Source organism: Nocardia sp. CA-145437 (assembly GCF_050956485.1).
Classification (GTDB): domain Bacteria; phylum Actinomycetota; class Actinomycetes; order Mycobacteriales; family Mycobacteriaceae; genus Nocardia.
The window spans coordinates 5,911,122-6,026,464 of record NZ_CP191204.1; the positions used below are offsets into that span (position 1 = coordinate 5,911,122).

The 115,343-nt window shown below is 69.8% G+C and carries 103 protein-coding genes and 1 riboswitch (2 of these 104 cut by a window edge); of the genes, 53 read left to right on the forward strand and 50 right to left on the reverse strand.

Annotated features, from left to right (window positions below; genetic code table 11):
• Both ACQPYY_RS27485 and ACQPYY_RS27490 read left to right on the forward strand, forming a co-directional pair.
• Positions 1-286, forward strand: partial view of an acid phosphatase gene (locus ACQPYY_RS27485; protein WP_379094144.1) — the final stretch only. The gene continues 332 nt to the left of window position 1, outside the view; 286 of the gene's 618 nt are visible here — the last part of the coding sequence; its start codon lies beyond the left edge, outside the window; it ends in the stop codon at positions 284-286.
• Complete coding sequence (locus tag ACQPYY_RS27490) at positions 283-762, forward strand: N-acetyltransferase family protein (RefSeq protein ID WP_433591539.1); 480 nt, start codon at positions 283-285, stop codon at positions 760-762. Before ACQPYY_RS27485 ends, ACQPYY_RS27490 begins: the two co-directional genes overlap by 4 nt.
• A gap of 92 nt (positions 763-854) precedes the next feature.
• Here the strand turns inward: ACQPYY_RS27490 and ACQPYY_RS27495 are convergent, their stop codons facing one another.
• On the reverse strand, positions 855-1,313 hold the full coding sequence (locus ACQPYY_RS27495) for a hypothetical protein (RefSeq protein WP_433591540.1): 459 nt from the start codon (positions 1,311-1,313) through the stop codon (positions 855-857).
• A gap of 208 nt (positions 1,314-1,521) precedes the next feature.
• Here ACQPYY_RS27495 and ACQPYY_RS27500 point away from each other — a divergent pair, with 208 nt between their 5' ends.
• Both ACQPYY_RS27500 and ACQPYY_RS27505 read left to right on the forward strand, forming a co-directional pair.
• Complete coding sequence (locus ACQPYY_RS27500; RefSeq protein ID WP_433591541.1) at positions 1,522-2,460, forward strand: diacylglycerol/lipid kinase family protein; 939 nt, start codon at positions 1,522-1,524, stop codon at positions 2,458-2,460.
• A gap of 255 nt (positions 2,461-2,715) precedes the next feature.
• Positions 2,716-2,970 (forward strand): WhiB family transcriptional regulator, encoded by a 255-nt coding sequence (locus ACQPYY_RS27505; protein WP_033087439.1) that lies wholly within the window; start codon positions 2,716-2,718, stop codon positions 2,968-2,970.
• Between the two features lie 223 nt (positions 2,971-3,193).
• Here ACQPYY_RS27505 and ACQPYY_RS27510 read toward each other — a convergent pair whose 3' ends face one another.
• Both ACQPYY_RS27510 and ACQPYY_RS27515 read right to left on the reverse strand, forming a co-directional pair.
• A complete protein-coding gene (locus ACQPYY_RS27510; protein ID WP_357283632.1) occupies positions 3,194-4,708 on the reverse strand; it encodes a sensor histidine kinase in 1,515 nt (504 codons plus the stop codon).
• An 87-nt stretch (positions 4,709-4,795) separates the two neighbouring features.
• Complete coding sequence (locus ACQPYY_RS27515) at positions 4,796-5,011, reverse strand: biotin/lipoyl-binding carrier protein (RefSeq protein WP_213559751.1); 216 nt, start codon at positions 5,009-5,011, stop codon at positions 4,796-4,798.
• Positions 5,012-5,101: 90 nt separating this feature from the next.
• Here ACQPYY_RS27515 and ACQPYY_RS27520 point away from each other — a divergent pair, with 90 nt between their 5' ends.
• Complete coding sequence (locus tag ACQPYY_RS27520) at positions 5,102-5,176, forward strand: 50S ribosomal protein bL37 (protein WP_153805149.1); 75 nt, start codon at positions 5,102-5,104, stop codon at positions 5,174-5,176.
• 82 nt (positions 5,177-5,258) lie between these two features.
• Here ACQPYY_RS27520 and rsrA read toward each other — a convergent pair whose 3' ends face one another.
• A complete protein-coding gene (gene rsrA / locus ACQPYY_RS27525; protein ID WP_379095824.1) occupies positions 5,259-5,528 on the reverse strand; it encodes a mycothiol system anti-sigma-R factor in 270 nt (89 codons plus the stop codon).
• Between the two features lie 8 nt (positions 5,529-5,536).
• The gene (locus ACQPYY_RS27530) at positions 5,537-6,265 is read right to left on the reverse strand and encodes a sigma-70 family RNA polymerase sigma factor (protein ID WP_379095821.1); all 729 of its coding nucleotides are present in this window, start codon (positions 6,263-6,265) and stop codon (positions 5,537-5,539) included.
• Between the two features lie 234 nt (positions 6,266-6,499).
• On the opposite strand from ACQPYY_RS27530, the gene ybaK reads away from it, so the two are divergent.
• The 4 genes from ybaK (at position 6,500) to ACQPYY_RS27550 (ending at position 9,852) form a co-directional block, all read left to right on the forward strand.
• A complete protein-coding gene (ybaK, locus tag ACQPYY_RS27535; RefSeq protein ID WP_379094131.1) occupies positions 6,500-6,991 on the forward strand; it encodes a Cys-tRNA(Pro) deacylase in 492 nt (163 codons plus the stop codon).
• Positions 6,992-7,147: 156 nt separating this feature from the next.
• The gene (locus ACQPYY_RS27540; RefSeq protein ID WP_379094128.1) at positions 7,148-7,693 is read left to right on the forward strand and encodes a MarR family winged helix-turn-helix transcriptional regulator; all 546 of its coding nucleotides are present in this window, start codon (positions 7,148-7,150) and stop codon (positions 7,691-7,693) included.
• The gene (locus ACQPYY_RS27545; protein WP_433591542.1) at positions 7,690-9,381 is read left to right on the forward strand and encodes an MDR family MFS transporter; all 1,692 of its coding nucleotides are present in this window, start codon (positions 7,690-7,692) and stop codon (positions 9,379-9,381) included. Before ACQPYY_RS27540 ends, ACQPYY_RS27545 begins: the two co-directional genes overlap by 4 nt.
• Positions 9,382-9,549: 168 nt before the next feature.
• Entirely contained in the window at positions 9,550-9,852 is a 303-nt protein-coding gene (locus ACQPYY_RS27550; protein ID WP_433591543.1) for a hypothetical protein, read from the forward strand.
• Between the two features lie 68 nt (positions 9,853-9,920).
• Here the strand turns inward: ACQPYY_RS27550 and ACQPYY_RS27555 are convergent, their stop codons facing one another.
• Entirely contained in the window at positions 9,921-10,688 is a 768-nt protein-coding gene (locus ACQPYY_RS27555; RefSeq protein ID WP_433591544.1) for an SOS response-associated peptidase, read from the reverse strand.
• Positions 10,689-10,834: 146 nt separating this feature from the next.
• On the opposite strand from ACQPYY_RS27555, the gene ACQPYY_RS27560 reads away from it, so the two are divergent.
• Positions 10,835-12,343, forward strand: coding sequence for an aldehyde dehydrogenase family protein (locus tag ACQPYY_RS27560; RefSeq protein ID WP_433591545.1), 1,509 nt, complete (start codon positions 10,835-10,837; stop codon positions 12,341-12,343).
• A 52-nt stretch (positions 12,344-12,395) separates the two neighbouring features.
• Here ACQPYY_RS27560 and ACQPYY_RS27565 read toward each other — a convergent pair whose 3' ends face one another.
• Positions 12,396-12,686 (reverse strand): hypothetical protein, encoded by a 291-nt coding sequence (locus ACQPYY_RS27565; RefSeq protein ID WP_433591546.1) that lies wholly within the window; start codon positions 12,684-12,686, stop codon positions 12,396-12,398.
• Between the two features lie 105 nt (positions 12,687-12,791).
• Between ACQPYY_RS27565 and aroA the strand changes: the two genes are divergently transcribed.
• The 4 genes from aroA (at position 12,792) to ACQPYY_RS27585 (ending at position 15,883) form a co-directional block, all read left to right on the forward strand.
• Positions 12,792-14,093 carry a 3-phosphoshikimate 1-carboxyvinyltransferase gene (aroA, locus tag ACQPYY_RS27570; protein WP_433591547.1) on the forward strand — a complete coding sequence of 434 codons (1,302 nt, stop codon included), beginning with the start codon at positions 12,792-12,794 and terminating at the stop codon, positions 14,091-14,093.
• Complete coding sequence (gene rsgA / locus ACQPYY_RS27575; RefSeq protein WP_379094109.1) at positions 14,036-15,097, forward strand: ribosome small subunit-dependent GTPase A; 1,062 nt, start codon at positions 14,036-14,038, stop codon at positions 15,095-15,097. Before aroA ends, rsgA begins: the two co-directional genes overlap by 58 nt.
• Positions 15,098-15,175: 78 nt before the next feature.
• Positions 15,176-15,331, forward strand: a complete 156-nt coding sequence (locus tag ACQPYY_RS27580; protein WP_379094106.1) for a hypothetical protein — start codon at positions 15,176-15,178, stop codon at positions 15,329-15,331.
• A 27-nt stretch (positions 15,332-15,358) separates the two neighbouring features.
• On the forward strand, positions 15,359-15,883 hold the full coding sequence (locus tag ACQPYY_RS27585; RefSeq protein WP_433591548.1) for a nitroreductase family deazaflavin-dependent oxidoreductase: 525 nt from the start codon (positions 15,359-15,361) through the stop codon (positions 15,881-15,883).
• Between the two features lie 6 nt (positions 15,884-15,889).
• Here the strand turns inward: ACQPYY_RS27585 and ACQPYY_RS27590 are convergent, their stop codons facing one another.
• Positions 15,890-18,718, reverse strand: a complete 2,829-nt coding sequence (locus ACQPYY_RS27590; RefSeq protein ID WP_433591549.1) for a helix-turn-helix transcriptional regulator — start codon at positions 18,716-18,718, stop codon at positions 15,890-15,892.
• A 328-nt stretch (positions 18,719-19,046) separates the two neighbouring features.
• On the opposite strand from ACQPYY_RS27590, the gene ACQPYY_RS27595 reads away from it, so the two are divergent.
• Positions 19,047-19,364, forward strand: a complete 318-nt coding sequence (locus tag ACQPYY_RS27595) for a hypothetical protein (RefSeq protein ID WP_433591550.1) — start codon at positions 19,047-19,049, stop codon at positions 19,362-19,364.
• Between the two features lie 37 nt (positions 19,365-19,401).
• Here ACQPYY_RS27595 and ACQPYY_RS27600 read toward each other — a convergent pair whose 3' ends face one another.
• The 3 genes from ACQPYY_RS27600 to secA form a co-directional block, all read right to left on the reverse strand.
• Positions 19,402-22,023 (reverse strand): LuxR C-terminal-related transcriptional regulator, encoded by a 2,622-nt coding sequence (locus ACQPYY_RS27600; protein WP_433591551.1) that lies wholly within the window; start codon positions 22,021-22,023, stop codon positions 19,402-19,404.
• Between the two features lie 202 nt (positions 22,024-22,225).
• Entirely contained in the window at positions 22,226-22,465 is a 240-nt protein-coding gene (locus ACQPYY_RS27605) for a hypothetical protein (protein ID WP_433591552.1), read from the reverse strand.
• Positions 22,466-22,636: 171 nt separating this feature from the next.
• Positions 22,637-25,462: a preprotein translocase subunit SecA gene (gene secA, locus ACQPYY_RS27610; RefSeq protein WP_433591553.1), complete on the reverse strand. Its 2,826-nt coding sequence runs from the start codon at positions 25,460-25,462 to the stop codon at positions 22,637-22,639.
• A 459-nt stretch (positions 25,463-25,921) separates the two neighbouring features.
• Between secA and ACQPYY_RS27615 the strand changes: the two genes are divergently transcribed.
• The 6 genes from ACQPYY_RS27615 (at position 25,922) to bluB (ending at position 33,010) form a co-directional block, all read left to right on the forward strand.
• Positions 25,922-27,343 carry a WS/DGAT/MGAT family O-acyltransferase gene (locus ACQPYY_RS27615; RefSeq protein WP_379094090.1) on the forward strand — a complete coding sequence of 474 codons (1,422 nt, stop codon included), beginning with the start codon at positions 25,922-25,924 and terminating at the stop codon, positions 27,341-27,343.
• The gene (locus tag ACQPYY_RS27620; RefSeq protein ID WP_433591554.1) at positions 27,327-27,917 is read left to right on the forward strand and encodes a DUF6912 family protein; all 591 of its coding nucleotides are present in this window, start codon (positions 27,327-27,329) and stop codon (positions 27,915-27,917) included. Before ACQPYY_RS27615 ends, ACQPYY_RS27620 begins: the two co-directional genes overlap by 17 nt.
• A 157-nt stretch (positions 27,918-28,074) precedes the next feature.
• Positions 28,075-29,238, forward strand: coding sequence for a ferredoxin reductase (locus ACQPYY_RS27625; protein ID WP_433591555.1), 1,164 nt, complete (start codon positions 28,075-28,077; stop codon positions 29,236-29,238).
• Positions 29,239-29,415: 177 nt separating this feature from the next.
• Positions 29,416-30,891, forward strand: coding sequence for a fatty acid desaturase family protein (locus tag ACQPYY_RS27630; protein WP_433591556.1), 1,476 nt, complete (start codon positions 29,416-29,418; stop codon positions 30,889-30,891).
• Between the two features lie 94 nt (positions 30,892-30,985).
• Positions 30,986-32,236, forward strand: coding sequence for a fatty acid desaturase family protein (locus ACQPYY_RS27635; RefSeq protein ID WP_379094078.1), 1,251 nt, complete (start codon positions 30,986-30,988; stop codon positions 32,234-32,236).
• Between the two features lie 141 nt (positions 32,237-32,377).
• Positions 32,378-33,010, forward strand: a complete 633-nt coding sequence (bluB, locus tag ACQPYY_RS27640) for a 5,6-dimethylbenzimidazole synthase (RefSeq protein WP_433594745.1) — start codon at positions 32,378-32,380, stop codon at positions 33,008-33,010.
• Between the two features lie 81 nt (positions 33,011-33,091).
• Here the strand turns inward: bluB and ACQPYY_RS27645 are convergent, their stop codons facing one another.
• The 9 genes from ACQPYY_RS27645 to ACQPYY_RS27685 all read right to left on the reverse strand — a co-directional run bounded on the left by ACQPYY_RS27645 (position 33,092) and on the right by ACQPYY_RS27685 (position 42,325).
• The gene (locus ACQPYY_RS27645; protein ID WP_433591557.1) at positions 33,092-33,424 is read right to left on the reverse strand and encodes a helix-turn-helix domain-containing protein; all 333 of its coding nucleotides are present in this window, start codon (positions 33,422-33,424) and stop codon (positions 33,092-33,094) included.
• Positions 33,425-33,489: 65 nt separating this feature from the next.
• A complete protein-coding gene (locus ACQPYY_RS27650; RefSeq protein ID WP_433591558.1) occupies positions 33,490-33,915 on the reverse strand; it encodes a hypothetical protein in 426 nt (141 codons plus the stop codon).
• 174 nt (positions 33,916-34,089) lie between these two features.
• Entirely contained in the window at positions 34,090-35,382 is a 1,293-nt protein-coding gene (locus ACQPYY_RS27655) for an acetyl-CoA C-acyltransferase (protein ID WP_433591559.1), read from the reverse strand.
• A gap of 112 nt (positions 35,383-35,494) precedes the next feature.
• A complete protein-coding gene (gene hpf, locus ACQPYY_RS27660) occupies positions 35,495-36,160 on the reverse strand; it encodes a ribosome hibernation-promoting factor, HPF/YfiA family (RefSeq protein ID WP_357087356.1) in 666 nt (221 codons plus the stop codon).
• Between the two features lie 233 nt (positions 36,161-36,393).
• Complete coding sequence (locus ACQPYY_RS27665) at positions 36,394-37,038, reverse strand: ComF family protein (protein ID WP_379094066.1); 645 nt, start codon at positions 37,036-37,038, stop codon at positions 36,394-36,396.
• A 15-nt stretch (positions 37,039-37,053) separates the two neighbouring features.
• Positions 37,054-38,853: an MtrAB system accessory lipoprotein LpqB gene (gene lpqB, locus ACQPYY_RS27670; RefSeq protein ID WP_433591560.1), complete on the reverse strand. Its 1,800-nt coding sequence runs from the start codon at positions 38,851-38,853 to the stop codon at positions 37,054-37,056.
• Complete coding sequence (gene mtrB / locus ACQPYY_RS27675; protein ID WP_433594746.1) at positions 38,850-40,877, reverse strand: MtrAB system histidine kinase MtrB; 2,028 nt, start codon at positions 40,875-40,877, stop codon at positions 38,850-38,852. Before mtrB ends, lpqB begins: the two co-directional genes overlap by 4 nt.
• Before the next feature lie 44 nt (positions 40,878-40,921).
• Positions 40,922-41,599: an MtrAB system response regulator MtrA gene (mtrA, locus tag ACQPYY_RS27680; RefSeq protein WP_433591561.1), complete on the reverse strand. Its 678-nt coding sequence runs from the start codon at positions 41,597-41,599 to the stop codon at positions 40,922-40,924.
• Positions 41,600-41,677: 78 nt separating this feature from the next.
• On the reverse strand, positions 41,678-42,325 hold the full coding sequence (locus tag ACQPYY_RS27685) for a dTMP kinase (protein WP_379094059.1): 648 nt from the start codon (positions 42,323-42,325) through the stop codon (positions 41,678-41,680).
• A gap of 164 nt (positions 42,326-42,489) precedes the next feature.
• On the opposite strand from ACQPYY_RS27685, the gene ACQPYY_RS27690 reads away from it, so the two are divergent.
• The 3 genes from ACQPYY_RS27690 (at position 42,490) to ACQPYY_RS27700 (ending at position 43,459) form a co-directional block, all read left to right on the forward strand.
• Entirely contained in the window at positions 42,490-42,765 is a 276-nt protein-coding gene (locus ACQPYY_RS27690; RefSeq protein ID WP_379094056.1) for a hypothetical protein, read from the forward strand.
• 154 nt (positions 42,766-42,919) lie between these two features.
• Entirely contained in the window at positions 42,920-43,270 is a 351-nt protein-coding gene (locus ACQPYY_RS27695) for a hypothetical protein (protein WP_379094053.1), read from the forward strand.
• A 48-nt stretch (positions 43,271-43,318) separates the two neighbouring features.
• A complete protein-coding gene (locus ACQPYY_RS27700) occupies positions 43,319-43,459 on the forward strand; it encodes a hypothetical protein (protein ID WP_433591562.1) in 141 nt (46 codons plus the stop codon).
• Positions 43,460-43,539: 80 nt separating this feature from the next.
• Here ACQPYY_RS27700 and ahcY read toward each other — a convergent pair whose 3' ends face one another.
• The 4 genes from ahcY to ACQPYY_RS27720 form a co-directional block, all read right to left on the reverse strand.
• Complete coding sequence (ahcY, locus tag ACQPYY_RS27705; RefSeq protein ID WP_379094047.1) at positions 43,540-45,015, reverse strand: adenosylhomocysteinase; 1,476 nt, start codon at positions 45,013-45,015, stop codon at positions 43,540-43,542.
• A 33-nt stretch (positions 45,016-45,048) separates the two neighbouring features.
• Positions 45,049-46,206, reverse strand: a complete 1,158-nt coding sequence (locus ACQPYY_RS27710; RefSeq protein WP_433591563.1) for an alkane 1-monooxygenase — start codon at positions 46,204-46,206, stop codon at positions 45,049-45,051.
• Positions 46,207-46,417: 211 nt separating this feature from the next.
• Positions 46,418-47,131, reverse strand: a complete 714-nt coding sequence (locus tag ACQPYY_RS27715) for a response regulator (protein ID WP_433591564.1) — start codon at positions 47,129-47,131, stop codon at positions 46,418-46,420.
• Positions 47,128-48,678, reverse strand: coding sequence for a sensor histidine kinase (locus tag ACQPYY_RS27720; RefSeq protein ID WP_433591565.1), 1,551 nt, complete (start codon positions 48,676-48,678; stop codon positions 47,128-47,130). Before ACQPYY_RS27720 ends, ACQPYY_RS27715 begins: the two co-directional genes overlap by 4 nt.
• 77 nt (positions 48,679-48,755) lie before the next feature.
• Between ACQPYY_RS27720 and ACQPYY_RS27725 the strand changes: the two genes are divergently transcribed.
• A complete protein-coding gene (locus ACQPYY_RS27725; protein WP_433591566.1) occupies positions 48,756-50,099 on the forward strand; it encodes a cation:dicarboxylate symporter family transporter in 1,344 nt (447 codons plus the stop codon).
• Between the two features lie 126 nt (positions 50,100-50,225).
• Here the strand turns inward: ACQPYY_RS27725 and ACQPYY_RS27730 are convergent, their stop codons facing one another.
• The 4 genes from ACQPYY_RS27730 to cofD form a co-directional block, all read right to left on the reverse strand.
• Positions 50,226-50,672 carry a 6,7-dimethyl-8-ribityllumazine synthase gene (locus tag ACQPYY_RS27730; protein WP_379094032.1) on the reverse strand — a complete coding sequence of 149 codons (447 nt, stop codon included), beginning with the start codon at positions 50,670-50,672 and terminating at the stop codon, positions 50,226-50,228.
• A 75-nt stretch (positions 50,673-50,747) separates the two neighbouring features.
• Positions 50,748-50,911, reverse strand: a riboswitch (FMN riboswitch).
• A gap of 51 nt (positions 50,912-50,962) precedes the next feature.
• Entirely contained in the window at positions 50,963-51,481 is a 519-nt protein-coding gene (locus ACQPYY_RS27735; protein WP_357283541.1) for an NUDIX hydrolase, read from the reverse strand.
• Positions 51,478-52,842 carry a coenzyme F420-0:L-glutamate ligase gene (locus ACQPYY_RS27740; protein WP_433591567.1) on the reverse strand — a complete coding sequence of 455 codons (1,365 nt, stop codon included), beginning with the start codon at positions 52,840-52,842 and terminating at the stop codon, positions 51,478-51,480. Before ACQPYY_RS27740 ends, ACQPYY_RS27735 begins: the two co-directional genes overlap by 4 nt.
• Complete coding sequence (cofD, locus tag ACQPYY_RS27745; RefSeq protein WP_433594747.1) at positions 52,839-53,798, reverse strand: 2-phospho-L-lactate transferase; 960 nt, start codon at positions 53,796-53,798, stop codon at positions 52,839-52,841. Before cofD ends, ACQPYY_RS27740 begins: the two co-directional genes overlap by 4 nt.
• Positions 53,799-54,393: 595 nt before the next feature.
• Here cofD and ACQPYY_RS27750 point away from each other — a divergent pair.
• Positions 54,394-54,654, forward strand: coding sequence for a WhiB family transcriptional regulator (locus tag ACQPYY_RS27750; RefSeq protein WP_213560898.1), 261 nt, complete (start codon positions 54,394-54,396; stop codon positions 54,652-54,654).
• A 195-nt stretch (positions 54,655-54,849) separates the two neighbouring features.
• Here ACQPYY_RS27750 and ACQPYY_RS27755 read toward each other — a convergent pair whose 3' ends face one another.
• Positions 54,850-55,329 (reverse strand): metallopeptidase family protein, encoded by a 480-nt coding sequence (locus ACQPYY_RS27755; protein WP_357087107.1) that lies wholly within the window; start codon positions 55,327-55,329, stop codon positions 54,850-54,852.
• A gap of 205 nt (positions 55,330-55,534) precedes the next feature.
• Between ACQPYY_RS27755 and ACQPYY_RS27760 the strand changes: the two genes are divergently transcribed.
• From ACQPYY_RS27760 to ACQPYY_RS27780, 5 genes are all read left to right on the forward strand, one after another.
• Positions 55,535-55,924 carry a DUF3499 domain-containing protein gene (locus ACQPYY_RS27760; protein ID WP_433594748.1) on the forward strand — a complete coding sequence of 130 codons (390 nt, stop codon included), beginning with the start codon at positions 55,535-55,537 and terminating at the stop codon, positions 55,922-55,924.
• 121 nt (positions 55,925-56,045) lie between these two features.
• A complete protein-coding gene (locus tag ACQPYY_RS27765) occupies positions 56,046-57,422 on the forward strand; it encodes a phosphomannomutase/phosphoglucomutase (protein WP_433591568.1) in 1,377 nt (458 codons plus the stop codon).
• 73 nt (positions 57,423-57,495) lie between these two features.
• Positions 57,496-58,677, forward strand: a complete 1,182-nt coding sequence (locus tag ACQPYY_RS27770) for a tobH protein (RefSeq protein WP_379094022.1) — start codon at positions 57,496-57,498, stop codon at positions 58,675-58,677.
• Positions 58,677-59,900: a mannose-6-phosphate isomerase, class I gene (gene manA, locus ACQPYY_RS27775; protein WP_379094019.1), complete on the forward strand. Its 1,224-nt coding sequence runs from the start codon at positions 58,677-58,679 to the stop codon at positions 59,898-59,900. Before ACQPYY_RS27770 ends, manA begins: the two co-directional genes overlap by 1 nt.
• Before the next feature lie 71 nt (positions 59,901-59,971).
• Positions 59,972-60,898, forward strand: a complete 927-nt coding sequence (locus tag ACQPYY_RS27780; RefSeq protein WP_433591569.1) for a cation diffusion facilitator family transporter — start codon at positions 59,972-59,974, stop codon at positions 60,896-60,898.
• Here the strand turns inward: ACQPYY_RS27780 and ACQPYY_RS27785 are convergent, their stop codons facing one another.
• The 3 genes from ACQPYY_RS27785 to ACQPYY_RS27795 are packed head-to-tail and all read right to left on the reverse strand — an operon-like array spanning position 60,899 to position 63,424.
• Positions 60,899-61,300 (reverse strand): hypothetical protein, encoded by a 402-nt coding sequence (locus ACQPYY_RS27785; RefSeq protein ID WP_379094013.1) that lies wholly within the window; start codon positions 61,298-61,300, stop codon positions 60,899-60,901.
• 16 nt (positions 61,301-61,316) lie between these two features.
• Complete coding sequence (locus tag ACQPYY_RS27790) at positions 61,317-62,798, reverse strand: phytoene desaturase family protein (protein ID WP_433591570.1); 1,482 nt, start codon at positions 62,796-62,798, stop codon at positions 61,317-61,319.
• A 38-nt stretch (positions 62,799-62,836) separates the two neighbouring features.
• Positions 62,837-63,424 carry a TetR/AcrR family transcriptional regulator gene (locus tag ACQPYY_RS27795; RefSeq protein ID WP_357283517.1) on the reverse strand — a complete coding sequence of 196 codons (588 nt, stop codon included), beginning with the start codon at positions 63,422-63,424 and terminating at the stop codon, positions 62,837-62,839.
• 161 nt (positions 63,425-63,585) lie between these two features.
• Between ACQPYY_RS27795 and ACQPYY_RS27800 the strand changes: the two genes are divergently transcribed.
• Entirely contained in the window at positions 63,586-63,804 is a 219-nt protein-coding gene (locus ACQPYY_RS27800; protein WP_433591571.1) for a DUF4287 domain-containing protein, read from the forward strand.
• Positions 63,805-63,883: 79 nt separating this feature from the next.
• On the opposite strand, the gene ACQPYY_RS27805 is transcribed toward ACQPYY_RS27800, so the two are convergent.
• From ACQPYY_RS27805 to rfbD, 3 genes are read right to left on the reverse strand one after another with little or no spacing between them, the layout of a single operon-like run.
• The gene (locus tag ACQPYY_RS27805; protein ID WP_213559707.1) at positions 63,884-64,975 is read right to left on the reverse strand and encodes a sugar phosphate nucleotidyltransferase; all 1,092 of its coding nucleotides are present in this window, start codon (positions 64,973-64,975) and stop codon (positions 63,884-63,886) included.
• A gap of 60 nt (positions 64,976-65,035) precedes the next feature.
• A complete protein-coding gene (locus tag ACQPYY_RS27810) occupies positions 65,036-65,956 on the reverse strand; it encodes a glycosyltransferase family 2 protein (protein ID WP_379094003.1) in 921 nt (306 codons plus the stop codon).
• Complete coding sequence (gene rfbD / locus ACQPYY_RS27815; RefSeq protein ID WP_433591572.1) at positions 65,953-66,870, reverse strand: dTDP-4-dehydrorhamnose reductase; 918 nt, start codon at positions 66,868-66,870, stop codon at positions 65,953-65,955. The genes ACQPYY_RS27810 and rfbD overlap by 4 nt, the downstream gene beginning before the upstream one ends.
• Positions 66,871-67,144: 274 nt before the next feature.
• Here rfbD and ACQPYY_RS27820 point away from each other — a divergent pair, with 274 nt between their 5' ends.
• The 3 genes from ACQPYY_RS27820 (at position 67,145) to ACQPYY_RS27830 (ending at position 70,888) form a co-directional block, all read left to right on the forward strand.
• Complete coding sequence (locus ACQPYY_RS27820; protein WP_433591573.1) at positions 67,145-68,605, forward strand: LCP family protein; 1,461 nt, start codon at positions 67,145-67,147, stop codon at positions 68,603-68,605.
• Entirely contained in the window at positions 68,593-69,309 is a 717-nt protein-coding gene (locus ACQPYY_RS27825; protein ID WP_433591574.1) for a TIGR03089 family protein, read from the forward strand. The genes ACQPYY_RS27820 and ACQPYY_RS27825 overlap by 13 nt, the downstream gene beginning before the upstream one ends.
• A gap of 283 nt (positions 69,310-69,592) precedes the next feature.
• Entirely contained in the window at positions 69,593-70,888 is a 1,296-nt protein-coding gene (locus tag ACQPYY_RS27830) for a cytochrome P450 (protein ID WP_379095803.1), read from the forward strand.
• 31 nt (positions 70,889-70,919) lie between these two features.
• Here ACQPYY_RS27830 and ACQPYY_RS27835 read toward each other — a convergent pair whose 3' ends face one another.
• Positions 70,920-72,479, reverse strand: a complete 1,560-nt coding sequence (locus tag ACQPYY_RS27835; RefSeq protein WP_433591575.1) for a carboxylesterase/lipase family protein — start codon at positions 72,477-72,479, stop codon at positions 70,920-70,922.
• Between the two features lie 110 nt (positions 72,480-72,589).
• On the opposite strand from ACQPYY_RS27835, the gene ACQPYY_RS27840 reads away from it, so the two are divergent.
• Positions 72,590-72,811, forward strand: a complete 222-nt coding sequence (locus tag ACQPYY_RS27840) for an FmdB family zinc ribbon protein (protein ID WP_379093988.1) — start codon at positions 72,590-72,592, stop codon at positions 72,809-72,811.
• On the opposite strand, the gene ACQPYY_RS27845 is transcribed toward ACQPYY_RS27840, so the two are convergent.
• The gene (locus tag ACQPYY_RS27845) at positions 72,808-73,107 is read right to left on the reverse strand and encodes a SelT/SelW/SelH family protein (RefSeq protein WP_433591576.1); all 300 of its coding nucleotides are present in this window, start codon (positions 73,105-73,107) and stop codon (positions 72,808-72,810) included. The genes ACQPYY_RS27840 and ACQPYY_RS27845 overlap by 4 nt on opposite strands.
• Positions 73,108-73,294: 187 nt before the next feature.
• Here ACQPYY_RS27845 and ACQPYY_RS27850 point away from each other — a divergent pair, with 187 nt between their 5' ends.
• The 7 genes from ACQPYY_RS27850 (at position 73,295) to chrA (ending at position 85,162) form a co-directional block, all read left to right on the forward strand.
• Positions 73,295-76,435: a DUF5691 domain-containing protein gene (locus ACQPYY_RS27850; protein ID WP_433591577.1), complete on the forward strand. Its 3,141-nt coding sequence runs from the start codon at positions 73,295-73,297 to the stop codon at positions 76,433-76,435.
• Between the two features lie 2 nt (positions 76,436-76,437).
• A complete protein-coding gene (locus ACQPYY_RS27855) occupies positions 76,438-77,550 on the forward strand; it encodes an ATP-binding protein (RefSeq protein WP_433594749.1) in 1,113 nt (370 codons plus the stop codon).
• Complete coding sequence (locus ACQPYY_RS27860) at positions 77,547-79,901, forward strand: DUF5682 family protein (RefSeq protein ID WP_433591578.1); 2,355 nt, start codon at positions 77,547-77,549, stop codon at positions 79,899-79,901. The genes ACQPYY_RS27855 and ACQPYY_RS27860 overlap by 4 nt, the downstream gene beginning before the upstream one ends.
• Before the next feature lie 97 nt (positions 79,902-79,998).
• Positions 79,999-81,159 (forward strand): VWA domain-containing protein, encoded by a 1,161-nt coding sequence (locus tag ACQPYY_RS27865; protein WP_433591580.1) that lies wholly within the window; start codon positions 79,999-80,001, stop codon positions 81,157-81,159.
• A gap of 99 nt (positions 81,160-81,258) precedes the next feature.
• The gene (locus ACQPYY_RS27870) at positions 81,259-82,683 is read left to right on the forward strand and encodes a protein kinase domain-containing protein (RefSeq protein WP_433591581.1); all 1,425 of its coding nucleotides are present in this window, start codon (positions 81,259-81,261) and stop codon (positions 82,681-82,683) included.
• A 79-nt stretch (positions 82,684-82,762) separates the two neighbouring features.
• Positions 82,763-83,908 carry a serine hydrolase domain-containing protein gene (locus tag ACQPYY_RS27875; RefSeq protein WP_433591582.1) on the forward strand — a complete coding sequence of 382 codons (1,146 nt, stop codon included), beginning with the start codon at positions 82,763-82,765 and terminating at the stop codon, positions 83,906-83,908.
• 72 nt (positions 83,909-83,980) lie between these two features.
• A complete protein-coding gene (gene chrA, locus ACQPYY_RS27880; RefSeq protein ID WP_433591583.1) occupies positions 83,981-85,162 on the forward strand; it encodes a chromate efflux transporter in 1,182 nt (393 codons plus the stop codon).
• Between the two features lie 180 nt (positions 85,163-85,342).
• On the opposite strand, the gene ACQPYY_RS27885 is transcribed toward chrA, so the two are convergent.
• The 4 genes from ACQPYY_RS27885 to ACQPYY_RS27900 all read right to left on the reverse strand — a co-directional run bounded on the left by ACQPYY_RS27885 (position 85,343) and on the right by ACQPYY_RS27900 (position 92,525).
• On the reverse strand, positions 85,343-87,874 hold the full coding sequence (locus ACQPYY_RS27885; RefSeq protein WP_379093965.1) for an ABC transporter permease: 2,532 nt from the start codon (positions 87,872-87,874) through the stop codon (positions 85,343-85,345).
• Positions 87,874-88,665, reverse strand: a complete 792-nt coding sequence (locus tag ACQPYY_RS27890; protein ID WP_433591584.1) for an ABC transporter ATP-binding protein — start codon at positions 88,663-88,665, stop codon at positions 87,874-87,876. The genes ACQPYY_RS27885 and ACQPYY_RS27890 overlap by 1 nt, the downstream gene beginning before the upstream one ends.
• Before the next feature lie 97 nt (positions 88,666-88,762).
• A complete protein-coding gene (locus ACQPYY_RS27895) occupies positions 88,763-90,526 on the reverse strand; it encodes a protein kinase domain-containing protein (RefSeq protein WP_433591585.1) in 1,764 nt (587 codons plus the stop codon).
• A 79-nt stretch (positions 90,527-90,605) separates the two neighbouring features.
• Entirely contained in the window at positions 90,606-92,525 is a 1,920-nt protein-coding gene (locus ACQPYY_RS27900) for a protein kinase domain-containing protein (RefSeq protein WP_433591586.1), read from the reverse strand.
• Positions 92,526-92,845: 320 nt separating this feature from the next.
• Here ACQPYY_RS27900 and ACQPYY_RS27905 point away from each other — a divergent pair, with 320 nt between their 5' ends.
• From ACQPYY_RS27905 to ACQPYY_RS27920, 4 genes are all read left to right on the forward strand, one after another.
• Positions 92,846-93,616, forward strand: a complete 771-nt coding sequence (locus ACQPYY_RS27905; RefSeq protein ID WP_433591587.1) for a deoxyribonuclease IV — start codon at positions 92,846-92,848, stop codon at positions 93,614-93,616.
• Positions 93,617-93,742: 126 nt separating this feature from the next.
• Positions 93,743-94,693, forward strand: coding sequence for a TauD/TfdA dioxygenase family protein (locus tag ACQPYY_RS27910; protein WP_379093950.1), 951 nt, complete (start codon positions 93,743-93,745; stop codon positions 94,691-94,693).
• Between the two features lie 376 nt (positions 94,694-95,069).
• Complete coding sequence (locus ACQPYY_RS27915; protein ID WP_433591588.1) at positions 95,070-96,287, forward strand: CaiB/BaiF CoA transferase family protein; 1,218 nt, start codon at positions 95,070-95,072, stop codon at positions 96,285-96,287.
• Positions 96,284-97,210, forward strand: a complete 927-nt coding sequence (locus ACQPYY_RS27920; RefSeq protein WP_433591589.1) for a hydroxymethylglutaryl-CoA lyase — start codon at positions 96,284-96,286, stop codon at positions 97,208-97,210. Before ACQPYY_RS27915 ends, ACQPYY_RS27920 begins: the two co-directional genes overlap by 4 nt.
• Positions 97,211-97,221: 11 nt before the next feature.
• Here the strand turns inward: ACQPYY_RS27920 and ACQPYY_RS27925 are convergent, their stop codons facing one another.
• A complete protein-coding gene (locus ACQPYY_RS27925; protein ID WP_433591590.1) occupies positions 97,222-97,470 on the reverse strand; it encodes a hypothetical protein in 249 nt (82 codons plus the stop codon).
• Positions 97,471-97,773: 303 nt separating this feature from the next.
• Here ACQPYY_RS27925 and ACQPYY_RS27930 point away from each other — a divergent pair, with 303 nt between their 5' ends.
• The gene (locus ACQPYY_RS27930) at positions 97,774-98,301 is read left to right on the forward strand and encodes a hypothetical protein (protein WP_379093939.1); all 528 of its coding nucleotides are present in this window, start codon (positions 97,774-97,776) and stop codon (positions 98,299-98,301) included.
• Positions 98,302-98,361: 60 nt separating this feature from the next.
• On the opposite strand, the gene ACQPYY_RS27935 is transcribed toward ACQPYY_RS27930, so the two are convergent.
• The 3 genes from ACQPYY_RS27935 to ACQPYY_RS27945 form a co-directional block, all read right to left on the reverse strand.
• On the reverse strand, positions 98,362-99,435 hold the full coding sequence (locus tag ACQPYY_RS27935; RefSeq protein WP_433591591.1) for a hypothetical protein: 1,074 nt from the start codon (positions 99,433-99,435) through the stop codon (positions 98,362-98,364).
• A gap of 120 nt (positions 99,436-99,555) precedes the next feature.
• Positions 99,556-100,683 carry an acyl-CoA dehydrogenase family protein gene (locus ACQPYY_RS27940; protein ID WP_433591592.1) on the reverse strand — a complete coding sequence of 376 codons (1,128 nt, stop codon included), beginning with the start codon at positions 100,681-100,683 and terminating at the stop codon, positions 99,556-99,558.
• A gap of 9 nt (positions 100,684-100,692) precedes the next feature.
• Positions 100,693-101,862: an acyl-CoA dehydrogenase family protein gene (locus ACQPYY_RS27945; protein ID WP_433591593.1), complete on the reverse strand. Its 1,170-nt coding sequence runs from the start codon at positions 101,860-101,862 to the stop codon at positions 100,693-100,695.
• A gap of 164 nt (positions 101,863-102,026) precedes the next feature.
• On the opposite strand from ACQPYY_RS27945, the gene ACQPYY_RS27950 reads away from it, so the two are divergent.
• Entirely contained in the window at positions 102,027-102,785 is a 759-nt protein-coding gene (locus ACQPYY_RS27950; RefSeq protein WP_433591594.1) for a hypothetical protein, read from the forward strand.
• A 72-nt stretch (positions 102,786-102,857) separates the two neighbouring features.
• On the opposite strand, the gene ACQPYY_RS27955 is transcribed toward ACQPYY_RS27950, so the two are convergent.
• A complete protein-coding gene (locus ACQPYY_RS27955) occupies positions 102,858-104,657 on the reverse strand; it encodes a DEAD/DEAH box helicase (protein ID WP_379093924.1) in 1,800 nt (599 codons plus the stop codon).
• 272 nt (positions 104,658-104,929) lie between these two features.
• Between ACQPYY_RS27955 and ACQPYY_RS27960 the strand changes: the two genes are divergently transcribed.
• Both ACQPYY_RS27960 and ACQPYY_RS27965 read left to right on the forward strand, forming a co-directional pair.
• A complete protein-coding gene (locus ACQPYY_RS27960) occupies positions 104,930-105,733 on the forward strand; it encodes a carbon-nitrogen hydrolase family protein (protein ID WP_433594750.1) in 804 nt (267 codons plus the stop codon).
• Positions 105,734-105,774: 41 nt separating this feature from the next.
• Positions 105,775-106,422 carry a phosphoribosyltransferase gene (locus tag ACQPYY_RS27965; RefSeq protein WP_433591595.1) on the forward strand — a complete coding sequence of 216 codons (648 nt, stop codon included), beginning with the start codon at positions 105,775-105,777 and terminating at the stop codon, positions 106,420-106,422.
• A 6-nt stretch (positions 106,423-106,428) separates the two neighbouring features.
• On the opposite strand, the gene ACQPYY_RS27970 is transcribed toward ACQPYY_RS27965, so the two are convergent.
• On the reverse strand, positions 106,429-107,172 hold the full coding sequence (locus tag ACQPYY_RS27970) for an alpha/beta hydrolase (RefSeq protein ID WP_433591596.1): 744 nt from the start codon (positions 107,170-107,172) through the stop codon (positions 106,429-106,431).
• Between the two features lie 423 nt (positions 107,173-107,595).
• On the opposite strand from ACQPYY_RS27970, the gene ACQPYY_RS27975 reads away from it, so the two are divergent.
• The gene (locus ACQPYY_RS27975) at positions 107,596-111,336 is read left to right on the forward strand and encodes an AAA domain-containing protein (RefSeq protein ID WP_433591597.1); all 3,741 of its coding nucleotides are present in this window, start codon (positions 107,596-107,598) and stop codon (positions 111,334-111,336) included.
• A gap of 49 nt (positions 111,337-111,385) precedes the next feature.
• Here the strand turns inward: ACQPYY_RS27975 and ACQPYY_RS27980 are convergent, their stop codons facing one another.
• Entirely contained in the window at positions 111,386-112,561 is a 1,176-nt protein-coding gene (locus tag ACQPYY_RS27980; protein WP_433591598.1) for an amino acid deaminase/aldolase, read from the reverse strand.
• Positions 112,562-112,617: 56 nt separating this feature from the next.
• Positions 112,618-113,097, reverse strand: a complete 480-nt coding sequence (locus tag ACQPYY_RS27985; protein ID WP_357283428.1) for a TetR family transcriptional regulator — start codon at positions 113,095-113,097, stop codon at positions 112,618-112,620.
• Between the two features lie 419 nt (positions 113,098-113,516).
• Here ACQPYY_RS27985 and ACQPYY_RS27990 point away from each other — a divergent pair, with 419 nt between their 5' ends.
• A complete protein-coding gene (locus ACQPYY_RS27990; RefSeq protein ID WP_433591599.1) occupies positions 113,517-114,251 on the forward strand; it encodes a tyrosine-protein phosphatase in 735 nt (244 codons plus the stop codon).
• A gap of 27 nt (positions 114,252-114,278) precedes the next feature.
• Here ACQPYY_RS27990 and ACQPYY_RS27995 read toward each other — a convergent pair whose 3' ends face one another.
• Positions 114,279-115,343 carry the 3' portion of a class I adenylate-forming enzyme family protein gene (locus ACQPYY_RS27995; protein WP_433591600.1) on the reverse strand. The gene runs 186 nt beyond the window's last position, so the window shows 1,065 of its 1,251 coding nt (coding positions 187-1,251); its start codon lies beyond the right edge, outside the window; it ends in the stop codon at positions 114,279-114,281.

Consider the following 115,343-nt stretch of genomic DNA (forward strand, 5'->3'; position numbering starts at 1 on the left):
GGAGGTCCCCGAGGGCGAGACCGACGACCAGGTCCGTAAACGCGCCGACCACGTGCTGGCCACGGTCATTCCCGAACTCGCCACCCGCGACGTGGTGCTGGTCGGGCACGGTCACTTCTCGCGGGCCCTCATCGCTCGCTGGGCCGAGTTCGAGGTGACCGAGGGCCGCCGGTTCTTCCTGTCCACGGCCGCGGTTACGGTGCTGGGACACGATCATCGAGCGCGAACCGTGCTCGCGCACAACCTGGTCGCGCCGCTCGACCCGATGGAAGGGACCTCCGCATGATCCGCCGCGCCACACCCGACGACGTTCCCGCGCTGGTGGGTCTGGTCCACGATCTGGCCGAGTACGAGAAGGCCCCCGAGGAGTGCACGCTCACCGAGGAGCAGCTCCGGATCGCGCTGTTCGGGCCCACGCCCGCGCTGTACGCGCATGTCGCCGAGAGCGATCACGGCGTGGTGGGCTGCGCCATCTGGTTCCTGAACTACTCCACCTGGAAGGGCGTGCACGGGATCTACCTGGAGGATCTCTACGTCAAGCCGGAGGCGCGCGGGCGCGGGCTGGGCAAGAGCCTGCTGGCGACGCTGGCCCGCGAGGCCGTGGAGCAGGGGTACGCGCGGGTGGACTGGTCGGTCCTCACCTGGAACACCCCGAGCATCGACTTCTACCGGTCCATCGGGGCCGAGCATCAGCACGAGTGGACCGGCTACCGGCTTGCCGGCGCTCCCCTGGCGCGCCTCGCGACGCACGCCGACGACTGAGAGCCGAGAGGCCCGGGAAAGCGCTCGCTCACCCAGGAGGTGGGCGAGCGTCCAAAAATCGGCTCAGCGGCCGCTGAGCCGGGCGCGCGGCGCTACTCCGCGTCCGCGCCGTACCCCTCGGCCATCCACTTGACCGAGGCGGGCGCGAACAGCGCGCCCAGGGTGCCCAGCGCCAGCAACCCCAGCGGCGTCCCGAATTCGGGCCGCCCCGAGGTGAACATGTAATACGCGACACCGAGCAGCAACAGCTGGGTCAATGTGGCCAGCGCCCGGCCCCACCGCTTGCCGCGCATGAGCGTGAGCCCCGCCGCCAGCACCGCGCCGCCGAGGATCGCCGCGTACCCGGCGGTGAGATAGCTGTTCTTCGCGCTCTGCGCCTCCCCGTTCAGGCCGACGACGATCAGGATGACCATCGCCACCAGCCCGGCCGCGCCCTCGAGCGCGACCAGCGCCCCCGCGACCCGCACGGTCGCGGGCACGCCCCCGGCCTGCGCGGTCCCGCCCCCGGTGTCGCCCGCCGACTTGCTCTCGCCCTGGTTCTGCTCAGCCACGCCCCCAGCCTACGACCGAGCGTCGTTGGCGAACGCACCCGCACGGCGTTCGACCAGTTGAGAACTGGCACTGGAAGGTTCGCGGCCGTCTCGTTCCGGACTGCGCTCCGCCTCCCGCGCTCGAAGCGGAAGCGGAGGAACGGAGGAGGGAAGAACGAGACTTCGGGGCCGCGAACCGGCCGGAGCGAAGCGGAGGCAGAATGGCACCGTGCGGACGCTCCTGATCGTGAACCCGAATGCCACTTCGACCACTCGGTCCACTCGCGATCTACTCGCCCACGCACTGGAAAGCCGCACCGAACTCACCGTCCGCCACACCGAGCACCGGGGGCACGCCGCCGAATTGGCGAGCTGGGCCGCTGACAATCGGATGGATCTGATCGTGGTGCACGGCGGCGACGGCACCGTGAACGAGACCATCAACGGCTTCCTCCCGCTGCCCGGACAGCCGCAGCGTGAATGGCTGCCGCGGCTGGGCATCATTCCCGGCGGTTCGGCGAACGTGTTCGCGCGCTCGCTCGGCATCGAGCCGGATCCGGTGACCGCGACCAATCAGCTGATCGATCTGGTGGCCGACAGCGCGGACCGCCGCATCGGTCTGGGCGTTGCCGACGATCGCTGGTTCTGCTTCAGCGCGGGAGTGGGCCTGGACGCGGATGTGTGCGAGGCCATCGACGAGAAGCGCGCGAAGGGCAAGGCGGCCACGCCCGCTCGTTATCTGCGCACCACGGTCAAGCAGTTCTTCCGGGCCAAACGCCGTGCCCCGCAAGTGACCTTGGACATTCCAGGTCACGAACCGGTCACGGATGTGCATTACGCATTCGTTACCAACGCCAGCCCCTGGACGTACCTCGACAACACGCCCGTGGTCACCAACCCGGGGACCACATTCGAATCCGGTCTCGGGGTGTTTGCCATGCGCACCATGGGAGTTCTCCCCACCTTGATGGTCGCGAGACAGTTGCTGGCGACCCAGGGGGATCCCAAGGGCCACACATTGTTTCGCGAGGACGACGTACCGGGCGTAACCGTCACGGCGGAAGAACCGATCGGGTTGCAAATCGACGGCGACTTCATCGGTCGACGCAACATGGTGAATTTCACAGCCGTCCCGGATATCCTCGGTGTGGTCGCGCCCAAGCCCTAGCCGGCTCGACACACCTGAGAAAACTCGTTGTTGCGCTGCGAAAACCCGCTAGACCGAGTACAAATGACACGGCGGACCCCCATGTAGGGGTCTTACAGCGTGAGCTTCCCCACGGTGCACCAGGTATCTATTGACATCTACGGTGTTCGTGAAAGCATTCACAAGCAACCGTGCGGAAACATTCGAGTCGCACAAGTGAACGGACCACAAACCCGAGGGGCAGCGCCATGCGCGCCCTAGCAAAGGAGCAGAGGAATGGACTGGCGCCACAAGGCCATCTGTCGCGACGAGGACCCCGAGCTGTTCTTCCCGGTGGGTAACAGTGGTCCGGCGCTCGCGCAGATTGCCGATGCCAAGCTGGTCTGCGCTCGCTGCCCTGTCACCGCTGACTGCCTTTCCTGGGCCCTGAAGTCGGGCCAGGATGCCGGCGTGTGGGGTGGAATGAGCGAGGACGAGCGTCGCGCGCTGAAGCGTCGCAACGCGCGCACGCGCACCCGCAGCGTCGTCTAACCACCTAGACGACAAGGCGTTACGGCCCACCCCAGCCTCGGGGCCGCAGCGCAATTCGGCCCGGCACCAACACAGGTGCCGGGCTTCAGTGTGTAAAGGGGAAGACCACCTCTCGGGGACACGAATTCCCGGCAATTCCCGATCAACGGGATTCGCGCCTCGAACGAAAGTTCGGGCGCGGCTTTTCAGCTCACGCCCGAACTTATGCGTCGAAGTTGATATTTCAGCGCGCGGAGCGCCGGCCGAGCGGAACTCGCAGCACCGCGTCGGTTCCGACATCGGCTCCGGGGTGAAGTCCGATCGAACCGCCCAATTCCGCCGTGACCAGTGTGCGGACGATTTGCAGGCCCAACCGGTCGGAGGCCTCCAGGCTGAATCCGTCGGGCAGGCCGCGGCCGTCGTCGCTGATGATCACGTCGAGCCAGCGGGCCGAACGCTCGGAACGGATTGTGACCGTACCGTTCTCACCCGCGTCGAAGGCGTGCTCGATGGCGTTCTGCACCAGCTCGGTCAGCACCATGACCAGCGGCGTGGCGCGTTCGGCGGAGAAGACGCCCAGGGATCCGGCGCGGCGGACCTTGATGCGGGCGGTGTGCACGGTCGCCACATCGGCCATGATCGGCAGCAGGCGGTCCACCACCTCGTCCAGATCGACCTCTTCGTCAACCGACATCGACAACATTTCGTGCACGGACGCGATGGAGGTGACCCGGCGGACCGATTCGGTCAGCGCCAGGCGGGCCTCCTCGTTCTCGGTGCGGCGGGCCTGCAGGCGCAGCAGCGCGGCCACCGTCTGCAGGTTGTTCTTCACCCGATGGTGGATCTCGCGGATGGTGGCGTCCTTGGACAGCAGCGCGCGGTCGCGGCGCTTCACCTCGGTCACGTCGCGGACCAGCACGGCGGCGCCGCCGAGCTCACCGTGCGGCCGCAGCACGAGGGTGCGCAGCAGCACGGTGGCGCCGCGCGCCTCGACTTCCATTCGGCGCCCGCCCTTTCCGGCCAGGGCCGCCTGGATGTCGCCCACCACCTCCTGCGCGTCGAACGGGTCGGTGATGAGCGAACGGGTGGTCAGCGCCAGGTCCTGGCCGACCAGATCGTTCTGCAGACCCATGCGGTGATACGCCGACAGCGCGTTGGGGCTGGCGTAGACGACGGTGCCCTCGGTGTCGAGGCGGATGAAACCGTCGCCCGCGCGCGGACTGGAGTGCGAGCCGGTGCGGTCCTCGAGCGCCGGCCAGGTGCCGTCGGCGACCATCTGGCACAGGTCGTCGGCACAGGACATGTACGCGATCTCGAGACTGGACCGCATCTTGCGGCGCTGGGTGTCGGTGTCGCGCCCGAGGACGGCGATGATGTCGTCGCCGACCCGCACCGGAATGGCCTCGCGCATGGCGTGCACGGGATGCGGGTGATAGACCCCGGTCAGCGCGGTGTCGGCCTCGAAGCGCTGGATATCGGCGTTCAGCAGGGCCTCGAACACGTGCGGATTCGACTCTTTGGTGGCGTAGCCGCCGACCAGGTCCTCCGGATGCACGGTGGGGGCGGTGGTGGGTCGGCACTGGGCCACGCAGACCACCTCCGCGCCCTCGGTCACCGGTCCGGTCCCCACCCAGAGCAGCAGATCCGCGAAGGACAGATCCGCCAGCAGCTGCCAATCCCCCACCACCCGCTGCAAATGGTCGACGGCCGCGCCCGGTAGATCGGTGTGCTCGGCCAGTAGCTCACTCAGGGTCGACATTCACCCACACTCCTCTGTTCCCACGTCGCGTGTATGTTCCCACGCGACACGGCAAGGATGCGTCAGGAGCGGCTGAGGGCTCGTATCTCAGGAGATGACGGCGATGAGGTCGCCGGGCTGCAGGACGTCGCCGGGCTTGACGTTGATCGAGGCCACGGTGCCGGGGCCCTCGACGATGACCGGGATCTCCATCTTCATCGACTCGAGCATGACCACCGGGTCGTCGGCCTTCACTTCGTCGCCGACGGAGACCAGGATCTCCTGCACGGTCGACACCATCTCGGCCAGCACTTCCTCAGCCATGAACACCTCTCGTCTCGAGTGACCTGTAGCCCCTGAAGGTACAGCAGATCACCCGTGAAAGAATGGCGACCGACTGAAGGGAGATTACCTATGGGTAAGCGTGGACGTAAGAAGCGTGGCCGCAAGAAGAATGCCGCCAACCACGGCAAGCGGCCTAACGCCTGAGCTGCTTCGATAAGCTCGAAAACTGCTGAGCGGCACCACTTCCCACCGGGGAAGGGTGCCGCTCGGCTGTATCCGGGATGTCTTATTCGGCCGTTTCGGCCCGGGTCTGGATGACCGTGTAGCTGGTCCGGATCTCCATGGTCAGACGCTGACGCAGGGAATCGGGCGCGCGGTCGCCGCCGCACTTGCGGTTCAGCAGCGACTTGAGCTTCTCCTCCAGGCCGTAGGCCTCCACGCACGGCGAACACCGGTCGATGTGCTCACGCAGGCGGGCCTTGACGGTCTCGTCGCACTCGTTGTCCAGGAGCAGCCACACATCGGCGAGCACCGCCGAGCAGTCCAGTTCTTCCATCTCGTCGCTCACTGGGTTACCTCCTCGCGCGCCGCATCGCTGCCCGACCGGTTGAATCCACGTTCCCGCGCCACGTCCGCGAGCAGGCCCTTGAGCTGCTTGCGGCCCCGGTGCAGGCGGGACATGACAGTACCGATGGGAGTACCCATGATCTCGGCGATTTCCTTGTAGGGGAAGCCCTCCACGTCGGCGTAGTACACCGCCATCCGGAACTCCTCCGGCAGCGACTGCAGAGCGGCCTTGATGTCGTCGTCCGGCAGGGCCTCGAGCGCCTCCATCTCCGCGGAGCGCAGGCCCTGGGAGGTGTGTTCGGCGGTGGCGGCGAGCTGCCAGTCGGTGATCTCGTCGGTCGGATACTGCGCGGGCTGGCGCTGCTTCTTCCGGTACGAGTTGATGTAGGTGTTGGTGAGGATGCGGTACAGCCAGGCCCGCAGGTTGGTGCCCTCACGGAAGGACTTGAAGCCCTGGTAGGCCTTGGCGAAGGTCTCCTGCACCAGGTCCTCGGCATCGGCCGGGTTGCGGGTCATGCGCAGGGCCGCGCCGTAGAGCTGGTCCAGCAGCGGCAGCGCGTCGCGTTCGAACCGGGCGGCCAGTTCGGCCGTCGATTCGGAGCTCCGGGCACCGGATTCGCTCACTTCGTCGTCATAGTCGACCGCTTGGTCGTCACCGGCGTCGATGCTGTCCGCATCGTCATCACGCCGGCGATCGACCATGTCGTCGTCGCTCGTCACGCTAATCCCTTCGGTCGCCGTAGCAATTGAATCTACCGCGAACAGGGATTCGGCCCGGAAACCGGTTGGTCGCTCCTCGAGCAGGACGGACACCGACTCCTCCTTGGTCATGGGATCGAGTGCTTCCGGTCCGTGGGCCCGACGGTTGCCGAGAAGCGCGTATCGCATGCAACAGGGTGAACGCTCCGCCTGTTCCCACACTCTGAAATCGGCTTGCGCGCGGTGTCTAGGGTGAGCCGCATGGCCGCTTCTACTCCCGCGATCAAAGCCCTGGTACAGGCGAAGGTGGAGCATCGGGTGCACGCGTATGCCCATGACCCGCGCAGTGATTCGTACGGCGCGGAGGCGGTGGACGCGCTGGCGGCCGAGGTCGGGGTGAGCGCCGGGCAGATCTTCAAGACGCTGGTGATCGAGCTGGGTTCGGGCGGGCTCGCGGTGGCGGTGCTGCCGGTGCCGACCACGCTGTCGCTGAAGGCGGCGGCCGCGGCGCTGGGCGGCGGCAAGGCGGCGATGGCGGACAAGGCGAAGGCCGAGCGCACGACCGGCTATGTGCTGGGCGGGATTTCGCCGCTGGGACAGAAGAAGCGCCTGCCGACGGTCGTCGATTCCTCGGCGCTGGAGTGGGATCGGGTGCTGTGCAGCGCGGGCCGGCGCGGACTGGAGATCGAGCTCGCGCCCGCGGATCTGGTGCGGTTGACGGGGGCGGTGACCGCGGCGGTCGCGGTGGCCTGACCTGCCGATTCATGGGCGAATTGTCCGATTCGGCCGTGAGCGGAGACACAACCTCCGGAAATCCCTTGCCAAGTGACAACTATGTCGGAATACTTGCGCCGTACAACTAGTTGCCTTTTACAAGCAATTGTCCGACGCAAGGAGGTGAGACCGACCGTGACCGACGATGACCCGGCGCCCACCACCGACATCGACGACGGCCTTGTCGATGCCATCGCCTACGAGATCGCCCGGCTCACCAAGCTGCGCGATCGCACCAACGCACAGATCTCGGCCCTCACCGGCGGCGAGATCGAACCGGCCGCGTTCAGCATCCTGTTCCAGCTGATCCACGGCGGCCCGAAACGCTCGGGCGCGCTCGCCGAGGCTCTCTACTCCGACGCCTCGACCATCAGCCGCCAGGTCGCGAGCCTGGTCAAGCGCGGACTCATCGAGCGCCGCGCCGACCCCGCCGACGGCCGCGCCAGCGTGCTCGACGTGACCCCCGCGGGACGCACCGTGGCCGCCCAGATCCGGGCCCGCCGCAACGACTCGCTGCGCGACATGCTCACCGACTGGACCCCCGGCGAACGGGAGGTCTTCTCCCGGCTGCTGCATCGCTTCGTCGACGGCTACGAGGGGACCCGGCAGCGCATGCTGGCCGATATCGCGGCCCACAAAGACCTGAAATCCTATTACGAACCCGCGGAGAGCAATTCGTGACAACCCAAGCCACAGCGGCAGAGCCGGAACTCAATTCGGCCGGCTTCACCCACAAGCAGATCCTGGTGATCATGAGCGGCCTGATGATGGGCATGCTGCTGGCCGCCCTCGATCAGACCATCGTGTCGACCTCCATCCGCACCATCGCCGATGAGCTGCAGGGCTATTCGGCGCAGGCGTGGGTCACCACCGCCTACCTGATCACCTCGACGCTGGCCACCCCGCTCTACGGCAAGCTGTCGGACATGTACGGCCGCAAGCCGTTCTACCTGGCCGCCATCACCATCTTCGTGGCCGGTTCACTGGCCTGTTCCATGGCGACCTCGATGTACCAACTGGCCGCCTTCCGGGCCTTCCAGGGCCTGGGCGCGGGCGGTCTGATGTCGCTGGCGCTGACCATCATGGGCGACATCGTGTCCCCGCGGGAACGCGCCCGCTACCAGGGCTACTTCCTGGCCGTGTTCGGCACCTCCAGCGTGGTGGGACCCGTCATCGGCGGTCTGCTCTCGGGCACCGACCAGATCCTGGGCGTCACCGGCTGGCGCTGGGTGTTCCTGGTGAACGTGCCGGTCGGCATCCTCGCGCTGGCCGTGGTGACCCGCGTGCTCAAGCTGCCCAAGCGTCCCGGCAACAAGGTCGCCATCGACTGGATGGGCATCTCGGCGCTGATCGTCGGCCTGGTGCCGCTGCTGGTGATCGCCGAGCAGGGCCGCGAATGGGGTTGGACCAGTGGACATGCCATCATCTGCTACGCCCTCGGCGCGTTCGGCGTGCTGACCTTCATCGCGGTCGAGGCCAGGCAGGGCGACGCCGCGCTGATCCCGCTGCGCATGTTCAAGAACTCCACCTTCGCCCTGGGCGTGCTCATCTCGGTGGTGGTCGGTGCGGCCATGTTCGGCGGCATCACCCTGCTGCCGCAGTACCTGCAGGTGGTGCAGGGCGCGAGCCCGACCAAGGCGGGTCTGCTGATGCTGCCGCTGGTCGCGGGCATGATGACCGGCTCGATCCTGGCGGGTCAGCTGATCTCGCGGACCGGACGGTACAAGTACTTCCCGCCGGTCGGCGCGGGGCTGCTCACCGCCGGCCTGTTCCTGCTGCACCTGGTCTCGGCCGACACCAAGCTGTGGATCGTCATGATCTTCATGGCCATCACCGGCTTCGGCCTGGGCAACCTGATGCAGCCGCTGACCCTGGCGCTGCAGAACGCGTTGCCGCCCAAGGACATGGGCGTGTCCACCGCCGCCGCGACCTTCTTCCGGCAGATCGGCGGCACCCTGGGTGTGGCGGTGTTCCTGTCGGTGCTGTTCACCCAGCTCGCCCCGAACATCACCACCTCGCTCGAGTCCGCCGCCCAGCAGCCCGCCTATGTGCAGGCCATCAAGGACGGCATGACCAGTGACAACCCGGTCGACAAGCAGGTCGCCCAGGGCCTGGTCGCCAAGGATCCGGCGGTCGCGAACCAGGTGCTCAACGACAGCTCGGTCATCCAGAAGCTGGACCCGACCCTGGCGCATCCGTTCAAGGAGGGCTTCGCCGAGTCCATGGACCGGGTGTTCCTGGCGGCCACCGGCGTCGCGCTGATCGCCTTCCTCCTGGTGCTGTTCTGGAAGGAGGTGCCGCTGCGGACCGCGGGCGGCATCCAGGCCCGGGACGAGGCCGCGGAGCAGGCGGATCCCGCGACGGTCTGACCGGCGACAACCGAATCGACAGTGCCCTCGCCGCGGAGACGCGGCGGGGGCACTGTCATTTCACTATCCCGGCGGTTCTCTGTGAGTTACTGGGGAGCGAGCAGTGAGGTTGTTGTGAACGTGTGCAGTCCGCAAGGTCCGTTTCGAACCGAGGATGTGATGCGGTTTATGTCTCGCCATCGGCGTATTCACACAATTGCCGCCGCCGGAGTACTCGCGCTGACGCTGAGCGCGGGCCCGGTGACCATCGTGACCGCGACGGCCGCGCCGGTCCCGGTGCCCGTCGCGCCGCAGGGCCCGAGCTTCCCGGATCCGGGAGCCCCCGGCGGAGGGGCGGCGCCCAAGAAGGACGAGAGGGTCGACAAGGCCGAGAAGCTCGGCGGCGGAATCGTCACCAAGATGATCGACTCCATGGCCGACACCTTGAAGTGCGCGCTGAATATCGGCATCCCGACGGTGAAGTGCGGCTGATCCGACCGCGCAGGACTCCCGTGCCCCGCCGCGTCCCGCGGCGGGGCACGATTCGTGAAGGTAGCGAGTCAGATCAGGCTGATCTGACCCGCCTGTTCGTCGACGGTCGCCAACAGGTCCGGGCCGTTGTTCTTGACGCTGTTCACCAGCGACGGCACCGCACGGATCACGATGTCCGAAACCGCCGCGGCGGCAGGCGTTTCCAGCAGTTCCTCCGGGGCCGGGTGATCCGGGTCCAGCCAGGCCGCCCAGTGTTCGCGCGGCATGGGCAGCGGCATGCGGTCGTGCACCTTGGTGAGATCGCCGACCGCATCGGTGGTCAGGATCGTGCAGGACAGCAGCGGCTGTGCGGCGTCACCGAGCTCGCGGTCGCGCCAGACCGACCACAGGCCCGCCATATAGAGGCGGCCGCCGTCGGCGCGGGACATGAAGTACGGGCGCTTGACGGCCTTGCCCGTGCCGCCCGCCTCGGTGATCCACTCGTACCAGCCGTCCATCGGCACCAGGCAGCGGCGCTTCTTCACCGCGTCGCGGAAGGAGGCGGTGGTGGCGGCCTTGTCGGCGCGGGCGTTGAAGAGCGGTTTGCCCTTCACCGGGACACCCGGTTCGGCGGTCTTGGTCCAGGGTGGGATCAAGCCCCAGCGCATGGCCCGGAGGCGCAGGGCGGCCGGGTCCTCGGGGTGGTCGCGGTCGTGGCGTTCGACGACGGCGAGCACCTGGTTGGTGGGGGCCACGTTGTAGTTGGGGTCGAAGCCCTTGTCGCCGGTCTCGTCGATGGCGTCGAGCTCGACGGCCAGCTTCGCGGGATTCGTCGTGGTCGCGTATCTACCGCACATGCCTGCCATGCTGCCACCGGTCACCGACACCCACCAGGACCACCGCGCCCGCGAATCGAATCGCCATCAATGTGATGGCAATTGACATCACTTGGACGGTGTGAGACGTTCGTCTCATCACACTCTCATCAAGGGATCGCCGCACAATGACTGCAACCGAAGCCGCCCCGCTCGATCAGGCCGAGACGCTGACTTCCGTCAACCCTGCCACCGGCGAGGCCCTCGCCACCTACCGGATCGATGATGAGGCGGCCGTGCGCGCTGCCGTCGCCAAAGCCCGCAGCGCCGCCGCCACCTGGGGCGCACTGAGCTACGCCGAGCGCAAGAAGCACGTGCTGCGCTGGGGCAGCAAGCTCGTCGAGAAGTCCGACGAGTTGTGCGAGCTCATCCACGCCGAGAACGGCAAGCCCGTCGACGACGCGTTCCTCGAGCTCATGCTGGCGCTCGAGCACATCAAGTGGGCCGCCTCCAACGCCGAGAAGGTGCTCAAGCCCCGCAAGGTCGCGCCGGGCGCGTTCATGGCCAACTTCGCCGCGCACCTGGAGTACCGCCCGCTGGGCGTGGTCGGCATCATCGGCCCCTGGAACTACCCGGTCTACACCCCCAACGGCTCCATCGCCTACGCGCTGTCCGCGGGCAACTGCGTGGTGTTCAAGCCGAGCGAATTCTCCACCGGCATCGGCAATTTCGTGGCCAAGGCGTTCGCCGAGGCGAACCCGGAACTGCCGGACGGGGTGTTCGTCACCATCAACGGCTACGGGGCCACCGGCGCCGCGCTGGTGAAGTCCGGCGTCGACAAGCTGGCGTTCACCGGGTCCACCGCGACCGGGAAGAAGATCATGGCCTCGGCCGCCGAGTCGCTCACCCCGGTGCTGCTGGAGTGCGGCGGCAAGGACGCGGTGATCGTGGCCGCCGACGCCGACATCAAGGCCGCCGCCGACGCCGTCGCCTGGGGCGCCACCGCCAACTCCGGACAGACCTGCGCGGGCGTCGAGCGCGTGTACGTGGACAAGTCGATCGCCACCGAGTTCGTGGCCGAGGTCAAGCGCATCCTCACCGACATCAAGCCCGGCTCCGACGACAAGGCCTCTTACGGGCCGATGACCATGCCGAGCCAGGTCGACATCGTGCGCCGGCACATCGAGGACGCGTTGAAGAACGGCGGCACCGCGGTGCTCGGCGGGCCCGAGTCCGTCAAGGGCTCCTTCATCGACCCGGTCATCCTGGTCGACGTGGACGAGTCCTCGGAAGCGGTGTGCGAGGAGACCTTCGGCCCGACCGTCACCATCCGCACCGTCAGCGGCGTGGACGAGGCCGTGGAGCTCACCAACAAGAGCAAGTACGGCCTGGGCTCGGCGGTCTACTCCAAGAAGCAGGGCATGGAGATCGCCCGGCGCTTGGAGGTCGGCTGCACCTCGGTGAACTCGGTGCTGTCCTACGCCGCCATCTCCGGCCTGCCCTTCGGCGGCGTCCGCGATTCCGGCATCGGCCGCATCCACGGCGCCCCCGGCCTGCTGGAATTCGCCCGCCCGCACTCGATCGCGGTGCAGCGCTTCACGATTCCGGGCATGGCGCTGCTGTCCTACACCCGCACCGACCGCACCATGAAGCTGCTCCGCAAGATCGTGCCCCTGGTGCACGGCCGCGCGAAGTAGGCGAAACACCCACTGCGACAACGCCGGTTCCTGCGGGGACCGGCGTTGTGCGTCAGGTGGTCGGCGGCAACGGCGGTGCGGCGAAGAACTCCTCGAGCGGGGTCGGGCCGGTGTAGCGCCGACAATGGCACCGCGCCCAGGCTTTGATGCCCGCCCCGGTCTTGCGGAAGTTCTCGGCGTGGCAGTGGCCCGCTTCGCGGTCGTGCAGGGCCAGGTCGTGGCCGCAGCCACAGAGCGCCGGACTCGGCTGCTCGGACTTGGTGCGGCGGGGGCCGAATCGGCCCGCGAGCCAGCCGCCGCCGACAAGCGCGCCACCGATTACCAAGCTGATGGGATCGATCACCCACCCAGCATACGTACTCGTATACGTATACGTCGAGGGTTGCGGTCCGGGCGAGAACGGGACGTGCGCCCCCCGAGACCCCGGTCATTTGGGAGGATAGGCATTGTGACTTTCTGGCCCGCGCCCCATGTCCGAGTTCCCGTCCACGCTTCCGTGACCCTGCCCGGGTCCAAATCCATTACCAATCGGGCGCTGATCCTCGCCGCGCTGGCGGATCGGCCGTCCACCATCACCGGGGCGTTGCGCAGCCGGGACACCGATCTGATGATCGCGGCGCTGCGGGCTATGGGCGCCGGGATCGAGGGTGACGGCAGCACGCTGGTGGTGACTCCGCCCGCCGAATTCGGTAGCGCCATGGTCGATTGCGGGCTGGCGGGCACGGTCATGCGGTTCCTGCCGCCGGTGGCGGCGCTGGCGGGCGGCGACGTCGCCTTCGACGGCGACGAGCAGGCGCGGGCGCGGCCGCTGGGCACGATCCTGGACGCGCTGCGGGCGCTGGGCCTCGACATCGACGGCAACCGGCTGCCTTTCGTGGTGCACGGGACGGGGGCGCTGCGCGGCGGGCCGGTCACCATCGACGCGTCGGGTTCCTCGCAGTTCGTGTCGGGGCTGCTGCTGTCGGCGGCGCGGTTCGAGCAAGGCGTCACCGTGAACCACGACGGCGCGGCGCTGCCGTCCATGCCGCACATCGAGATGACCGTGGAGATGCTGCGCCGGGCCGACGTTCGCGTCGAGGCCCCCAACGATCCGCGCAAGGCGCAGACCTGGACCGTCGCGCCGGGCCCGATCCGCGCGGTGGACTGGGACGTGGAGCCGGACCTGTCCAACGCCACCCCGTTCCTGGCCGCGGCCGCCGTCACCGGCGGCGAGGTGAGCATTCCGCACTGGCCGCGGATCACCACCCAGCCCGGCGACGTGATCCGCGAGATCCTGGTGCGCATGGGCGCGGAGGCGCGCTTCTTCGAGAACGTGCTGACCGTGCGCGGTCCGGAACGCCTGGCGGGCATCGACATCGACCTGCACGACGTGGGTGAGCTCACCCCGACCGTGGCCGCCCTTGCGGCCCTGGCGGATTCGCCGTCACGGCTGCGCGGCATCGCGCACCTGCGCGGGCACGAGACCGACCGGCTGGCGGCCCTGGCCACCGAGATCAACCGGCTCGGCGGCAAGGCCACCGAGACCGACGACGGTCTGGCCATCGTGCCGAACCCGCTCACGGGCGGGCAGTGGCGCTCCTACGCCGACCACCGGATGGCCACCGCGGGCGCGATCATCGGCCTGGTGACGCCGGGCGTCGAGATCGAGGACATCGGCACCACCGCCAAGACGCTGCCCGGATTCGTCGGGTTGTGGGAGAGCATGCTGGCCGGAGCGGACCACGCCGGCGAGCCGGGAGCAGGACGCTGAGGCGCCGCGAGTACGACGAGTCCGATGTCCGGGTGCGCCCGGGCAAGGGCTCGCGACCGCGCACCAAGACCCGGCCGCAGCATCTGGATGCCGAAGCGGCCATGGTGGTCTCGGTGGACCGCGGCCGCTGGGGGTGCGTGCTGGACGGGGATCCGGAGCGCGGCGTGGTCGCCATGCGGGCGCGCGAACTGGGCCGGACCCCGATCGTGGTCGGCGACCAGGTGGATCTGGTCGGCGACCTGTCCGGCAAGCCCGACACCCTGTCCCGCATCGTGCGGGTGTCCGAACGGCGAACGGTATTGCGCCGCACCGCCGATGACACCGACCCGTTCGAGCGGGTGGTGGTGGCCAACGCCGAGCAGCTGTTCATCGTGGTGGCGCTGGCCGATCCGCCACCGCGCACCGGGTTCGTGGAGCGGGCCATGGTGGCGGCGTATGTCGGTGGGCTGCAACCGATCCTGTGCCTCACCAAGCACGATCTGGCCGCCGACTCCGAATTCGCCTCGGCCTTCGAGGATCTGGATCTCACCATCGTCTACGCGGGCATCGAGGATCCCCTGGAGCCGGTGCTGGAGCTGCTCGACGACAAGCTGACCGCGTTCATCGGGCATTCGGGGGTGGGCAAGTCCACCCTGGTGAACCGGCTCGTCCCGGATGCCGAACGCGCGGTCGGCGAGGTGTCGGGAGTCGGCAAGGGCCGGCACACCTCGACCCAGTCGGTGGCGTTGCCATTGCCCGATGATGGCTGGGTGGTCGACACGCCCGGCGTGCGCTCGTTCGGTTTGGCCCACATCACTCCCGACGACGTGATCGCCGCCTTCTCGGATCTGGCCGACGCCATCGAGGACTGCCCGCGCGGGTGCACCCACCTGGGCCCGCCCGCCGATCCGGAATGTGCACTCGACCTGCTGGAAGGCAAAGAGCAGCGGGTGGCGGCCATCCGCCGCCTGCTGACCGCGCTGAACTCCAACGACCCCTGGTTCCGCGGCAACAGCGAATCCTGAGGCGACACGGGCCGCCACCGGTAGCTGAAGAATCGCCCATTCGATACCTTTTGTGCATAACAGGCACGAAGGGAAGTCATGAGCGAGGAAACTCCGCCGCGCGAGCATGACGACGACGCCGACCCGCGCGAGGACGAGAAGAAGAAACTGCGCCGCGAACACGACGAGGACCGCTCCCCCGCCGACCCGAACGACTGGAACGACGACTGGGACCGGGCGCGTTGGGCGCCCTAGCGGCGGCCCGGCAACATAATCGGGGACATGGTTTTCGCTGAATGGCAGCGCGGCCCCGGCGCTCCCGCCCGCTGGAATCCGATCCCTCGACTGGGGCGGACGCTGGCCCGCCGCCGCACCGTCATGCGCGCCGCCCCGCTGGTCTTCGTCCTCGAACGGCTCGCACGGCGAACCACCCGAGGCCGCAAGGGGATTCTCGATGTGGCGGGCCTGCCCGCGGTGGAGCTGACGGTGGCGGGCCGCCGCACCGGGCTGCCGCGCACCGTCAGTCTGCTCTACACGCCCGATCTCCTGGACGAGAAGCGGTTCCTGATCGTCACGTCGAACTGGGGCAAGCCCGAACAGCCGTCCTGGTCGGCCAATCTGCGGCACGCCGAAGCGGCCGAGCTGACGGTGCGGGGCGAGCGGTTCCCGGTCCGGGTCCGGGAGCTGACCGGCGGCGATCGGGATCGGGCCTGGCGGCGGGCGCTGGAATTCTGGCCCGGCTACGCCATGGAGCAGCGGCTGGCGGGGACGCGCCGGTTCCGGCTGTTCGAACTCACCCGCGCCTGAGCGGGGTCACAGCCGCGGGCGGGTCAGCCGCATGCCATTGTCGAAGTCGATGCCGCGCAGCTCGGAACGGCCGGTGAGACCGAGCTTCTCGAGAATCCGGGACATGTGGTGGCCGACGGTGCGCGGGCTGAGGAACAGTTCCGCGCCGATCTCCCGATTGGTGAGGCCCTGGGCGGCGAGCCGGGCCACCTGGGACTCCTGCACGGTCAGCGGAGTGTCCGAACCGCCGGCGGGTTTGGTCCCGGTGCCGGTGAGATCGAGTTCGGTGCGGGTGCGCGCGGCCCAGGCGGTCGCGCCGATCAGCTCGAAACCGTCCGCGGCGAGCCGCAATTGCTCGGCGGCGTCGCGGCGGCGGCGGACCCGGCGCAGCCACTTGCCGTAGAGCAGCTGGGTGCGGGCGCGCCCGAAGCTGCCGTGCCGGGAATCGCCGGCCACGACCGCACGCCGGTAGTAGTGCTCGGCGCGGTCCTCCTCCGCGAGCAGCGCGCGGCAGGCGTAGGCGGCGGCCAGCGCCCAGCGGGCGCGGGACCGCCGCGCCCAGAGCACGATGTGCTCCGAGTGCGCGGCGGCGTCGTCGAAACGACCCACGCGGCACGCCGCTTCGACGAGATCGAGGGTGGCCAGCCGGGCCAGCGTGGGATGCGCCGCCTCGTGGCCCGGCTGCGACAGCGCCCGCAGCCGGCGATAGGCGGCCTCGGCGTCACCGGCGGTGAGCGCGTGGAAGCCGTGGTGCCAGTAGGCGCCGCCGGTGAGCAGCGGCACCGCGTGCGGGCGGGACAGCGCCAGCGCGCGCTCCACGCTGTCGGCCACCAGGTCCGCGTCGCCGCGCTGGGCGGCCAGCCGGGCCCGCAGGTTCCAGCACTGGGCGAGGATATTGTCCGCGCCCGCGCCCGACGCCAGGTCGAACGCCTCCTCGAGGGTGGCCTCCCCCGCCTCCCACCGCCCGGTCGCGAACTGCATGGTGGCCAGTTGCGGCAGCATCCCGACCGCCGCCGCCCGATCGCCCGCGGCCCGCAGCCCCGCCGCGACCGTCAGGTACGGCTCCAGCCCCGCCTCGGCCAGCCCCCACTCCAGCAGTTGCGCCGCGGGCGGCAGCAGCTGCACCGCGTACGTCGGCGACGACTCCGCCACCACGGCCTCCAGCTGCCCGTCCATCGGCCGGTCGACGCCCTGCCCGAGCACCCACTCGGTCCGCTCCGCCAGCAGCCGCAAGCCGGCGACCAGGTCGGCCCCGCGCTCGCGCCGTGAGTTCCCGCCCGCGAATTCCGTCGCCGTAGGGGACGGCGAGACAGTCGAATCACGACCGGACAGAGCCGAATTCGCGCTCGCGGCGGTGACCTCCTCGGGCCCCGCGGGGCGCACCGTCGAAACGGGCGGCACCGGCAAGGACGCGCCCGCGATGGGGACAGGGATCTCTGGGAGGCGGGCGGCGATGGCGTCGGCGTCGCGGAGCAGCAGGGTGTGGGCGCGGGCGGGGTCGCCGGCGACGAGTTCGAGGAGGCCGGGCAGCCCCGCGGCGGTGGTGGTGATGGCGGCCGGGGTGGTGCGGGATTCGGCGAGGGTGAGCAGGCGGCGGGCGGATTCGATATCGCCGCCTTCCCACGCGAATTGGGCCGCCGCGGCGAGACGGAGACCCGCGGTGTCCGGATCGGGGGTGATGGCGGCGGCGCGGCGCAGGACGGCGGCCGCCGCGAGGGGGCCGTTGTGGCGCAGGACGCGGGGTGCGCCGTCGGCGAGGGCGCGGGCCAGTTCGGGATCCGGGGTGTCGAGTCCGGCGGCCAGGTGCCAGGCGCGGAGCTGTTCGCCGCCGGAGCCGGGGAGGGCGGCGGCCAGGGCGAGGTGGACGGCGCGACGCTGGGCGGGCGGGGCGGCGTCGTAGGCCGCGCCGCCGAGCAGGCGGTGCCGCATGTCGACGCGGCCGTCGGTGACGACCAGCAGGCCCGCCTCGAATGCCCGCTCCCAATCCGCCGGGGCGACACCGAGTTCGGTGGCGGCGGACGCGATCGGGCACAGGGTGCCGCGGTCCTCGGCGGCCGCGACCACCAGCAGCAGGCGGATGCCCGGGTCCAGGGCGGCGAGCCGCTCGGCGAAGGCGGCGCGCAGGCGGGGGCCGAAAGGCGCGGGTCCCCACGCGATTCCGGCGCCGTCCTCGGTGTCGATCAGGAATTCGCGCAGGGCCAGGGGGTTTCCGCCGGCCAGCTTCAGCATGCGGTTCGCCCGGGGCGCGCCGACGCCGCCCGCCCGCCGCGCCAGCAGCCGCCGCGCCTCCGGGTCGGGCAGCGGCGCGACCGGCAGCACCCGCAGTGACTGCCACACCGTGGTGGCGGGGCTGTCGCGCATGGCGACCAGCAGGGCCACCCGGACGCCGCCGAGGCGGCGCAGCGCGAAGGTGAGGGCGCGGGCGGTCGCGAGATCCACCGACTGCGCGTCGTCGACGATGAGCAGGACCGGCTGATCCGCGGCCACGGCCGCCAGCAGGGAGACCACGGCCGCGCCCACCAGGAACCGGTCCGCCGCGCCGGGTCCGCGGCCGAGGGCGGCGGTCAGGGCGCGGGCCTGCGGATCGGGCAGCGCGGGCACACGATCGGCGAGCGGACCGAGCAGTTCGCGCAATGCCGCGAAATCCACTCCGCTGTCGGCGGAATTTCCGCGGCAGTGCAGAACTCGAAATTCGGTGGCGCGTTGTTCGGCGTCACGCAGTAGCGCGGTTTTCCCGATCCCGGGTTCTCCCCACAGCAGCATTCCCCCGCCGTGACCGGCGCGCGCCTGAGCCAGGACCCGAGACAGTTCGTTCTGTTCTCGTTCCCTCCCCTGGAGCACCCGGATCTCGCGCACGTCGCAAGGTACCTCGCATTACGAGCAACCGGCAAACCTGTAAACGCGATCTTCCCAGCGGCTGAGATCCCCGCCGGGATAAGCGATTCCGGACATTTCTCGATCGACCGATTGACCGACCGATACGATGACCGATTCTCTTCCGGATCGGGAGGACTAAAATGCGGGCGCGAATAAGGAACCCTGATTCGGACATCGCTCCGAAACGCTTTCTCTTGCATTCCCGGCGGCGCCCCGGTTAAACATTCCGGCCCGCACCGTTCCGAGCCCAGGACACGTTTCGGTCGCACGGCGTGCGGACCCCGCCGGAAATAGTTAGCCTGCGCTGGTGGAAGACCGTGAGCGCAAGGAATTCTCGCCGCTCCTCGACGCAGCCCTCGGCCCGGGAGCACCCGTCACCCCGGAGGTCCGGATCGGGCGCAACGACCCGGACGACGCGCTGCCCGAATGCGTCCGCTGCGGCAGACCCGCGGCATTGCACCTGCGCGCGGTGTGGCTGTCCACCCGCGCCGTCATGGCCGGGGACGCCGACGTGGACAGCGTGATCCAGGTGCACGCCTGCGGCGGCTGCGCGGGCAGCGTGGCCGGAATGATCCTGATCAACTGGGACCCGCGCTATTGGGGCGAGTCGGTCAACCTGGACTGACCGGTCGAAAGCCACGGCGCACCGCGAGCCGGAAGCCTCAGCGCGGCCGCACGATTCGCATGCCGTTGTCGAAGTCGACATCCACCAGATCGGACCGGCCGCTGAGCCCCAGCTTGCCGAACACCCGCGACAGGTGGTGCCCGACGGTGCGGGGACTGAGGAACAGCTCGGTCCCGATCTCCCGATTGGTGAGTCCGTGGGCCGCCAACCGCGCCACCCGCAGCTCCTGCGCGGTCAGCACCGAGGTCTCGCCGTGCGCGGTGACCGGCGCGGCCCGGCGGCCGGTGAGTTCGAGCTCCTGCCGGGCGCGCAGCACCCACTGGGCCGCACCCATGCCCTCGAACGCCTCGGCGGCCGAACGCAATTGCTCGGCGGCGTCGGCGCGGCGGCGGGCCCGGCGCAGCCACTTGCCGTAGAGCAGGCGGGTGCGCACCTGGTTCAGATCGTGGCGGGTGCGCCGCACGGCCAGCGCGCGCTGGAAGTACTTGTCGGCGCGATCGTCCGTGCACAGCAGCGCCCGGCAGGTGTAGGCGGCCGAGACCGCCCAGTCGGCGCGGGAGCGCAACGCCCAGTCCCGGATCTCCTCGTAGTACCCGGCGGCCTCGTCGTGCCGGCCCACCCGGACCGCCGCCTCCACCAGATCCACGGCGGCCAGCCGCGCGTAGGTGGGATGCCGGGCGTCGTGGCCGGGCTGGGCCAGGGTGCGCAGGCGCAGGTACGCGGTCTCCGGATCGCCGAGACTGAGGGCGTGGAAGCCCAGGTGCCAGTGCGCCGACGCGATGACCGCGTGCGCGCGCCGCGGCCGGGCCAGCGCCAGCACCCGATCCGCGGCCGCCAGCACCCCGTCCGAATCACCGTGCAGGGCGGCGATTTTCGCACGCAGCGCCCAGCACTGGGCGAGCACGTTGTCCACGCCGCCGGCCTCGGCCAGCTCGAACGCCTCGGCCAGGGTGCGCTCGGCGGCCGGGAAGCGGCCGTTGGCGAATTGCAGGATGGCCAGCTGCGGCAGTAGCGACACCGCCGCCGGGGCGGCGCTGCCCCGCAGCGACGCCGCCGCTTGGGTGTACGGCTCCAGGGCGGTCTCGGCCAACCCCCACAGCAGCACCAGCGGGGCGGGCGGCAGCGGCCGGATCATGGTGTGGAAGCGGGAGATGCCTTCCCGCACGGTCATTTCCGCGGGATCCAGGTCGAGCACGCCGTGCCCGGCGACCCAGCGCGCGCGTTCGGCGTCGACCCGCAGGTTGGCGGCGGTCGCCGGGTCCACCAGTTCGGCGTCGCGCAGCAGCAGGCGGCTCGCCCGTTCCGGTTCTCCCGCAACGAATTCCAGCAGTCCGGCCAGACCGCGCGCGGCCGTAGCGGCCCGTTCGGGGCCCAGGCGCGCGACGGCGCGGTCGAGCAGGCCGTGCGCGGAGGCGATATCGCCGCCCGCCCAGGCGAATCGGGCCGCGGCGGCCAGCCGCTCCCCAGCCCGCTCCGGATCGGGTGAGATGGCGGCGGCCTGGCGCAGCATGGCGGCCGCGGCCATCGGCCCGTGCACGGCGCCGGTCGCCCGTTCGGTCAGCGCGGCGGCGAGGTCCTCGTCGGGTCGGCCCGCGGCGAGGGCGCGGTGCCAGGCGCTCAGGTCGTGATCGCCGGTCCCGGTCAGCGCGTCCGCGACGGCCAGCTGGGCGGCCCGGGTCTCGGCCACGGTCGCGGCCGCGTGCACGGCGGCGCACAGCAGCGGGTGGGTACGTTCGACGCGACCGTCGCTGATGGCGAGCAGCCCGGTCGCCGCGACGTACTCCCAGGCCTGGGAGTCCACGCCGAGGGCGGCCGCGGCGGTGGTGACGACGCCGAGCACGCCGCGGGTCTCGGTGGCGGCCACGGTCAGCAGGGTCCGGACGGTGGCGGGCAGGGCGGCGACGCGTTCGCCGAACGCGGTGCGCACGCCGGGGCCCAGGGTCATGGGTTCGGGGGCGGTGCCCGCGAGATCGCCCACGACACCGGGCAATTCGAGCAGGGCGAGGGGGTTGCCGTCGGCCACGGAGAGAATCCGGCTCAGGCGCAGCGCGCCGAGCGGACCGTACCGGTCGGCGAGCAGGCCGCGGGCCTCCGCGTCGGGCAGGCCGGTGACCCGCAGCGCGGGCAGGTCCCGCCACAGCGTGTCGGCCGGGTCGTCGCGCAGCGCCGCCAGCAGCGCGACGGGGGCGGCGGTGAGGCGGCGGATGGCGAAGACGATGGCCCGCGCCGATTCCGGGTCGACCAGGCGGGCCTCGTCCACGATCAGCAGCAGCGGCTGCTCGGCCGCGAGTTCGGTGAGCAGCCGCACCAGCGCGGCCCCGACCAGGAACGCGTCGGCGGGACCGGCGTCGAGGCCGAGCACCACACCCAAGGCGCGGGCCTGGGCGGGCGGGAGCAGCGGCAGCCGGTCGGCGACCGGCAGCAGCAGCTCGTGCAGGGCGGCGTGGTCCAGGCCGGATTCGGCGCGGATGCCCTGGCAGCGCAGCACCCGGAAGTCCGCGGCCCGGTCGAGCGCGGCCCGCAGTAGCGCGGTCTTGCCGATCGCCGGATCGCCCGACAGCACCAGCGCCGCACCGCGGCCCGAACGTGCCGCCGCGAGAACGCGATCCACGTGGCCGCGTTCTCGTTCCCTCCCGTAGAGCTTCAGGTCCTCCCACACATTCGGGAAATTTAGTCTAGCTAATAGCGTGCAACCAAGCCCTCCGCAAGCAACTGGCACAAATTGTCCCGAATGACGCAGATCACAAGATCAATAGGAGCAATTCAATTAACGCGCAATCGAGTTCGCGCGATAGGAATGCCCCCTATTGTCACCGTTGAAGTGAGAACACCCGAATGGGATTCGCCGGGCGGTCCGCCGATCAGCGGAAGATGGTCATGTACCAGAGCCCGTCGGCGCCCTGATCGCAGCTCCACTGCCAGCCGTCCTCGCCGCGCAGCAGCACGCCACCGGCCTGGAACTGGCCATTGTTGCCGTCCGCGGCACAGGCGTCGACCGTGGCGTAGTTGCCGTCCACCGTCAGGGTCTCCGCGTGCGCGGTCGCCACACCGAGTCCGGCGAGTCCGACAGCCATGGCGGTGAGCGCGAAAGTCTTGAACATTATGCGGTTCCTTCCTTTTCGATCGCCACCCGGCGATCGGTTCGGAACCAATTACAGCGAACCGATCATGACCGTTTCATGATCACACGAAAACTTCTGGCGCACTGCGGAAAACACCGCGCCCCGGGTGAGAACACCCGGGGCGCGGCACGTTTCGACAGGGTCGCGAACTCAGTGGCGGCGCTTGGACCGATCCGCCTTGGACTGCGCCCGCGCCGCCTCACGACGCTCGCGGCGGGTGCCGCCCTGCCCGTCCTCGGCGCCGTACTCGTCGCTGTCGCTGCGCACGGCGGCGTGGCCGCCCTCGTCCGGGCCGCTGTAGGACAGCCCGCGCGGGCCGGACTCGTCGATTCCCTTGGCGCGCAACGCCGCCGGAGCGCCGTTACCCGCCTGCGCCGCGTCCTCCTGGGTGGGCAGCGGGCGATTGCCGACCGGCGACTGCAGGCCCGCGGCCACGTTCACGCCCACCGGCTGCGGCTGCTGCACCTCGACCTGGAGGTTGAACAGGAAGCCGACCGACTCCTCCTTGAGGCCCTCGAGCATGGCCGCGAACATGTCGAAGCCCTCGCGCTGGTACTCGACCAGCGGGTCGCGCTGCGCCATGGCGCGCAGGCCGATGCCCTCCTTGAGGTAGTCCATCTCGTAGAGGTGCTCGCGCCACTTGCGGTCCAGCACGCTCAGCAGCACCTGGCGTTCCAGGTTGCGCATGCTGCCCTCGCCCGCGAGGCCGTCGATCTCGCTCTCACGGTTGTCGTAGGCGGTGTGCGCGTCGTCGAGCAGCGCGTCCAGCAGTTCCTCGCGGGACAGGTCGCCGGGCTCGCCGCTCTCGATCTCACCGGTGAGCTCGCGGTAGTCGAGGCTGCCGGGGTACAGCGTCTTCAGCGCGCCCCACAGCTGGTCCAGATCCCAGTCCTCGACGTAGCCCTCCGCGGTGGCGCCGTTGACGTAGGCGGTGATCACGTCGGTGATCATCTCCTGCACCTGGCCCTCCATGTCCTCACCGTTGAGGATGCGGGCGCGCTCGGCGTAGATCACCTTGCGCTGCTGGTTCATGACCTCGTCGTACTTGAGGACGTTCTTGCGGATCTCGAAGTTCTGCTGCTCGACCTGGGTCTGCGCCGACTTGATGGCCCGCGAGACCATCTTGGCCTCGATCGGCACGTCGTCGGGCAGGTTCAGCCGGGTCATGATCGACTCCAGCGCCGCGCCGTTGAAGCGCCGCATCAGCTCGTCGCCCAGCGACAGGTAGAAGCGGGACTCGCCCGGGTCGCCCTGACGGCCGGAACGACCGCGCAGCTGGTTGTCGATACGCCGCGATTCGTGGCGCTCGGTGCCCAGCACGTACAGGCCGCCCGCGTCGCGCACGGCCTCGGCGTCCTGGTCGACCTGCTGCTTGACCCGGTCCAGGGTGGCGTGCCACTGAGCCTCGTACTGGTCGGGGGTCTCGACCGGATCCAGGCCCTGCCGGCGCAGCAGGATGTCGGCGATGATGTCCGGGTTGCCGCCCAGCACGATGTCGGTACCGCGACCGGCCATATTGGTGGCGACGGTGACCGCGCCCGGCCGACCGGCCTCGGCGACGATCTGCGCTTCCTGCTCGTGGAACTTGGCGTTCAGCACGCTGTGCGCGATGCCGCGCTTGGTGAGCAGCTTGGACAGGTACTCCGAACGCTCGACCGAGGTGGTGCCGACCAGGACCGGCTGGCCCAGCTCGTGCTTCTCCTGGATGTCGTCGGCGACCGCGGCGAACTTGGCCTCTTCGGTCTTGTAGATCAGGTCGGACTGATCCTGGCGGACCATCGGCTTGTTGGTCGGGATCGGCACCACGCCCAGGCCGTAGGTCTGGTGCAGCTCGGCCGCCTCGGTCTCGGCGGTACCGGTCATGCCCGACAGCTTGTCGTACAGGCGGAAGTAGTTCTGCAGCGTGATGGTGGCCAGCGTCTGGTTCTCCGGCTGGATCTCCACGCCTTCCTTGGCCTCGATGGCCTGGTGCATGCCCTCGTTGTAGCGGCGGCCCACCAGGATTCGGCCGGTGAACTCGTCGACGATGATGACCTCGCCGTCGCGGACGATGTAGTCCTTGTCCTTGGTGTAGAGCTCCTTGGCCTTGATGGCGTTGTTCAGGTAGCTCACCAGCGGCGAGTTCGCGGCCTCGTAGAGGTTGTCGATGCCCAGCTGGTCCTCGACGAACTCGACGCCCGCCTCGTGCACACCGATGGTGCGCTTCTTGATGTCGACCTCGTAGTGCAGGTCCTTCTTCAGCAGCGGGGCGATGCGCGCGAACTCCGCGTACCACTTCGAGGAGGCGTCGGCCGGGCCCGAGATGATCAGCGGGGTGCGGGCCTCGTCGATGAGGATGGAGTCGACCTCGTCGACGATGGCGAAGTTGTGCCCGCGCTGGACCAGATCGTCCAGCGTGTGGGTCATGTTGTCGCGCAGGTAGTCGAAGCCGAACTCGTTGTTCGTGCCGTAGGTGATGTCGGCGGCGTAGGCCTCGCGGCGCTCGGCCGGGGTCATGCCGCCCAGGATCACGCCGACCTCGAGACCGAGGAAACGGTGCACGCGGCCCATCCACTCGGAGTCGCGCTTGGCCAGGTAGTCGTTGACGGTGACGACGTGCACGCCCTCGCCGGAGATGGCGTTGAGGTAGGCGGGCAGCACACAGGTCAGGGTCTTGCCCTCACCGGTCTTCATCTCCGCCACATTGCCGATGTGCAGGGCGGAACCGCCCATGATCTGCACCTTGTAGTGCTTCTGGTTGAGCACTCGCCAGGACGCTTCCCGCGCGGTCGCGAAGGCCTCCAGCAGCAGTTCGTCGAGGGTCTCGCCCTCGGCGTAGCGCTGTTTGAACTCCGCGGTCTTGGCCTGGAGTTCGGCGTCGGAGAGCGCCGTGTACTCCTCGTCGAGGGCGATGACCTCGTCCGCCAGGCTTGCCAGCCGCTTGACCGTGCGACCTTCACCAATCCGTAGCAACCTTGAAAAACTCAGCGCAGGCACGGGTCTTGTAGTCCTCTGGTCGGTGTTGTCGGTAGCCCCCACCATGGCGGGAGGCCTGCGCGCGGGCGCGCATTCACAAGCCATGGTAATCCGGCCCCCATCGTAGGTGCTGAACTGCGCACGGGACTGCCCGGGCGCTGAGGAGAAGCTGTGAAAACGCGACGCCCGCACCCCCGCTCCCGACCCTGGCGAACGCCCAGCGAATGGGCTTGCGGCCGAAGCTGATTCGAGACCCCTGACGTACCATGTAGGGGGTCCGGCGTGCGGCGGTCTGCGCCCGCGCACCCGGAACGGCGGCACCGACGACGGTGCGTGATCTCGGGCAGTGCGGCCCATACATTCCCCCAGGTGACCGGATTGCGATAGCTTGCCTCCAGGCGGTTCGTCCGCATGAAAGCCGGCGCCTCGGCAGGGGGAAAACTGCGAGGCGCGGGCAGGGATAAGGGAGTAGCGGGCAGCGTGATCACCAGACTGACGCCGCAGGACGCGTCGTTCTACCGGTTGGAATCCAGCAGCAACCCCATGCACATCGGCTCTCTGGCGATCCTGCGCAATCCCGCGCCCACCGGTAGATCCGGGCCCGGGCCGCTGGATTACGACCGGCTGGTGTCGCTGGTCGAGTCGCGGCTGCCGCTGGTTCCGCTGTACCGGCGCAAGGTGCGGGAGATCCCGTTCGCGCTGGGCCGCCCGATCTGGGTGGACGACAGCCACTTCGACATCACCTACCACGTGCGGCGTTCGGCGCTGCCCGAGCCGGGCACCGACGAACAGCTGCTCGACCTGGTGGCCCGGCTGGCCTCACGCCCGCTCGACCCGAGCCGCCCGCTGTGGGAGATGTACCTGGTCGAGGGCCTGTCGGAGGGCCGCTGCGCGATCTTCACCAAGACCCATTCGGCCCTGGTGGACGGCGACAGCGCGCTCGAGATCGGGCATGTGATCCTGGACACCTCGACCGCGCCCCGCGAGGTCGCCGACGACGCCTGGGTCGCCCACCGCGAGCCCGCCGAGCTGGAACTGCTGCTCGGCGCGGTCGCCCACCTGGCGACCCAGCCGCGCGAGGGCCTGGAGGTGGCGCGGCACCACATGGCCGAGGCCTTCGCGATGGTCGACGCCACCGGCAAGGCCGTGCAGAAGCTGGTGTCCATGGTCCGCACCGCGGCCATCGGCGCGCCCGACAGCCCCCTGAACACCCGCACCTCCCGCAATCGCCGGTTCGAGGTGGTGCGCACCGATCTCGAGGACTACCGCAAGATCCGCAAGCGGTTCGACTGCTCCATCAACGACGTGATCCTCGCGGTGGTGACCGGCGCGCTGCGCAATTGGCTGCTCTCCCGCGGGCAGGTGCTGACCGAGGCCGACGCGCTACGCGCGGTGGTCCCCATGTCGGTGTACGCCGACGGCCCGCACGGCGAACTGAAACCCGCGGGCGAGGTCACCTCGCTGCTGCTGGATCTGCCGGTGGGCGAACCGAATCCGGTGATCCGCATCGAGCACATCAAGCACGCCACCGAGGCGCACTCGCGGCATCAGCGCGGGGTGCGGGCGCGCACGCTGGTGCACATGGCCGGATTCGCTCCGGCGAGCCTGCATGCCATGAGCGTGCGGTCGGCGAGTACTTTTGCAGAGCACACGTTCAATCTGGTGATCACCAACGCGCCGGGTCCGCAGCAGGCCATGTACATCGGCGGCGCGCGGATGCTGGAGATGTATCCGGTGTCGCCGTTGCTGCGCTTTCAGGCTCTGAGTATCGGCCTCACGTCCTACGACGGGCGGGTGTTCTACGGACTCACGGCCGATCGCGACGCCATGGCCGATATCGCGGTGCTGACCGCTTCGGTGCACGAGTCGATGGAGGAGATGCTCGGTGCCTGCGTCCAGTGAGTCGTCCGCCGTGTCGAAGAAGCTACGGGTCTACGTCCCGGCCACGGTGCCGATGCTGCGGGAGCTGGTGAAGGACCGGGAGATCCGCGCCCTCAACGACACCGCCTTCGCGGTGACCCCCGCGCTGCGCGAGGCCTACGCCTCCGGTGACGACGAGGAACTCGCCGAGGTCGCCATGGCCGAGGCCGCGCGCGCCTCGCTGCGGCTGCTCGCCGAGGAGCAGGCCGTCGCGGACCTGGGCGGCGAGGACGCCGGCGACGAGGCCGGCGAGGCCGCGCCCCGGGGCCCGATCTTCCGCCGCGCGGTCATCGCCGCCGACGTCACCGGCGCCACCCTGCGCCCCGATCTCGACGACGCCGTGGTCCGGCTCTCCGCCGCCATCCCCTACGACCGCATCGCGTCGATCCACGTGGACCTGGCCGAGGCCGAGTCCGAGGTGGCCAAGGCCGTCGAGGTGATCGACGCCGCCGACATGGGCGACGCTGACGCCGAATTCGTTCTCGGCGACGCCGAAGATCACCAACTGGCTTGGTACGCGGCGCAGGAACTCCCGTTCCTGCTCGACCTGCTCTGACCGCCACCCGAGATTCCCGGGAGTCTCGAGAGACAGGTACATCCGGCTGCGTAACCTACGATGCCGTAACCTTGTTGTGATGGTCGCCCATCACACGGGCGAACCGTGCGCGACGATGCGCTGACCAGCGTGCACGACGACAGAAAGCTTTCCGGATATGGCATCGAAGAGTGGCGGATTCTCCGTGCGAGGACTGCGCGAATGGCTGGAGGCCCCCGTGGCCGAAGGCGGGAACGCCGGGCGGACCCCGCTCGACACCCTGCGCGGAGCCGCGGCCCGGATCACCACTCCCCTGCTGCCCGACGACTACCTGCACCTGGTGAACCCGCTGTGGTCGGCGCGCGAGCTGCGCGGCCGCATCGTGGAGGTCCGCAAGGAGACCACGGACTCGGCCACCCTGGTGATCAAGCCGGGCTGGGGCTTCGACTTCAAGTTCTCCCCCGGCCAGTACATCGGGATCGGCGTGCTGGTGGAGGGCCGCTGGCACTGGCGCTCGTATTCGCTGACCAGCCCGCCGGATTGGACCGGCGACGGCGCCCACAAGGGCCGCCGGCTGATCTCCATCGCGGTGAAGGCGATGCCGGAGGGCTTCCTGTCCACCCACATCGTCTCGGGTGTCCCGGCGGGCACCATCGTGCGCCTGGCCGCGCCGCAGGGCGGTTTCGTGCTGCCGGATCCGGCGCCGCGCAAGGTGCTGTTCCTGACCGCGGGCTCGGGCATCACCCCGGTGATGGCCATGCTGCGCACCATGGATCGCCGCGACGCGGTCCCGGATGTGCTGCACGTGCATTCCGCCCGCACCCCCGACGATGTGATGTTCGGCGACGAGCTGCGCGAATTGCACGACCGGCGTCCGGGTTTCACCGCCCACCTGCACCTCACCGGCGAGAACGGCAAGTTCGCGCTCGCCGACCTGGACACCGTGTGCCCGGACTGGCGTGAGCGCGAGACCTGGGCCTGCGGCCCGCTGCCCATGCTGGACGAGATCGAAAAGCATTGGGCCGCCGCCGGTATCGAGGACCAGCTGCATGTGGAGCGGTTCGAGATCGAGCGCAGCGCCACCGCCGAGGGCGGCACCGTCACCTTCGCCAAGGCCGGCCGGGCCGTCGAGGTGGACGGCGCGACCACGCTGCTGCAGGCCGGCGAGGGCGCGGGCGTGCAGATGCCGTTCGGCTGCCGCATGGGCATCTGCCAGACCTGCGTGGTGACCGTGACCGAGGGTCATGTGCGGGACCTGCGCAACGGCAAGGAACACCGCGCCGGGGACAAGATCCAGACCTGCATCTCCGCGGCCGCGGGCGACTGCACCCTCGAGGTCTGACCCACCGACCCTCGAGGTCTGACCGACACTGTCCGGGGGCCGACCCACACCGCACCGTGTGAGACGGTCCCGCCCGAGAACGGCTACCCTCGATAGCAATCGAGCCTGACCGGCCCCCGTCGGGGCCGCCCATCCGCGCAGCGGTGCGAGGCAGATCAACCACGGAAGGACCTGCCGGTGGCCATCACCGACATCAAGGCGTTCGCCCATTTGACGGCGGCCGATATCGAGACCCTGGGCCAGGAGCTCGACACCATCCGGCGCGATGTCGAGCACTCGCTCGGCGAGCGTGACGCGCGCTATATCAAGCGCACCATCGCCGCGCAGCGGATCCTCGAGGCGGCCGGACGCGCCACCCTGTTCGCTTCGAAGAAGCGCTGGGCGTGGCTGACCGGCACCGCCCTGCTGTCGGTCGCGAAGATCATCGAGAACATGGAGCTCGGGCACAACGTCAGCCACGGGCAGTGGGATTGGATGAACGACCCGGAGATCCACTCCACCACGTGGGAGTGGGATATGACGGGGACGTCGGCACAGTGGAAGGCCGCGCACAACTACTCGCACCACATGTACACCAACATCCTCGACATGGATGAGGATCTGGGCTTCGGCATCCTGCGCATGACGCGCGACGAGGAGTGGAAGCCGATCAATCTGGTGCAGCCGGTCGCGAATCTGTTCCTGGCGGCGCTGTTCGAGTGGGGCATCGCCCTGCACGATCTGGCGGCCACCAAGGAGCAGATGGGTATTCCGCCGAGCCAGTTCTTCCCGCCGCGGCACATCGTCAACGAGCCGAACAAGGCGTTCTGGAGCAAGGCCGGTAAGCAGGTCGCCAAGGACTTCGTGATCTATCCGGCGCTGACCGGTCCGGCGTGGAAGTCGACGCTGAAGGCGAACGCGACCGCGAACCTGGTCCGCAATCTGTGGGCCTACGCGGTCATCTTCTGCGGCCACTTCCCCGACGGCGCGGAGAAGTTCACCGAGGAGCAGTTCGAGAACGAGACGCAGGGCGAGTGGTACCTGCGGCAGATGCTGGGCAGCGCCAACTTCGACGCGGGACCGGCCATGGCGTTCATGAGCGGCAACCTGAGCTACCAGATCGAGCACCACCTGTTCCCGGACCTGCCGAGCAACCGCTACGCGCAGGTGTCGGTGAAGGTGCGCGAGCTGTGCGACAAGTACGACCTGCCCTACACCACGGGCTCGCTGGGCAAGCAGTACCTGCTGGCGTTCCGCACGATTCACAAGCTGGCGCTGCCGGATCAGTGGCTGAAGCGGACCGCCGACGACGCCCCGGAGACCTCCTCGGAGCGCAAGTTCGCGGGCATCTCGCTGCCGGCGTGGAACGGCTCCGAGTGGCTGGCCGAGCACAACAAGTCCGGTGAGTGGCTGGCCGTGCACAATGCGTCGGAGTGGCTGGCCGAGCATCAGCCGAGCTGGGGCCTGGACCCGGAGACGGGCGAGCGGCGCGGGCTGCGGTCGGCGCTGCAGGAGGCCAAGGTGGCGCTCAAGGAGAAGGCCGCGCACGAGAAGCAGGTGCTGCGCGAGGCCAAGGAGGCGTTGCGCGAAAAGGCTTTGGCGGAAAAGGCTTTGCTGACCGAGAAAGCTCAGCGCGAGGGCTGGTTCTCGCGTAAACTCCGCCGCAATCGCTAGCAGACGGCAGTCGCGAAAACAATGCGGTATACGACACGTTAGAGATTCGATCGTCGTAACCTACGGGACCGTAACCTACGGTACTGTAACCAGCATGGCGATCTCGGATGTCAAGGAATACGCGCACCTCACCCCGGAGGATGTCGAAGCGATCGGGGCGGAGCTGGACGCGATCCGCCGTGAGGTCGAGTCATCCCTGGGCGACAAGGATGCCCGTTACATCCGCAATGTGATCCGTCTCCAGCGCGGCCTCGAAATCAGTGGCCGCGCAGTGCTTTTCGCTAGTCTTTTCCCGCCCGCGTGGCTGGCCGGCGTCGCCCTGCTGGGCACCGCCAAGATCATCGAGAACATGGAGATCGGCCACAATGTGATGCACGGGCAGTGGGACTGGATGAACGATCCGGAAATCCACTCCACCAAGTGGGAATGGGACAACGCCGGTCCCTCCGAGCACTGGAAGATCACCCACAACTTCCTGCACCACAAGTACACCAACGTGCTGGGCATGGACGACGACATCGGCTACGGCCTGCTGCGCGTCACCCGCGACCAGCGCTGGACGCCGTTCTACCTGGGCCAGCCGGTCTACAACCTGCTGCTGCAGATGTTCTTCGAATACGGCGTCGCCATCCAGCACCTGGAGCTGGGCAAGGTCGCCAAGAAGAAGTGGGCCCCGGGTTCGCCCGAGCGCATCCAGTTCGAGGAGGACCGCAAGACGGTTCTGAAGAAGATCGGCAAGCAGGCCGCCAAGGACTACCTGATCTTCCCGCTGCTCACCGGCCCGTCCTTCCTGGGCACGCTGACCGCGAACCTGGCCGCCAATGTGGTCCGCAATGTGTGGACCAACGCGGTCATCTTCTGCGGCCACTTCCCCGACGGCGCGGAGAAGTTCACCAAGTTCGACTGCGACAACGAGACCCAGGGCGAGTGGTACCTGCGCCAGATGCTGGGCTCGGCGAACATCTCCGGCGGCCCGGTCATGCACTTCATGACCGGCAACCTGTCGCACCAGATCGAGCACCACCTGTACCCGGACATCCCGTCCAACCACCTGAAGGACATCGCGGTGCGGGTGCGGGCGCTGTGCGAGAAGTACGACCTGCCGTACACCACCGGGTCGCTGCCGGTGCAGTACGCCAAGTCGTGGCGCACCATCATGAAGCTGTCGCTGCCCAACAAGTACCTGCGCCGCTCCACCGACGACGCTCCGGAGACCAAGTCGGAGAAGATGTTCGGCGGCGCGACCACCGTGGACCCGACGACCGGCCGCCGCCGCGGCCTGCGCACCGCGCTGAAGGAGGGCCGCCGCAAGCTGGCCCGCCGTGAGCCCGCCATGGCGGGCTAATCACCCACGACCGCGAACGCCTCCCGCCGGACTCTCGGCGGGAGGCGTTTTCGCTGTGGAGGGCTGCCAGGTTCAGCGCGGTTCCGGCCTGGTTGACTGGACCGCGTGTGTTCCGAAGGCCCGATCAGCCCCCTCGAATGTTTGAGCGTCTACGACGCCATCAAGTTGCGTCGTGACGTCCGCGCCGAATTCACCGGCGAGGTGGTGGACGACGCCACGCTGCTGCGGATTCTCGAGGCGGCCCATCGCGCGCCCAGCGTCGGCAATTCCATGCCGTGGGACTTCGTGGTGCTGCGGGATCCGGGCACGCTCGGCACGTTCGCCGACCACGTGGCCGAGAAGCGGCAGGAGTTCAACGACTCGCTGCCCGCCGACCGCGCCGAGACCTTCAATCCGATCAAGATCGAGGGCATCGTCGAGAGCGGCACCGGGATCGTGGTGACCCATAATCAGGCCCGCGGCGGCACCCACGTGCTCGGCCGGGCCACGGTGCCCGAGACCGGCATCTACTCCACCATCCTGGCCATCCAGAACCTGTGGCTGGCCGCCACCGCCGAGGGCGTGGGGGTGGGCTGGGTGAGCTTCTACGACGAGCCGTTCCTGACCGACCTGCTCGACCTGCCGCCCGGCGTGAAGCCGGTGGCCTGGCTCTGCGTCGGCCCGGTCCACGAGTTCCAGCAGGTCCCGGACCTGGAGCGGTTCGGCTGGCGCAATCGCCGCCCGCTCGAATCGGCCATCCACTGGGAGCGGTTCACACCCCGCTCGGACGACTGACCTCGAAGAATCAGTGTTGTGGGGCGGCGAAGCCGACGCCCCGCGCTACTCCTCCAGCGATCGGCGCCCGAGCCGTTCGCGTCATGTGGTCGTGGGCCGGTCCTCGGCGGCGTCCGGTTCGGGGTCGGTCAGGCGCCGGGTCACCTCGGCGGCCAGTTCCGCGCCGGTCGCCTCGCGCAGCGCCTCCACCAGGGAGGCGCGCAGGACGTCGTCGCGGGTGAGGAACCCGGCCGCGATCAAACCTTCGATCGGACTCGCACCGTAGGTGCGGCTGAACGCGATGACCGTTTCCGCGACCGGCGAGTCGCCGCTCAGGTGCCGGGCCACCCGCATCTGGTTGGTGCCCATCCGCGCGGCGATGGCGCGGTCACTGTCGCCGTTCGATACCAGCTGTTTCCACTCCCGGAAACCCACACCTCGATTGTGTACCGGATGTGTTTCACGCTGCAATCATTCCGAGTGGCGCGGCCGGTCCCGGCTCAGCGCAGCGCGTCGGTGGGGCGATGCCCGATGACGGACACGTCGTCCAAGGTGACCACCGGATCCCCCGAGTCGTTCTTGCCGTTGATGGTGATGGTCCCGGTGAACTCGTCACCCTGCCTGACCGACTCCCTGACCGGGCCGGTGAGCTCCACGCGCGCCCCGTCGATGGTGTAGTACCGGGTCGGCTCACCGTGCACGAACCCGAGAGTCCACACCGCCGCGTCCGAATACACCAGTCCGTAGACGGGATACCGCTCCCCGACATGTCGTCCGGCATCGTGCAGCCGCAGCTTCAGATCGGAGACCGGCTGCCCGCCTTCGGACCCGGTCGCCGGAAGTGGCAGCGCCGCAGCGCTTCCCGCCCCGGCGATCCCCGCCGCGAGCAGGACTGCCGCGGTGCCGATCATCGTCCTGCCGTTCATGATCCGCCTCCGCCCAGCTCGTTTCCCCAGGGATACCCATTCGACGCCGAGTCTCCACCAACGATTGTCGATCCGCCCGCCGGAAACCCCGGTCCGGCGCAGCGGATCGGGGTCTCACCTGCACGAAGACGCATGTGCGTCGGCCACCTGACAGGTGACACCGAAGCGTGTCGACTAGACGGCTTCCAGCACCGCCGAGGCTCCGATGCCGCCCGCCGCGCAGATGCCGAGCAGCGCGGTGGACTTCCCGGTCAACGCGAGTTCGTTGGCCATGGTGGTGACCATGCGCGCACCGGTCGCGCCGAACGGATGCCCCAGGGAGACCGAGCCGCCGTGGACATTGAGCGTGGCCGGGTCGATCTCGCCGACGGCGGTGTCGCGGTCGAGGCGGGTCTTGGCCCATTCGTCGCTGGCCAGGGCGGAGATCACGGAGAGCGTCTGGGCCGCGAACGCCTCGTGGATGTCGACGAAATCGATATCGCCCAGCGACATTCCGGCCTGGTCGAGGGCGCGCGGCATGGAGATGGCGGGGCCGATGAGGACCTGGTCGCGCGGGTCGACGCTGACGAAGCTCCAGGAGCGGAAGGCGGCCAGCGGCGTGAAGCCGAGCGCGCGGGCCTTCTCCTCGCTCATCAGCAGGACCGCGGAAGCGCCATCGGTGAGGGGGCTGGAGTTGCCCGCGGTGACGGTGCCGTTCTCGGCGAAAACCGGTGTCAGCTGGGCGAGTTTGGCCAGGCTGGTATCGCGGCGGACCAGGCCGTCGCGGGTGACGGCGGTGCCGTCGGGGGTGCGGACCGAGAGCACCTCGCGGTCGAAGCGGCCGGATTCGATGGCGGCCGCGGCGCGGTGGTGCGAGGTGGCCGCGAAGTAGTCCTGCGCGCCGCGCGAGACGCCGTGGATGCGGGCCATCTTCTCGGCGGATTCGCCCATGACCTCGCCGGTGGTGCGCTCGGCGATCTGCGGGCGGCGTGGCATGAGGTCGTAGAACGGGGCCAATTGCGTTGCGGCGGTGAGGTAGTCCTTGGGCTTGGGCTTGCCCAGCGCCAGCGGCGCGGCGGCGTGCACCAGCTTCTGCGGCAGCTTGACCTCGGCATTGCTGGTGGAGTCGCTGCCGCCGGCGATCATGATGTCGTGTTCGCCGCGCTCGATGGCGGCGGCCGCGGACACCACGGCCTGCAGGCCCGACGCGCAGGCGCGGGTCACCGTGTAGCCCTCGCAGCCCGGGTCCAGTTCGAGGTCGAGCGCGATCTCGCGGGCGATGTTCGGCGCGGCGCTGGGCAGCACCACACCGCCCCACACGATGCCCTGGACGTCGCCCTTGGGCAGTCCGGTTCGTTCCAGCAGCCCGCGCACGGCGATGCCCGCGAGGTCGATGGAGTCCATGCGTGTGAAGTCGGTGAATGCCCGCACGAACGGGGTTCGCGCCCCGGCGACGATGACAGCACGGCGAGCGCCCTTGGTAGCCATGGCACAGTTTTAACTGATACGCGCCGTAACAGCAAGACTTGCCCCGGACAACAGGCGACCGGGGCCTGTCCCGTGACCCCGGTCGAAAAGTGGATGTCCCTGGTTACCGCGACTACGCGAGCCTGATGAGCCCGTAGTCGAAGGCGTGACGGCGGTAGACGACCGACGGTCGGTCGGTCTCCTTGTCCTGGAACAGGAAGAAATCGTGGCCGACGAGCTCCATCTGGTAGAGCGCGTCATCGACCGTCATGGGTATCGCGGGGTGCTGCTTGGTGCGCACGACATGGCCGGGACCGGCGGATTCGCCTTCCATCGCAGCCGAATGGTCGTGAGCCTCGGATCCGTTGTCGGAGAACAGCGATTCGTCGACCAGACCCGCGGTCGCCTCCGCGACCGAGATCGGCGTCTTGTCCCCGTGATGCACGCGGCGGCGATCCTTGAGCCGGCGCAATCGGCTCTCGAGCTTCTCGACCGCGCCCTCGAGGGCGGCGTAGAAGCTGTCCGCGCAGGCCTCGGACCGCACGATCGGACCCTTGCCCCGGGCGGTGATCTCGATCCGCTGGCAGTTCTTGCGTTGACGACGGTTACGTTCGTGGGTGAGCTCCACGTCGAAGAGGTAAATGGTGGGGTCGAAGCGCTCGAGCCGAGACAGCTTGTCCGCCACGTGAATTCGGAAATGGTCGGGCACTCCGCCCTCCCCCAGGGTCCTACCCTTGACCACGACGTCCGCCGTGGTGGCCCGACTGGCTGATTCGTCGATGAGCTCGTCATCGAGCAGCACCGAAGTGCTTGTGTTCTTCGCTGAGAGTCGTGAAGAAGTCGTCACGCGTACCTCCCGGATCTGGCCGCACAAGCCGCTCGTGCGGCGGGATTGAAACGTGTGCCGACCGATGGAACTCGCATCGGCACATATGTCCGAGGCGCCACCTCCAAACTTGCGGTTCGGGTGTCTGATCGCCAACCTAGTGCGCCAGCGACCTGTCCGCCAGTGTTCACGCAAATTTCGAAGAATCAAGCAGCGCAGGTAACCAGCACGGCACACACGGCGATCCGCGCGGCGGTGAGCGCGCGGACCGATTCGGTCACCGTGACACCGGTGGTCAACACGTCGTCGATGACCACCACCTCGGCATTTGCCGGAAACAGCGCGCTCGGGGGCCGGGTGGTGGCTACCATGATCCGCCCGTGCAGATTGTGCTGGCGATCGCGGTGCCCGAGGCCGACCGAATCCCGCACACCGGGACCCATGCGCAACACACGTACCAGGCGGCAACCCGGTAGCCAACCCGCCGCGACGCTCGCGGCACGCACCACCGGATCCCCGCCGCGCCGCCGGGCCGCGGCCGCGCGACTGGGCGCGGGCACCAGCGCCAGGGGCCGGGAGGCGTCCCGCAAATGATCCAGCCCCCTGGCCAATCCGGTTCCCAGCGGCCGCGCCAGCTCCCGCCGGCCCTGCTCCTTGACGCCCAGCACCGCCCGTCGCGCCGGACCCGCGTAGGCGGCCAGCGCCCAGCACGGCACCCCGGGATCGGCGCGCGGCCGGATCCGGATGGGCGGGCCGGACAGCGCGGCGGCGCAGTCCGCGCACCACCAGATTCCGGCTCGCCCGCACCCGCCGCAGGCGCGCGGCAGGATCAGATCCAGCAGTTCCCCCATGCCCCCAGTGTGCGCCTAGCCGGGCAGCACCGGAACCGCGTTGGCCCCCAGACCCGGAACTTCGCGCCAGTAGTCCTCGCGCCCTTCGGGATTGCGGGTCAGTTCCAGCACCGCGCGCGAGTCGGCCACGTACTCCTGATCCGGGGAGGCGCTCACCACCCGCACCGGCGGGGTGAGGTTCTGGGAGGACTGGGCCCGGTACTCGGAACCGTCCACCAGCACCCCGGCCACCGGGTCGACGGTGCCGTCGCGGGCCACGATGACCCGCTCGTCGGTGAGCCAGTCGATGGACACCGCGGGCGTGGACAGTCCGATGGCCAGCGGCAGCGGCGAGGACAGCGCGAACTTCCCGTTCGGCTGCGGGACCACCACCGCCACGTACACCTTGCCGTTGGCGATGATCGCCGCCCGCGCCCCGGACGGGGAGATGCGCAGTTCGGTGATGGGGGTGCGCGGCGAGGTCGAGTTGATCGCCGCCGCCATCAGGTCGGCGATGTCGACGTCCTGCACCGACACATTGCCGGTGCCGCGGTCGTGCACGGCCCGGATCACCCGGTCCCCGTCCACCACCGACCAGGCCGAACCGCCGTCGGCGGGCCAGGTGGGCCGGGTGAAGGTGCCGCCGGTGGCGACCGGAAAGCCCTGCCCGTCATAGGTTCCGATGATCAGGGTGCGCTCGGGTTCGGGGTCCGGACGGCCGGAGCGGGCCACCGCGGCGACCAGCGTCCCGTCCGGCGAGAGCCCCACCGACTGCAGCGCGTGGGTGCTGCCGAAGAAGCCGGGGGCGGGCGTGATGCCGCTGCCGTTGACCGCCACCAGCGAACCGTCACGGACCGCGTGCAGACCGGTCCGGTTGCGGGCGATCACATCCGGACTGCGGGCCTCCACATCGGCGCGCTGCCAGCCCGCCGCGTACTTCTCGACGAGCGGTTTGCCGTCGGCGTTGATCAGGTACGGGCCCAGCACGTCGGCCCCGGACAGGGTGAGCACCACCTGGGCGGCGAGCAGGTCCCGGTTGGCCGGGTCGAGCGCGGCCGCGCCGGAGAAGTCGACGGCCACCCCGCCGCCCCCGACCCCGACGCTGTCGGGATCGCCGTTGGCCTTGGTGACCGGGCCGCGCTGCGAGACGGGCGCGCCCATCGGGTTGCGCACGGCCGGAGCCAGCGCCGACTGCGGCCCCTCGCTGAGCATGCTGAGCAACCGCTGCGCCACCTGGTCCTTGCGGGCGGAGATCCAGCGCAGGTCCGGCACCATCCCGGCCCCGGCCGGATTCGGGAAGAACAACGAATACCGGTGGTAGAACTTGGCGAACGCGGCCTGCTCGACGATGACGCCCGAGGGCACGTCCTTGATCCGCCACTCGCCGCCGATCTTCTCCAGATCGATCTTGGTCTCCAGCGTGCCGTCGGCGGCCCGGTAGGAGCCGTCCGCGGCCAGCTCGCCGATCTTGCGCGCCCGGATCACATAGGTGGCCGAATCACCCGTGCGGGACTCGCGCAAGGTGTTCGGCTGGGAGTCCACGATGGTGATCCCGGCCCCGTCGTCCCACTGCACATTCGCCGCGGGCGAGAGGAATTGGCGCGCCAGCTGATGCCGGTTCGCCGGGTCCGCGGTGGCCTGCAGGTAATCCAGCAACAGCTGTTCGGGCTCGCGCCCGGCCACCGGCGGGTTGAGCGCGGTACTGGTGGGCTGGTGGTCCAGGCTGCCCAGCGCCTGCGGCGCCGACGAATCCGGCAGGCTCGCACAGGAGCTCACCGCGATCAGGCAGCCGAAGGCCGCCAGGGCCCGGAACAGGGCCCTCGCCGGCCGCCTCATGATTGGCCGTCACCCCGCTCGGCGGAAGCGTCACGCCCGGAACCGGTTCCCTCGGCGGGGCCGGGAGGTGTTCCGGCGGTGCCGTTGTCGGGGGGCTCGGGCTCGAAGCCCTCGCGGGCGGCCAGGTCGGCGGCGTCGGCCAGGTCGGCGGCCGTCACGTCGCCGTGGTCGGCGGTGACGTCGTCGATGCCGGTGGCGGCCGGGAATTCCGGGGCGATGGCGTCGAATCCCGGTTCGTCGTCGCCGGTTTCCGCGGCTGCGGCAGCGGCGGATTCCACCGCGGCCGCGTCGAGGCCGTCGGCGCCCGGTTCGATTGCGGTGGGCACGGATTCGAGCGCGGCCGGGCCGAGCGGGCCCGCCGGGACCGAATCGGGGCCCGCGGCGGCTTCGCCGGAGGCCGTGTCCGAGCCCGCCGGGGTGTCGGGGCCCGCGATGTCCAGGGCCAGTTGTTCGGGTGAGACCGCGCCGCGAATCTTGGGCGGCTCCAACGAGAGTGGGCTCGTGCCCAGTTTGCGGCCGCGGACCAGCGGCAGGGTGAGCCGGAAGCTCGCGCCCACGCCGATCTCGCCCCACGCCTCGAGCTTGCCCTCGTGCAGGTTGGCGTCCTCGACGCTGATGGACAGGCCCAGGCCGGTGCCGCCGGAGCGGCGCATACGGGAGGGGTCCGAGCGCCAGAAGCGGTTGAACACCAGCTTCTCCTCGCCCGGGCGCAGGCCCACGCCCTGGTCGCGCACCACGATGGCGACGGCATTGGCGTCCACGTCGCCGCGCATGCGCATGAGGACCGGTTTGCCCTCGCTGTGGTCGATGGCATTGGCGAGCAGGTTGCGCAGCACCCGTTCGACGCGGCGCGGATCCACCTCGGCGACAAGGGGTTCCTCGGGCATGTCGACCACGAGTTCCACGCCGGATTCGCGGGCCAGGTGCCGGACCGTGGAGACCGCGGCCCGCGCGCACATGCGCACGTCCAGCGATTCCACTTGCAGCTCGGCCACACCCGCGTCGTGGCGGCTGATCTCGAGCAGGTCGTTGAGCAGGCCCTCGAACCGGTCGAGTTCGTTGACCAGCAGTTCGGCGGAGCGCGCCAGCGCCGGGTCCAGGTCGTCGCTGGATCCGTGGATGAGGTCGGCCGCCATGCGCACCGTGGTCAACGGCGTGCGCAGCTCGTGGCTGACGTCGGAGGTGAAGCGGCGCTGCAGATTTCCGAACTCCTCGAGTTGGGTGATCTGGTTGGACAGGCTCTCGGCCATCTCGTTGAACGACATGGCCAGCCTGGCCATGTCGTCCTCACCGCGCACCAGCATGCGCTCCTTGAGGCGCCCGTCCGCGAATCGGCTCGCGATGCGGGCCGCGGATCGGATGGGCAGCACCACCTGCCGGGTCACCAGCGCCGTGATGGCGGCCAGCAGGACCAGCAGCACGATGCCGCCGATGAGCATGGTGCCGCGCATGAGCGACAGGCTGCGTTGCTCATTGGTGAGCGGGAAGATCAGATAGATCTCCAGCGAGTCGATATCGGCCGACGGACTGCCGATGATCAGCGCCGAGCCCTTGTACCCGTCCGGGCTGGAGACCGTGGAGAACTGGTAGGAGACCTGCCGCTGCTTGACGAATTGCCGCAGTTCGGTGGGGATCTCCTGGATCGAGCCGGAGGTGAGCTCCTGTCCGCTGTCTCCCGTCATCGCCAGGGCGGCCTCGTAACTGCCCGCGGCGCCGCCGGTCTGGGTCCCGCCGGCGCTGGAGAACAGCGCGCGGCGGGCATCGTCGAGTCGACTCTGCTGGGTGCCCGAGTCGTGCACACCGGTCAGTTGATTCTGAACGGTGTTGCGGGCGCGACCCATTTCCTCGACGGCCGCGTTGATCTTCGCGTCCAACAGCCGGTCGGTGATCTGACTCGTGAGCACGACGCCCAGAATCGTGATGACGATCAGCGACAGGGTGAGGGTGGACACGACGACTCGCAACTGCAGCGAACGCCGCCACACATGGCCCAGTTGCTCGCCCAGATTGCGGAACCAGGCCATCACTACCGCCAGCCACCGCTGCACGCGGTTTCTGGAGCCATCGATCACGGCGGTCCGGCCTTGTAGCCCACACCTCGAACGATCAACACGATCTCAGGGTTCTCCGGGTCCTTCTCCACCTTGGCGCGCAACCGCTGCACGTGCACGTTGACCAGGCGGGTGTCGGCGGCGTGCCGGTATCCCCAGACCTGTTCCAACAGCACCTCGCGGGTGAACACCTGGCGCGGCTTGCGGGCCAGCGCCACCAGCAGATCGAACTCCAGCGGAGTCAGCGAGATCTGCGCGCCGCCGCGAGTCACCTTGTGCGCGGGCACATCGATGACGATGTCGGCGATCGACAACAGTTCCTGCGGCTCCTCCTCGGTGCGACGCAAGCGCGCCCGCACCCGGGCCACGAGTTCCTTCGGCTTGAACGGCTTGACGATGTAGTCGTCGGCGCCGCTTTCCAAACCCAGGACGACGTCGACCGTGTCGGTCTTCGCCGTCAGCATCACGATGGGCACACCCGAGTCGGCTCGCAACACCCGGCATACGTCGATGCCGTTCATGCCGGGCAGCATGAGGTCCAGCAACACGAGGTCCGGGCGCAACTCCCGGACCGCGGTCAGCGCCTGCGTGCCGTCTCCGACGACGTGGGGGTCGAAACCCTCACCGCGCAAGACGATCGTGAGCATCTCCGCGAGAGCCATATCGTCGTCGACGACCAGAATCTTCGGCTTCATAACGTCTAGTTTGTCACCTCTCCGGCTCTGATTCGGCCGCCACGCCAACACTCGTGACCTGTCGGCGGACATCCAACCCTATCCAGCAACAATTTCCGCGAGGCGCGCGGCGAGTGTTGCCGGATCGTCTCCGGTTCGATGCACCCACCACGGTCCACGCCAGCTGATTTCGGCCAGCTCACGGTAGACCCTACCGGTGCGACGCTGCAGTCCACCGTCTTTCTCGTACGCGTCCAACGCGCGCGCGGCGTCGGCCTCGCCGCGCAGGCGGGCGCGCTCCTCGGCCACGTCGACCGGAACATCCAGGAGAATCTGGATATCCGGGGCGGGCAGTCCGAATCGTTCGAACTCCAATGTGGCGATCCAGTCCACGATTTCACCGCGCGCGTCCTGGTCGAGGCGCGCGGCGGAGTAGGCGGCATTGGAGGCGACGTAGCGGTCCAGTAGCACGATGTCGTTGTCCGCGAGCAGTTTCGAGAGCTGGTCGCGCGCGTCGGCGCGGTCGAGGGCGAACAGCAGCGCCATGGCGTTCACGGACTGGGCGGTATCCCCATGGCCGCCGCGCAGCGCCTCGGCCGCGAGATCGGCGTGTACCGAGACCCCGTACCGCGGGAAGGCCAGCGTCGCCACGCGCAGCCCGCGGGCGCGCAGATCCGCGACGACGGCCTCGGTCAGCGTGCGTTTCCCCGCGCCGTCGAGCCCTTCCACCGGAACCAGTGCACCCATGCGGCGAGACTACCCAACCTCCCCCGGCACGTAACGGCAGGTTCCGGTTTGTCCGGCGAGGCCGATCCGCGATCACCGGAACAATATGAGCGAATCCGAAACACTCACGATTCAACCCTTGTAGGTTCTAGCCACCACTCCCCCTGCAAGGAGCGCACCCCCTGATGAAGACACGCCTCACCCTGGCCGCCGTCGCCATCTCCACCGCCGCCCTCTCCCTGGGCGGCACCGCGAACGCGGCCCCTCTCACCCTCGACCCCGCCACCCCGGATTCGGCCGCCCAGGTCGCCGACTCCGGCTCGGCATCCTCCCTCTCCTCCTCCGGCGGCTCGAGCAACTTCCTCGGCACCGGTTCCAGCGTGAGCCAGCTCCTCAACGCCGGTTTCTGCAGCATCACCGGCGGCACCTGGGTACCCGTCTTCGACGTCTGCCTTCGCTGACACCACCCCGACTCTGTGCCGCCGCCCCCGAAAAGGACGGCGGCACAGTCATTTCCACACCCCCCATCGAGGCCGTGCCCCAGAATTCCCGGCACAGTTCTAAAACGCCTTCCTTTTAAACTGTGCCAACGCTGTACCACCGAGGAGTTTCCCGATGAAATCCGCTCTGACCCACCGCGTCTCGACCGCCGTCGCCGCGACCTTGGCCACCGCCGCCCTGGCCACCGGCACCGCCACCGCCGACCCGCTCGCGCCCGAGCCGGCGCCGATCTCGGAGTACGGCCTCGGGGCGGATTTGACGGCCCTGTTCATGGCGCTGAGCATGTCGCCGGGCTCCTCCGCGCTCAACGCGGGTTCGACCGAACTCGCCTCGGGATCCGGCTTGACCAGAGGGTACATGCAGTTCCTCTGCCAACTGCAGTACGGCAAATGGGATTCGGCCACCGCCACCTGCAAGTACCCGGTGTTCAACCCGAGCAGCGCGGTCCTCGACCCGGCGGCATAGGCCACACCCGTCCTGGCTCCGATCGCCGCCCCGCTCACCGCGGAGCCCGTGGCCACGACCACCGGCTCGAGCGGCGGTTCCGCGGACCTTCTCGACAAGGGGTTCCTGTGCCGGATCACCGGCCAGGGCCTGTACTGGCGCGCGGACTCCGGATGCACCGACGTCTACATCCCGCCGTGGGTGAGCTAGTCCGCCCGGCGACGAGATTCGGCCGGTCCCCCAGTGCGGGGTGACCGGCCGAATTGTCAGCTGTTACGAGCGGTTTCCGCTCAGTAGCGGTAGTGCTCCGGCTTGTACGGGCCCTCCACGTCCACGCCGATGTACTCGGCCTGGTCCTTGGTGAGCTTGGTCAGGGTGCCGCCCAGGGCCTCGACGTGGATCTTGGCGACCTTCTCGTCGAGGTGCTTGGGGAGGCGGTAGACCTCGTTGTCGTACTCCTCCGGCTTGGTCCACAGTTCGATCTGCGCGATGACCTGGTTGGAGAAGGAGTTCGACATGACGAACGAGGGGTGGCCGGTGGCGTTGCCCAGGTTGAGCAGGCGGCCCTCGGACAGCACGATGATCGAGCGGCCGGTCTCGGGGAACGTCCACAGGTCGACCTGCGGCTTGATATTCAACCGCTGCGCGCCGGAACGCTCCAGGGCGGCCATGTCGATCTCGTTGTCGAAGTGGCCGATATTGCCCAGGATGGCCTGGCCCTTCATCGCCTTCATGTGATCGAGGGTGATGATGTCCTTGTTGCCGGTCGAGGTGATCACGATATCGGCGTCGGCGATGGCCTGCTCGACGGTGACCACGTCGAAGCCGTCCATCAGCGCCTGCAGCGCGTTGATCGGGTCGATCTCGGTGACCTGCACGCGCGCGCCCTGGCCGGCCATCGACTCCGCGCAGCCCTTGCCGACGTCGCCGTAACCGCAGATCAGCACCTTCTTGCCGCCGATCAGCACATCGGTGCCGCGGTTGATGCCGTCGATCAGCGAGTGGCGGGTGCCGTACTTGTTGTCGAACTTGGACTTGGTGACCGAGTCGTTGACGTTGATGGCCGGGAACACCAGCTCGCCCGCGGCGGCGAACTGGTACAGCCGCAGCACGCCGGTGGTGGTCTCCTCGGTGACGCCCTTGACCGACTCGGCGATCGCGCCCCACTTGCCGCCGTCCGCCTCGAGGCTCGCGCGCAGCAGGTTCAGGAAGACCTTGTACTCCTCGGAGTGGGTCTCGTCCTCGGGCGGCACGACGCCGGCCTTCTCGAACTGGGCGCCGCGCAGCACCAGCATGGTGGCGTCACCACCGTCGTCGAGGATCATGTTGGCCGGCTCGCCCGGCCAGGTCAGCATCTGCTCGGCGGCCCACCAGTACTCCTCCAGGCTCTCGCCCTTCCAGGCGAAGACCGGGGTGCCCTTGGGTTCGTCGACGGTGCCGTGCGGGCCCACCACGACCGCGGCGGCCGCGTGGTCCTGGGTGGAGAAGATGTTGCACGACGCCCACCGGACCTGCGCGCCCAGCGCGACCAGGGTCTCGATCAGCACGGCGGTCTGCACGGTCATGTGCAGGGAGCCGGAGATGCGCGCGCCCTTCAGCGGCTGCACGTCGTGGTACTCGCGACGCAGCGCCATCAGGCCCGGCATCTCGTGCTCGGCAAGGCGAATCTCCTTGCGGCCGAACTCGGCCAGTGACAGATCCGCCACCTTGTAGTCGATCCCGTTGCGAACATCAGGGGTCATCGTGCTGGACACTGAGGTCGTCATCTGCCTCTCCTGGTCGGCTGCTTCTCCCAAACCCTACGCGGCCGCCGGTACGTCGTACGCGGCGAGGATGCGCTCGCGCTTGCGGGGTTGGATATTGGCCCGGCTGACGTCCCCCGAGTAGTGCGCGAGCAGGCGCGGGTCCATCACGATGCGCCACACCGGCGGGAACAGGGCCAGCAAGATCATGGTGGCATAGCCCGCGGGCAGCTGCGGGGCTTCCTCGGAACTGCGCAGCGTCTGGTAGCGGCGGCCGGGATTGGCGTGATGGTCGCTGTGCCGCTGCAGGTGGAACATGAAGATATTGGTGACCAGACGGTCGCTGTTCCAGCTGTCGCTCGGGGCGCAGCGGGCCCAGTTACCGTTCGGGCGACGACGGCGCAGCAGCCCGTAATGCTCGACGTAGTTGACGGTTTCGAGCAGGCCCGCGCCGATCACGGCCTGCAACAGCAGGTACGGCAGGATGGCCGGGCTGTAGATCGCCATCAGCCCGCCGAACAGGACGACGGTCATGCTCCACGCCTGCAGGATGTGGTTGTGGACACTGAACCAGCGGTGTCCCTTGCGCGCCAGCCGCTCGTTTTCGAGCTTGATTGCCGAACGGAAGCCGCCGATCACGCTGCGGGGCAGGAACTCCCACAGCGATTCACCCATGCGGGCGCTGGCGGGATCCTCGGGAGTGGCGACGCGGGCGTGGTGGCCCTTGTTGTGCTCGACGAAGAAATGCCCGTAGGCCGACTGCGCCAGCGCCATTTTCGACAGCCAGCGCTCGAGGCTCTCGACCCGGTGGCCGAGCTCGTGCGCCGCGTTGATGCCGATACCGCTGACGAGCCCCAGCGTGGTGGCCAGCCCGATCTTGTCGACCACGGACAGGTCCGTGCCCGCCCACATGCAGGCGGCGATGACCAGGCCGATCACCTGGATCGGCAGGAACAGGTAGGTGCACCACCGGTAGAACCGGTCATTGCTGAGTAGTTCGTAATCCTCGTCGCGCGGATTGGTGCCGTCCTCCCCGACGACCCAGTCCAGCACCGGAATCACGATCAGGATGATGATCGGTCCGATCCACCAGAACACCGTCAGCTTGGTATGCAACACCAGCTGGGAGGGCAGCAACGCCGACATGGGGGCGATGAGCCCCAGCACCCACAGGTGGCGTTTGGGATCCGGCGAACCCAACCGTTTGCCGAACATTCGCACGTTTTCTCCGCTACTCAACTTCGTCAGAACTTCGCAGCTACATATCTTGAAACCTAGTGGCTGTTACAGCACGTGTGCGGACCGAAAGGTGGCCACCGTTACATCATGAGCAGTCGGTTCCGGCGCAACCGCCCCTGTGGTTCCCGTCACTTCCCCGTACGCGCAAATCAGCGGCGAACCGCGCTCGGTGTGCGATCCCCCGCACTCAGCGCAACCACACGTACCGAACCTGCGGCCGTCCCGTCCGACCGTAGTCGGTTCGCCGTTCCACCACGCCGTCTTCGGCCATACGTTCCAGGTATCGCCACGCGGTCACCCGCGAAACCCCCACCGCGCGGCCCGCTTCGCCCGCGGACAGGCCCTCGGGCGCGCCCCGCACCGCGCGCGACACCTCGTCCATCGTCTGCGGCGCAATGCCTTTCGGGGACGTGGGCCGCTGTTCGGGTGTGCGCAGCACGCCGAAGGCGCGGTCGATGTCGTGCTGGGACACCGCGGTCTCGCCGGCCGGCAGGGCGGCGCGGTACTCGCGGTAGCGTTCCAGCTTCTCCCGGAAGGCGGCGAAGGTGAAGGGCTTCAACAGATACAGCACCACGCCGTGCGCGACGGCTGCGCGCACCATGGCCAGATCCCGGGCGGAGGTGACGGCGATGACATCGGGGCGTGGGCGCAGCACCGCGAGCGCGGCGGCCACCGCGAGCCCGCTCATGTCCGGCAAACCGATGTCCATCAGCACCAGATCGATCGGGACGCCGGAAGATTGTGACCTTTTCGCGATCGAGAGGGCCTCGCGCCCGGTGTACGCCACCGCCACCACGTCGAAACCGTCCACCCTTTCCAGGTAAGAGCGGTGTGCCGCAGCGATTTTCGGCTCGTCCTCGACGATCAGCACCCGGACCGGCGCCTCCCGGTCGGTTCTCATCGCGGAAACCTCACGATCACAGCGGATTCCGGCTCGCGCCGGGCCCGCAACTCACCGGCGTGCCGGGCCACCAGCCGCCGCACCAGCGCCAGCCCGAGCCCGTGGTGGTCGGTCTTGGTGGAGTAGCCGCGCTCGGTGGCGCGGGTGAACAGTTCCTCGGACATGCCGGGCCCGCTGTCGGCGACCCGGATGTACAGCTCGGTGTCGTCACGGCGCACCGTCACCTCCAGCCAGGCGTCCTCGTCGTGGCCCACCTCGTCGAGGGCGTTGTCGATGAGATTGCCCAGCAGCGTGACCATCTCGTGCGGGGTGAGCGGCTCGGTGGTGTCGAGCAGGGTGTCGCCGGTGACGGTCAGTTCGACGCCGTATTCGGCGGCCTGCTCCACCTTGCCCAGCAGCAGCGCCACCACCGCGGGTTCGGCGACCGCCCCGGTGAGCCGGTCGATGAGGGCCTGGGACAGTTCGAGTTCCGCGGTCGCGAAGCTCACCGCCTCCCGATTCCGCCCCAGCTCGACCATGGTGACCACGGTGTGCAGCCGGTTGGCGGCCTCGTGCGCCTGGGCGCGCAGCGATTCGGCGAAACCGCGCACCGAATCCAATTCGCCGAGCACATCCCGCAATTCGGTGTGGTCGCGCAGCGTGACCACGGTGCCGATGCGGCGTCCGGCGTGCTCGACCACGTCCTGATTCACCACCAGTACCCGCTCGGGGGTCACGTGCATCTCGTCACGCACCACGCCGGTCCCCAAGCGCTGCAACGACACCGGCAGGTCCGCGCGGGTGATCGGCCCGTCGGGCAGGCCGAGCAGCAGGCGCGCCTGATCGTTGACCACCTCGGCGGCGGCGTCGGACTTGCCGAACACCAGCAGCCCCTCGTGGATGGAGTGCAGCACCGCGTCGTGGTGCTCGTACATCATCCGCAGTTCGGCGGTACCGAGCCCGTGGGTCTGCCGTAACAGCCTGCGCCGCAGCAACAGTGAGCTGATCGTGGCCAGCGCCAGCCCGCCCGCGGCCACCGCCAGGATGAGCGGCAGCTGAGCGCGCACCTGCTCGCCGATGTGGGTGCGGGTGACACCCGCCGACACCAGCGCGACGATGCGGCCGTCGGCGTCGCGGACCGGGGTGACCGCGCGGATGGACGGGCCGAGGGTGCCGGTGAACGTCTCGGTGAAGGTCTCCCCCGCGAGCGCCCGATCGATATTGCCGCTGAACGGTTTTCCGATCCGGTCGGTCTCGGTGTGGGTGTAGCGGGTGCGGTCGGGGGCCATCACCACGATGAAGTCCATGCCGGTGGCCTTGCGGATGGCCTCGGTCACCGGTTGCAGCGCGGCGGTCGGGTCCGGGCCGCGCACCCCGGCCAGCGTGGAGGGCGACTGCGCGACGGCGACCGCGGTGTCGCGCACCTCGGCGCGGGTGGCGTCGTCCTGCACCCGGCGGGTCTGCAGGAAGGTCAGCAGCGCGGCGGCGGCGATCACCGCCGCGAGCACCAGCACCTGGACGACGAACACCTGCCCGGCCAGGGTGCGGCGGGGTCTTCGGCCCTTCACGATTCCTCCGCGAACGTCATGAACATAATTTACGAAACAGTGACCGGCGTCACTCGGTGGAACATGATTCTCACGTTATGAGCGACAGTGCAACACCACCGGCCCGAGACCGTACCCACTGGCTGTACCTGGCCGTCATCGTGGCCGTCATCGCCGGCGTCGTGGTCGGCAAGCTGGCGCCGGGCTTCGGCAAGAGCGTCGGTGAGCTGGGCACCATCTTCGTGAACCTGATCAAGATGATGATCACGCCGGTCATCTTCTGCACCATCGTGCTGGGCATCGGCTCGGTGCGGGCGGCCGCCAAGGTCGGCCGGGTGGGCGGTCTGGCCATCGGCTACTTCCTGATCATGTCCACGGTGGCGCTGGGCATCGGGCTGCTGGTCGGCAATCTGCTGCATCCCGGGTCGGGCCTGAACGTGGCCGCGCACGCGAAGGAGGTCACCAAGTACGCCACCGACGCCAAGGCGGCGGGCGGCACCTGGCAGTTCTTCGAGGACATCGTGCCGACGACGCTGCTGTCGTCGCTGACCTCGGGGAAGGTATTGCAGGCGCTGTTCGTGGCGCTGCTGGCGGGATTCGCCATCCAGGCCATGGGCGCGGCGGGTGAACCGATCCTGCGCGGGGTGGCCTCGATCCAGAAGCTGGTCTTCCGGATTCTGACCATGATCCTGTGGCTGGCCCCGATTGGCGCGTTCGGCGCGATGGCGAATGTGGTGGCGCGCACCGGATTGGACGCGGTGAAGCAGCTGGCGCTGCTGATGGTGGCCTTCTACCTGACCTGTGTCGTGTTCATCTTCGGCGTGCTCGGCCTGCTGCTGCGTCTGGTGGCGGGGACCTCGATCTTCAAACTGGTCCGCTACCTGGCGCGCGAGTATCTGCTGATCTTCGCGACCTCGTCCTCGGAGTCGGCGCTGCCGCGGCTGATCGCCAAGATGGAGCATGTCGGGGTGGATCGCACCACGGTGGGCGTGGTCGTGCCGACGGGGTATTCGTTCAACCTGGACGGCACCGCCATCTATCTGACCATGGCGACGCTGTTCGTGGCCGACGCCATGGGCAAGCCGCTGGCCTGGCACGAGCAGCTCGGGCTGCTGCTGTTCATGATCGTGGCGTCCAAGGGCGCGGCGGGTGTCACCGGTGCGGGCCTGGCCACCCTGGCGGGCGGCCTGCAGAGCCATCGCCCGGAACTGCTGGACGGGGTCGGCCTGATCGTGGGCATCGACCGGTTCATGTCGGAAGCCCGTGCGCTGACCAACTTCTCGGGCAATGCCGTCGCCACCCTGCTGGTCGGCACCTGGACCGACACCATCGACCCGGCCCGCGTCCGCGCGGTGCTGGACCGCGAGATCCCGTTCGACGAGCGGGCCATGGTCGACGACGATCATCCCGGCCCGCACGACAAGGACCTGGTTCCGGCCTGACCCCAACCCCTGGGCCGAAACCGGACCGCCGGCGCGTTCCCCCTGCTGCGCGTCGTCGGAACCGCGCACCCTGTCCGCGCGACGAGCCGCCTCCGGCTCGCGCGGACAGGGTGCGCGAACGCTTGTTCAGGCGGGGATCGCGCCCAGCGCCAGGGTGGCGGCGATGGCGTTGGCCAGCTCCGCGCCCTTCTTCACGAAGTGCCGGGCGAAGTACTCCAGATGTTCGGCGTGCTCGTGGAAGTGGTGCGGGGTGAGCACGGCCGAGAACACCGGCACATCGGTGTCGAGCTGCACCCGCATGAGGGCGTCGACCACGGTCGGCGCGACGAAGTCGTGGCGGTAGATGCCGCCGTCCACCACCAGCGCGACCCCGGCGACCGCGGCGTACGCGCCGCTGGTGGCCAAACGCTTGGCCTGCAACGGGATCTCGAACGCGCCGGGCACCTCGATCACGTCGATCTCGGTGTAGCCGCGCTCGAGCAGCTCCGCGCGGCAGGATTCGACGGCCTTGTCGACGATGTCGCTGTGCCAGCGGGCGGCGACGAGGGCGATGCGATTCGGCATGGGTGACATGGGGATTCCTCCTGTTCGCTGTCACCCAGGGCATAGACGCGAACAGGGCCGGCCGCGCGAGCGGACGAGCCGGTGCCGCGTTCTCTTCCATCCGGACTGTGACCGTCGGCTCCGGGATCACACCGGAATCTGCTGGACCCACACCCGGAGGGTGTGGCGCTCGCGGGCTCGTGCGTCCCGGATCGGTCCGGATCGCCATTTCCGCCGGTGGGGAATTCCGCCCCGCCCTGAGAACGTGTACGACCGGACAGTAACACGGGGGTTCCGCCATCCGGAACCCCCGTGCCCGGTCAGCGCAACAGCACGTCGGCGTCGGCGGGCAGGGCGTCGACCGGCCACCAGCGCAGGTCGGTGGATTCCGAACTGCGCACCGGGACAGCGCCTTCCGGGGCCTTGATCTTGAACAGCAGGTCCAGGTGCCGGGTGGGGACGCCGAGGGAGCAGGTGATGGGGTGGGCCTGCGCGCCGTAGAGGCCGGGCTCGAGGGTCAGGCCCTCGATGCCGGATTCCTCGGTCGCCTCCCGGAAGGCGGCCGCGGCGACCGAATCGTCGGATTCCTCACAGTGGCCGCCGAGCTGGATCCACCGGCCCACGCGGGGGTGCAGGGTGAGCAGCACCTCTCGCTCGTCGTGGGAGAGCACGATGGCCGAGGCGGTGATGTGCCCGGCCGCGTGCTCGCGCAGGCAGCCGCGCGGCGCGGAACCGAGGAAGGCCAGCATGGCCTCGCGCAGCGACTGCTCGGGACCCGTTGCCGGGGACCAGGTCTCGAGCAGTTCGGTGGCGGACTTGTGCAGCGACTCCGCGCTCACAGTTCGACCAGGCCGATGCCGGGCTCGCCGACCTCGCGCGGGGCGAGCTCGTCGAGGGGGTAACCGACGGCGATGGCGCCGAGCGGGCTCCAGTCCGCGGGCAGACCCAGCACCTCCCGGGTGACATCGGGCGCGAAGATGGTGGAACCGATCCAGCAGCTGCCCACCCCGCGCACGGCCAGCGACACCAGCAGACCCTGCACGGCCGCGCCGACCGCCACGGTGAACATGGTCTTCTCCGCGGCCCGGCGGGTCTCGTCCGGATAGTCGTGCGCGCCGTCGGGCACGCAGAACGGGATGATCACCTCGGGGGCGTCGAACAGGATGCGGCCCCGCGCGACTCGCTTCTCCACACTCTCCGGCGAGCGGCCGTCACCGGTCAGGTCGGTCCGCCACTTCTCGGCCATGGCCTCGAGCAGCTGGTCGCGCAGACCGCGCTTGCGCACCCACACGAACCTCACCGGGCGGGTGTGGTGCGGGGCGGGCGCGGTGAGACCGGCGGCGACGGCGGCCCGGATGATCCCGGGTTCGACCGGGGTGTCGGCGAACTGTCGCACCGAGCGGCGCAGCAACAGCGCCTGTTTGCGGCCCAGGTCCACCGATTCCTCGGTGCCGAGCCAGAACAGGTCCTCCTCGCCGCGGCGCAGCAGGTCCCCGGCGGTGGAGCCGTCGTCGGTGTAGTCGAGCCCGCGCACCACCGCGACCGGGACGCCGCCCAGCTTGCCCTTCACCAGGTCCGCGGCGGCGGCCAGTTCGTCGGCGATCGCGACCAGGGTGACGTGCAGTTCGTTGCCCTGCCCGTCGACCGCGCCGTTGTAGTCGTGCAGCACCCGCAGCCCGGCCGAGCCGATGGCGGCGTCGATCTGGCCGTTGCGCCAGGCCCGGCCCATGGTGTCGGTGATGACCACGGCCACCTGCACGCCGAGCCGTTCGGCCAGGCCCGCGCGCAGGGCCTTGGCGCTGGCGTCGGGATCCTCGGGCAGCAGCACGAGTTCGTCCTGCTCCACATTGGAGCCGTCGATGCCGGCGGCGGCCTGCACGATGCCGAGTTTGTTCTCGGTGATGAGGGTGCGGTTCTTGCGGGCGAGCACCCGCACCGACTCCTCGAGCACCAGCCGGCGGCGGGCGGCGTCGCGCTCCTCGGGGTCGGTGGGCACGGTGACCACGCGGCCCTCGGCCTTGGCGACGATCTTGCTGGTGACCACCAGCACGTCGCCGTCCCGTAGCCAAGGCGCCTGTGCCGCAATGGCTTCGGCGACGTCGTCGCCGGGCCGGAATTCGGGCAGGCCCGGAATCGGCAGGATGCGCAGTTCGCCGCCGGACGCGTGGTCGCCCGGGGTCTGGATGGAATCCGTTGTCACGGTGTGACTCCCGCGATGTCGAGGGCTTCGCGAACCATCTCGGCGGTGGTGGCCGGGTCGGTCATGAGCAGGGGGACGCTGCGGACTTCGACGCCGGGGATGTCGGCGGTGTCGCCGGTGTGGACGAGCCAGCCGTCGAGGATGCCGGTGCCCGAGCGCGCGCCGTAGTAGTTCCCGACCGCCTCCGCGGAGGTCTCCACGCCGATCACCGACAGGCATTCATCGGCCATGCCGCGCAAGGCTTTTCCACCGATCACCGGGGACAGGCCGATCACCTTCGCGCCCGAGGTGCGGATTGCGCCCCGGATGCCGGGAACCGAGAGGATGGCTCCGACGCTCACGACGGGGTTCGACGGAGCGAGCAGGATCACATCGGCGGACTCTATGATTTCTGTCACACCTGGTGCCGGTTTCGCAGCTTCTGCCCCAATAGTCACGAATCCATGGGTCTCTACGTTCGCCCGGTACCGGACCCACCACTCCTGGAAATGGATCGCGCGGCGTTCGCCAAGGTTCTCCGGGTCGCCGATGACGACATGGGTTTCGCAGCGGTCGTCGGTTGCCGGGAGCAGCGTCACCCCGGGCTGCCACCGATTGCAGAGCGCCTCGGTCACCGCGGAGAGCGGATAGCCCTGACGCAGCATTTCCGAGCGGATGAGATGGGTGGCGATATCGCGGTCACCGAGGCCGAACCAATCGGGCTGGGCGTGGTATTTCGCCAGCTCCTCCTTGGCGTTCCAGGTCTCGTTCGCGTGCCCCCAGCCGCGTTCCGGATCGATGCCGCCACCCAGGGTGTACATGCAGGTGTCCAGGTCAGGGCAGATGCGCAGCCCGTGCATCCAGACGTCGTCGCCGACATTGACGATGGCCGTGGTGTCGGCTCCGGGCAGCAGCTCGCGCACGCCCATCAGGAACCGGGCGCCGCCGACTCCGCCGACCAGGACCGCGATCCGCAGGCCGGTGCCGGGCGCGGTGTCCGCTTGTTCTCGAGTCACATCCGCACAGCCTATGCGGTGACGGGCCGAAAGCGGCTCGCAGCTCATTTGCTGTGAATTTGCTGTCTGATCTGCGGGAACGCCGCCAGAAGGGGTCACAGATGGTAACGGAATCGCTTCGGCAGCTTGACCATCGCCGCTCCCGGCGTGTCTAATCACAGGCATGTCATTCCGGGTCCGCGTGAGAGTGCAAGGCGCGGACGGGTTTTCGAACAACTGTTCGCACCGGAGTGGCGCAAGCTCGGGGATGGCCGCGGGACTACGCCGCGGTGTTGGGCCGTCGGTGGGATCGGCTCCGACGGATTAATCATTCTGCGCTAACACACAGTGAGGAGGCGGAGCGATGGCCGATGAGCTGGCCCCGTCGGGCATTCCGGGCGGTGTATCGCAAACCGATTCCACGACTGGCGCAGCACCTGACTTCTGCGCCGACGATCGGAACGGATACGAGGGGGGTGAACCGATGACGACGCGGCCGGGGGGCGGACAGTGGGCGCGAGCTGCCTACCAGCCCGAACCACCGCGGCTGAGCCTGATCGTCACCGGTGCCGAGGATATGTACGACACTTTCGCGCGCGGCGGTCGCATGATGACCGAAGCCGAACAATGGCAGGAACGGGCGCTGTGCGCCCAGACCGATCCGGAGGCGTTCTTCCCCGAGAAGGGCGGCTCCACCCGCGAGGCCAAGCGCATCTGCCTGGGCTGCGAGGTCCGCGACGAGTGCCTGGAATACGCCCTCGCCAACGACGAGCGCTTCGGCATCTGGGGCGGCCTCTCCGAGCGTGAGCGCCGCCGCCTCAAGCGCGGCATCATCTGACCCGCCTCTCCACCGACCCGCCTCTCCGCGCCTTCAGCGGACGGCTGAGAGCCGTCGACCGCCGGCAACCCGTGCCGGCGGTTGGGAGCCGATACAGCTTCGGACGTACCCGACGAGTTACCCCGAACTTACGAAACCAGTTGTTGCGAAACGTAGTTCGGCGGCTTACCACTCGGGTTCGGGATCGGGGACCTACTACTCGGGTTCGGGATCGATGATGTCGGGCTCCACCCCGAGGTAGGTCGCGATCTGCTGCACGAGGACCTCGCGCAGCAGGTCGACCAGGTCGTCCGGGTCACCGGCCCGCAACTCCAAGGGCTTGCGGAACAACACGACACGCGCGCGGGTGGCCATGCCGTAGCGGTCCACCCCCGCGGGGATCAGACGTGACAGCGGCACGGGCCCGTCGGCCACCACCTCGTCCGGCCAGGTGACCGAATCCGGGTGCAGCGGACGGATTTTCGGCACGTCATCCACCGCGATGTCGAGCTTGGTCAACTGCTCGTGCCAACGGCTCTCCAGAGGCGCGAACGCCTCCAGCACCAGCCGGTCGAACTCCTGGCCGCGGGTGCGCCGGGCCGGAACCGTCGGAGGCAGCATCGGCCCGCGCACACCCCGCCCGCGGCGGATGACCGACCGCGCGGTGGGCGGCCGCCTCTTACGTGAACGGGTCATACCTTGAATCTAGCTCTTTCTGCTGCCTCCGCTCCGCTCCGGCTGGTTCGCGGCGCTGGAGGTCTCGTTCTGCCCACTCGGTCCGGAACGAGACGCGCCGCGAACCCTCCCTGTGGGCCCGATTGACGCTAGTGAGACGGGCTTCATTGAGCGTGTCTGTGTCCAGAGGGCCGCCAGGGGGGTTACCCTGCTTGGCGTGATCCCCATGCGTCGTTGCTGCCGTCCAGGCTGCAAGAACCCGGCCGTCGCGACGCTGACCTATGTGTACTCCGACTCGATGGCGGTCGTGGGTCCCCTGGTCACGGTCGCGGAACCACATTCCTGGGACTTGTGTGAAACACATGCCTCCCGGATCACCGCGCCGAAGGGATGGGAGTTGGTCCGTCACGAGGGCGGGTTTTCCAGCTCCACCCCCGACGACGACGATCTGACCGCCCTGGCCGAAGCCGTCCGTGAAGCCGGATTGCGCCGCCGCACAACGGATCCCGACCCGCGCAGCTACGCCGACTACGCCCCGGCCCCCCAGCGCCCCACCCGCACGGGCCGCACCGGCCGCCGCGGGCACCTACGCGTCCTACCCGACCCGCCCAGCTGATCGAGCGCGCGACGCCGGGCCATACCCGACGAGTCGCCCTCAGCTCACCGAATCACTTGACCCGACAAGTAGGGGCAGGCGAAGTCTGCCTCGGCAAGGGTCTGCTACTAGGGTGTTCCCCATGACAGTCGCCCGGTCCGCCGAGTCCGTTCAAGCAGTCATCAAGGCATACGACGTTCGCGGCGTGGTCGGCGAGCAGATCGACGCGGACTTCGTCCGCGATGTCGCGGGCTCCTTCGCCCGGCTGATGCGCACCGAGGGCGCGCAGCGCATTGTGATCGGTCACGACATGCGCGACTCCTCCCCCGAACTGGCCGCGGCCTTCGCCGAGGGCGTGCTCGCCCAGGGCCTGGACGTGGTGCACATCGGCCTCGCCTCCACCGACCAGCTGTACTTCGCCTCGGGCCACCTGGACTGCCCGGGCGCCATGTTCACCGCCAGCCACAACCCGGCCAAGTACAACGGCATCAAGCTGTGCCGCGCCAAGGCGCTGCCGGTCGGTCAGGACACCGGTCTGGCCACGATCACCGAGGAAGTCATCGCCGGCGTCCCGGCCTTCGACGGCCCGCGCGGCGCCGAGTCCCGCGAGGACCTGCTCACCGCCTACGCCGACTTCCTGCACAAGCTGGTGGACCTGAGCGGTTCGCGCCCGCTGCGCATCGCGGTGGACGCGGGCAACGGCATGGGCGGCTACACCGTGCCCGCCGTGCTGGGCACGCTGCCGCAGTTCACCATCGAGCCGCTGTTCTTCGAACTGGACGGCTCCTTCCCCAATCACGAAGCCAACCCGCTGGATCCGAAGAACCTGGTCGACCTGCAGGACTACGTCCGCAAGACCGGCGCGGACCTGGGCCTGGCCTTCGACGGCGACGCCGACCGCTGCTTCGTGGTGGACGAGAAGGGCGACCCGGTCTCCCCGTCCGCGGTCACCGGCCTGGTCGCCGAGCGCGAGCTGACCAAGGAGCCCGGCGCCACCGTCATCCACAACCTGATCACCTCGAAGGCGGTGCCGGAGCTGGTCACCGAGCTGGGCGGCACGCCGGTGCGCACCCGCGTGGGCCACTCCTTCATCAAGCAGCAGATGGCGGCCACCGGCGCGATCTTCGGCGGCGAACACTCCGCGCACTACTACTTCCGCGACTTCTGGGGCGCCGACTCCGGCATGCTGGCCGCGCTGCACGTGCTGGCCGCGCTGGGCGAGAAGGACCGCACGATGTCGGAATTGGCCTCGGCCTACGCGACATACGCGGCCTCCGGCGAGATCAACTCGACGGTCGCCGACGCGCAGGAGCGGACCACCGCCGTGGTCGAGGCCTTCGGCGGCCGCGCCACTTCGGTCGATCGACTGGACGGCGTGACCGTGCAGCTGGCCGACGGCGCCTGGTTCAACCTGCGCGCCTCCAATACCGAACCGCTGCTGCGGCTCAACGTCGAGGCGCGATCGCAGGACGATGTAGACGCACTCGTAACCGAGATCCTGAGCATCGTGCGCGCCTGACTGGAATAGTGGAATCACAGAGCTTGGATTCACCAGCGCCTGGTGACCCGATGAGGGGAGGTGGCAACGCCCGATGATCGCTGGGACACCGGTAATCGACCTCGATGACGTCGCCTCGCTGGAGGCGGCCGACGCCGGGGGTGTGCTGCGCTCCGCCGCATCGGGGGGAGCGCAGGTAAGGGCAACCGCCGCCGCGCTTTCCGAGGATGCGCTCGCCCGGCTGACCGATCTGCGCCCGCGCAGTCTGGTCCTGATCTCCGGGAGTGGACGCGCCGCCCGCGCGGCCGCGCTGCTGATCGCGGCCCTGGGCGACCACACCAGTCTGCCGCTGGTGCCGGCGACCTCGGTCCCGCCGTGGGTCGGGCCGCTGGACGTGGTGCTGGTGGCCGGTGACGACGCGGGTGATCCGCGCCTGTCCGAGGCGGTGGACCGAGCACTCCGACGGGGTGCCGAAGTGGTCGTCGCCGCACCGGACGAGGGCCCGATCCGGGCCGCGGCCGCCGGGCGCGCCACCATTCTCGCGCCGCGGGTGCGGGTGCTCGACCACAATCTGATGCTGCGCTATCTGGCCGCGGGCCTGGCCGTGCTGAGCACCATCGACCCGCATCGGGTCGGACCGCTGGTGCCCGAATTGAACACTCTCGCAGACCTGCTCGACGAGGAGGCGCTGCGCGACGGCCCGCAGCACGAGGCCTTCCACAATCCGGCCAAGACCCTGGCCACCCGCATGATGCAGCGCAAGCGCGTCGTGCTGGCCGGTGATTCCGCCGCGGCCGCCGAGCTCGCCGGACACGGGTCGGAGGTGCTGCTGGCCGCGGCCGGACAGGTCACCGCGGCCGTCTCGCTCTCGGAAGCCATTGCCGCGCACGGCCGCCTGGTGCAGGCCGCGGGCGTGGCCGCGCCCGGCTTCGATCCGCTGTTCCACGACGAGGAGCTCGACGGCCCCGCGCCGGTGGAGCAGGTGCGGATCTTCGTGGTAAGCGCCGACCCGGACGAGGTCGCCGTGCGTCGCCGGCTGGCCGTGTTCGGCTCGGACGCCGGGCTCGTCGACACCGACCTGATCACCGTGGACACGGAGGCGGCCGCCGCCCCGCCAGCCGACGCACCCGGGCAGCCCGTGCCCGCCGCCGCGAGCGGCGAGGTGGAAAAGCTTGCGGTACTCGCACTTCGGCTGGAGATGGCGGCCGCCTATCTCCGACTACTCGGTTCCCGCCCGGCCACCGGACCGGGACGCTACGACGGGGGCAATTACTAGTGCACGAACTCGTTGGTGCGCTGCGTTCCTACGCCTGGGGTTCACGCACCGCGCTCGCACAGCTGTGCGGACGGCCGGTTCCCTCCGCGCATCCGGAAGCCGAACTCTGGTTCGGGGCGCATCCCGCCGATCCGGCCCGCGTACAGATCAACGGTCACAGCGAATCCCTGCTGGAGCTGGTCAGCGCCGACCCGCAACACGAACTCGGGCCGGTGGCAGGCGAATTCGGCGGACGGCTGCCGTTCCTGCTGAAGATCCTGGCCGCCGAGGAGCCGCTCTCGCTGCAGGCGCATCCCAGCGTCGAACAGGCCCGGGCCGGGTTCGCGCGGGAGAACCACGCCGGGGTTTCCATCGACTCGGCCATGCGCAACTACCGCGACGAGAACCACAAGCCGGAACTGGTGGTGGCGCTGGGCCGTTTCGAGGCGCTGGCCGGGTTCCGCGATCCGCGCCAGACCGTGCGGCTGCTCGCCGCCCTCGACGTCCCCGAGTTGAGCCAGTACGCCGATCTGCTTGCCGCCCAGCCCGACTCCGCGGGCCTGCGCACCCTGTTCACCACCTGGATCGCGCTGCCGCAGGCGAGCCTGAGCACGCTGCTGCCCAAGGTGCTCGACGGCTGCGTGCGCTACTTGTCCGAGGCGGGCAGCGGCGGTAAGGAATTCGTCGCCGAGGTGCGCACCGCGCTCGAGCTGGCCGAGGCCTATCCCGGCGATGCCGGGGTGCTGGCGGCGCTGCTGCTCAACCGCATCACCCTGGAGCCCGGCGAGGGCCTGTTCCTCGATGCCGGGAACCTGCACGCGTACCTGCGCGGGGTGGGCGTGGAGATCATGGCCAACTCCGACAATGTGCTGCGCGGTGGGCTCACCCCCAAGCACGTGGACGTGCCCGAGCTGCTGCGGGTGCTCGACTTCGAGCCGCTCGACCTGCCGGTGGTGCGCGCGGAGCAGGTGTCGGACAGCGTCTTCCGCTATCACACGCCCGCGCCGGAGTTCGCGCTCAGCCGCTTCGAGCTGGAGCCGGAGGCCGAGCCGGTGACGGTGGTGGGTTCCGGTCCGGTGATCGCGCTGGTCACCCATGGCCGGGCGCGGCTCTTCCAGGGCAATCACGACCTGATCGTGGAGTGCGGTCGGGCGGCGTGGATCTCGGCGGCGGACGGCGGAATCCGGGCTCAGGCGGTGGACGGTCCCGCGCAGCTGTTCTGCGCCGCGGTGGGCGAGGAGTGACGAGCGGACTGTAGGCTCCTCCCGGTCACACACGTTTTCTCGACAAAACGGACATCGGAAGGGGCGGTTCATTGTCTGCGGGCGGCGGTAAGAAGGCCATCCTGGCGGCGCTCAGCGCGAATGCGGGCATCGCGGCGGCCAAATTCGTCGGCGCGGCCATCACCGGCTCCGCGTCCATGCTCGCCGAGGCCGTGCACTCGGTGGCCGACACCTCCAACCAGGGCCTGCTGCTGCTCGGACAGCGCCGGGCCGAACAGGAGGCCGACGAGCTGCACCCGTTCGGCTACGGCCGCAACCGCTACTTCTATTCGTTCGTGGTCGCGCTGGTCATCTTCGCGCTCGGCTCGGTGTACGCCATCTACGAGGGCATCCACAAGATCGAGCATCCCGAGCAACTGTCCAACCCGATCGTCGCGATCGTCATCCTCGGCCTGGCCATCGGGCTCGAGGGGTTCAGCTTCATCACCGCCATGCGGGAGTCCAAGCCGCTCAAGGGCAATGCCAGCTGGTGGCGGTTCATCCGCAACTCGCGCAATCCGGAACTGCCGGTGGTGCTGCTGGAGGACTCGGGCGCGCTCATCGGCCTGGTCCTCGCGTTCGCCGCGATCAGCCTGACCATGATCACCGGCGACCCGATCTGGGACGGCGTCGGCACCCTGTCGATCGGCATCCTGCTCGGCGTCATCGCCGTCATCCTGATCGTCGAGATGCAGAGCCTGCTCATCGGCGAGGGCGCGACCCCCGAGGAGGACGCGGCCATCCGCGCCGCCCTGGTCGACGACCGCTGCATCGACAGGGTCATCCACCTGCGCACCCAGTACCTGGGGCCGGAGGAAATGCTGGTGGCCGCCAAGGTCGCCATCGTGCCCGGTCTGGAGATCGCCGAGATCGCCGCGGCCATCGACGAGGCCGAGGCGCGGGTGCGCGCCGAGGTGCCGGCCGCCCGGGTCATCTACCTGGAGCCGGATCTCTATCGCGCCCAGCCGGTCCAGCAGTAGTCAGCGATCGGCGAGGCGGACCACGAACCGCAAACCCGACCAGGTGCCGTCGATGGCGGCGACCTTGTTGTCCACCAGGCCCTGGCCCAGACCGTAAGCGCGAGCGGCGTTCTCACCGAGATCGGTGGGGACGCCGCTCGACTTCTTGGGCCAGGCCAGCCACAGGCCGCCGTCGATCGCGAGACGCTCCCGCCAGCCGGAGAACCGGCGGGTCAGGGCGGCGCGGTCGGGGCAGAAGCCGAGGATCACGTCATAGGGCCCGATCCCGGCGCGGCGGTGCAACAGCACCCCGCCGGGCAACTCCCCCAGCTCGAATCCCGCCGGCGCTCCGGCCAGCAGCACCCGGCTCCCGGGCTTGATGCCGAGCTTGCGCGGGAGCGGCGTGCCCGAGTAACCGGCCATGGCCGCAGCGTAGCAATCAGATGCGCCAGCGGCCGGTAAGCAGTTCGAGCGGATCGGTCGGGATGCCGAACTCCTTGCGCAGGGCATGGCGGGCGGCATGGTAGCCGTTCATGCCGTGCACGCCCGGCCCCGGCGGCGTGGCCGAGGAGCACAGGTAGACGCCGGGCAGCGGGGTGGCGTACGGGTTCCAGCGCGGGGCGGGCCGGAAGACGGTCTGGCGCAGGGTCATCGCGCCCGCGGAGATGTCGCCGCCGATGTAGTTCGGATTGTGCGCGGGCATGGTGACCGCGGTGCGCGCATGGGTCGCCAGGATCAGGTCACGGAAGCCGGGCGCGAAGCGTTCGACCTGGGCGGTGATGGTCTCGGTGAGGTCCTCGGCCGAGCCGTTGGGCACGTGCGCGTAGGTGTAGAGGGTGTGCTTGCCTGCGGGCGCACGGGTGTCGTCGACGACGCCGGGCTGGATGGCCAGCACATAGGGCCGCTCCGCGTGCCGCCCTGCGGCGACGGCCTTTTCGGCGGCCACGGCCTCGGCGCGAGTGCCGACCAGGTGCAGAGTTCCGGCCCGATCACACCCCCGCGCCTGCCACGGCACCGGACCCGAGAGCGCGAAATCCACCTTGCAGGCCGCGCCGCCGTAGCGGAACCTGTTGAGCGCGAAGTCGTATCGCGCGGGCAGCGTCGCGATGCGCTGCAGCTCGGCGGGTGCGACATCCAGCAATACCGCTCGGACCTCGTCGAATTCGTCGAGGGAGTCGACGCGGTGGCCGGTGATGATGCGCCCACCGTGGACGCGCAGATCCTCGGCGAGGGCGTCGATGATGGCCTGGCTGCCGCCGCGCGGCACCGGCCAGCCGCGCACATGGGCGAGCGTGCCCAGCAGCATGGCCACGCCGGCGCCCGGGAATCCGCGCGGCGGCCGGATGGCGTGCGCCGACACACCGGTGAGCAGCGCGGGCGCCACATCCTCGCGAAAACGCATGTCCCACAACGGCGTCGCCTGCTCGACCATCCGGCGCAGGACGCGCAGTTCGATCCCGGGGTCCAGGCGCAGCATGCCGGACGGGTCGATCGGCGGATGCCGCAGATCCGACATGAGCAGGGCGACCAGGTCCTCCCACTTGCGCACCAGCGGACCGAACAGCCGCCGCCACGCTCCGCCGTCCCGGCCCAGGCCGTCAGCGGTGTGGTCGAGGTCGAGCCAGGCCAGCCCGGCGCGGCCGCCGTCGAGCGGATGCGCGTAGGACACCTGCGGGGTGAGTAGTTCGACACCGTGCGCCTTCAGGTCGAAGGCCCGGAAGAACGGGGACGCCACCGCCATCGGATGCGCGCCCGCGCACAGGTCGTGGTGGAAGCCCGGCAGTGTGACCTCGCCGGTGCGGCACCCGCCCCCGATCCCGTCGGCGGCCTCGTACACCTCGACGTCGAGCCCGGCGCGGGCCAGGATCACCGCCGCCGCGAGCCCGTTGGGACCGGATCCGACCACCACCGCGTCAGCCATGCTTTCAGCGTATGCCCGGGTGGGAGATCCGTGGGTGATCAGTGGGGTCGGTCACCGCGAACCCATTGGGCGACCAGGATTTCCAGGCGCTGCTGCCGAAAGTCGGGCCGCAGGCGGCCACCCCGATCCAGCGTGGCCAGCCCGTGCATGGTGCTCCAGGCGACCTCGGTGAAGGTCTCGGGGTCGTGCGGCGGTGCGAAGGGAGCGAAGGTGAGCAGCAGTTCGACGAAGGCGTCCTTGAGGGCCTGCGGCGCGTCCGGACCGAATTTCAGGTCGGTGCGCAGCAGGAAGATGGCGTCGTAGAGGGCGGCGCTGTCGCGGGCGAAGTCGAGGTAGCCCTGGACCACCGCGCGCAGGGCCTGCTCGGGGGTGTCCGCGGACTCGCGGAGTTCGCGGACCACCCCGGCGAATTCGGCCATCCCCGCCTCGGCGACCGCGGAGACGATGGCGTCCTTCCCGGCGAAGTGGCTGTACAGGACGGGCTGGCTGTATTCGATGCGATCCGCGAGTTTGCGCACGGTGACGGCGTCCCAGCCCTCGGTCTCGGCGATCTCCCGCGCGGTGTCGATGATGCGCTGCCGCCGTTCGATGCGTTCGCGTTCCTTGCGGGTCTGGATGGCGCTCATAACCGCACTCTAGCACCGCTAGACAATCTACCGACGCAAAAGATCGGTCACCCGCCCGACCCCGCGAGCCTTCTCGCCACCTGTGACCCTCGCCACGGCACGATGAATTCCACTGGGCCGCACCGTCCACACCGATGACACCCAACGCGGAGGAGACTGACATGGCGACCACCAAGCCCCACGGACCGGCTTCGTACTTCCCGTCCATCGAGACCACATACGGCCGCTCCGTGGACGACTGGTTCACCCTGCTCGCCGAGACCGGCATCACCGGGCAGAAGGACCTGGTGAACTGGCTGAAGACCGAGCACGAGATGGGTCACGGGCACGCCACCGCGCTGGCGCAATTCCACCTCAACCCCGGCAAGTGGGAGCGCTGACCGCGCCGCGGAAACCTCCGCCACACACCCGACATCGGCCGCCCCCTTCCATGGGAGCGGCCGATGTCGTTGTGACGGATCAGACGTCGGTGGAGAAGCGGATGCCGCCGTCCGGGATGTCGACCCCCGGCCAGATGCGCGCGCCACGCAGCAGTTCACAACGCGCGCCGACATTCGCGCCGTCGCCGATGACGGCGTCGCGGACCAGGGCGCGCGGACCGATCCGGGCGCCGAAGCCGATGATCGAACGTTCCACGGTGGCACCGGCTTCCACCCGTGCCCCGTCGAACAGGATCGCGCCGTCCAGGCGAGCGCCCGCGCCGACCTCGGCCCCGCGGCCGACGACCGTGCCGCCGATGAGCAGCGCGCCGGGCGCGACGCCCGCACCGGGGTGGACCAGGGATTCGCCGCGCTGACCCGGCAGCGCCGGGGACGGGGCGATGCCGCGGACCAGGTCGGCCGAGCCGCGCACGAAGTCCTCGGGAGTGCCCATGTCACGCCAGTAGGAGACGTCGACGTGGCCCTGGATGTGCGCGCCCTCGGCGAGCAGGGACGGGAAGGTCTCGCGTTCGACCGAGACCGGACGGCCCGCGGGGATCTTCTCGATGTACTCGCGGCGGAAGACGTAGCAGCCCGCGTTGATCTGGTCGGTCGGCGGATCCTGGGTCTTCTCCAGGAACGCGGTGACGCGGCCGTTCTCGTCGGTGGGGACGCAGCCGAAGGCGCGGGGGTCGCTGACCCGCACCAGGTGCAGGGTGACGTCCGCGCCGGAGGTGTGGTGGGTCTCGAGCACCCCGCCCAGGTCGGTGCCGCCGAGCACGTCGCCGTTGAACACCAGCACGGTGTCGGCGCGCAGCTTGGGCAGCACGTTGCGAATGCCGCCGCCGGTGCCCAGGGCCTCGCTCTCGGTGACGTATTCGAGCTCGAGGCCGAGGTCGGAGCCGTCGCCGAAGTGCTCTTCGAACACCTCCGCCTTGTAGGAGGTGCCGAGCACCACGTGGGTGATGCCGGCGTCGGCGATGCGCGCGAGCAGGTGCTGCAGGAACGGCAGTCCGGCCGTGGGCAGCATCGGCTTGGGAGCGGACAAGGTCAGCGGACGCAGGCGGGTGCCCTGGCCTCCGACCAGGATCACCGCGTCCGTGGACCCGGCGGTGTTACCGCTGTTCGCCATCTTCTCCCCTGTGTCAGGTGGTCAGTGATACGCGACCGCAGATCCTAACCGCCCCAGATGTTAAACAGAGCCGTTTCGATCTCGTTCGCGCAGTGCGGATCGAACCGCAAGTTTGCAGCGCACCGCAAGTCCAGCTTTCAGTGCCACCCGAAGTGGGGCTTGCCACCAGTGCGGATGCCGGTCGGCCTGGAAACGGTACGCGCTGGCGTGATGGGCGGGCAGCATGGTCTCCGGGTGACGACCCGCGGCATGCCCCTTGGCGTGCGTGACCTCGGCGGACGGCACGAAGACATTGTGCCAGCCCGCCCGGCCCATCCGGTCGCCGAAGTCGACATCCTCCATGTACATGAAGTAACGGGAGTCGAAACCGTCGATGGAATCGAAGGCCGCGCGACGCACCAGCAGGCAGGAACCCGACAGCCAGCCCACCGAACGCTCCGAGATGGCCTCGTTGTCCTGGCGGTAGCGCAGCGTCCACGGGTTCTTGGGCCAGATGCTGCCCAGGATGGCGTGGCCGGCGCCGTCGGCGATGCCCGGCACCGAGCGCGCGGACGGGTAGGTGCTGCCGTCCGGCTCGAGCACCTTGGGGCCCAGCGCACCGGCGCGCGGCCAGCGGCGGGCGGCGGCCAGCAGCTCGTCGATGGCGTCGGTGCTCCAGCGCACGTCCGGGTTGGCGATGACGATGAACTCGATGTCCGGGTCGATCTCGGCCACCGCGCGGTTGATCGCGCCGCCGTAGCCGATATTGCCGCCGGTGCGTAGCAGGCGCACGTGGGCGTTGGCCTCGGCGGCCAGTTCCGGGGAACCGTCGACCGAGCCGTTGTCGGCCAGGATGACCTGCGGCTTCTCACCGGTCGCGATGGCCAGGGTGCTGATGAAGTGTTCCAGGTGCTCGCCGGGCGAGTAGGTCACCGTGACGACTGCCAGCTGCGGTTTTTTCGCCGCGGCGGGGGGCTGTCCGACAGAATCCGAGGGGCTCACGGGGGCCCAGGATAGTCGGAGACGGCGGCCAGTGCGTCGTTCAGTGCCGACTTCCAGTCCCGCAGCGGCGACAGGCCGCCCGCGGCCCACGAATTGCCCGAAAGGACCGAATACGCCGGGCGCGGAGCGGGTCTCGGGAAATCCTCGGTGCCGCAGGGCCGTACGCGTTCGGGGTCCGCGCCGAGGCCCGCGAAGACCGCGCGGGCCAGATCGAACCAACTGGCTTGTCCGGCATTGGTGGCGTGCAGGATTCGGGGTACCCCGGGATTGACACCCGTCCCCAGCGTCCCCGCGAGTTCCAGCAGACCCGCCGCGAGATCGAAGGCGTAGGTGGGCGAGCCGATCTGGTCGTCCACCACCGTGATGGTGTCGCGCTCGCCCTCCAGCCGCCGCATGGTCGCCACGAAATCACCGGTGTCACCGGTGTAGACCCAGGCGGTCCGCACGATGCGCGCGTCCGGCGAATACTCCAGAACCGCTTGCTCGCCAGCGAGTTTCGTCCGCCCGTAGACCGTGGCCGGTCCGGTCGGATCGTCCGGTTCGTACGGGTGGGAGGCCGTGCCGGGAAACACGTAATCGGTGGAGACGTGAATGAGCCGTGCGCCGCGTTCGGCGCACACCCGGGCCAGCACGCCCGGCCCGGTGGCGTTCACCGCGAAGGCGGCCTCGGGCTCGGACTCGGCCTGATCGACAGCGGTGTAGGCCGCGCAGTTGATCAGTACGTCACCGGGTTTCACCAGTTCACGCACCGCGTCGGCGGCGGTGATGTCGAGATCGGCGTGGGCCAGGCCGCGCGCCCCGGGGGCGAGGGTGGTCAGCGCCCGGCCGAGCTGGCCGCGTGCTCCGGTCACCAGCAGCCGGGCGGTCTCGTGGCGCGGCTGTCCGGTGGTCGGGCTCACGTCGTCGGCAATCACGGCTGTCAGTGTGGCACGCCACGTCCGCCACCTCGCGAACCCGTCGCGACCTGTGGATTCATTCGGACAGACCGGGGTAATCGGGCGACATCGGCGCGACTCACGGAGTCCGGGCTACGGCAACTGAACGGTTACCGCCACTAGCCTGCAGGGTGGGGGTCTCCCATTCGATTCGACCTCGCTTGCCGGGGTCCAGTGGGCCGAGTTTGGAAAGGACAGTCGGTTGCCGGAGAGTGCCTGGGCATCCGTGCCGAAAGGGTCCCGCCCATCAGCGATGCGCCCGCGGCAGCGGGGCGGGCCGGGCCGGGCACTGGCGGCGCTGGCCGCGGTGCTGACCCTGACGGTGACCGGACTCGGCTGGCACAGCGTGGACCAGCTGGTGTCGGGCATCGAGCGGATCGGCAATCTGGGACTGGGCGGCGGCAAGTCCGACGGCGCGACCGACATCCTGATGGTCGGCATCGACTCACGCACCGACGCGCACGGAAATCCGCTCACCCAGGACGAATTGGCCATGCTGCACGCCGGCGACGACGGCGAGGGCGGACTCAATACCGACACCATCATCCTGATCCGGGTGCCCAACAACGGGCGGTCCGCCGTCGCCGTCTCCATCCCGCGCGACTCCTACGTGGACATCCCGGGCCTGGGCAAGGGAAAGATCAACTCCGCGTACGGCATCACCAAGTCGACCCTGCAGCAGAAGCTGATCGATCAGGGCGTCTCCCCCGCCGAGGCGGACAAGCGCTCCACCCAGGCCGGACGGCAGGCGCTGGTCAAGTCGGTGGCCGGGCTCACCGGCATCACCGTCGACCACTACGCCGAGGTCGGGCTGCTGGGCTTCGTGCTGCTCACCGACGCGGTCGGCGGGGTCGACGTGTGCCTGAACAACGTGGTGGACGAACCGCTCTCGGGCGCGGACTTCCCGTCCGGCAAGCAGAAGCTCGACGGCGCACAGGCTTTGAGTTTCGTGCGCCAGCGCCACGACCTGCCGCGCGGCGATATCGACCGGATCGTGCGCCAGCAGGTGTACATGGCGCAGCTGGTGCACCAGGTGCTCAGCGCCAAGGTGCTCGCCAGCCCCGGCCGGTTGAAGGAGCTCAGCGACGCGGTCGGCCGCACCGTGGTGCTCGACGACGACTGGGACGTGCTCAGCTTCCTGCACCAGCTGCAGGACCTGGCGGGCGGCGAGGTGAAGTTCGAGACCATTCCGGTCAAGGACCTCAACGGCTGGACCGACAACGGCGAATCCGTGGTCCGGGTGGATCCGACAGCCGTGCACAAGTACGTGACCGCCGCGGTCGGCGACGACGACGAGGACACCAAGGGCGACGGCGGCATCGAGCCGTCCACGGTCGTCGCCGACGTCTACAACGCCTCCGGCGCCGGCGGCCTGGCCGCGCAGGCCGCACAGGCGCTGGCGGCCAAGGGCTTCCGCACCGGCACGGTGGACAACTGGATCGGCGGGCCGGTGCAGAGCAGCCGGGTGCTGGCCGCCTCGGGCGGCGACCCCAAGGCGCGCGCGGTGGCGCAGGCGCTGGGCGGGCTGCCGGTGATGGCGGAGCCGGGACTGCCCGAGGGCTCGGTCCGGGTGGTGCTGGCGGGTGACTACTCTGGTCCGGGTTCGGCGAAGGGCAGCGTCACGTTCGATTTCTCCGGAACCGCGACCGCGACGCCCGTGCCCCCAGCCCCACCTATCGACGCCGGCACGAACGGACCGAAATGCGTGAACTGAACGAGACGCTCACCGAAGCGGTACTCGACCCCATCCTCGCCCGCGACCCCGCCGGGCCGCGCATCACCTATTACGACGACGCCACCGGCGCGCGCATCGAACTCTCCGCGCTCACGCTGGCCAACTGGGCGGCCAAGACCGCCAATATGATTCGCGACGAATTCGGGCTCACCTCCGGCGCCCGGGTGGCGGTCCTGCTGCCGGCGCACTGGCAGACCGCCGCGGTGCTGCTGGGCTGCTGGTGGGCGGGCGTCGAGGTGGTGCTGGACGCCGATCCGGACGCCGAACTGGCGCTGGTGACCGCCGACCGCATCGACGAGGCCGACGGTATCGCCGAGGTGGCCGCGCTCTCGCTGGACCCGATGGGCATGCCGGTGCGCGATCTGCCGATCGGCATCACCGACTACGCCACCTCGGTCCGCGTCCACGGCGACCAGTTCCGCCCGCACGGCATCGGCTGCGCCCTGGACGGCACCTCGGTCTCCGCCGTCCTCGACGAAGCCCGCAAATCGGCTGCCCGCCAGGGCTTCACCGCCGAGGACCGGGTCCTGTCCACCACGTCCTGGGACACCCCCGCCGAACTGATCGACGGCTTCGTCGCGGTACTGGCCGCCGGCGCCTCACTCGTCCAGGTCACCAACCCCGACCCCGCCGCCCAGGAGCGCCGCGTCGCCACCGAGCGCGTCACCGCCCAGCGCCGCTGACGATCCGCCGCCGGGCGATGGGGTTCCAGCGGCTGGCGTCGTCGGTCGACGTGGGATTCCAGCGGCTGCCGTCATCGGGCTACATGGGATTCCAGCGGCTGCCGTCATCGGGCTACATGGGATTCCAGCGGCTGCCGTCATCGGGCTACATGGGGTTTCAGGGGCTTGCCCCTGAGAGTTGCTCCTACCCCGGTAGGAGCACACTTTCCCTCCTCGGGATGTTTATCCACGGCAAGCGTTTACGTACCGTGGAATCATCCGATGACGAGGGAGTCCCGCGATGATGAGTCCCCGATACTGGGCCCGATGGATGGTCGAGCACGGTGCCCCGCGCTGGGGTCTGCGTTGGCAGGCCCGCCACGATGTTCCGTTCGCGAAACTGATCACCACGTCGGACGCGCTCCACGATCCGTATCCCCTGATCGAGGACATCCGTGCCCGCGGCCGCCTGGTGCACAACCCGTACACCTGGGCGACGGCCGACTACGAGCTGATCCGCGCCATCCTGCGCGATAACCGCTTCGGCGCGTTCGGCCCGGACGGCGTGGACATGCCCGCCTGGCTGCGCGATCGCCTGAAGCGGGCGCAGACGCCGCCGAATCCGGTGGAGCCGCCGTCCATGCTGATGATCGATCCGCCCGATCACACCCGCATCCGCAAGTCGGTGTCGGCGGCGTTCACCCCGCGCGCCATCGGCCGGCTGCGTGATCGGGTGGAGTCGGTGACCGCCGAACTGCTCGACGAGCTGCCGCCGGAGGGCTCGGCCGACCTGATCGCGGCCTTCGCCCAGCAGGTGCCGATCGCCATCATCACCGAGATGCTGGGTTTTCCGCAGGCGTCCCGCGACGAGTTCCTGAGCTGGGGTGACGCCGCCAGCCCGCTGCTGGACATCGGCATCTCGTGGCGGGCCTGGCGCGACGCGTACGCGGCCATGAGCGTGATGGACGAGTACCTGAACGGGCATCTGGCGAAGCTGCGGGCCACCCCGGGCGAGGACATCCTGTCCAGTCTGGTGACGGCCGGGGAGCTGAACGAGCGCGAGCTGAAGGCGACCGCGAGCCTGCTCATGGGCGCGGGGTTCGAGACCACCGTGAACCTGATCGGCAACGGCGTGGTCCAGCTGCTGTCGCACCCGGAGCAGCTGGCCATGCTGCGCGCGGATCCGGACCTGTGGCCGCAGGCGATCGACGAGATCCTGCGCTTCGACCCGCCGGTCACCATGACCGCGCGCATCGCCCTGGCCGACGCCGAGGTCGGCGATCAGCGGCTGGCGGCGGGCAGCGTCCTGGTGATGTCGCTGGCGGGCGCGAACCGCGATCCCCAGAAGTTCACCGACCCCAATCGGTTCGACATCACCCGCGCGAACGCCCGCGAGCACCTGACCTTCTCCAGCGGCATCCACACCTGTCTGGGCGCGAGCCTGGCCCGGATGGAGGGCGTGCACGCGCTGCGCGCGCTGTTCGACGCGTTCCCGGATCTGGCGCTGGCGGGCGCACCCGAACGCCGCCCGCTCTACACGCTGCACGGGTACGCGCACCTGCCCGCGCACCTGGGCCGCCGGGCCACCGCCACCGTGTAGCCCGCCGCGGTGGGGCGGGATCGGTTGCGGCTCAGTAGAAGCCGACGACGTCGTCGCCCCACACGGAGTTGCGGTCGCGGTCGGGATCGTCGACGACCCGGTCCACGCCGTCGATGACGAGCGTGGTCCGGGTGGCGGCGTGGTAGGGCGGCCAGTGCTTGGATCCGTCGATGGCGGCGGGCACGCCGTATTCGGCGAAGGCCAGCCAGCGGCGCATCACCCGGCCCGAAACCTCCTGCGCCGCTTTGCGTCCGCCGAGCCAGAAGGTCGGGTCGTAGTCGAAGGAGCCGAAATTGCCGAACACATACGGCAATTCGGTGGCGTGGCCCGCGCCGACCCGGGCCGCCTTGAGCATGGGGGTGGCATGGTCGAACCGGTACATCCAGGTCGGCGAGTGCGTGGAGTGCGCGTCGGCCACCCACTGCGCGGGCATCCGGAACGCGGCGTCGGTCGACATGATCATCGCGCCGCGCGACGTGCCCGCGGCGTAGGCGGCCGCGAACTCGGCGACGCGTTCGGGTGACAGGCCCGGATGCTCGGCGGCGACCGAACGCAGCATGGAGTTCACCGCGTCCGGGGTGACCGGCATGATCGGCGAGCGCAGCAGCCGGAACAGCGAGGATTCGTCCTTGTTGGTGCCGATGAGCAGCGGCACCCGATGCGACCGCCCCTGCTGGAAGCGCTCGCTCGGGTAGCCGGGCAGCACATCGCCGTCCACCACCGGCGCGGCGGCCAGGCGGCCCGGTTCCCGCGCGGGCACCTCGTCGAAGAGGGTTCCCGCCGCGGTCACCATGCGTTCGAGCGGCATGGTGAGCAGTTCGATAGCGCGATCGGGCGGCAGCTCCAGCAGCTCCAGATAGCGCTTGGCCACCACGGCGGCCCGCTCCGGACCGAAAACCGCTGTGGCGGGCGGTGATTGGGCGATAGCGCGATGAAACAGGCCCGCCGACAGCGGCGAGGTGAGCAGCGCGGTGACGCAGCCCGCGCCGGAGGATTCGCCGAAGATGGTGACATTGCCCGGGTCCCCGCCGAAGGCCGCGATATTGTCGCGCACCCAGGCCAGGGCCGCGATCTGGTCGTGCAGGCCCAGGTTCGGGACGAACTCCTCGCCCAGCGAGGACAGGTCCAGGAAGCCCAGGGCCCCGACCCGGTAGTTCACGCCGACCACGATCACCTGACCGGCCTCGGCGAGGCGGCGGCCGTCGTAGATGGCCTGGGCGGCGGTCCCCAGGCAGTAGGCGCCGCCGTGCAGCCACACCATGACCGGGCGGGGTTCGTCGACGGCGGCGGCCGGGGCCCAGACATTGAGCCACAGGCAGTTCTCGCCCATGCGCAGGTTGGCGTCGACGGGCACGAAGCCCGGGGTCTGCGGGGCGACGTCGCCGTAGCGCACGCATTCGCGGACGCCGGTCCAGGGTCGCGCGGGTTGCGGCAGGCGGAAGCGGTGGGGACCGGCCGTGCTGTCGGCGTAGGGAATGCCCCGCCAGACCGCGGCCGACCCGATGACGGCGCCGGACACGTCGCCGGACACCGTCCGTGCCACCGGCACCTCATCGCGTTCGGTCCGCTCGTCGAAGATCCGAGTGTTCACACGACACCTCCTCGTACTCCGTAAATCGAGGGTACTGGTGGTTCGCGGGTCGCCGGGCGATCATCGTCAGCGCGCCGCACGAGCTCGGCGGTGTGGTCTACGCTGGCCGGGTGCCGAGCTATGCGTATCGATGCCGCAGCTGCGGCGACACCTTCGAGCTGACCCGTCCGATGGCCGAGGCGTCCGCCCCCGCGACCTGCCCCGACGGCCACGACGACACCGTCAAGCTGCTGACCACCTTCGGAACCGTGAGCCGTGGCGGCGCCGCCCCGGTGTCCATGCCGGCCCCGCCGGCCGGCGGGGGTTGCTGCGGCGGCGGAGGCTGCTGCTAGCTCGCCGGTCCGGCGTTCTCGTCCGTCTTCTTGTCCGCGTGGCCCAGTGCGCGATCCGGGGCCACGCGGTCGCGGACGCGTTGTTTCAGCAGGGCGATATCGGGAAAACCGCCGTCGGCCTTGCGTTCCCAGATCTGCTCGCCGTCGACGGTGATGCGGAAGACGCCACCCTCGCCCGGAACCAGGGCGACCTCCGACAGGTCGGTGGCGAAGGTGGTCAGCAACTCCTGGGCCATCCAGCTCGCGCGGAGCAGCCAGCGGCACTGTGTGCAGTATTCGATCGCTACGCGAGGCATGTCCGCGACCCTATCCCGCCCCACCGACAGCGCCGCCCGCACCCGTCGGCGGCCCTCGGTACGCACCGCCCGCATCGTCCGAATCGGTGGCGGCGGAACGACTTCCGCGGCCGGCCCGGCCACGGCGTGACGCCCGGATCTGTCGGTGCCCTCGGATAGAAATATGTCAACCGAGGAAGGGGGATGGATGACCACCGCTTGGACCGCCGACCACATCGGCTCGCTCGCACCGGACGCCGCGTCGCTGACCGCCGCCCGCACATTGCGCGGCAAGTGGAGCGGCACCGGGATTCACGACACGGCGCTGTGGGGGCTGTGCAAGGGCAGCGGCAGCCGCCCGTACCAAACCATCGTCGACCTGGCCGGACCCGCGTACAAATGCACGTGCCCGAGCCGCAAGTTCCCGTGCAAGCACGCCCTGTCGCTGCTGCTGTCGTGGAGCGCGGGCGAGGTGCCCACCGCGGACGCCGTGGGCGATTTCGCGGCCGACTGGCTGGGCGGCCGGGCCGCCCGCGCCGCCAAGAAGGCCGCGCCCGAGGCCACGCCCGCGGCGAGCTCCGGGGCCACCGCCGATCAGCGCCGCGCCCGGGTCACCGCGGGCCTGGCCGACCTGGACACCTGGCTCACCGACCAGGTCCGCACCGGTCTGGCCCAGTCCGACCGTTCGATGCGCGCCTTCGAGACCGTGGCGGCGCGCATGGTCGACGCGCAGGCCCCCGGCGTGGCCGCCACCTTGCGCCAATTGCCGCTCGCCACAAGCCATTCCGACTGGCCCCGGCTACTGTTGCGCGAATACGCCCGGCTGCACCTGCTGGCGACCGCGCACACCCGCCTCGACGAGCTCTCCCCCGGCCTGCGCGCCAGCGTGCGCACCCATATCGGCTATCAGACCCCGGCCGACTCGGTCCGCGCCGAACCCGCGGTCCGCGACCGCTGGCAGGTGCTGGGCGTCCGCACCACCACCGAGGACGGCCTCTACACCCGCCGGGTCTGGCTGCGCGGACGGGCCTCGGGCCGCTGGGCCCTGATCCTGGACCACCACTACGGCAGTCCCGCCTTCCCCAACGACACCCGGGCCCCGGGGTTCCAGGTGGACGCGAACCTGCACTTCTATCCCGCCGCCGCGCCGCTGCGCGCCATCTGGGGCGACCGCCACGAGGACATTCCCGAACCCTTCACCACGATCCCGCTGCCGGGATTCACCGGCGAGAACAACCGCGGCGATTGTGCCGCGCCGATGGCGGCAGCTGCCCGCGACGGATCCGACACACACGTCCCCGACGTGGGCAGCCACCTGGCCGAGGCCACGTCGAACCAGGCCGAGGCGACGTCGAACCACGCCGAGCCGGTGTCGAACCAGACCGAGGCCATGTCGAACTACGCCGAGGCTTTGTCGAACCAGGCCAAGGCCGTGTCGAACGTGTCCAGCGCAGGGGCGAACGGGGACGCGACGAGGTCGGACTTGCGGCCGGGTGGTATCGCCGCCGCTCTGGATGAACAGGCGCGGGCGCTGGGAGCCGATCCGTTCCTGCGGTCGTGGCCGGTGCTGCTGGCCGATGTCGTTCCGGTTCGGGGCGAAAAGGGTTGGGAAATAGTGGAATCCGGGGGCGACACACTGCCGGTGTCGACGTCCGAGGGTGAGCCGTGGCGGCTGCTCGGGTTGTCCGGCGGGCACGCGGTCACCCTGTTGGCCGAGTGGACCGTCGACGGGCTAATTCCCGTCGCAGCGCTCGCCGACGGTGTGATGGTGGATGTCGGTGTGGCGCTGGGGACTCCGAACCCCGTCCGCGGCGGGATAGAGGACGCCGGTAGCGCCGAGCTGGTGTCGGCGGCGTTGGTGGGCACGGCACGACGGCAGGCGGACCTGTCGGGATTGGCCTCGCCCGTCACCTCGGCCGCGACCGCGCTGAGCGGGGATCCGGCGGTTGTTCTGCTGGAATCCATTGCGCTGCAGGATTGTTTCGCGCGCGGCGGCGTCACCGCCGGTTCCGGTGAGCGCGGCGCCGCCGCGTCCGATGACGAGCGGCCGTTGCTGCCCGCCGCCGCGGGAGCGCGGTTGGTCGACATGCTGTCGGACAATTCGTCGTTCCTCGAGGAGTGGTTCGCGCTGGCCGCGCCGCGGGATTTCCGCGCGCCGGACGGCCTGGTGAGCGTCCTGCTCGATCGCGCCAAAGCGCTCGCGCCGCATCGGGAGCCGCTGTTGCGGCTGGCCGGGGCGCGGGGACGGTGGCTGGCCGGGCAGCATCCGGGCTGGAAGTCCCTGGTGCGGGCGGCCGCCGAGGACGACAGCGTGTGGTCGCACGGCCGGACGACGGAACGGCGCAGCTGGCTGGCCCAGTTGCGGCAGCGCGATCCGGCGGCCGCGAGCGCCGTGCTGGCCGGATCGTGGGGCACCGAGTCCGGGCCCGGTAAGGCCGACCTGCTGGCGGTGCTCGCCGACGGGCTCTCGCCGGCCGACGAGCCGCTGCTCGAGACCGCGCTCGACGATCGGCGCGCGGAGGTGCGGCGGCTGGCCGCGGATCTGCTGGGGCGGCTGCCGGATTCGGCGTTCGCGCGACGGATGTCGCAGCGGGCGTCGGCCTGGCTGAGTTTCGGCGCGCGCCCGGTCACGCCGCTACTGGTCACCACCGGCCCCGGCGTGCTCGACGACGCGGCCCGCCGCGACGGGGTCGGGGATTCCTTCGGCTACACCGCCTACCGCGCCGGCGGCGCACCCGATCTGGCCACCGAATGGCTGCACCGGGTGGTGGCGGCCACGCCGCTGCGGCACTGGGAACGGCTGCTCGGGTCCCCCGAGGAGGCGGTCCGGGTGTCCATGGCCGACGGTGTGCGCGGACCCATGTTCGCGGGCTGGACCGATGCCGCACTGGCGCAGGGCGATCCGGCGTGGGCGCGGGCCCTGTTCGGGGCGATCTCCGGTCCGGCCGCCCGCGACGCCGATTCCGACAAGCTGCGCGCGCTGTTCGCGCTCCAGCCCGAGGCCGATCAGGTGCGGTACCTGCGCGGCCTGGATTCCAGCTGGCTCGCCGAGATCGAATCCCTGTTGCGCGCCATGCCCCGGCAGTGGCCCGGCCCGATGGCCGAGCACGTGCTGCGGCTGCTCACCGAGCGCGCTCAGCTGTGCGCCGACCGGCCGGGTGCGCCCAGCCTGGTGCCCGGCTCGTATCGGACGCTGTTCCGCGCGGCGTCCGCCCACTTCCCGGTGGAACTGGCCGGACTGGTGTCCGGTCTGGCCCGCCGCTGCGCGGATCCGTACTGGGAGCAGGCTTTCGACCAGCTCGCCCATGACCTCATTGAACGCAAGACGATGCTCGAGGAGTTGCAGTGACCATTGCTCAGGAAGTCACCATCGCTCAGGAACCGGACGCCCTGCTGCGCCCGCACGCCGAACAGGCCTTCGCCGACGAGCTGAAGGCCCTGGCCGCGGCCGACGACCGCCCACGGCCGCCCTCCTGGAACCTGTCGCCGTGGGCGGTGGTCACCTATCTGCTCGGTGGCACACTGTCCGACGGCACCGTGATCACGCCCAAGTACGTGGGCCCGCGCCGGATCATGGAGGTCGCGGTCGCCACCCTGGCCACCGACCGCGCGCTGCTGCTGATCGGCGTCCCCGGCACCGCGAAAACGTGGGTGTCGGAACATCTCTCGGCCGCCATCGCCGGGCATTCGACGCTGCTGGTGCAGGGCACCTCCGGTACCGCCGAGGAGGCCATCCGCTATGGCTGGAACTACGCCCGGCTGCTGGCCGAGGGTCCGAGCGAGGCGGCGCTAGTGCCCTCGCCGATCATGACCGCCATGCGCGCCGGGTCCATCGCCCGGCTCGAGGAGCTCACCCGCATCCCGTCGGATGTGCAGGACGCGCTGATCACGGTGCTGTCGGAGAAGACGCTGCCGGTGCCGGAACTGGGCACGGAGGTACAGGCGGCCAAGGGCTTCAATGTGATCGCCACCGCCAATGACCGCGACCGCGGCGTCAACGAGCTGTCCTCCGCGCTGCGCCGCCGGTTCAACACCGTGGTGCTGCCGCTGCCGGCCGGGGAGGACGAGGAGGTCTCCATCGTCACCCGCCGCGTCGAACAGCTCGGTGTCGCACTGGAACTGCCCGCCGTGCCCGCCGCCGCCGAGGAGATCCGCCGCGTGGTGCGGGTGTTCCGGGAACTGCGCTCGGGCATGACCGAGGACGGCCGCACCAAGCTCAAGTCGCCGACCGGCACACTGTCCACGGCCGAGGCGATCTCGGTGATCACCAATGGCCTCGCGCTGGCGGCGCACTTCGGCGACGGTGTGCTGCGGCCCGCCGATATCGCGGGCGCGGTGCTGGGCGCGGTCATCAAGGATCCGGTGGCCGACCAGGTGGTGTGGACCGAGTACCTGGAAGCCGTTGTGCGGCAGCGCGCGGACTGGGCGGACTTCTACCGCGCCTGCCGCGAGGTCCACCAATGACGGCCGCCACGATCCCGACCGACACCGCCGAGACCGCCCTGCCGAGCCAGAGCGTGGCTTCCACCGAGGCCGCAGGCCCGGCCGAGACGCGGGTGTTCGGCATCCGCCATCACGGCCCCGGGTCGGCGCGCTCGCTGGCGCTGGCGCTGGCGCGGTTCCGTCCCGACGCCATCCTCATCGAGGGCCCTTCGGACGCCGATCCACTGGTCGGTTACGTTGCGGCCGAGGGCATGTCACCGCCGGTGGCCCTGCTCGCCTATCAGCCCGACAGTCCCGCCAAGGCCGCGTTCTGGCCGTTCGCGACCTTCTCCCCGGAGTGGGTGGCGCTGCGGTACGCGGCGGAGAACGGTGTGACCGCGGGCTTCTGCGACCTGCCGGCCTCGATCTGCCTGGCCGTCGAGGACGAGCCGGGCGATCGGACCGACCCGCTCGGCATCCTGGCCTCGGCCGCCGGCTACGACGACGCCGAACGCTGGTGGGACGCCATCGTCGAATCCGCCTCGGACGCCGATATCTTCCCGGCGGTCAACGAGGCCATGGCGGCGCTGCGCGAACACGCGGAGGATCTTCCGGAGGTTTCGGAGGAAGCCGATTCCGCTGTCCCGGCCGAGGGGTCCGTGGCAACGGAGGAGGAGCCTTTCTCGGCCGCCACGGCGCGGATCACGGTGGACCCGCACACCCTGCGACGCGAGGCGCACATGCGCCAGATCATGCGAAAAGCCTTGAAGGACGGGGCGAAACGGCTGGCCGTGGTGTGCGGCGCGTGGCACGCGCCCGCGCTGGAGGGCAAGCTGGGCCCGGCCGCGGCCGATGCCCGGCTGCTCAAGGGCATGCCCAAGGGCAAGGCCACGCTGACCTGGGTGCCGTGGACGCATTCGCGGCTGGCGAGCTCGTCCGGCTACGGCGCGGGCATCACCTCCCCGGGCTGGTACCACCACCTGTTCACCGAGACCGACCAGCCGATCGCCCGCTGGCTCACCAAGGTGGCGGGCACCCTGCGCGCCCACGATCTGCCGGTGTCGAGCGCGCACATCATCGAATCCATCCGGCTGGCCGAGACTCTCGCGACCCTGCGGGAGCGGCCGCTGGCCGGACTGTCGGAGGTCACCGAGGCCACCCGGTCGGTGCTGTGCGACGGCGACGAGACCCTGTTGCGGCTGGTCAGCACCGAACTGGTGGTGGGCGAGGCGCTCGGGACGGTGCCCGAGGGCACGCCGACGGTGCCGCTGGAGGCGGACCTGCGGGCCCAGATCAAGACGCTGCGGCTCAAGCAGCAGGCCCTGGAGCGCACCGTCGACCTGGATCTGCGCACCGACGGCGGGCTCGCGAGATCGCGTCTGCTGCACCGGCTCCGGCTGCTGGGCATCGAGTGGGGGCGGCTGACCGACAGCCAGGTCCGCAACGCGGGCACCTTCCGCGAGACCTGGACCCTGCGCTGGCGGCCGGAACTGGCGATCGCGATCGTGGAGGCGTCGCGCTGGGGCACCACCCTGCGGTCGGCCGCCGAGGCGAAGATCCTCGACGCCGCCCGGGATCCGGACGCCACGGTCGGGAAGGTGGCGTCCGCATTGGAGGAGGCCCTGCTGGCCGATCTCGGCGGGGCCACCGACGGACTGATCGCCCGGCTGGAAACCGTAGCGGCCCTGGATCACGATGTCACCCACCTGATGTCGGCGCTGCCCGGCCTGCTGCGCATCGCCCGCTACGGCGATGTGCGCGGCACCGACGGCGCGGCGCTGACCCGGGTGGCGGACAGCCTGCTGGTCCGCAGTTGCGCCGGTCTGCCGGGCGCGGTGACCGGACTCGACGCCGACGCGGCCGCCGCGCTGCGCAGCCGGATCGACGCGGTGCACCTGGCGCTGTCGAACCGCGACGACGAATGGGCCTCGAAGACTTGGTTGTCCACCCTCGAGACGCTGGCCGATCGCGACGACGTCAACGGCGGCATCGTCGGCCGCGCCGTGCGGCTGCTCTGCGACGCCGAGCGCATCGGCGACGAGGAGTCCGGCCGCCGACTATCCGCGGCGCTGTCGGTCGGCCGCACCGCGCCGGACAAGGCGGCCTGGATCGACGGCTTCCTCGGCGGCCGCGGCCTGCTGCTGGTGCACGACCGAAACCTGTTGTCGCTCATCGACGGCTGGCTGGGTGGCCTCGACGAGGACCAGTTCGTGGCCACCCTGCCCCTGCTGCGCCGGACCTTCGGCGCGTTCGAGGCCGGGGAGCGGCAGGCCATCGGCCAGGCTGTCCGTCACGGCGCGCCGATAACTGCGGCCACCGGCGGGACCGAGTACGACGCGACCCGCGGAACGCTGGCCATGCGGGCGGCGGCCGAGATCCTCGGAGTGGCCTGATGAGCCCGCGCGGCGGTGGCCGGAGCCGGCCCGGCCCGGAGCACGACTCCGCTTGGGGCACAACCAGTTACCACTCATACTTATCGTGGGGGATGGCATGAACGAGATCGACGAAGCGCAGCTGCGGCGGTGGCGGCTGGTGCTTGGCAGCGCCGGGGAGGCCGGGCTCGGCTGCGGCGGCCTGAGCAACCCCGACGATCAGGCGATGGACCGCGCGCTGGGGTCGCTCTACGACTCCGGGCAGGGCGGGAGCGGACGGCGCTCGGGCGGGCTCGGCGGGTCCGCGCCGCAGGTGTCGCGGTGGCTGGGCGATATTCGCCGCTACTTCCCCTCGACCGTGGTGGAGGTGATGCAACGGGACGCGGTGGATCGGCTCAACCTCACCGAATTGCTGCTGGAGCCCGAGCTTCTGGAAGCGGTCGAACCGGATGTGCACCTGGTCGGAACGCTGCTGAGCCTGAACCGGGTGATGCCGGAGACCACCAAGGCCACCGCGCGCATGGTGGTGGAGAAGGTGGTCAAGGAGATCGAGCGGCGGATCGCGGCGCAGACCGTGGCCGCCGTGGGCGGCGCGCTGAACCGGGCGGCCCGGGTGTCGCGCCCCAAACTGCGGGACATCGACTGGGACCGAACGATTCGCAAGAACCTGGCGAACTATCTGCCCGATCACCGAACCGTGGTGCCCGAGCGACTGGTCGGGTACGGCCGCAAGGCACAGGCGGTGAAGCGGGACGTGGTGCTGGCCATCGACCAGTCCGGGTCGATGGCGTCGAGTGTGGTGTACGCGTCGGTGTTCGGCGCGGTGCTGGCGTCCATGCGGTCGCTGCGCACCTCGCTGGTGGTGTTCGACACCGCCGTCGTGGATCTCACCGAGAAGCTGTCGGATCCGGTGGAGGTGTTGTTCGGCACCCAGCTGGGCGGCGGCACCGATATCAATCGGGCCATCGCGTACTCGCAATCGCTCATCACCCGCCCGGCCGATTCGCTGTTCGTGCTGATCTCCGATCTCTACGAGGGCGGAGTCCGAGCGGAGATGCTGCGGCGCATTCGCGCCATGAAGGAATCGGGGGTGCAGGTGGTGGTGTTGCTGGCGCTGTCGGACGAGGGCGCCCCGGCCTACGACCGCGACAACGCGGCGGCGCTGACCGCCCTGGGTGTGCCCGCTTTCGCGTGCACCCCGGACAAGTTCCCGGACCTGCTCGCGGTGGCCTTGGACCGCGGTGACGTGCAAGCTTGGGCGCATCTCAACGCGGGTTGAGGGCTGGTCAGCGACAATCGATCGGTGTCGGGCACTTGATAGGCTGCCTGGCGGATTCAGGCTCGTGGCAGATTTGGTTTCGGGAAGCGGGTGCTTGGTTTGCGCTCTGGTGATGTGTTCGCCGGTTACGTCATCGAACGCGAGCTCGGCCGTGGCGGCATGGGCTCGGTGTATCTGGCCAAGCACCCGCGGCTGCCCCGGATGACCGCCCTCAAGCTGCTCAATCAGGAGATGTTCTCCGACGACGAGATTCGCGCCCGCTTCATCCGCGAGGCGGATCTCGTCGCCCGGCTGGACCACCCGAATATCGTCACCGTCTACGACCGCGGCGACGAGGGCGAGCAGCTGTGGATCTCGATGCAGTTCATCGACGGCGTGAACGCCTCCTCCATCAGCCCCGGCACGCTGCCGCCGCTGCGGGCGGTCCAGATCATCACCGAGACCGCCAAGGCCCTCGACTACGCGCACGGCCTCAATGTCCTGCACCGGGACGTGAAGCCGGCCAATATCCTGCTGGCCCGCTCGTCTTCCAAGACCGGCTCCAGCGAGCGGGTCTACCTGACCGACTTCGGTATCGCCCGCCTGCGTGACGACACCGGGCATCTGACCCAGACCGGCACCGTCACCGCCACTCTCGCCTACGCCTCCCCCGAGCAGCTGACCGGCGCGTCCCTCGACGGCCGCTCCGACCAGTATTCGCTGGCCTGCACGCTGTTCCAGCTGCTCACCGGCGCGGTCCCGTTCGAGGGCACCAGCCCGGCCGCCGTCATCCGCGGCCACCTGCAGCAGCCGCCGCCCCCGGCCAGCCCGCTGCGCCAGGCCCTGCCGCGGGCCATCGACGCCGTCCTGGCCAAGGCTCTGGCCAAGCGTCCCGCCGACCGCTACCGCTCGTGCGTCGAATTCGCCACGGCCGCCGAACGAGCCCTCTCGGCTCCGGCCGCCCCGCCGCGTCCCCCGACGCCCGCGCACCCCCAGCCGATCGTGGCCCCGCGCCCGCCGACCCCGGCCCGCCCGCAGCCGGTGATCCAGCGCCCGCCGACGCCCACCCCGTCGACCCCGCGCCCGCTGGTCGGCCCCGGCCCCGCCTACACCAATCAGGGCCCCGCGTACCCGTCGCCGCCGACGTCGGGCCCGTCGTACCCGAACCAGCAGGCCCCGTCGTACCCGCACCACCCGATCCACAACCAGCAGACCTCGACGCCCGCGTACCCGAACCAGCCCGCGCCGCAACATTTCACGAGTCAGCAGGGTCCGTCGTACCAGCCGCCGCAGACCTACGCCCACCATGCCCCGCAAACGTATTACGCTCCTCGGCAACGCAATTCGAACAGCACCGCCTGGTTGATCGCCGCTATCGTCACGGTGCTGGTCATCGTCATCATCGTGATCGCGGTGATCGTCAAGGGCAGCAAGTCCAAGGCCGACGCCCCGCTGCAGCCCGACACCATCGTGTACTCGGCCTTCACCGACCATCGCACGCCCGAGAGCGTCCTCGGCGACCAGGCCTTCCGCATCACCCTGTGAGACCTGGGGGATCTCCCCCACCCGGATTCCAGGGATCCGCCGGATTACCCGGGGCCGCACGCGGACCTAGCGTTCAACCATGGTCAAACGCTGTGCCGCCGCCCTCGGAGCTCTACTGATCGCCGGGACGGCCGTCGGTTGCACCCAGCCCGCGGAGTCCTCCGTCGCTCAGCGGTTGCGCCAGGACGCCGAGGCGATCCACGCTCTCGGCATCAGCGGCGTGCAGGCCCGCGTCATCGAGCCCGACGGCACGCACTCGGTCGCCACCAGCGGGACGGCCGACCTGGCGACGAGCGACCCCGTCCCGTCCGACGGGTACTTCCGGATGGCCAGCACCGCCAAGACACTCGTCGCCACCGTGGTCCTGCAACTGGCGGGCGAGGGCTCGCTCACCCTCGACGACACCGTCGAACGGTGGCTGCCGGATGTGGTGCGGGGCAACGGGAACGACGGCACCCGGATCACCCTCCGCCAGCTGTTGCAGCACACCAGCGGTATTCACGACGACCTGCCGGGGTACGCCACACCCGGCGAGTACTACCGGCAGCGCTACGACACCTACACCCCCGCCCAGCTGATCGCCCGGGCGATGGCCCACGCGCCCGACTTCGCGCCCGGCTCGAACTGGCAGTACTCCAATACCGGCTACATCCTGCTCGCCGAGATCATCCAGCGCGCCACCGGCCGACCCGCTCACACCGAGATCGAGAACCGCATCGTCACACCGCTCCGCCTGCACGGAACCCGGTGGCTCGGCGACTCGCCCACTCTCCCGCAGCCGCACGCCCGCGCCTACCAGTTCTTCGGCCCCGGTTCCGAAGTCGACGTCACCGACCAGATCGCGCTGGAACCGGAGAACCTCTCCTGGGTGACCACCACCGAGGACGAGAACACCTTCTTCCGAGCCCTGCTCGGCGGCCGCCTGCTCCCGGCCGACCGGCTGGCGGAGATGAAGCGGACCGTGCCGGTGAGCGGGGACCTCGAAACCATGTGGCCGGGTGGCCGATACGGCCTCGGTCTCGCCGAACGCCCGTTGAGCTGCGGCGGCGCCTACTGGTCCCACGAGGGCGGCGACGGCGGCTACATCACCCTCAATGGCGTCACCGGCGACGGCGCCCGCAGCGCCGTGGTCTCCATGTCGGAGGCCCTCGGCGACACCCCGGAGCACATCCTGGCGCAGGAATCCGCGGCCGCCACCCTGATCGACCACGCCCTGTGCCCGTAACCGAACACTGTTATCGTCTGCCTGTACTGCGGTTTCGGTGCTGGCCAGGACGATGGAGCGAGGGCTGCGGGCGTGGATGTCGGAGCCGGGCGGGGCGATCGGGCGGCCGAGGTTCGCCTCAGCACGATCGCCCGTGAGTGGGGGCGGATCGGGTGCATCGGATTCGGCGGACCGCCCACGCACATAGCGCTGCTGCGGCGGCTGTGCGTCGAGGAGCGGAAGTGGATCGCGCCCAGCGAGTTCGAGGACGCGATCGCGGCGACGAATCTGCTGCCGGGCCCGGCGTCCACCCAGCTGGCCATCTTCTCGGCGTGGCGACTGCGGGGAACGGCCGGGGCGCTGGTGGGCGGGGTGTGCTTCATCGTGCCCGGTCTCGTGGTCATTCTGGCGTTGGCGGCGTTCTTCCTCGCCGGCGGCGTGCCGCGCTGGGCGCTCGGCGCGGCGGCCGGTGCGGGGGCGGCCGTGGCGGCGGTGGCCGTCCACGCCGGCGTCGGATTGGTGCCCGCCAGCTGGCAGCGCGCCGGAACGGAGCGGGCGTCCCGCCTGCGCTGGATCGCTTACCTGGTGGTGGGCGCGCTCGCCGCGGCCTTGATCGGTCCGTGGCTGGTGCTCGTCCTCGTCGCCGCGGGTCTCCTGGAAGTTGTTGTCCGTACCGGCATTCCGGGCCGATCGACCTCGCCGGCGGCACCGCTGCCCTTGGCGTTCACCGTGCCCACCCTCGGCGGTCTGGCGGCCGTGAGCTGGGTCGCCTTCAAGGTCGGCGCCCTGTCCTACGGCGGCGGCTTCGTCATCATCCCGCTCATGCAGTCCGACGCGGTCACCCACTATCACTGGATGACCGACGCCCAATTCCTCAATGCCGTTGCCCTGGGCCAGATCACCCCGGGTCCGGTCGTGCAGACGGTCGCGGTGGTCGGCTACGCCGCCGCGGGCATCCCCGGCGGCCTGCTCGCCGCCCTGGTGGCCTTCACCCCGTCATTCCTGTTCGTCCTCTTCGGCGGCCCTCGTTTCGACCAGCTCCGTGAAAACCCCCGAGTCCTGGCTTTTCTCGCGGGCGCCGGCCCGGCCGTCATCGGCGCCATCCTCGGCTCCGCCATCCCCCTCGCCCTGGCCCTTCAGCATGCCTGGCAGTTCGCCGTCCTGGCCGCGGCCGCCGTCTTCCTCCTGGTCGCCCGTCGTGGCGTGGTCAGCACCCTGCTGACCGCCGCCGCCATCGGAATCGCCGCCGCCGCGGTGGGTCTCCCGATCACCTGACCGCCGATCACCTGACCGCAAAGCAAAGGGCCGACGCGGATTCCGCGTCGGCCCTTTCTCCCTACCCCGGGCTCTCGTCCCCCAGGCCAGTCACGTTAGTGAAACGTTGTCATTTCCGAAGGCCCCCGCTTTCATGGGCGGGGGAACCGACGGGATGACGTCCTGGGGTTTCGGAGCCGATTACAGATCGGCGATAGCGGCCAGCGGGGGCGTGCGGGCGGCTCGGATGGCGGGCCACAGAGCGGCCAGCACACCGACGAAACCGGAGGCCAGGAGCATCAGGATGATCTGACTCCAGGGGACGGCGATGGTCGCGATGCCGAGATCCTTCAGGGTGCTGAGGAATCCGATGCCCAGGCCGATGCCGAGGATGACGCCGACCACCGCGCCGAAGATGGCGATCAACATGGATTCGAGGTAGATGCTGCGACGCACCTGCGGGCGTTGCATGCCGACCGCGCGGAGCATGCCGATCTCGCGGCGGCGTTCCACGACCGACAGGGCCAGGGTGTTGACGATGCCGAGGATGGCGATCACCACCGCCAGGGCCAGCAGGCCGTAGAGGATGGCCAGCAGGGTGTCGATCTGCTTGCCCTGCGCGCCCTTGAAGTCCTCGCGGTCCTGGACCTGGACGATCACGTACTGCTCGGTGGCCTTCTCCAGGTTGGTGCGCATGGCCGGCAGATCCGCGCCGGGTTGGGCGGCGACCAGGACCAGGAAGCTGCTCTGGTAGCTGACCGGCACGGTCCGTTCGTACAGGGACATGGAGGTGACCAGGTTCTGCAGCAGCTGGGTGTCCTTGTAGACGCCCGCCACGGTGACCGGGAACTTGCGGTAGTCCAGGCTGGTGATGTCGACGGTGTCGCCGACCCGCCAACCGTGGTCGGCCGCATAGGTTTCCGAGACCATGATGTCGTCGGCGCCGAGCTGGTCGGTGCCTTCCCGCATGGTGTAGTCGAGCACCTTGGTCATCTGGCCCTCGGGCGCGGTGCCCAGCACCTGCTTGCCGTCGACCTTCAGCGCGACCCCGTGGAAGGCCACCACATCCTTGACCTGCGGCACCTGGGCGACGGTGGCGGTGGCGGCGAGGGGGACGCCGATCAGGCCGCCGGGTGGGCCCGCCAGCATGTAGTCGGCCTTCACACCGTGGTCCACCAGTTCGCTGATGCTGGCCTTGGCCGAGGACCCCAGCATGCCGATGGCGGACACCAGCATCAGGCCCAGCGTCAACGCGAACGCGGTCGCCGCGGTGCGCCGCGGATTGCGAATCGCGTTGTTGCGCGCCATCCGTCCGACCGGGCCGAACGGCCGGGTCAGCACCCCGAGCGCCGACACCACCGGCCGCGACAGCGCGGGCGAGGCGAACAGCACCGCGAGAATCAGTGCGGCCGCGCCGATCCCGACCACCGAGGCGGCCGTCCCGCCGGTACCGCGCGCGCCCAGGACCACCAGCACCACACCGGCCACCGCCAGCACCGCGCCGACAATGGTCCGCAGCCGCAACGACTCTCCGGACGAATTGGACTCCGACCGCATGGCCTCCACCGGCGGCACCTTCGCCGCCCGCCGCGCCGGCGCGTACGCGCTGAGCACCGTCACGACGGTGCCGACCACGATCGCCACCACCACGGTCCGCGTTTCCAGCGACATGGTCCCGGTGGGCAGACCCAGCTTGAACGCGTTGAGCAGTCCGGACAATCCGAACGCCAACCCGACGCCCGCGGCCAGACCCAGTGCGCTGCCGATCAATCCGACGATCAGCGACTCCCCCACCACCGACCGCGCGATCTGCTGCCGGCTCGCGCCGACCGCCCGCAGCAGCGCCAGCTCCCGCAGCCGCTGCGCCACCAGCATGGAGAAGGTGTTGTAGATGATGAACGTGCCCACCAGCAGCGCGATGGACCCGAACGCCAGCAGGAAGTAGTTGATGAACTTCAGCGCGTTGCCCAGCTGCGCCTTGAAATCCTCCCGCACCTCGTCGGCGTTCTGCACCTTGTATTCGGGCAGCGCCGCCTTGATCTCGTCGCGCAGATCGTCGGCCTGCACGCCGGGCCGCGCCGCGACGTCCACCCACGCCACGTGCTTTCCGTCGGTGAACAGCTGACGCGCCTGCGTGTCCTCGAACAACAACTGCACGAAGCCACCGGTATCGGAGGAGCCGTCGATCTCGTAGATGCCGGACACGGTCACATCGACATTGCCCTTGGACGGCACCAGCACCTGGGTGCGATCGCCGACCTTCAAACCGGCCCGATCCGCGCCGCCGTTGTTGATGGAGATCTCACCCGGCTTGGTGGGCGGAACCCCATCGACGTACTTCTCCGGCTCGGCCACCGACTTGTCCGGCGGCAGATACGACTGCCCGAAAGCCGGTGCGCCACCGGTCTGTACGGCGTGCCCGTCCTTCAACAGCACCACGGGCCCGTTGACGCTCGGCGCGACGGTCCGCACGCCGTCCATCTGGGAAATCCGGGTCACCACATCGTCCGGCACGCCGAGCGACTGCTGCCCCTTGGGCTGCACCCGCACGTCCACGCCCTTGGCCTGATTGGCGAAGATGCCGTCGAAGGTGCTCTGCAGGGTGTCGGTGAAGATGAACGACCCCGAGATGAAGGCGGTGCCGAGCACCACCGACAGCAGGGTCAGCACCAGCCGCACCTTGTGCGCGGCGAGATTGCGCAAGGCGACCTTGCGCATCGGGGAGCCGGCCATCAGAGCTCGTCCTCCCCGGCCGTCGTCTCCAGCGACTTCATCTTGTCCAGAATGGAATCCGCGGTGGGCTCGCGCAGCTCGTCCACGATCTGGCCGTCGGCGAGGAACACCACCCGGTCGGCGTGCGAGGCCGCGCGCGGATCGTGGGTCACGATCACCACGGTCTGCCCGAACTCGTCGACCGCGGCGCGCAGGATGGACAGCACCTCCCCGGAGGAGTGCGAGTCCAGGTTGCCGGTCGGCTCGTCACCGAAGATGATGTCCGGCTTGCCGGCCAGCGCGCGAGCACAGGCCACGCGCTGCTGCTGGCCGCCGGACAGCTCGGCGGGCCGGTGCGTCAGGCGGTCGTTCAGGCCGAGCCGCTTGGTCACCGTCGCGAGCCACTCCTCGTCGGGCTTGCGGCCCGCGATATCGAGCGGCAGTGTGATGTTCTCCAGCGCGGTCAGGGTGGGGACCAGGTTGAACGCCTGGAACACGAAGCCGATCCGGTCACGGCGCAGATTCGTCATCTGCTTGTCCGAGAGCCGGGTCAGATCGGTGTCACCGATGTGGACGGTGCCCGCGGTGGCCGCGTCGAGCCCCGCCAGGCAGTGCATGAGCGTCGACTTCCCGGAGCCCGAAGGGCCCATAATCGCGGTGAACTCCCCCTTCGCGAACTCGGCCGTGACCCCGGCAAGCGCGCGGACCTGTGTATCGCCGGAGCCGTAGACCTTCACCAGGTCGGTCGCGCGAGCCGCGGCCGTGTCGGTGCCTGTGTCGAGAGTGACGGATTCCGAGACGTTCGAAGTCATGCAGTCCAGTGTGTCTAGCTTCGCGGGCGGATGCCATCCGGGATGTCCCTGATGGCCGTGTCCTCACCAAGTCCACACAAACGACCGGGTCGGGGCCTCAATTGATGGGGGCGGCCCGCCACCAGTCCAGCAACTGGTCATCGGTGGCGAGGAAACCGGTGCTGTACATGAGGAAGACGTGCTGACCGTCCCCGGCGTGCTTGCCGTCCTTCTTTCCGTCCTTCTTGCCGTCCTGCGCGTGGAATTCGGTCACCAGGCGCGGGCGCAGCAACGCGCTGTCGTTGATCCGGTAGTTCGTGTACACGGTGCCGTGGACCTTGACGTCGGAACGGGTGTAGCCCGGCAGCGCGGCGAGCGCCGCCTCGGCGTCGGCGGCCGAGCGGTACATGACGAACCGGTAGGCCGGGTGGCCGACACCGCCCGCGCAGTTCCACGCCACCACCCACTCGCCCAGGTCCGGATCGCCGGAACCGGTCTCGGGCGGCGGCGCGGACCGCGGATAGGTGGTACAGGCCGCGCCCTGGTAGCCGATGCCGGAGTTGGTATCGGCGGCCGGGTCGGCCGGCGGCAGCATCTGCGGGAACCGCTGGCTGATCAGCTGGGCGTCCGTGCCCGAATGCTCGGGGATCCCGGCGGGCTCGGTGGTCTCGGCCGGCGCGGGCGCCTCCTCGGTGCTCGGGGCGGGCGCGGCGGTGGTGGTCACGGGGGTGTTCGAGGTCGCGGCCCGGTCGAGTACGGCCAGGCAGCCCGCGATGCCCACCAGAGGCAGCACCACGATCGCGGCCGCGCCGATCAGGCAACCGCGCAGCCTGGAGCGCTTCCTACGCGGCGCGGGCGGGGCCGGCGGCAGCGGACGCGGGGGCGTGGTCACCGGAGCCATCGCGGTGTACCGCATCGTCCGGCGCGCTCCCGGAACGGAATTCGGATCGACGCCCGCCGGGGCGTTCAGCACCGCCGTGGGGGCCGGGCCGGATTGTCCCGGCGGCCCGCTGTGCCCGAGCGGCGCGGGCGCGAGGAACTGCGTCGCACCCGCCGGATTCTCCAGCGCGTCCTGCGCCGCGACGGCGAACTCGCCGCACGAATCGAACCGTCCCTCAGGGTGTTTCGCGAGGGCCCGGGCCAGGACGGCGTCCAGGGCCGCGGGCAACCCGGGCCGCAGCGCGCTCACCGGCGGCGGCGCCTGGTTCAGGTGACCGTGGATGATGCCGACCGGATGCTCGGCGTCGAACGGCACGTTCCCGGTCAGCAGCCGGAACAGGGTGCAGGCCAGCGAATACTGGTCCGACCGCGGATCGAGCGGCTGACCCGAGAGCTGTTCGGGCGAGGCGTAGGTCAGCGTCGCGGTGAACGAGCCGGTCTGGGTGAGCTTGCTCGCGTCGTCGCGCAGGCGCGCGATACCGAAGTCGGCGAGGAAGACCCGCTCCTCGCCGTCGGCCCGCTCCAGCAGAATGTTGGCGGGCTTGACATCCCGGTGCAGCACTCCCCGCTTGTGCGCGAAGTCCAGCGCCCGGGCGGTCTCGGCGATGATCCGGATCGCCTCGCGCGGCGGCAGATTCGCCGCCTCCAACTGGGACGCGTCGGGCCCGTCGACATAGCGCATCGCGATCCACGGCTGCGCGTCGTCGATGCCCCGGTCGTAGATCGGCACGATGTTCGGGTGGTCGAGCCGGGCGATCAGATCGCCCTCCCGCTCGAAGCGGCCCCGGATCTCGGCATCGCCGAACAGCTCCCGGCCCAGCAGCTTGAGCGCGATCAGCCGAGGCAGGCGCGGATGCCGGGCCAGATAGACCGCCCCCATGCCGCCACGCCCGAGCTCACGTTCGATCTCGTACCCGGCGAACAACTCCCCGCTGCGCAGCACAAGAACCCTTCCGACCGACTCTGCTTCGGTCCGCGACCCTACGTGCCCCGCGCGGGGGCTGTCATCCGCCCAGGTCAGCTCAGTTGATGGGGGCGCTCTTCCACCACGTGACGACGTCGTCGATGCTGCCGACCAGGCCGTCGGTGTACATCAGGTACTGGGTGCGGCCGGGGTCGGTGAAGGCGGTCACCATGCGCGGGTGGCTGTCGTCGGTCATCTGGTAGTTGGTGTAGGTCTTGCCGCCGTTGGTGTCCTGGGTGGTGGTGTCGGCGGTCAGGCCCTTCACCACCGACTGCGCGGCGGCCGACGAGGAGTAGGCGAAGATGCGGTAGAAGGGGTCCTTGTTGTCGCTGCCGCCGTAGCAGCGCCACTGCACCTTCCAGTCGCCGAAGTCGGGGGTGCCGTCGGTGGCGTCGGAGGAGACCGGTGAGTCGGCCACCCAGCAGGTCGCGCCATTGATGCCCTTGCCGCCGGTCTTGGTGGCGGGCAACAGCTTCGGGAACTCCTTGGCCGCCGTCGACCAGTCGATCGACTTGTCGCTCTTGGGCGCGGCCCCCGGCGACGTGGTGGCCGAGATGGTCGGCGACCCCATCTTGTCGTCGCCCGCCTTGCTGCCTATCGCGGCCAGCACCACGACCAGGACGATCAGCAGCACCACGGCCGCGGCCACGATGCCGATGATGAGCCCGGCATTGGACTTCTTGGGCGGCATCGGCCCGGCGAGCGGCGCGATCGGCGGCCGCTGCTGCTGGCCAGGGCCCGCGTAGCCGTAGGCCGGGGGCTGCGTGTACTGGTTGGTGCCGTGGCCGGTGTAGCTGCCGGTCACCGGCTTGGGCGGGACCGGATTGACCGGATTGACCTGTGTCGGAGCCGGATACGGCACGGCCGGGGTCGGCGGCGTGGTCTGCGGGCGCGCGGTCTGCATGGGGCCACCGGTGACCGGCATCCCCGTCTGGTGCGCGCCGCCGGTCAGCGGATTGCCGGTCGGCAAGGGCCCACCGGTCTGCATCGGCCCGCCGGTCGGCATCGCGCCACCGGTGTACATGGGCATCCCGGTCTGCATGCCGCCACCGGTCAGCGGCGCGACCGGGGCCGGTCCCCCGGTGTAGGGCATGACCGGCATGGGCGGCGCGGTCCGGTTGACCAGCGGGATGGCGGGCGCGCTCGGATTCGCGAGCGCGCTGCGCGCGGCCGCCGCGAAGTCGCTGCAACTGGCGAAGCGGTCCTCGGGCCGCTTGGCCATGGCCTTGGCGATCACCAGGTCCATGCTCGGCGGTAGTCCGGCCCGCGCGCTGCTCAGCGGCGGCGGCGGATTCTGCAGGTGCCCCTGGATGACCGCGGCCGGGTTGGTGGCCGAGAACGGCCCCGACCCGGTGAACAGCCAGAACAGCGTGCACGCCAGCGAGTACTGGTCGGAGCGGCCGTCCAGCGCGGATCCGGTCAGCTGTTCCGGCGAGGCGTAGGCGAGGGTCGCGGTGAACGTGCCGGTCTGGGTGAGATGACCGCTGTCGTCGCGCAGGCGGGCGATGCCGAAGTCGGTCAGGTACACCCGCTCGCCCTTACCGCCGGTGGAGCGGGCCAGCAGGATATTGGCCGGCTTCACGTCCCGGTGCAGCACCTCGTTGCGGTGCGCGTAGTCCAGGGCGTCAGCCATCTCGGCGACGATCTGCACGGCCCGCTCGGGCGGCAGGGTCTGCGGATTCACGCTGGCGGCGTCGATGCCGTCGATGTACTGCATGGAGATCCACAGCTGGCCGTCCTCGAGCCCGCGGTCGTAGACGGTGACGATGTTGTGGTGGTCCAGCTGGGCGACCAGGTCGGCCTCGCGTTCGAAGCGGGCCCGGACCTCCTTGTCGAAGACCATCTCCCGATTCAGCAGCTTGAGCGCCGTCAGACGGGGCAGCCGCGGGTGTTTGGCCAGGTACACCGAACCCATGCCACCCCGGCCGAGCTGCCGCTCGATGACATACTCAGCAAAAACGTCACCTTCGGACAGCATGACGATCTCCCACTTCCCACTCCACGCGCCGGGACCCACCAGCGTGCGGAGTACCACAGACGATCGGCGTGATCGTTAACGGGCCGATCCGGAAAACACCGAAACTGTAGCCGATCCGACCCGCGCCTCGCGCCGGGCCGGGCGCGCCGCGCGAACCTGCAGCGTTCGCCTGCAACGGTATTCACCTCCTCTGATCGGCCGGGCTTCGGAATTCCTACCGAACTATCTACGCACGACCCGCTAACGCAACACTCAACGTTTGCTTGTCGTCCCGGCCGGACCCGCCCTGAGCTGTCGGGGGTCGGGGATACGCTGGGCGTATGCGCATTGGAGCTCACGTCCGGACGGACAGCGACCCGATCGGCTTCGGCGAGCAGCTCGGGGCCGATGTCATCCAGATGTTCGTGGTGGATCCGCAGAGCTGGGACAAACCCACACCCCACCCGCTGACCGAGCAGATCAAGGCCAGCGACATCGACGTGGTGGTGCACTCGTCGTATCAGATCAATGTGGCCAGCCTGAACAACCGGCTGCGCATGCCCTCGCGCAACGCGGTGGCGCAACAGGCCAAGGCCGCGGCCGACCTGGGAGCGTTCGGCCTGGTGGTGCACGGCGGGCACGTCCGCTCCGACGAGGAGATGGCCGAGGGATTCGTCAACTGGCGCAAACTGTTCGAACGCCAGGCCGACAAGGGCGGGTTCCCGGTGCCGATCCTGATCGAGAACACCGCCGGCGGGAATCACGCCATGGCACGGTATTTCGACGATATCGGGCGGCTGTGGGACGCGGTCGGCGAGTACGGGGCCGGGTTCTGCCTGGACACCTGCCACGCCTGGGCGGGCGGTGAGGAACTGGTCGGGATCGTGGAGCGGATCAAAGCCATCACCGGGCGCATCGACCTGGTGCACCTGAACTCCTCACGCGACGCCTTCGACTCGGGCGCGGACCGGCACGCCAATTTCGCCGACGGCACCATCGATCCGCAGTTGCTGGCGGAGGTGTGCCGCACCGCGGGCGCGCCGGTGATTCTGGAAACACCCGCCGACGGCGTGGCCGACGATCTGAAGTATCTGCGCGAACACCTGGGCTGAGCGCCCGCGGCGGCCGCCGCCGTCCTTTCGATCCCGCTGATCCTGAACCTGTTTCGGCGGCGCACCCGATGGTGTCCTGATCATGGCTCGAATCCGGGCCGGACTCCATCGGGCGAAAGGCATGGCATGTCCGTCGATTACGCAACTTCCACCCCCACGGTCGTGCAGCTGGGCAGCAGGATCGGCGCGCGCATCGACGGCGTCCGGCTCAGCGGCGACCTGGATTCGGTGACCGTGCAGGCCATCCAGGACGCGCTGCACAAGCACAAGGTGATCTTCTTCCGCGGCCAGGAGCACCTGACCGAGGACGGGCAGTACGAGTTCGCACAGCTGCTGGGCGCGCCCACTACCCCGCACCCGACCGTCACCTCCAAGGGCGTCAAGACCCTGCCCATCGACTCCGAGTACGGCCGCGCCAACAGCTGGCACACCGATGTGACCTTCGTGGACCGGGTACCGAAGGCGTCCATCCTGCGCGCGGTGCACCTGCCGTCCTACGGCGGCTCCACCACCTGGGCCTCCACCGTGGCCGCCTACGACTCGCTGCCCGCGCCGCTCAAGGTGTTCGTGGAGAACCTGCGGGCCCGCCACACCAACGCCTACGACTACGCCGCCGACCGGACCGAGGTGGCGCGCGGCGAGAACGCGGAGGTGACCGCCAATATCAAGGCCTACCGCGAGGAATTCGAGTCCAGCTACTACGAGACCGAGCACCCGGTGGTGCGCGTGCACCCGGTGACCGGCGAACGCGCCCTGCTGCTCGGCCACTTCGTGAAGAACTTCGTCGGCTTCTCCGCCGCCGAATCCCAGGCCCTGTTCCAGCTCCTCCAGAACCGCGTCACCCGCCTGGAGAACACCACCCGCTGGAACTGGCAGCTGGGCGATGTCGCGATCTGGGACAACCGCGCCACCCAGCACTACGCCATCGACGACTACGACGGCCAGCCCCGCCGCCTCACCCGCATCACCCTCGCGGGCGACGTGCCGGTCGACGTGCACGGCGACCCCAGCACCATCATCACCGGCAATGCCGAGCACTACTCGATCATCGAGGAGGTCACGCCCCGCGCCGCCTGAAACCCGGCGCGGAGCACCGCGATCGGGCCACACCGGGTGCTGCCACTCACCCGCTGTTGCCCGTTGTCGCGGACCGACCCGACTCGATGCCATGGGCCGCGTGCCACACGTACACCCCGCGCCCCATGGCCGGCCGGTCCGACGACACCAACCTCTCGTCGTCGCACCGGCCTTTCGTCGTTCACCCGGTGGTTCCTCCGACCCGCACGCATCGGAGGAACCCGTAGCCCTCGCGCACTGTGCGCTGCACCATAATGGTTCGCGGCCCGTCTCGTTCTGGACTGAGCGGAGCGGGGGAGCGAAGCGGAGGAGCGCAGGGAGGGAAGAACGAGACTTCCAGGGCCGCGAACCCGCCCGTAGCGAAGCGGAGGGCACATTGGACACGGAGATTCGGCCGCTCGACGGGGTTCGGGTTCTGGAGTTGGGAAATTACGTCGCCGCGCCTACGGCCGGGCGGATACTCGGGGACTTCGGCGCCGAGGTGATCAAGGTCGAGCGGCCGGAAACCGGTGACGAGCTGCGGAATTGGCGGCTGTACGGCGGCGATACCTCGATGCTGTACCGGACGGTCAACCGGAACAAGAAGTCGATCACGCTGGATCTGCGGACCGAGGCGGGGCGCGGGATCGTGCTCGACCTGATCAAACAGTGCGATGTGCTGCTGGAGAACTTCCGGCCGGGGATGCTCGAGAAGTGGGGTCTCGGGCCCGAGGTGCTGAACGCGGCGAATCCGGATCTGGTGATCACGCGGATCTCCGCCTACGGGCAGACCGGTCCGCTGTCGCAGCGGCCGGGCTTCGCGGCGGTGGCCGAGGCGGTCGGCGGGCTGCGGGAACTCGTGGGCGATCCGGATCGGCCTCCGGTGCGGGTCGGCGTGTCCATCGGCGATTCCATCGCGGGCATCTACGCCGCCTTCGGCACCGTCATGGCCTTGTTCCAGCGGGAACGGGTGCGGCGGGTTCCGTTGGAGCAGCGCGTCATCGACGTGGCGTTGAACGAGTCCATCCTCTCGGTGATGGAATCGCTGGTGCCCGACTATCTGGCCTACGGCATCAATCGCGAGCGGGTCGGCGGGCGGATGGAGGGCATCGCGCCGAGCAACGCCTATCCGACCAGTGACGGCTACAGCATCATCATCGGCGGCAACGGCGATGCCATCTTCCAGCGCTACATGCAGGTCATCGATCGTCCCGACCTGGCCGCCGACCCGGAGTTGCAGGACAACGCGGGACGCTGGCGCAACCGCGATCGACTGGACGCCTCGATCGCCGAATGGACGCGGCTGCGCACCCGTGAGGAAGCGCTGAAGGTGCTGGAGGCGGCCGCCATCCCGTGCGGGCCCATCTACACCGCCGCCGACATCGTCGCCGACGAGCAGTACAAGGCGCGCAATATGATCCAGCCCTTCCCGGTGGACGTGGGTGAGCCGGAGCCCAAGGAGGTCGGTTTCCCCGGCATCGTCCCCGTGATCGGCGGGCAATCGCTGCCCATCCGCAATGTCGGCCCGGACCTCGGCGAGCACACCCGCGAGGTGCTGTCCGAGCTGCTCGGCCTGACCGACGCCGAGATCGATGCCCTGGAGGCGAAGTCATGACCCTGCGCGATGTCACGCTGCGCGACGGACTGCAGCTCACCGGGAAGGTGCTGCCCACCGAGCGCAAGGTCCAGATCGCCCGGCAGCTGCTGGCCGCGGGCGTGCCGGAGCTGGAGATCGGTTCCATGGCACGCCCGGATCTGGTGCCGCCCATGGCCAATACCCTCGAACTGGTCGAACGGCTGACACCCGAGGAGCTGGATCGCTGCTGGGTGTGGGTGGCCACGCCGCGGCACGTCGCCAAGGCCGCCGAGGCCGGGGTGCGCAACTTCCAGTACTGCTTCTCGGTGTCGGACGCGCACAACAAGGCCAATATCGGCCGCACCACCGAGGACAGCCTGGCCGCCATGCCGGAGGCGGTGCGGTACGCGCACGAGGCGGGCGGGCGCATCCAGCTCTGCCTGGCAACGGCTTTCACCTGTCCGTTCGACGGGCCGGTGGATCCCGCGCGGGTGCTGGCCATCGCGGCCGATCCGCGCGCGGAGGGCGCCGCGGACATCGTGATCGCCGATACCCTCGGGCAAGCGTATCCGGGTCAGGTTGGCGCACTGGTGGCTTCGGTGGCCGCGACCGGGCACTGGGGAACTCCGCAGCACCGCATCGTCTTCCACGGGCACGACACCTGGGGTATGGGGGTGGCCAATTCGCTGGCGGCGCTGGCCGCGGGCGCGGGCGTCGTGGACGGTTCGCTGGGCGGGCTGGGCGGCTGCCCGTTCGCGCCGGGCGCCTCCGGGAACACCTCGAGCGAGGATCTGTTGTTCGCGACCCGGCCGGAATGGTTCACACCGTCCGTATTGTCGGACTTGGTGTGCATTTCCGGGGATTTGCTGAAAGAACTCGGCGAACCGAATCGATCCCGGACCATCGAAGGCGCGAACTCGGAAGCCACGGCATTCGAGTGGACAATTACCAACCGGAATTGATTCGCTAGAAATTAGCTATCGTGCGCGTCGGCGCGAATCTTGAGCAGAATCAGGCCCGCGGTACAGGCCAGGATCAAACCCGCGACGGTGATCTCCACCCGCAGTCCGGCAATACCGAGAATCGCACCGGTGAGGCCGCCCAGAAAGAACAGCCAGGCGGCGATGCGGGCCAGGAGCACCGGCACCCGCGGCGTCGGAGGGGCCGCAGGCTCTCCGGAGCGCGCCGATGCGCGCAGCGGGGATATCGAGAATGCACCCATCATCCACTCCTCGGTGACGCCCGGCAGGTTCGCGAATCTTCGGCGCGCCCCTCGGCTAATTTCGAGCGTCTCTTGTGTAACTTTGGACACACATTACGGCCCGGCAACGGAAAGTCCATGCGACGCGTATGCAAAACGCGCCGAGTTTACTAATTCGATATTTGAATCACCGCTGTTTGAGATATTTTCGAGGCCCCGGAAATGCGTCGAACGGGTCCTCCGATCGAACCGACCACCCGCCTGGCCGATGCCCATCGCCTCCGTTAGGGTGAGCCCACTCGATACGAATCAGGAGTGCCACTCATGGACGGCAGCAACGCCCGCGCGGACGACCACGCGGTCACCCCGTGGCGTCGCCTGCCCAAGCCCGTGGTGTACGCCGCGGCCGCGGTCGGCACGGTCTCGGCGGGGCTCATCCTGCTCGGCGCGTGCGGTCTCGGCCACACCGACACCTATGTCGCGCCGCCGCCGCTCAACGCGGATCTGCAAGCGGCCCCGGTGACTTCGGCCAAGAGCGGCGCCTCCGCCACCCCGGCGATCGTCATCCCGCCGTCCCCGACCTGGCGGGTGGCCGCCGACCAGCCGTCGCGGCGCGCTCCCATCTCCACCGTCACCGGCACCCCGGAGGATCCGGCCGACCCGAGCAATACCCGCTCGACCCCGGCCCGCCCGACCACCACCACCCGGCCGGCGACGACCGAATCCAGCCGGACCACAACGGAATCCCCGCGCACCACCACCGAGGCGCCGGTCACCACCCGCCCGGAGACCACGCAGCCCCCGAGCGCCTCGCCCACGGACCACGCGGCTTCGGACACCTCCGACAACTAGTCGAACACCTCGGACGACCAGCGCGCCTTCGACGTTCGGCACGCCTCGGACGACCGGCCTCTACCAGTCGCCGTCCTCGACGGGCTTGCCCTGCTTGTCGCCCAGCTGATGTACCTGACCGGGCGCCGGCGGCTGCCACGGTTCAAGGTCGTCACCCAGCCAGTCACCGACCGGGACCACCTTCGCGAGCGGATCGGCGGGCGCGAGATCGGTTGCGTCCGAATCGAAGTAGTCGAACCAGGGTAGGCCGGCGGCGGTGTACGCGGCGCGGTCGACCGGCGACGGCGGCGCGGCCTCGCCGGTGATGCGCCGCCAGTCGGGCGGGGTCACCAGGTGCACGAAGACGCGACCCGAGCGTTCGGTGGACCAATCCGCCAGGGGGCGTTCGTCTTTGTAGATCTGCTGCCGCATGGTGCCGCCGACGCCCAGTCCCATGGCGGTGGCGCGCGGCGCCCCGGCCGGATGACCACCCGGGGCCGGCGGCGCGCCGTAGGCCGGAGCCGCGGCCGGGGGCGGCAGAGCGCCGGGGGCTCCGGCCAGGAAGGCGGAACCCGACTTGCGGTAACGCCGCCGGGACGCCCGCTCGCGGCGTTCCTCCTCGGCCTTGCGCCAGCGCGCCAGTTCGAGATCGTTGAGCGCGAAGTTCTGGAGTTGAATCCCGCCCCAGGTCTCCTCCCCGGTGACCTGGCCCTCCACGGTCGCGCCCAATCCGAGTGGCACCGCGACGAATTGCCGGATGGTGCCCTTGCCGGAATTGATGCCGTCCAGCCACGGCTGCCGGGGCAGCACCACGTAGTTCTGCGGATCGCGATCGAGCCGGGCGCTCCACGGCTTCCCCGACACCGCGCACACCTTGCCCACGCCGATCTGCAGCGCCGCGGGCTCCTTCGCGGAGAACGACAGCCACATGGCCTCGCGCAGATACATGGGCAGCATGACGCCACCACGTTCGGCCCATTCCGGCGGCACCGAGGCGGCGTAGTCCGCCACCCGCCGCACCGGGAACTCACCGAGCCCGGGCGGCAGCGGATGCGTCCCCTGCTCGGGCAGTCTCAGCGTGCGGATGAACCGCACCCCCACCTCACCGGGCAACACCAGGGTGTTCCCGTCCAGCCGTACGGCGTCTCCTCCCATGCTCCGACCCTACGCCCGCCAATCCGTATGCCGACACCGGAATTTCAGCTTCGCACCCCGGACCGACACCCGAACGCACCCCGCTCGTGGCTCGAGCGGGGTGCGTTCGGGGGCTCCGGGTCAGAACTCCACGAGGCTGTACTCGCCGACCCGATCGCTGAGCACCCGCAGGTGCTCCAGGTCGCCGCCCAGGGTGCGGGCGATGGCGGTGAGCCGGGCGACATAGTGGCTCACCGGGTACTCGGTGGTGATGCCGATGCCGCCGTGCATCTGGATCGACTCCTGCCCGATGTGCCGTGCCGAGCGGCCGACCTGCAGCCGGGCCCGCGACGCCGCGACCCGGTCCGCGGAACCGTCGGCCACCGCCGCGGTCGCGTACAGGCTCATGGAGCGGGCCAGCTCCAGCGAGACGTACATGTTCGCGGCCCGCTGGGTCAGCGTCTGGAACTTCGACAGCGTGACCCCGAACTGCTTGCGCGTCTTCAGGTAATCGGTGGTGAGCCGCATCGACTCCTCCATCGCGCCCAGCGATTCCGCGCACAGGCTCGCCTGCGCCGCCACCGTGACCGCGTCGATCACCGGCTGGGCGTCGCCGCCCTCGCCGAGGAGTTCGGCTGCCGCGGAGGCGAATTCGAGCTGCGCGCCACGCCGCCCGTCGAAGGTGCGGAACGGGGTGCGGGTGACGCCGTCGGCGTCGGCGGCGAGCAGGAAAAGCCCGACTCCCCCGCCGGGCAGCGCGGCGCTGACCACCAGCTGGTCGGCGCAGTCGCCGTGCGGCACCGGGTTCTTGACGCCGGTGATCCGGTAGGCGTCCCCGTCCGACACCGCGGTGGTGGCCAGATCGGTCGCGGGCCACCGGGCGCCGGGCTCGTCGTGCGCGAAGGCCAGCAGGGCCTCCCCGCCCGCGAGCGCGGGCAGCACGCGCTGCCGCTGGTCGGCGCTGCCCGCGCGGGCGATCAGCCCGCCCGGGACCAGCACGGCGTCGAGGTAGGGTTCGGGCGCGTTGCGGCGGCCGATCTCCTTCATGACGACCATGGTCTCGACCGGGCCCGCGCCCACGCCGCCGTCCGCCTCGTCGAAAGGCAGTCCGAGGACGCCCAATTCGGCCAGCTGCCGCCACACGTCGCGGTTCCAGCCGAGCTCGGTGTCGATGACCTTCAGACGCGTCTCCGGGTCGTAGGCGCGGCCCAGCAGGTCCCGGACCGTATCGCGCAGCATGACCTGTTCATCGGTGAGTTCGAAATCCATGGCGGCGGCTCACAATCCGAGGATGGTGGAGGCGATGATGGTGCGCTGCACCTCGCTGGAGCCTCCGTAGATGGTGGTCTTGCGGTAGTTGAGGTACCCGGGGCCGCTGCGCTGCGCCCAGCCCGGCGAGGCGATGTCGGCGGCGTTCACCGGCAGCGCGTCCGGACCGGCGATCTCGAGCAGCAGTTCGGTGGCGGCCTGCTGCAACTCCGAACCGCGCAGCTTCAGCACCGAGGAGGCCGGATTCGGCTTGCCGTCACTGGAATTCGAGATCACCCGCATCAGGGTGAGCTCCAGCGCCAGCAGCTCGTTCTCGATCTCGGCCACCCGCGCGGCGAAGACCGGATCCTCGAGCAGCGTGCTGTTGCCCGAACGGATCTGCGCCGCATGCTCTTTCGCGACGCCCAGCTTGACCTTGGTGCGGCCCACGCCGGTGATGCCGGTGCGTTCATTGCCGAGCAGGAACTTGGCGTAGGTCCAGCCCATGTTCTCCTCGCCGACCAGCTGGTCGGCCGGGACCCGGACGTTCTCGAAGAAGACCTCGTTGACCTCGTGGTGGCCGTCGATCAGCTTGATCGGGCGGATGGTGACGCCCGGGGTCTTCACGTCGAAGAGCAGCATCGAGATGCCCGCCTGCTTCTTGGCGTTCGGGTCGGTGCGGACCAGGCAGAAGATCCAGTCGGCGTACTGGGCCAGGGTGGTCCAGATCTTCTGGCCGTTGACGATGTAGGACTCGCCGTCGCGGACCGCCGTGGTGCGCAGCGAGGCCAGGTCCGAACCCGCGTCGGGCTCGGAAAAGCCCTGGCACCACCAGATGTCGAGGTTGGCGGTCGGCGGCAGGAAGCGCTGCTTGAGCTCCTCGGAGCCGAACTGGGCGATGACCGGGCCGATCATCTGGGCGTTGAAGGTGAGCGGCTCCGGCACCGACGCCAGCTGCATCTCGTCTTCCCAGATGTGCAGCTGCATGGGCGAGAAGTCGCGGCCACCCCATTGCACCGGCCACTTGGGCACGGCCAGGTGGTTCTCGTTGAGGATGCGGTGGGTGGTGACGATGTCATCGCGAGAGAGCTCGAGACCGTATTTGACGCGGTCACGGATCTCCGCCGGGATCTTGGTCCGGTAGAACTCGCGCAGTTCGTCCCGGAATGTCACCTCATCGGGTGAAAGGGCCAGCTTCATTGCTTCTCCCGAGCGTCGCTGTGATGTCGCCATCAAACCTACCCCCCGGTAACGATCCATTTGTCACCCGGATCACACCGACGGGGCGGCTCGGCGGCACCGGGACCGACCTGAACTGGTAGGTTGCCCGAGAACCCCACACCCGCAACGCAGGAGCAGCCAGAGTGAACGGCAGCACGCTTTTCCGGCGCACGGCGGCGATCGCCGCGATGACCACCGCCGCGGCCCTCAGCACCACCACGGCCACTGCCGATCAGCCCCGCACTCCCGCCGAGACCGGCGTCGAACAGCTCGCCCACGCCGTCGGCGACGACGTAGCGGGCAAGACCGCGGTCGCCGACATCGCCAAGGCCGCCCAGCTGGTCGCCGCCGCGAAGCTGGAAAACGTTCAGTTCACACCATTCTCGTACCTGGCCCCCACCCTGGGCTGCGGCTTCAACATGCCGTTCAGCCTCACCTCGGCCACCGCCGTCACCGGCGTCGCGGGCCCGGCCACCACGGTGTCGCTGCCCGCGGGCAATGTCAGCTTCCAGGTCATGGCCCAGCAGAACGGCTTCCCCCTGTCCTCCGGCCTGACCGTCGCCTGGCTGAACGTGAACAACGGCCGCAGCGGCATCGTCCCCCTCGACGACCACACCGAGTACAGCCTCCCGACGCTGTCCAAGACCGTCGAGACCGGGCCGGGCACCATCATCGCCTCGCTCTGGGGCACCATCGACTACCCCAACGCCCGCTGCGTGGTCCTCCCGACCGTCGGCCTCTCGACCGTCCCGGACGCCCCCGCGGTCCAGGCCACCCCGCCCGCCACCACCCCGGCGGCCCCGGACGCCTCCGGTGCGACCCCCTCCGTCAGCCCGGCCGCGCCGACCACTCCCGCACAGACCCCGGCCGACAACTCCGGCTCCGGCAGCGCTCCGGCCTAGACCGCGCCACCACCGAAAACACAACGCCCGCATCCATTCCGGATGCGGGCGTCGTCGTTTCGGAGCGCTGTGTCAGAAGCGCGGCTTGCGCCGATGCTGGTCCGGGCGCTTGCCCTCGCGGCGCGGGGCGCGGCTCATGGAGCGCTGTCCGGGCGGGCCGCCGTCCAGGGTGAGCTCGATGAGCTGACCGCTGATCCGGGTGCGGCTCAACGCGTTCAGCGTTTCCTTGGACAGGTCGGCGGGCAGCTCCACCAGCGAGTGGTCCGGGCGGATGCTGATGTGCCCGAAGTCGCTGCGGCGCAGGCCGCCCTCGTTGGCGATGGCGCCGACGATCGCGCCGGGGGCGACCTTGTGGCGCTTGCCGACCGAGATCCGGTAGGTGACCAGTTCCGCGCCGGTCTGACGGTGCCGCGACGGGACGCCGGGCTCACGCCGTTCGCGCGGGCCGCGCTCGCGATCGTCGAAGGAACGCGGGGCGCGTTCGCGGCGCTCGCGCGGGGCGGGCTCCGGGTCGGGCTCCATGAAGAAGCTGTCGCCGTCGTGGCCGCCGACCGCCAGCGCCGCCGCGATGTCCACCAGCGGAATGTTGTGCTCGCGCTCGTATTCCTCGATGAGCTTGCGGAACAGCGGCAGGTTGTCCGAGGCCAGGTTGTCGGTGATGGCGTCGTGGAACTTGGTGACGCGTTGCGCGTTCACGTCCTCGACGCTGGGCAGCTGCATCTCGGTGACCTGCTGGCGGGTGGCACGCTCGATGGCGTCGAGCAACCGGCGCTCGCGCGGGGCCACGAACAGCAGGGCGGTCCCGGTGCGGCCGGCGCGACCGGTGCGGCCGATGCGGTGCACGTAGGACTCGGTGTCGTGCGGGATGTCGTAGTTGACGACGTGCGAGATGCGTTCCACGTCCAGACCGCGGGCGGCGACGTCGGTGGCGACCAGGATGTCGAGCACACCCGACTTGAGCTGGCCGATGGTGCGCTCACGCTGCGCCTGCGCGATGTCACCGTTGATGGCCGCGGCGGAATACCCACGCGCGCGCAACTTCTCGGCCAACTCCTCGGTGGCCTGCTTGGTGCGCACGAACATGATGATGGCCTCGAAGGGCTCCACCTCGAGGATGCGGGTCAGCGCGTCCAGCTTGCGCTGATGCGACACCTGCACCCAGCGCTGGGTGATGTTGGTGTTGGTGGAGGTCTTGGTCTTGACCGTGATCTCGACCGGATCCTTCAGGTACTGCTTGGAGATCTTGCGGATCACCGTCGGCATGGTGGCCGAGAACAGGGCGACCTGCTTCTCCGCGGGCGTGTCGCGCAGGATACGTTCGACGTCCTCCTGGAAGCCCATCTTGAGCATCTCGTCGGCCTCGTCGAGCACCAGGTACTGCAGCTCCGACAGGTCGAGCGTGCCGCGCTCGAGGTGATCGATGACGCGACCCGGGGTGCCGACCACCACCTGGGCGCCGCGCCGCAGCCCCGACAGCTGCACCGCGTAGTTCTGACCACCGTAGATCGGCAGCACATGCGTTCCGGGCATATGGGTGGCGTACCGGCCGAACGCCTCCGCTACCTGGATCGCCAGCTCACGAGTCGGGGCCAGCACCAGCGCCTTCGGCGCCTTGCCCGCCCCGTGCATGCCCTGCAGCACCGGGATGGCGAACGCCGCCGTCTTACCGGTACCGGTCTGGGCGAGACCCACCACGTCATGGCCGTCCAACAGCGGCGGAATCGTCGCCGCCTGGATCGGCGACGGCGATTCGTAGCCGACATCGGCGATGGCCCGCAGAATGCGGTCATCGAGCCCGAGATCGGCGAAGGACGGGCCGGAAACGTCCCTCTCGTCGTCAGTGGGAACGCTGTCGGCCGGTGAGGTGCTCATTGCCATGGATTTTACTGCCTGCTAGCTGCGGGCTTGACCATCGGGTGAATACCCTGGGAGTCGTGCAACCGGACAACCCGCCCGCGCCCGCCCTCCCGACGCCCTCGAGTCCGGTTTCCGGACTCGGAAATACCGAAGCCGCTCCTGTCCACAGCTATGCCGCCGGGACCCTGGCCTCGCCCGATGCGGCCAGCTCGGGAGCCGTGGCGGCGGCCGTCCCCGAGTCCGGCGCCGCGGCCCGGCAGCAGGCCGGCGCCGCGCCCGCGGGGTCGGTGGACGTGGCGGTGGTGCAGTTCGATCCGCACACCGACACCGTGGCCAATCTCACCGCTCTGCGCGCCGAGGTCAAAGCGGCCAGCGAACTCGGAGCGAAGGTGGTGGTGGCCCCCGAGTACTCGATGTTCGCCACCAAGCGCCTCGACGAGCGGGTGCTGGCCGCCGCGGAGCCGCTCACCGGAGAGTTCGTCACCGGATTGCGCGGCGTGGCAGCCGAATTCGGCGTGCACGTGGTCGCCGGCGTGGTCGAGGCCGGGGGCCCGGACCAGCCCGCCGGGCATATCTACAACACGCTCGTCGCCGCCTCCCCGGATGCCGAGTTCGCCGCGGTGTACCGAAAAGTTCATCTCTACGACGCTTTCGGCTCCCGCGAATCCGACCTGCTCATCCCCGGCCCGCTCGACCAGTCCCAGACCTTCACCGTCGACGGCGTCGTGTTCGGCATGCAGACCTGCTTCGATCTGCGATTCCCCGAGGGCATTCGCCGCCTGGCCGCCGCCGGCGCGCACACCCTGCTGCTGCCCGCGCAGTGGATTCCCGGCCCCGGCAAGGTCGACCAGTGGACCACCCTGCTGCGGGCCCGGGCCATCGAGAACACCATGTACGTGGCCGCCGCCGACCAGGCCGCGCCGCGCGGCTCCGGCGCCTCCATGATCGTCGCCCCCACCGGCGCGGTGCTGGCCGAACTCGGCGATCAGCCGGGCATCGCCACCGCCCGCGTCGACCTGGCGTACCTGGGCGAGGTCCGGGCCACCAACCCCAGCCTGGCGCTGCGCCGGTACACCATCCGGGGCGACTGAGCCCCGGTGAGCCGATGCTCACGCAACTAGACTGAATACCGATGATCTATCCGGATCGCGGGGCCGCCGGGCGCGCGCTGGGTGAGGTGCTCGGGCACCTGCGCGCGGCGGATCCGTTGGTGCTGGGACTGCCTCGCGGCGGGGTTCCGGTCGCGGTGGCGGTCCGTGAGGCGATCGGCGGCGATCTGGATGTGCTGCTGGTCCGCAAGCTCGGAGTGCCGTGGCAGCCGGAGCTGGCCATGGGGGCCATCGGCGAGGACGGGGTGCGGGTCCTCAATCACGACGTCATGCGGCACACCGGGGTGTCCCCGGAGCAGCTGATCGACATCGAGCACGTCGAACGCGCCGAGCTGGAACGGCGGCGGCGGGTGCTGCGCGAGGGGCCGCCGATCGACATGACCGACCGGACCGTGGTGATCGTCGACGACGGCATGGCCACCGGCGCGACCGTGGCCGCCGGATGCGAGATCGCGCGCCGGCACCAGCCCCGGCGGGTGGTCGTCGCCGTGCCGGTGTCCTCGGCCGAAGCGCTGCACCGGATCCGGGCCGTCGCCGATGAGGTGGTGTGCCCGATGGTGCCGCGCTATCTCGGCGGCGTGGGCGGCGCGTATCGCGACTTCCACCAGCTCACCGACGCGGAGGTGGTGCGGCTGTTGCGGCCCGCCACCGCCCGCGATCAGGAACGGTGACCGCCGTCAGACCAGCGAGCGGGCGTGCACGAAATCGACCACCTCGGCGGTGACCGCCGCGTGCGCGGGCTCGTGCAGCAGATCGTGGCCGGTGTCGGGATAGGTGAGGAAGCGCGCCCCGACCTGTTCGGACCAGGCCCGGACCGGGTCGATCGGCGCGCGCCGATCGTCCGCGCCGTGCACGATCAGCACCGGCAGGCCCTCGGGCAGCCGGGGGCCCGGCCAGTCCGATTCGCTGGCCGTCGCCGCCGCCGCCCGGGAGCGGGCCTCGGCCGAACTTCCGCCGGAAACGGCTTGGGACCGGCCACGATTCGCGACCGCGCTGCCGCGGGCGGATTTCGGCGACCGGCCCTCCAGCACCGCCTGCGGCGTACCGGACAGCACCAGACCGGAGAAGTCTCGCGGTTCGGCGTCCCGCAGCACCGCCAGCGCGGTGGCCGCGCCGAGCGAGTGACCCATCAGGAAGGGCGTGGAGTCGGAGTGCTCGTGCACTTGATCCAGGAACATGCGCGCGTCGGCGGCCAGTTCGTGAATATTGCCGGGCCGCTCCGGGTCTCCTTCGCTGAGACCGTGGCCCGAGGTGTCCAGGGCCCAGAGTTCGATTCCGTGCGCGGCGAGCGCCCGGGCAAACCGATGGTAGTGCGCGCTGTGCTGGCCGATCCCGGGCAGCAGAGCCAGGACGGCCTGGGCATGGTCGAGCTGCCATCGTCGGTAGTGAAGGCGGCCGCGAGCGCCCGCGAGGTAACGCATCGGCAGATTGTGACAGACCGGAGGCGGCTGTGGGGAAGCTCCGAACAGGCAACTGGTCAGTAATTAATGGAGGGACCGAACGATCGGCCCGGGTTTCCGGTCCGGGGCCGGTCCCTCCGGCCGGACCGGACGGGCGACCCGGTCTCGCCCGCCGGGCGACACGCCGGAATGGCGGGGCGTTTTCTGGCGTCCGACCGGGCGTTGAGCCGACTCCGGCCACCGCGCCCCGCACGAGTCGCGTTGTCTCCCAACACCGCCCGCAAACGCACGCTGACGTGGGCGGCTCGCGACCGGGCCGACCCGGTGCGCGGGCCCCACCTGGCGGCACATCACACCGCCCGCAGTCATTACGCTATGGCCGACTCGGCACGTGACGATCCCCGGCCGGGCGGGCGGAGCAATGGCACAGGAGGGCCGCGATTGATGCTGTTCGGTGATCGTGTCGTGTGCAGCACCGGAGACCTGGTGGCGGCGGCGCGTTGTGAGTTCGCGCTGCTGCGCGCGCTCGACGCCGAACTGGGACTGGTGACCCCGGTCGAGTTCCCGTCGCGCGGCGCGCTCACGCGCACCCCGGACCCGGCCGTCGAACACCGCCTCGCCGACCTCCGCGACCGCCACGGCGACGCCGTCACCCGCATCCGCCTGTCCCGGGCCGCCGCGGCCACCCTCGGTGTGGCCGCCCTCACGCCCCCGGACGCCGACCCGTTCGCGGGCCTACCCGACGACCATCCCCGCGCGCTACGCCGCGACACCGCGGCCGCGACACCCGAGCACACGCAGGACGAGGCGCTGGCCGGACTGCGGGCCGCGCACGAGCAGACCGCGGCGGCACTGCGCGGCGCGGCGGAGGCGGTCGCGGGGGCCGTCCTGTTCGACGGCGACTTCGCGGCGCGCTGCGAATTCCTGGTCCGCGACCACGCACCCGAGGGCCACGACTACATCGTGACCGGGGTCGCCGGACGCCGCGGCGGGGTCGCCACCCTGCTCGGCCTGGCCGCGGCGGCGGAAGCCCTACGGCACAACGGCTTCCGGTCCGCCTCCCACGCACTGGTGTGGGAGGACGGGGTCCGTGTCACCCACCGGCTCGCCGACATGGCGGTGGTCTACCAGGCCCGGCGCGCGCGGCTGAACCTCATCGTGGAATCCAAACTCGGCGAACTACTTCCCGTGCAGTGGGGCGATCGACGCTTCCTGGCCTGCGGCCACTGCCCCACCTGCACCGCCGAACTCGAGGCCCGCCGTGACCTGCTGCTGGTCGCGGGCATGCGCCCGGCCACCCGCGCCCACCTGCGCGACGCCGGCATCACCACCGTGGACCGGCTCGCGGTCGCCGACTCCACGGTCACCGGCATCCCCGCCGCCACCCTCACCACCCTGCGGCGCCAGGCCGAGGTCCAGATCCTGCGCGAACGCACCGGCCGCCCCGTGCACGGCCTCGTCGAGCCGGCCGCTCTCGCCGCGCTGGCCGCCCCCGCCCCGGGCGAACTGTTCGTCAGCGTCACCGCGCCCCCGGGACCCGACGGCGCCGCGATCCCCATGGTCAACACCTGCGGAACCGCCCGCCCCCGAGCCGGAATATGCCGCACCGCAGGTGATTTGATCGTCCACGTGGGTTTCGGCGCGGCGATCGGCGATGCCGATCCCGCCAACGCCCGCCACCGCGCCGACGGCCCACGCGACGCACAAACCGACACCGCCGAACACCCGCGCGAGGCGGAACACACCGCGGCCCGGCTCGGCAACGCCGACATCCCTCCGGTGGCACTGAGTTTCGGCCCCAGAACACCCGGCGCGACGGCTCCCGGGACCGTCGGAGATCGCGTGGCCACCGCCGAGCCCGGGCCGATGCCCGGCGTGAGCACCATCGACCTGGGCTTCGTGCCCGCGCCCGCGCTGCCGAAAACCGAGCGCACCTTCGTGATTCGAGGCGGCGAGCGGGACGGCGGGGTGTCGCTCACCCGGCGGCGGGACGACGCGGACGAGCTGCTGGAGTTCCTGATGGAGCGGCAGCGCGAGTTCCCGGAGCTGCGGATCCACCACTACCGCGGTGATCTGCGCGAGGTGCTCGATGCCGTCGGTGAGCGCGACTCCGAGGCCGAGGACGCGGTGGCGGAGCTGCTGCCCGCGCTGGTCGATCTGTACCCGGTGGTGCGGGCCGCGCTGGTGGTCGGCGAGCGGTCCTACGACCTGCACCAGCTGCCGCCCAACCAGGAGGAGAGCGGGCACGGCGCCGAAGCGGTTCTGCGCCTGCGGGATTGGCTGCTGGAGCTGGCCGCCGAACACCAGGTGCGGCCGAGCCGGCGCTGGGCCTACGACTACGCCGAGACCGGGCCCGACGATGTCGAGGCCGCGCTGCGGGAATTCGCCGAGAGCTCGGGCACCCGACGCGGCCCGGCCCAGGAGGCCGCCGGACTGACCGCGGCCGCGCTCGGCTATCACCGGCGCGAACGCCGTCCGCTGCGCTGGGCCCACGACGACCGCCTCGACCACCCGGTGGACGAATGGGCCGACACCGCAGGCGTACTCGTCGCCGACTCCGGTTCGGTCGACACCGACTGGCACGGCACCGGACAGCGGCCCCTGCGCCGGTACCTGACCCTGACCGGACGCCTGGGCACCGGCAACGCGCCGCCGCCCGGCACCCCCGTGCTCACCCTCTACGACCACGCCGCGCCCGGGATGGCCGTCACCCCGGGGCTGCGCGCCACCGCGCACGCCACCGTGCTCGGCTGCTCCCTGGACGCGGGCTTCGAGGACGTGGTGCGCGTCGTCGAGTTCCTGCCCGAGGGCTGCGCGCCCTACGACGAGCTGCCCACCGCCATCGCGCCCTGCCCGCCCGGCCCCGACGCGCGTCTCGCGGAAGCCTTGGAGGACACCGCACATCAACTGCTGGTGACGCTCCCCCACGTGCCCGAGACGGCCGTCTTCGACATCCTCACCCGCCGCCCGCCGCGGCTGCGCACCGGCGCGGCGCTGCCCGAGGTGTTCGGCGACCACGCCGCCGCCGTCACCGCGGCCGTGCTGGACCTCGACAATTCGTATGCGGCCGTGCAGGGTCCGCCCGGCACCGGCAAGACCGTCACCACCGCGCGCGCCGTGGAACGCCTCGTCACCCGCTACAAGTGGCGGGTCGGGGTGGTGGCGCGCACGCACCGGGCGGTCGAGCACCTGCTGGACGCCGTCGTCGAGGTGGGCGTGCTCCCGGAGCTGGTGGCCAAGGCCGACAGCCGCGCGGTGGCCCCGGAATGGCTGCCCATCGAGGCGTCCCGCTATCCGCGCTTCCTCGACAATGCCGTGAACGGCTGTGTGGTGGGCGGGCTCTCGGGCGACTTCACCGATCCCGACCGCATCGCGCGTGACAGCCTGGACCTGCTGGTCATCGTGGACGCCGGGAAGTTCCCGCTGGCCGAGGCGGCCGCGGTGGCGGTGTGCGCGCGCAACCTGCTGCTGGTCGGCGACCCCGCGCCGCCCACGACGCACGGCACCCACCCCGAACCCATCGCCGAATCCGTCCTGGGCCGGCTACTCGGCGCGCACCGCACCCTGCCCGCCGCCTACGGCTACTTCCTGGACCGCACCTGGCGCATGCATCCGCGCATGTGCGGGCCGGTGTCGCGACTGCGCTACGACAATCGGCTGCGCTCGAACGAAACCGTCACCCTGGCACGGGAACTCGACGGCATTCCGCCGGGCGTGCGCACGGTCGCGGTGGAGCATCACGGCAACGGCACCGAATCCGCCGAGGAGGCGCGCGAGATCGTGCGCCAGGTGCGGACGCTACTCGGCCTGCCCTGGCACACCGGGGCGGTCACCCGCCGCCTGCACCCGCACGACATCCTGGTGGTGGCCCCGTATCACGCGCAGGTGGCGCGCATCCGGACCCTGTTGTCGCGGGCCAAGATCGAGGACGTGCTGGTCGGCACGCCCGACCACTTCCAGGGCCGCGAGGCGGCGGTGGTGCTGGTCTCCATGACCACCTCCGCACCCGAGGACGCCCCGCACGGCATCGGGGCGCTGCTGTCGCGGCACTGGCTGACCAGCGCCATCTCGCGGGCCATGTGGTCGGCGATCATCGTGCGCTCGCCGCTGCTGACCGAATTCCTCCCGGCCACCACGGCCGAGCTCTCGGACCTGGCCGCGGTCCTGCAACTCGACCGGGTCTGATACCGCGCCACCGAGTTCCCCCGACTGCCGGAACTCGGTGCACTCGGGGTCAGCCGAAGTTGTGGCCTTCGCCGCGATAGGTCGGCACGGTGGTGCGGCTGCCGTCGGCGTCGACGAGCTGAACCTCGTTGAACCGCTCGCACAGTTCGCCCGCCTTGGCATGCCGGAACCACACACGATCGCCGATCCGCAGCCCGTCGGCGCCGGTCAGCGGGGTCTGCACCTCACCCGCGCCCTCGGTGCCGATCAGCTTCAAGCCCAGGGGCCACACCGGTTTCGGCACCCGGGACGCACCCGTGGGACCCGAGGCGATGTAGCCGCCCGAGAACACGGTGGCGATCCCGGGCGCGGGACGGCGCAGTACGGGAGCCGCGAAGTACATGGACGGACGCGGAGCGAGATTGCGGTAGCCGTCGAACAGGGTCGGCAGGTACAGGCCCGAACCCGCGGTCACCTCGGTGACGTCCGGGTCGCTGATGGAGACCTCGATGGAGCCGGTGCCGCCGCTGTTGACCAGCTCCAGTTCACCGGCCACCGACCGCACCGCGTCCAGCACCTGGCGGCGGCGCTTGCCGATCTCCGCGGCCGAGGCCCACTTCACCAGGCGCACAGCCGGATTGGTGTCGGGCAAGCCCGCGATCTGGGCCTCGTAGGTCATCACGCCGACGAGCCGGAAACCGCGGGAACGGGTTTCGGTCGCCAGCTTCGCGGCCTGGTCGGGGGTGCGGATCGGGGAGCGGCGCACGCCCAGGTGCAGCGGGCCGATGCGCAGGGAGGCGTCGACGTCGAGACACACACGGGGAGCGGCCTTCTCACCGACGGCGGCGCGGATGAAGTCGAGCTGGTCGGTGTCGTCGACCATGAGGGTGACGGAGTCGAGCAGCAGCGGATCGGCGGCGAGTTCGGCCAGCGCGTGCCGGTCGACGGTCGGATAGCCGAGCAGCACGTCGCGCGCACCCTCGCGGACCAGCCAGATCGCTTCGCGCAGTGAGTAACCCATGATCCCGGCGAAGCCGCCGGACGCGGTGAGCTTGTCGCCCAGCACTTCCTCGAGCACCGCGCGGCAACGCACGGATTTGCTGGCCACCCGGATCGGCACGCCGCGGGCGCGGCGCACCAGATCGGCGGCATTGGCGCGTAGGGCGGTCAGGTCGACCGCGGCCAGCGGTGGTTCCAGGTCGGCGGTGGCCGCGTGCAGCCCGCTGATCGGCGACGAATCGGTCACCAGATCATTCGACCACGAACCTGGTCACTCGTCCAGCACAAAGTTCGGGCGAATCCTCAGAGGTCGACGGCCTTGGTGGACAGGTACGAGACCAGGTCGTCCAGCACAACCAGCGAGATCTCGTCATCGCAGTCCGCCAGCCAGCGCAACACCATGCCCTGGATGACGGCCAGCAGATAGGCGGCGATGGCGTCGACCGGTTCCAGCCACTGGGTGCCCGAACGGCGGGCGCACAGATCCAGGAACTCGGTCACATCGGCGTCCAGTTCGCGGAACATGGCGGTGGCGATCGGATCCGGTACGCAGCCGGTCTGGTTCTCCCAGCGCCGCCGCAGCACCGACAGGGTCGACTCGTAGGCCCGCAGCTGCCGGTCGGGTGAGGATTTCAGGATCGGCCACAGCGTGCTCACGCCCGCGTGCAACAGAACTCGAAGCGCACGATTACCGCTGAAATCGAGCGACCCGGCCGCGGCCTCGATGGCCTCGGTCATGGCCGGACGAAGTCCGACCTGGGTGATTTCTCCACTTGCGCTCAACGACGACTCCCTTTAGCGAAAAGACTCGCGCACCTCTGCCTGCGCGGCTCGCTCAACGGGTTTCAGATCAGCATCGATCACCGGCCTGTACCCCGGCGTACCCGTTCAACGGGTACCGATGTTACGTCGTTTACTTGCCTTGCAACCAGCTTTGATAGCCGAATACGTACCTCAGGATTGTTTTGTTACCTGATTGAAACGGGCCCGCGATCGATTGGGAATGATCAAATTGAACGATCGCCAGGTAAAGCCGTTGTTTGGACCAATCGGTATTTTATGGCGGTATGCGCGACACACATAGCGGGTGTGCGCGACCCCACACCCGACAGCGCATTTTCGGGCCCCGGATTCGCCGCGAACGAGTCCCGCTCACCGATCGATCGCCGACCACGAGTCCCACTCACCGATAGCCTGAGCTCGTGACCTCTGCGCGCTACGACCAATTCCTGATCTCCGGCACCTTCAACTTCCGTGATCTGGGTGGAGCACGGACCGTGGGCGGATCCACCGTCAAGGAAGGCGTCCTGCTGCGGTCCGCCCAGCTCAGCCGCATCGACGACGCCGGTGTCGACACCCTGCGCACGCTGGGCGTCACCGACATCCACGACCTGCGCGGACACGCCGAGATCGAGTACATCGGGCACGACGTCATCCCGGACGGCGTGCGACTGCGGGTCACGCCCTTCGACTCCCGCATGGGCCAGACCCCGCCGCACGAGGCGCGCGACAAGGCGACCGCCCAGGCCCACATGCTCGAGGTCTACCGCCAGTTCCCGGCCCTGCCCGAGGCCCACCTCGCGATCAAGTCGCTGGCCGACTCCACACTGGCCGGCACCGCGCTGGTGCACTGCGCCGCCGGCAAGGACCGCACCGGCTGGGCGGTGGCCACGCTGCTGCGCGCGGTCGGGGTCACCGAGGACGACGTATTCGCCGACTACCTGCTCAGCAATGACGCGGTGCCGGTGCTGCGCTCGTTCATGACCGCGGAGTCCGACAAGGAGGTCTCCGACGACCTGCTCGGCGTCCGCACCGAATACCTGGAGTGCGCCACCACCTCGATGCACGCCCTCTACGGCGGCCTCGACGGCTACCTCACCGAAATCGGCATCACCATCGAGATCCGCGACGCCCTGCACACCCGCCTGCTCGGCTGAGCGCCCGCGTCCCGGCGGGTCCGCGCGTCAGCCGACGCGGCGGACCAAGCCGTCGGCGGTGATGCTGACCTGGTTCCCGGTGTGGAACCAGGGCCCGGTGAAGCGCGATTCGGTGGTCTTCGGATCGTTCCAGTACCGCGGGCTCACATTCGGACCGCGGCACAGCAATTCTCCGCACCCGGCATCCGCGCGCGGGCCCCACAACGCGAGTTCTGTTCCCCCGAAGGCGAATCCGAGGGTGTCGCGGGCACTGTCGTGGCCGTCGAGGTCCAGGGCGGTGTCGTCGCGGGCCAGGCCGATGCCGGAGGTCTCGGTCGCGCCCCACACCGACCACTGCCGCGCGGCCGGGAAGACCTCGCGCAGGGTGTCGGCGACCGAACCGGATGCGGCGGAGGCCGCGGCCAGTTCGGCGCGGTGCCCGGCGCTGCACACCTGACGCACCTGCTCCACCCGCAGCCCCGCCAGGCCGGGCAGCAGTCCGGCGAAGATGCTGGGGGTCGCGGCGACCATGTCGATGCGTTCGGCCACCAGCGCCCGCGGCACCAGGGACCGGTCCGGGGTGAGCACCACCGTGCCGCCGACCGCGAACGTCGGCAGCAGTTGATCCACGCACCCGCTGGCGTGCGCGAGCGGCAGCAGCACCAGGTTGCGCAGGCCGTCGGTGGGCAGATCCAGCGCGCCGACCACGGATCGGATTGCGGAGAGCAGGTTCTCGTTGGTCAGCTCCACCCCGCGCGGGGCGGTGTCGGGGCCCGGGCTGGTGTAGGAGAGCAGCGCCAGCTCGCCCAGGGACGCGCCGTCGTCGATGAAGGCCGCGCCGTCGGGCAGGGCCGCGGCGAAACCGGCCGCGGTACCGCCGCCGTCCAGCACGAAGTCGGCGCAGGCGTCGCGAATCACGCGGTCCGCCACCACGTCCGGGAGGCCGTCGTGGACCAGCACCGGGACCGCGCCGGAGAGCAGCGCGCCCAGGAAGGCCTGGACCCAGCGGGCGCCGACCGGCATGCGGACCGCGACCCGGTCGCCGTAGCCGATGCCGTGCTCCTGCAGCCCGCCCGCGATGCGGGAGGCCGAGTACCAGAGCTCACGGTAGGT

Excerpts from the sequence above, each read along its gene's own strand:
- ACQPYY_RS27490 (WP_433591539.1), top strand. The coding sequence starts at position 283 with ATGATCCGCCGCGCCACACCCGACGACGTTCCCGCGCTGGTGGGTCTG.
- ACQPYY_RS27505 (WP_033087439.1), top strand. The coding sequence starts at position 2,716 with ATGGACTGGCGCCACAAGGCCATCTGTCGCGACGAGGACCCCGAGCTG.
- ACQPYY_RS27510 (WP_357283632.1), bottom strand. The coding sequence starts at position 4,708 with ATGTCGACCCTGAGTGAGCTACTGGCCGAGCACACCGATCTACCGGGC.
- ACQPYY_RS27515 (WP_213559751.1), bottom strand. The coding sequence starts at position 5,011 with ATGGCTGAGGAAGTGCTGGCCGAGATGGTGTCGACCGTGCAGGAGATC.
- rsrA (WP_379095824.1), bottom strand. The coding sequence starts at position 5,528 with ATGGAAGAACTGGACTGCTCGGCGGTGCTCGCCGATGTGTGGCTGCTC.
- ybaK (WP_379094131.1), top strand. The coding sequence starts at position 6,500 with ATGGCCGCTTCTACTCCCGCGATCAAAGCCCTGGTACAGGCGAAGGTG.
- ACQPYY_RS27550 (WP_433591543.1), top strand. The coding sequence starts at position 9,550 with ATGTCTCGCCATCGGCGTATTCACACAATTGCCGCCGCCGGAGTACTC.
- ACQPYY_RS27555 (WP_433591544.1), bottom strand. The coding sequence starts at position 10,688 with ATGTGCGGTAGATACGCGACCACGACGAATCCCGCGAAGCTGGCCGTC.
- ACQPYY_RS27560 (WP_433591545.1), top strand. The coding sequence starts at position 10,835 with ATGACTGCAACCGAAGCCGCCCCGCTCGATCAGGCCGAGACGCTGACT.
- ACQPYY_RS27580 (WP_379094106.1), top strand. The coding sequence starts at position 15,176 with ATGAGCGAGGAAACTCCGCCGCGCGAGCATGACGACGACGCCGACCCG.
- ACQPYY_RS27585 (WP_433591548.1), top strand. The coding sequence starts at position 15,359 with ATGGTTTTCGCTGAATGGCAGCGCGGCCCCGGCGCTCCCGCCCGCTGG.
- ACQPYY_RS27605 (WP_433591552.1), bottom strand. The coding sequence starts at position 22,465 with ATGTTCAAGACTTTCGCGCTCACCGCCATGGCTGTCGGACTCGCCGGA.
- ACQPYY_RS27625 (WP_433591555.1), top strand. The coding sequence starts at position 28,075 with ATGGCATCGAAGAGTGGCGGATTCTCCGTGCGAGGACTGCGCGAATGG.
- ACQPYY_RS27635 (WP_379094078.1), top strand. The coding sequence starts at position 30,986 with ATGGCGATCTCGGATGTCAAGGAATACGCGCACCTCACCCCGGAGGAT.
- ACQPYY_RS27650 (WP_433591558.1), bottom strand. The coding sequence starts at position 33,915 with ATGAACGGCAGGACGATGATCGGCACCGCGGCAGTCCTGCTCGCGGCG.
- ACQPYY_RS27655 (WP_433591559.1), bottom strand. The coding sequence starts at position 35,382 with ATGGCTACCAAGGGCGCTCGCCGTGCTGTCATCGTCGCCGGGGCGCGA.
- ACQPYY_RS27665 (WP_379094066.1), bottom strand. The coding sequence starts at position 37,038 with ATGGGGGAACTGCTGGATCTGATCCTGCCGCGCGCCTGCGGCGGGTGC.
- lpqB (WP_433591560.1), bottom strand. The coding sequence starts at position 38,853 with ATGAGGCGGCCGGCGAGGGCCCTGTTCCGGGCCCTGGCGGCCTTCGGC.
- mtrB (WP_433594746.1), bottom strand. The coding sequence starts at position 40,877 with ATGGCCTGGTTCCGCAATCTGGGCGAGCAACTGGGCCATGTGTGGCGG.
- mtrA (WP_433591561.1), bottom strand. The coding sequence starts at position 41,599 with ATGAAGCCGAAGATTCTGGTCGTCGACGACGATATGGCTCTCGCGGAG.
- ACQPYY_RS27685 (WP_379094059.1), bottom strand. The coding sequence starts at position 42,325 with ATGGGTGCACTGGTTCCGGTGGAAGGGCTCGACGGCGCGGGGAAACGC.
- ACQPYY_RS27690 (WP_379094056.1), top strand. The coding sequence starts at position 42,490 with ATGAAGACACGCCTCACCCTGGCCGCCGTCGCCATCTCCACCGCCGCC.
- ACQPYY_RS27695 (WP_379094053.1), top strand. The coding sequence starts at position 42,920 with ATGAAATCCGCTCTGACCCACCGCGTCTCGACCGCCGTCGCCGCGACC.
- ahcY (WP_379094047.1), bottom strand. The coding sequence starts at position 45,015 with ATGACGACCTCAGTGTCCAGCACGATGACCCCTGATGTTCGCAACGGG.
- ACQPYY_RS27710 (WP_433591563.1), bottom strand. The coding sequence starts at position 46,206 with ATGTTCGGCAAACGGTTGGGTTCGCCGGATCCCAAACGCCACCTGTGG.
- ACQPYY_RS27715 (WP_433591564.1), bottom strand. The coding sequence starts at position 47,131 with ATGAGAACCGACCGGGAGGCGCCGGTCCGGGTGCTGATCGTCGAGGAC.
- ACQPYY_RS27725 (WP_433591566.1), top strand. The coding sequence starts at position 48,756 with ATGAGCGACAGTGCAACACCACCGGCCCGAGACCGTACCCACTGGCTG.
- ACQPYY_RS27730 (WP_379094032.1), bottom strand. The coding sequence starts at position 50,672 with ATGTCACCCATGCCGAATCGCATCGCCCTCGTCGCCGCCCGCTGGCAC.
- ACQPYY_RS27750 (WP_213560898.1), top strand. The coding sequence starts at position 54,394 with ATGTACGACACTTTCGCGCGCGGCGGTCGCATGATGACCGAAGCCGAA.
- ACQPYY_RS27755 (WP_357087107.1), bottom strand. The coding sequence starts at position 55,329 with ATGACCCGTTCACGTAAGAGGCGGCCGCCCACCGCGCGGTCGGTCATC.
- ACQPYY_RS27760 (WP_433594748.1), top strand. The coding sequence starts at position 55,535 with ATGCGTCGTTGCTGCCGTCCAGGCTGCAAGAACCCGGCCGTCGCGACG.
- ACQPYY_RS27765 (WP_433591568.1), top strand. The coding sequence starts at position 56,046 with ATGACAGTCGCCCGGTCCGCCGAGTCCGTTCAAGCAGTCATCAAGGCA.
- ACQPYY_RS27770 (WP_379094022.1), top strand. The coding sequence starts at position 57,496 with ATGATCGCTGGGACACCGGTAATCGACCTCGATGACGTCGCCTCGCTG.
- ACQPYY_RS27785 (WP_379094013.1), bottom strand. The coding sequence starts at position 61,300 with ATGGCCGGTTACTCGGGCACGCCGCTCCCGCGCAAGCTCGGCATCAAG.
- ACQPYY_RS27790 (WP_433591570.1), bottom strand. The coding sequence starts at position 62,798 with ATGGCTGACGCGGTGGTGGTCGGATCCGGTCCCAACGGGCTCGCGGCG.
- ACQPYY_RS27795 (WP_357283517.1), bottom strand. The coding sequence starts at position 63,424 with ATGAGCGCCATCCAGACCCGCAAGGAACGCGAACGCATCGAACGGCGG.
- ACQPYY_RS27800 (WP_433591571.1), top strand. The coding sequence starts at position 63,586 with ATGGCGACCACCAAGCCCCACGGACCGGCTTCGTACTTCCCGTCCATC.
- ACQPYY_RS27805 (WP_213559707.1), bottom strand. The coding sequence starts at position 64,975 with ATGGCGAACAGCGGTAACACCGCCGGGTCCACGGACGCGGTGATCCTG.
- ACQPYY_RS27820 (WP_433591573.1), top strand. The coding sequence starts at position 67,145 with ATGCGCCCGCGGCAGCGGGGCGGGCCGGGCCGGGCACTGGCGGCGCTG.
- ACQPYY_RS27825 (WP_433591574.1), top strand. The coding sequence starts at position 68,593 with ATGCGTGAACTGAACGAGACGCTCACCGAAGCGGTACTCGACCCCATC.
- ACQPYY_RS27830 (WP_379095803.1), top strand. The coding sequence starts at position 69,593 with ATGAGTCCCCGATACTGGGCCCGATGGATGGTCGAGCACGGTGCCCCG.
- ACQPYY_RS27845 (WP_433591576.1), bottom strand. The coding sequence starts at position 73,107 with ATGCCTCGCGTAGCGATCGAATACTGCACACAGTGCCGCTGGCTGCTC.
- ACQPYY_RS27850 (WP_433591577.1), top strand. The coding sequence starts at position 73,295 with ATGACCACCGCTTGGACCGCCGACCACATCGGCTCGCTCGCACCGGAC.
- ACQPYY_RS27860 (WP_433591578.1), top strand. The coding sequence starts at position 77,547 with ATGACGGCCGCCACGATCCCGACCGACACCGCCGAGACCGCCCTGCCG.
- ACQPYY_RS27865 (WP_433591580.1), top strand. The coding sequence starts at position 79,999 with ATGAACGAGATCGACGAAGCGCAGCTGCGGCGGTGGCGGCTGGTGCTT.
- ACQPYY_RS27875 (WP_433591582.1), top strand. The coding sequence starts at position 82,763 with ATGGTCAAACGCTGTGCCGCCGCCCTCGGAGCTCTACTGATCGCCGGG.
- ACQPYY_RS27885 (WP_379093965.1), bottom strand. The coding sequence starts at position 87,874 with ATGGCCGGCTCCCCGATGCGCAAGGTCGCCTTGCGCAATCTCGCCGCG.
- ACQPYY_RS27890 (WP_433591584.1), bottom strand. The coding sequence starts at position 88,665 with ATGACTTCGAACGTCTCGGAATCCGTCACTCTCGACACAGGCACCGAC.
- ACQPYY_RS27900 (WP_433591586.1), bottom strand. The coding sequence starts at position 92,525 with ATGCTGTCCGAAGGTGACGTTTTTGCTGAGTATGTCATCGAGCGGCAG.
- ACQPYY_RS27905 (WP_433591587.1), top strand. The coding sequence starts at position 92,846 with ATGCGCATTGGAGCTCACGTCCGGACGGACAGCGACCCGATCGGCTTC.
- ACQPYY_RS27910 (WP_379093950.1), top strand. The coding sequence starts at position 93,743 with ATGTCCGTCGATTACGCAACTTCCACCCCCACGGTCGTGCAGCTGGGC.
- ACQPYY_RS27920 (WP_433591589.1), top strand. The coding sequence starts at position 96,284 with ATGACCCTGCGCGATGTCACGCTGCGCGACGGACTGCAGCTCACCGGG.
- ACQPYY_RS27925 (WP_433591590.1), bottom strand. The coding sequence starts at position 97,470 with ATGGGTGCATTCTCGATATCCCCGCTGCGCGCATCGGCGCGCTCCGGA.
- ACQPYY_RS27930 (WP_379093939.1), top strand. The coding sequence starts at position 97,774 with ATGGACGGCAGCAACGCCCGCGCGGACGACCACGCGGTCACCCCGTGG.
- ACQPYY_RS27935 (WP_433591591.1), bottom strand. The coding sequence starts at position 99,435 with ATGGGAGGAGACGCCGTACGGCTGGACGGGAACACCCTGGTGTTGCCC.
- ACQPYY_RS27940 (WP_433591592.1), bottom strand. The coding sequence starts at position 100,683 with ATGGATTTCGAACTCACCGATGAACAGGTCATGCTGCGCGATACGGTC.
- ACQPYY_RS27945 (WP_433591593.1), bottom strand. The coding sequence starts at position 101,862 with ATGAAGCTGGCCCTTTCACCCGATGAGGTGACATTCCGGGACGAACTG.
- ACQPYY_RS27955 (WP_379093924.1), bottom strand. The coding sequence starts at position 104,657 with ATGAGCACCTCACCGGCCGACAGCGTTCCCACTGACGACGAGAGGGAC.
- ACQPYY_RS27965 (WP_433591595.1), top strand. The coding sequence starts at position 105,775 with ATGATCTATCCGGATCGCGGGGCCGCCGGGCGCGCGCTGGGTGAGGTG.
- ACQPYY_RS27970 (WP_433591596.1), bottom strand. The coding sequence starts at position 107,172 with ATGCGTTACCTCGCGGGCGCTCGCGGCCGCCTTCACTACCGACGATGG.
- ACQPYY_RS27975 (WP_433591597.1), top strand. The coding sequence starts at position 107,596 with ATGCTGTTCGGTGATCGTGTCGTGTGCAGCACCGGAGACCTGGTGGCG.